At 45.8% G+C, this 115,343-nt stretch carries 90 protein-coding genes, 1 riboswitch and 1 other annotated feature (2 of these 92 running past the window's edge); of the genes, 70 read left to right on the top strand and 20 right to left on the bottom strand.

What is annotated here, in order from left to right:
- The 4 genes from J7E78_RS04630 to J7E78_RS04615 all read left to right on the top strand — a co-directional run.
- Positions 1-1,250 carry the 3' portion of a UbiD family decarboxylase gene (locus J7E78_RS04630; protein WP_215075156.1) on the top strand. 586 nt of this gene lie to the left of the window's left edge, so only the last 1,250 of its 1,836 coding nucleotides appear in the window; the start codon falls outside the window, past its left edge; the stop codon is at positions 1,248-1,250.
- 283 nt (positions 1,251-1,533) lie between these two features.
- Positions 1,534-2,619 (top strand): HD-GYP domain-containing protein, encoded by a 1,086-nt coding sequence (locus J7E78_RS04625; protein WP_215075155.1) that lies wholly within the window; start codon positions 1,534-1,536, stop codon positions 2,617-2,619.
- A 161-nt stretch (positions 2,620-2,780) separates the two neighbouring features.
- The gene (locus J7E78_RS04620) at positions 2,781-3,236 is read left to right on the top strand and encodes an SRPBCC family protein (RefSeq protein WP_215075154.1); all 456 of its coding nucleotides are present in this window, start codon (positions 2,781-2,783) and stop codon (positions 3,234-3,236) included.
- A gap of 32 nt (positions 3,237-3,268) precedes the next feature.
- Entirely contained in the window at positions 3,269-3,430 is a 162-nt protein-coding gene (locus J7E78_RS04615; RefSeq protein ID WP_169481673.1) for a hypothetical protein, read from the top strand.
- 1 nt (position 3,431) lies between these two features.
- Here J7E78_RS04615 and J7E78_RS04610 read toward each other — a convergent pair whose 3' ends face one another.
- Positions 3,432-4,652 (bottom strand): MFS transporter, encoded by a 1,221-nt coding sequence (locus J7E78_RS04610; RefSeq protein ID WP_215075153.1) that lies wholly within the window; start codon positions 4,650-4,652, stop codon positions 3,432-3,434.
- A 231-nt stretch (positions 4,653-4,883) separates the two neighbouring features.
- Here J7E78_RS04610 and J7E78_RS04605 point away from each other — a divergent pair, with 231 nt between their 5' ends.
- A complete protein-coding gene (locus J7E78_RS04605) occupies positions 4,884-5,474 on the top strand; it encodes a TetR/AcrR family transcriptional regulator (protein ID WP_215075543.1) in 591 nt (196 codons plus the stop codon).
- A 70-nt stretch (positions 5,475-5,544) separates the two neighbouring features.
- Positions 5,545-5,736 carry a hypothetical protein gene (locus tag J7E78_RS04600; protein ID WP_215075152.1) on the top strand — a complete coding sequence of 64 codons (192 nt, stop codon included), beginning with the start codon at positions 5,545-5,547 and terminating at the stop codon, positions 5,734-5,736.
- Between the two features lie 266 nt (positions 5,737-6,002).
- On the opposite strand, the gene J7E78_RS04595 is transcribed toward J7E78_RS04600, so the two are convergent.
- On the bottom strand, positions 6,003-7,040 hold the full coding sequence (locus J7E78_RS04595; protein ID WP_017688801.1) for a LacI family DNA-binding transcriptional regulator: 1,038 nt from the start codon (positions 7,038-7,040) through the stop codon (positions 6,003-6,005).
- 386 nt (positions 7,041-7,426) lie between these two features.
- Here J7E78_RS04595 and J7E78_RS04590 point away from each other — a divergent pair, with 386 nt between their 5' ends.
- From J7E78_RS04590 to J7E78_RS04540, 11 genes are all read left to right on the top strand, one after another.
- The gene (locus tag J7E78_RS04590) at positions 7,427-8,476 is read left to right on the top strand and encodes a 2,3-butanediol dehydrogenase (RefSeq protein WP_215075151.1); all 1,050 of its coding nucleotides are present in this window, start codon (positions 7,427-7,429) and stop codon (positions 8,474-8,476) included.
- Between the two features lie 266 nt (positions 8,477-8,742).
- Positions 8,743-9,846 (top strand): NADH:flavin oxidoreductase, encoded by a 1,104-nt coding sequence (locus J7E78_RS04585; protein ID WP_215075150.1) that lies wholly within the window; start codon positions 8,743-8,745, stop codon positions 9,844-9,846.
- A 398-nt stretch (positions 9,847-10,244) separates the two neighbouring features.
- Positions 10,245-11,573 (top strand): beta-N-acetylhexosaminidase, encoded by a 1,329-nt coding sequence (nagZ, locus tag J7E78_RS04580; protein WP_251034816.1) that lies wholly within the window; start codon positions 10,245-10,247, stop codon positions 11,571-11,573.
- Between the two features lie 41 nt (positions 11,574-11,614).
- The gene (locus J7E78_RS04575) at positions 11,615-12,319 is read left to right on the top strand and encodes a response regulator transcription factor (RefSeq protein WP_215075149.1); all 705 of its coding nucleotides are present in this window, start codon (positions 11,615-11,617) and stop codon (positions 12,317-12,319) included.
- On the top strand, positions 12,316-13,299 hold the full coding sequence (locus J7E78_RS04570) for a sensor histidine kinase (protein ID WP_215075148.1): 984 nt from the start codon (positions 12,316-12,318) through the stop codon (positions 13,297-13,299). Before J7E78_RS04575 ends, J7E78_RS04570 begins: the two co-directional genes overlap by 4 nt.
- Positions 13,300-13,550: 251 nt before the next feature.
- Positions 13,551-14,321, top strand: a complete 771-nt coding sequence (locus J7E78_RS04565; protein ID WP_215075147.1) for an ABC transporter ATP-binding protein — start codon at positions 13,551-13,553, stop codon at positions 14,319-14,321.
- On the top strand, positions 14,296-16,254 hold the full coding sequence (locus J7E78_RS04560) for an ABC transporter permease (protein WP_215075146.1): 1,959 nt from the start codon (positions 14,296-14,298) through the stop codon (positions 16,252-16,254). Before J7E78_RS04565 ends, J7E78_RS04560 begins: the two co-directional genes overlap by 26 nt.
- 147 nt (positions 16,255-16,401) lie before the next feature.
- Entirely contained in the window at positions 16,402-17,109 is a 708-nt protein-coding gene (locus tag J7E78_RS04555; RefSeq protein WP_215075145.1) for a response regulator transcription factor, read from the top strand.
- A complete protein-coding gene (locus J7E78_RS04550; protein WP_215075144.1) occupies positions 17,087-18,544 on the top strand; it encodes a sensor histidine kinase in 1,458 nt (485 codons plus the stop codon). Before J7E78_RS04555 ends, J7E78_RS04550 begins: the two co-directional genes overlap by 23 nt.
- A 35-nt stretch (positions 18,545-18,579) precedes the next feature.
- Entirely contained in the window at positions 18,580-19,659 is a 1,080-nt protein-coding gene (locus tag J7E78_RS04545) for an AI-2E family transporter (protein ID WP_215075143.1), read from the top strand.
- 28 nt (positions 19,660-19,687) lie between these two features.
- Complete coding sequence (locus J7E78_RS04540; protein WP_215075142.1) at positions 19,688-20,086, top strand: Asp23/Gls24 family envelope stress response protein; 399 nt, start codon at positions 19,688-19,690, stop codon at positions 20,084-20,086.
- A gap of 69 nt (positions 20,087-20,155) precedes the next feature.
- On the opposite strand, the gene J7E78_RS04535 is transcribed toward J7E78_RS04540, so the two are convergent.
- On the bottom strand, positions 20,156-21,001 hold the full coding sequence (locus J7E78_RS04535; protein WP_215075141.1) for an AraC family ligand binding domain-containing protein: 846 nt from the start codon (positions 20,999-21,001) through the stop codon (positions 20,156-20,158).
- A 201-nt stretch (positions 21,002-21,202) separates the two neighbouring features.
- Here J7E78_RS04535 and J7E78_RS04530 point away from each other — a divergent pair, with 201 nt between their 5' ends.
- The 3 genes from J7E78_RS04530 to J7E78_RS04520 all read left to right on the top strand — a co-directional run bounded on the left by J7E78_RS04530 (position 21,203) and on the right by J7E78_RS04520 (position 25,413).
- Positions 21,203-22,207 (top strand): aldo/keto reductase, encoded by a 1,005-nt coding sequence (locus J7E78_RS04530; protein ID WP_215075140.1) that lies wholly within the window; start codon positions 21,203-21,205, stop codon positions 22,205-22,207.
- 304 nt (positions 22,208-22,511) lie between these two features.
- Positions 22,512-24,053, top strand: coding sequence for an acyl-CoA synthetase (locus J7E78_RS04525; RefSeq protein ID WP_397330470.1), 1,542 nt, complete (start codon positions 22,512-22,514; stop codon positions 24,051-24,053).
- A 115-nt stretch (positions 24,054-24,168) separates the two neighbouring features.
- The gene (locus J7E78_RS04520; protein ID WP_215075138.1) at positions 24,169-25,413 is read left to right on the top strand and encodes an aminopeptidase; all 1,245 of its coding nucleotides are present in this window, start codon (positions 24,169-24,171) and stop codon (positions 25,411-25,413) included.
- Positions 25,414-25,501: 88 nt separating this feature from the next.
- Here J7E78_RS04520 and J7E78_RS04515 read toward each other — a convergent pair whose 3' ends face one another.
- The gene (locus tag J7E78_RS04515) at positions 25,502-25,960 is read right to left on the bottom strand and encodes an AraC family transcriptional regulator (protein ID WP_215075137.1); all 459 of its coding nucleotides are present in this window, start codon (positions 25,958-25,960) and stop codon (positions 25,502-25,504) included.
- Positions 25,961-26,187: 227 nt separating this feature from the next.
- Between J7E78_RS04515 and J7E78_RS04510 the strand changes: the two genes are divergently transcribed.
- Together J7E78_RS04510 and J7E78_RS04505 are read left to right on the top strand one after the other, a co-directional pair.
- A complete protein-coding gene (locus J7E78_RS04510; protein ID WP_215075136.1) occupies positions 26,188-27,765 on the top strand; it encodes a spore germination protein in 1,578 nt (525 codons plus the stop codon).
- Positions 27,762-28,958 (top strand): Ger(x)C family spore germination protein, encoded by a 1,197-nt coding sequence (locus J7E78_RS04505; protein ID WP_215075135.1) that lies wholly within the window; start codon positions 27,762-27,764, stop codon positions 28,956-28,958. The genes J7E78_RS04510 and J7E78_RS04505 overlap by 4 nt, the downstream gene beginning before the upstream one ends.
- Here J7E78_RS04505 and J7E78_RS04500 read toward each other — a convergent pair whose 3' ends face one another.
- The 4 genes from J7E78_RS04500 to J7E78_RS04485 form a co-directional block, all read right to left on the bottom strand.
- Positions 28,959-30,074, bottom strand: a complete 1,116-nt coding sequence (locus J7E78_RS04500) for a GerAB/ArcD/ProY family transporter (protein ID WP_215075134.1) — start codon at positions 30,072-30,074, stop codon at positions 28,959-28,961. It lies immediately after the preceding gene.
- Between the two features lie 387 nt (positions 30,075-30,461).
- Positions 30,462-31,091 carry a nitroreductase family protein gene (locus tag J7E78_RS04495; protein ID WP_215075133.1) on the bottom strand — a complete coding sequence of 210 codons (630 nt, stop codon included), beginning with the start codon at positions 31,089-31,091 and terminating at the stop codon, positions 30,462-30,464.
- Between the two features lie 504 nt (positions 31,092-31,595).
- The gene (locus tag J7E78_RS04490; RefSeq protein ID WP_215075132.1) at positions 31,596-32,369 is read right to left on the bottom strand and encodes a M15 family metallopeptidase; all 774 of its coding nucleotides are present in this window, start codon (positions 32,367-32,369) and stop codon (positions 31,596-31,598) included.
- A gap of 446 nt (positions 32,370-32,815) precedes the next feature.
- Complete coding sequence (locus tag J7E78_RS04485) at positions 32,816-33,178, bottom strand: iron-sulfur cluster biosynthesis family protein (protein WP_215075131.1); 363 nt, start codon at positions 33,176-33,178, stop codon at positions 32,816-32,818.
- A 167-nt stretch (positions 33,179-33,345) separates the two neighbouring features.
- Between J7E78_RS04485 and J7E78_RS04480 the strand changes: the two genes are divergently transcribed.
- The 6 genes from J7E78_RS04480 to J7E78_RS04455 all read left to right on the top strand — a co-directional run bounded on the left by J7E78_RS04480 (position 33,346) and on the right by J7E78_RS04455 (position 38,370).
- Positions 33,346-33,993 carry a TetR/AcrR family transcriptional regulator gene (locus J7E78_RS04480; RefSeq protein ID WP_251034815.1) on the top strand — a complete coding sequence of 216 codons (648 nt, stop codon included), beginning with the start codon at positions 33,346-33,348 and terminating at the stop codon, positions 33,991-33,993.
- Positions 33,953-34,561, top strand: a complete 609-nt coding sequence (locus J7E78_RS04475) for an NmrA family NAD(P)-binding protein (protein ID WP_251034814.1) — start codon at positions 33,953-33,955, stop codon at positions 34,559-34,561. Before J7E78_RS04480 ends, J7E78_RS04475 begins: the two co-directional genes overlap by 41 nt.
- Positions 34,562-34,808: 247 nt before the next feature.
- Positions 34,809-35,783 carry an ABC transporter ATP-binding protein gene (locus J7E78_RS04470; RefSeq protein ID WP_215075129.1) on the top strand — a complete coding sequence of 325 codons (975 nt, stop codon included), beginning with the start codon at positions 34,809-34,811 and terminating at the stop codon, positions 35,781-35,783.
- Positions 35,776-37,290: an osmoprotectant update ABC transporter permease/substrate-binding subunit OpuFB gene (opuFB, locus tag J7E78_RS04465; RefSeq protein ID WP_215075128.1), complete on the top strand. Its 1,515-nt coding sequence runs from the start codon at positions 35,776-35,778 to the stop codon at positions 37,288-37,290. Before J7E78_RS04470 ends, opuFB begins: the two co-directional genes overlap by 8 nt.
- Before the next feature lie 95 nt (positions 37,291-37,385).
- A complete protein-coding gene (locus J7E78_RS04460; protein ID WP_397330457.1) occupies positions 37,386-37,718 on the top strand; it encodes a hypothetical protein in 333 nt (110 codons plus the stop codon).
- 31 nt (positions 37,719-37,749) lie between these two features.
- Positions 37,750-38,370 (top strand): DUF1349 domain-containing protein, encoded by a 621-nt coding sequence (locus tag J7E78_RS04455; RefSeq protein WP_251034812.1) that lies wholly within the window; start codon positions 37,750-37,752, stop codon positions 38,368-38,370.
- Positions 38,371-38,597: 227 nt separating this feature from the next.
- On the opposite strand, the gene J7E78_RS04450 is transcribed toward J7E78_RS04455, so the two are convergent.
- Positions 38,598-39,071, bottom strand: a complete 474-nt coding sequence (locus J7E78_RS04450; protein WP_215075127.1) for an SET domain-containing protein — start codon at positions 39,069-39,071, stop codon at positions 38,598-38,600.
- A gap of 198 nt (positions 39,072-39,269) precedes the next feature.
- Here J7E78_RS04450 and J7E78_RS04445 point away from each other — a divergent pair, with 198 nt between their 5' ends.
- Both J7E78_RS04445 and J7E78_RS04440 read left to right on the top strand, forming a co-directional pair.
- Positions 39,270-40,826: an ABC-F family ATP-binding cassette domain-containing protein gene (locus J7E78_RS04445; RefSeq protein ID WP_215075126.1), complete on the top strand. Its 1,557-nt coding sequence runs from the start codon at positions 39,270-39,272 to the stop codon at positions 40,824-40,826.
- Positions 40,827-41,251: 425 nt separating this feature from the next.
- Positions 41,252-46,477, top strand: coding sequence for an S-layer homology domain-containing protein (locus J7E78_RS04440; protein ID WP_215075125.1), 5,226 nt, complete (start codon positions 41,252-41,254; stop codon positions 46,475-46,477).
- A 191-nt stretch (positions 46,478-46,668) separates the two neighbouring features.
- On the opposite strand, the gene J7E78_RS04435 is transcribed toward J7E78_RS04440, so the two are convergent.
- Positions 46,669-47,229, bottom strand: coding sequence for an NAD(P)H oxidoreductase (locus J7E78_RS04435; protein WP_215075124.1), 561 nt, complete (start codon positions 47,227-47,229; stop codon positions 46,669-46,671).
- A gap of 175 nt (positions 47,230-47,404) precedes the next feature.
- Between J7E78_RS04435 and J7E78_RS04430 the strand changes: the two genes are divergently transcribed.
- From J7E78_RS04430 to J7E78_RS04415, 4 genes are all read left to right on the top strand, one after another.
- Positions 47,405-47,794, top strand: coding sequence for a winged helix-turn-helix transcriptional regulator (locus J7E78_RS04430; RefSeq protein WP_311516927.1), 390 nt, complete (start codon positions 47,405-47,407; stop codon positions 47,792-47,794).
- Positions 47,795-48,013: 219 nt separating this feature from the next.
- On the top strand, positions 48,014-49,849 hold the full coding sequence (locus J7E78_RS04425; protein WP_215075123.1) for an assimilatory sulfite reductase (NADPH) flavoprotein subunit: 1,836 nt from the start codon (positions 48,014-48,016) through the stop codon (positions 49,847-49,849).
- Between the two features lie 53 nt (positions 49,850-49,902).
- The gene (gene cysI, locus J7E78_RS04420; protein ID WP_215075122.1) at positions 49,903-51,624 is read left to right on the top strand and encodes an assimilatory sulfite reductase (NADPH) hemoprotein subunit; all 1,722 of its coding nucleotides are present in this window, start codon (positions 49,903-49,905) and stop codon (positions 51,622-51,624) included.
- 277 nt (positions 51,625-51,901) lie between these two features.
- Positions 51,902-52,618, top strand: coding sequence for a YebC/PmpR family DNA-binding transcriptional regulator (locus J7E78_RS04415; protein WP_215075539.1), 717 nt, complete (start codon positions 51,902-51,904; stop codon positions 52,616-52,618).
- 86 nt (positions 52,619-52,704) lie between these two features.
- Here the strand turns inward: J7E78_RS04415 and J7E78_RS04410 are convergent, their stop codons facing one another.
- From J7E78_RS04410 to J7E78_RS04395, 4 genes are all read right to left on the bottom strand, one after another.
- On the bottom strand, positions 52,705-53,193 hold the full coding sequence (locus J7E78_RS04410) for a DMT family transporter (RefSeq protein WP_215075121.1): 489 nt from the start codon (positions 53,191-53,193) through the stop codon (positions 52,705-52,707).
- Positions 53,194-53,207: 14 nt separating this feature from the next.
- Entirely contained in the window at positions 53,208-53,906 is a 699-nt protein-coding gene (locus tag J7E78_RS04405; protein WP_215075120.1) for a Crp/Fnr family transcriptional regulator, read from the bottom strand.
- A 44-nt stretch (positions 53,907-53,950) separates the two neighbouring features.
- On the bottom strand, positions 53,951-54,376 hold the full coding sequence (locus J7E78_RS04400; RefSeq protein WP_036608521.1) for a DMT family transporter: 426 nt from the start codon (positions 54,374-54,376) through the stop codon (positions 53,951-53,953).
- Between the two features lie 128 nt (positions 54,377-54,504).
- Positions 54,505-55,302 (bottom strand): Nif3-like dinuclear metal center hexameric protein, encoded by a 798-nt coding sequence (locus J7E78_RS04395; protein WP_215075119.1) that lies wholly within the window; start codon positions 55,300-55,302, stop codon positions 54,505-54,507.
- 285 nt (positions 55,303-55,587) lie between these two features.
- Here J7E78_RS04395 and J7E78_RS04390 point away from each other — a divergent pair, with 285 nt between their 5' ends.
- The 17 genes from J7E78_RS04390 (at position 55,588) to J7E78_RS04310 (ending at position 83,125) form a co-directional block, all read left to right on the top strand.
- On the top strand, positions 55,588-56,184 hold the full coding sequence (locus J7E78_RS04390; RefSeq protein WP_215075118.1) for a biliverdin-producing heme oxygenase: 597 nt from the start codon (positions 55,588-55,590) through the stop codon (positions 56,182-56,184).
- Between the two features lie 403 nt (positions 56,185-56,587).
- Positions 56,588-58,219, top strand: a complete 1,632-nt coding sequence (locus tag J7E78_RS04385) for a TerB N-terminal domain-containing protein (RefSeq protein WP_215075117.1) — start codon at positions 56,588-56,590, stop codon at positions 58,217-58,219.
- Between the two features lie 6 nt (positions 58,220-58,225).
- A complete protein-coding gene (locus J7E78_RS04380; protein ID WP_215075115.1) occupies positions 58,226-59,569 on the top strand; it encodes an ATP-binding protein in 1,344 nt (447 codons plus the stop codon).
- Positions 59,566-61,785 carry a DEAD/DEAH box helicase gene (locus J7E78_RS04375; RefSeq protein WP_215075113.1) on the top strand — a complete coding sequence of 740 codons (2,220 nt, stop codon included), beginning with the start codon at positions 59,566-59,568 and terminating at the stop codon, positions 61,783-61,785. The genes J7E78_RS04380 and J7E78_RS04375 overlap by 4 nt, the downstream gene beginning before the upstream one ends.
- A 77-nt stretch (positions 61,786-61,862) precedes the next feature.
- Positions 61,863-61,973: riboswitch (purine riboswitch) on the top strand.
- 106 nt (positions 61,974-62,079) lie between these two features.
- Complete coding sequence (locus tag J7E78_RS04370) at positions 62,080-63,033, top strand: EamA family transporter (protein ID WP_215075111.1); 954 nt, start codon at positions 62,080-62,082, stop codon at positions 63,031-63,033.
- A 204-nt stretch (positions 63,034-63,237) separates the two neighbouring features.
- Positions 63,238-63,663: a cupredoxin domain-containing protein gene (locus J7E78_RS04365; RefSeq protein ID WP_215075109.1), complete on the top strand. Its 426-nt coding sequence runs from the start codon at positions 63,238-63,240 to the stop codon at positions 63,661-63,663.
- Positions 63,664-63,759: 96 nt separating this feature from the next.
- Positions 63,760-64,782 carry an SDR family oxidoreductase gene (locus J7E78_RS04360; protein WP_215075105.1) on the top strand — a complete coding sequence of 341 codons (1,023 nt, stop codon included), beginning with the start codon at positions 63,760-63,762 and terminating at the stop codon, positions 64,780-64,782.
- 16 nt (positions 64,783-64,798) lie between these two features.
- Entirely contained in the window at positions 64,799-65,509 is a 711-nt protein-coding gene (gene treR / locus J7E78_RS04355; protein ID WP_215075104.1) for a trehalose operon repressor, read from the top strand.
- Between the two features lie 173 nt (positions 65,510-65,682).
- The gene (locus J7E78_RS04350; RefSeq protein WP_215075103.1) at positions 65,683-69,021 is read left to right on the top strand and encodes a tetratricopeptide repeat protein; all 3,339 of its coding nucleotides are present in this window, start codon (positions 65,683-65,685) and stop codon (positions 69,019-69,021) included.
- A 50-nt stretch (positions 69,022-69,071) separates the two neighbouring features.
- On the top strand, positions 69,072-71,411 hold the full coding sequence (locus J7E78_RS04345) for a beta-galactosidase (RefSeq protein ID WP_215075101.1): 2,340 nt from the start codon (positions 69,072-69,074) through the stop codon (positions 71,409-71,411).
- Between the two features lie 315 nt (positions 71,412-71,726).
- On the top strand, positions 71,727-72,659 hold the full coding sequence (locus J7E78_RS04340) for a glycoside hydrolase family 5 protein (RefSeq protein WP_397330469.1): 933 nt from the start codon (positions 71,727-71,729) through the stop codon (positions 72,657-72,659).
- 179 nt (positions 72,660-72,838) lie between these two features.
- Complete coding sequence (locus tag J7E78_RS04335) at positions 72,839-74,908, top strand: bifunctional aldolase/short-chain dehydrogenase (protein WP_215075099.1); 2,070 nt, start codon at positions 72,839-72,841, stop codon at positions 74,906-74,908.
- Positions 74,909-74,927: 19 nt separating this feature from the next.
- Positions 74,928-76,199, top strand: a complete 1,272-nt coding sequence (rhaA, locus tag J7E78_RS04330) for an L-rhamnose isomerase (protein WP_215075098.1) — start codon at positions 74,928-74,930, stop codon at positions 76,197-76,199.
- 157 nt (positions 76,200-76,356) lie between these two features.
- Positions 76,357-78,030 (top strand): ribonuclease J, encoded by a 1,674-nt coding sequence (locus J7E78_RS04325; RefSeq protein WP_215075096.1) that lies wholly within the window; start codon positions 76,357-76,359, stop codon positions 78,028-78,030.
- Between the two features lie 241 nt (positions 78,031-78,271).
- Complete coding sequence (locus J7E78_RS04320; protein WP_215075095.1) at positions 78,272-79,255, top strand: LacI family DNA-binding transcriptional regulator; 984 nt, start codon at positions 78,272-78,274, stop codon at positions 79,253-79,255.
- A gap of 382 nt (positions 79,256-79,637) precedes the next feature.
- On the top strand, positions 79,638-81,116 hold the full coding sequence (locus J7E78_RS04315) for a glycoside hydrolase family 32 protein (protein ID WP_215075094.1): 1,479 nt from the start codon (positions 79,638-79,640) through the stop codon (positions 81,114-81,116).
- A gap of 26 nt (positions 81,117-81,142) precedes the next feature.
- Positions 81,143-83,125, top strand: coding sequence for a sucrose-specific PTS transporter subunit IIBC (locus tag J7E78_RS04310; RefSeq protein WP_215075093.1), 1,983 nt, complete (start codon positions 81,143-81,145; stop codon positions 83,123-83,125).
- Positions 83,126-83,316: 191 nt separating this feature from the next.
- Here J7E78_RS04310 and J7E78_RS04305 read toward each other — a convergent pair whose 3' ends face one another.
- Both J7E78_RS04305 and J7E78_RS04300 read right to left on the bottom strand, forming a co-directional pair.
- Positions 83,317-84,216, bottom strand: coding sequence for a manganese catalase family protein (locus J7E78_RS04305; protein WP_215075092.1), 900 nt, complete (start codon positions 84,214-84,216; stop codon positions 83,317-83,319).
- A gap of 131 nt (positions 84,217-84,347) precedes the next feature.
- Complete coding sequence (locus J7E78_RS04300) at positions 84,348-86,075, bottom strand: cellulase family glycosylhydrolase (protein WP_215075091.1); 1,728 nt, start codon at positions 86,073-86,075, stop codon at positions 84,348-84,350.
- Between the two features lie 261 nt (positions 86,076-86,336).
- Here J7E78_RS04300 and J7E78_RS04295 point away from each other — a divergent pair, with 261 nt between their 5' ends.
- The 5 genes from J7E78_RS04295 (at position 86,337) to J7E78_RS04275 (ending at position 94,247) form a co-directional block, all read left to right on the top strand.
- On the top strand, positions 86,337-87,167 hold the full coding sequence (locus J7E78_RS04295) for an amidohydrolase family protein (protein WP_215075089.1): 831 nt from the start codon (positions 86,337-86,339) through the stop codon (positions 87,165-87,167).
- A 365-nt stretch (positions 87,168-87,532) separates the two neighbouring features.
- Complete coding sequence (locus tag J7E78_RS04290) at positions 87,533-88,975, top strand: 6-phospho-beta-glucosidase (protein ID WP_215075087.1); 1,443 nt, start codon at positions 87,533-87,535, stop codon at positions 88,973-88,975.
- Positions 88,976-89,360: 385 nt separating this feature from the next.
- Complete coding sequence (gene licT / locus J7E78_RS04285; protein ID WP_215075086.1) at positions 89,361-90,191, top strand: BglG family transcription antiterminator LicT; 831 nt, start codon at positions 89,361-89,363, stop codon at positions 90,189-90,191.
- A 212-nt stretch (positions 90,192-90,403) separates the two neighbouring features.
- Positions 90,404-92,293 carry a beta-glucoside-specific PTS transporter subunit IIABC gene (locus J7E78_RS04280; RefSeq protein ID WP_215075085.1) on the top strand — a complete coding sequence of 630 codons (1,890 nt, stop codon included), beginning with the start codon at positions 90,404-90,406 and terminating at the stop codon, positions 92,291-92,293.
- A gap of 484 nt (positions 92,294-92,777) precedes the next feature.
- On the top strand, positions 92,778-94,247 hold the full coding sequence (locus J7E78_RS04275; RefSeq protein ID WP_215075084.1) for an Msr family ABC-F type ribosomal protection protein: 1,470 nt from the start codon (positions 92,778-92,780) through the stop codon (positions 94,245-94,247).
- Positions 94,248-94,390: 143 nt separating this feature from the next.
- Here the strand turns inward: J7E78_RS04275 and J7E78_RS04270 are convergent, their stop codons facing one another.
- Positions 94,391-94,981: a biotin transporter BioY gene (locus tag J7E78_RS04270; RefSeq protein WP_215075083.1), complete on the bottom strand. Its 591-nt coding sequence runs from the start codon at positions 94,979-94,981 to the stop codon at positions 94,391-94,393.
- A 112-nt stretch (positions 94,982-95,093) separates the two neighbouring features.
- Here J7E78_RS04270 and J7E78_RS04265 point away from each other — a divergent pair, with 112 nt between their 5' ends.
- The 4 genes from J7E78_RS04265 to J7E78_RS29245 all read left to right on the top strand — a co-directional run bounded on the left by J7E78_RS04265 (position 95,094) and on the right by J7E78_RS29245 (position 98,517).
- Entirely contained in the window at positions 95,094-95,948 is an 855-nt protein-coding gene (locus J7E78_RS04265) for an ATP-binding cassette domain-containing protein (protein WP_215075082.1), read from the top strand.
- The gene (locus J7E78_RS04260) at positions 95,933-97,672 is read left to right on the top strand and encodes an ATP-binding cassette domain-containing protein (protein WP_215075081.1); all 1,740 of its coding nucleotides are present in this window, start codon (positions 95,933-95,935) and stop codon (positions 97,670-97,672) included. Before J7E78_RS04265 ends, J7E78_RS04260 begins: the two co-directional genes overlap by 16 nt.
- Positions 97,673-97,802: 130 nt before the next feature.
- Positions 97,803-98,102, top strand: coding sequence for a hypothetical protein (locus J7E78_RS04255; RefSeq protein WP_036608432.1), 300 nt, complete (start codon positions 97,803-97,805; stop codon positions 98,100-98,102).
- A gap of 262 nt (positions 98,103-98,364) precedes the next feature.
- Positions 98,365-98,517 carry a hypothetical protein gene (locus J7E78_RS29245; RefSeq protein ID WP_251034809.1) on the top strand — a complete coding sequence of 51 codons (153 nt, stop codon included), beginning with the start codon at positions 98,365-98,367 and terminating at the stop codon, positions 98,515-98,517.
- A gap of 393 nt (positions 98,518-98,910) precedes the next feature.
- On the opposite strand, the gene J7E78_RS04245 is transcribed toward J7E78_RS29245, so the two are convergent.
- Together J7E78_RS04245 and J7E78_RS04240 are read right to left on the bottom strand one after the other, a co-directional pair.
- A complete protein-coding gene (locus J7E78_RS04245) occupies positions 98,911-100,428 on the bottom strand; it encodes a sensor histidine kinase (RefSeq protein ID WP_215075080.1) in 1,518 nt (505 codons plus the stop codon).
- A complete protein-coding gene (locus J7E78_RS04240; protein ID WP_397330455.1) occupies positions 100,428-101,141 on the bottom strand; it encodes a response regulator transcription factor in 714 nt (237 codons plus the stop codon). Before J7E78_RS04240 ends, J7E78_RS04245 begins: the two co-directional genes overlap by 1 nt.
- A 196-nt stretch (positions 101,142-101,337) precedes the next feature.
- Here J7E78_RS04240 and J7E78_RS04235 point away from each other — a divergent pair, with 196 nt between their 5' ends.
- The 6 genes from J7E78_RS04235 to asd all read left to right on the top strand — a co-directional run bounded on the left by J7E78_RS04235 (position 101,338) and on the right by asd (position 108,650).
- Positions 101,338-103,497 (top strand): glycosyltransferase family 39 protein, encoded by a 2,160-nt coding sequence (locus J7E78_RS04235; RefSeq protein WP_397330468.1) that lies wholly within the window; start codon positions 101,338-101,340, stop codon positions 103,495-103,497.
- Positions 103,498-103,775: 278 nt separating this feature from the next.
- Positions 103,776-104,762 carry a glycosyltransferase family 2 protein gene (locus J7E78_RS04230; protein ID WP_215075078.1) on the top strand — a complete coding sequence of 329 codons (987 nt, stop codon included), beginning with the start codon at positions 103,776-103,778 and terminating at the stop codon, positions 104,760-104,762.
- Positions 104,755-105,150, top strand: a complete 396-nt coding sequence (locus J7E78_RS04225) for a GtrA family protein (RefSeq protein WP_215075076.1) — start codon at positions 104,755-104,757, stop codon at positions 105,148-105,150. The genes J7E78_RS04230 and J7E78_RS04225 overlap by 8 nt, the downstream gene beginning before the upstream one ends.
- Positions 105,151-105,167: 17 nt before the next feature.
- Positions 105,168-106,040, top strand: coding sequence for a UTP--glucose-1-phosphate uridylyltransferase GalU (galU, locus tag J7E78_RS04220; protein ID WP_036670734.1), 873 nt, complete (start codon positions 105,168-105,170; stop codon positions 106,038-106,040).
- Between the two features lie 154 nt (positions 106,041-106,194).
- The gene (locus J7E78_RS04215) at positions 106,195-107,040 is read left to right on the top strand and encodes a class I SAM-dependent methyltransferase (protein WP_215075075.1); all 846 of its coding nucleotides are present in this window, start codon (positions 106,195-106,197) and stop codon (positions 107,038-107,040) included.
- A 78-nt stretch (positions 107,041-107,118) separates the two neighbouring features.
- Positions 107,119-107,395: a binding site (T-box leader), on the top strand.
- 169 nt (positions 107,396-107,564) lie between these two features.
- Positions 107,565-108,650, top strand: coding sequence for an aspartate-semialdehyde dehydrogenase (gene asd, locus J7E78_RS04210; RefSeq protein WP_091031038.1), 1,086 nt, complete (start codon positions 107,565-107,567; stop codon positions 108,648-108,650).
- Between the two features lie 229 nt (positions 108,651-108,879).
- On the opposite strand, the gene J7E78_RS04205 is transcribed toward asd, so the two are convergent.
- Positions 108,880-109,848, bottom strand: coding sequence for a bile acid:sodium symporter family protein (locus J7E78_RS04205; RefSeq protein WP_074094894.1), 969 nt, complete (start codon positions 109,846-109,848; stop codon positions 108,880-108,882).
- A 141-nt stretch (positions 109,849-109,989) separates the two neighbouring features.
- Between J7E78_RS04205 and J7E78_RS04200 the strand changes: the two genes are divergently transcribed.
- From J7E78_RS04200 to J7E78_RS04185, 4 genes are all read left to right on the top strand, one after another.
- A complete protein-coding gene (locus J7E78_RS04200; RefSeq protein ID WP_215075074.1) occupies positions 109,990-110,460 on the top strand; it encodes a DUF6376 family protein in 471 nt (156 codons plus the stop codon).
- 330 nt (positions 110,461-110,790) lie between these two features.
- The gene (locus tag J7E78_RS04195) at positions 110,791-111,546 is read left to right on the top strand and encodes an SDR family NAD(P)-dependent oxidoreductase (RefSeq protein WP_076211740.1); all 756 of its coding nucleotides are present in this window, start codon (positions 110,791-110,793) and stop codon (positions 111,544-111,546) included.
- 487 nt (positions 111,547-112,033) lie between these two features.
- On the top strand, positions 112,034-112,831 hold the full coding sequence (locus J7E78_RS04190) for a sulfite exporter TauE/SafE family protein (protein WP_215075073.1): 798 nt from the start codon (positions 112,034-112,036) through the stop codon (positions 112,829-112,831).
- A 186-nt stretch (positions 112,832-113,017) separates the two neighbouring features.
- On the top strand, positions 113,018-115,343 hold the 5' portion of the coding sequence (locus J7E78_RS04185; protein WP_215075072.1) for a polyprenyl synthetase family protein. Its footprint extends 56 nt past the window's final position; only the first 2,326 of its 2,382 coding nucleotides appear in the window; its start codon is at positions 113,018-113,020; its stop codon lies off the right edge, out of view.

Here is a 115,343-nt window from a genome sequence, read left to right as displayed (position 1 = left end):
TACATCAGGCCAAAGCGGTCAAAAAGGGAGAACCACTAAAAGTGAGTATTTTCATTGGTGGTCCACCTGCACATACACTTTCAGCAGTTATGCCTTTGCCTGAAGGGCTCAGTGAGATGACATTTGCCGGCCTGCTCGCAGGACGTCGCTTCCGGTACAGTTACAAGGACGGATATTGCATTAGCAATGATGCTGATTTTGTCATCACGGGTGATATCTACCCAGGCGAGACAAAACCCGAAGGTCCGTTCGGTGATCATCTGGGTTATTACAGTCTGACACATGAATTCCCACTCATGCGTGTGCATAAAGTCTATGCCAAACCTAATGCGATCTGGCCGTTTACGGTTGTTGGACGACCACCGCAAGAGGATACGGCTTTTGGTGATTTGATTCATGAGATTACTGGAGACGCGATTAAACAGGAGATTCCAGGTGTCAAAGAAGTGCATGCGGTCGATGCGGCAGGGGTTCATCCATTACTGTTTGCCATCGGCAGTGAACGTTACACGCCGTATCAGGCGGTGAAGCAGCCGACAGAGTTGCTTACGATTGCCAATCGTATTTTGGGTACGGGGCAGCTCAGTCTGGCGAAGTACCTCTTCATTACCGCTGAGGATCAGCAGCCTTTGGATACCCACAAGGAAGTTGAATTCCTGACCTATATCTTGGAGCGTATGAATATGCAGCGAGATATTCACTTCCATACCCATACGACGATTGATACGCTGGATTACTCAGGTACAGGACTGAACAGCGGCAGCAAGGTTGTTTTTGCAGCGTATGGCGACAAGGTTCGGGATCTGTGCACGGAAGTTCCGGAGTCTTTGAAAAACATTCGTGGTTATGAGAATCCGCAGCTCATCATGCCGGGCATTGTTTCGATTCAGACATCTGCCTTCACGAGTTATGCGAATACAGCACAGGAGATGCAAGCATTCACGTCTCTATTGAAAGAACAGGGAGGTCTGGACTCGTGTCCGCTGATCATTCTATGTGATGACAGTTCGTTCCTGAGTGCTAACCTCAGCAACTTCCTATGGGCAACCTTTACTCGCAGCAACCCTTCACATGATATGTACGGGGTTAATAGCGGATATGACCACAAGCATTGGGGCTGTGATCAGGTGATTATTGATGCACGTACCAAACCTCACCAGGCACCGCCGCTGATTCCCGATCCTTCGGTGGAGAAGAGCATTGAACGTTTATTTGTTAAAGGTGCTAGTCTGGGTTCGATCAAAATCTAATGTGAGATGTCTTGAAGAAGTTCAAACGGAGCGTTTGAACTTCTTTGGCTTACTCTGATACGGCGTTGAGGCACAAAAGTGTATAAAAGTTTAAAACCGGGACTAATTTGGATGTTGGAGTGAGGATAAAGTCTTAGGCGTTCGTATTTACCATTGTGATTAAGGTCGTTTGAACTATGTATGAAATGAAGAATTATAACGATATAAAGAAGTATAGGTATTTTTGTGGCCCCGTTCCGTTGGGTGCTGTTACTATAATGAATTGTTCAGGGGGAATACCGATTTGAGAATCCATATTATGAACCTGCAAGACGGAGACCGTCTAACTGCGGATACATTCAGCGATGCAGGATTACACGTTCTCGGGAAGGGAACTGTGATCAAAGGTGAGGATATCTCCTTGCTTATGCAGCACCGTGTAGATTATGTAGATATTGAATCACGCGAAGAGGAAATCACTGAAGCAGAATTTTTTGCTGCAGCCGCCAAGCATACTTCCGGGATAAGTACGAAGGAAGAACCGCCTGAAGAAGAGCTGAAGTCCCAATTTATTCAGACTGTACATAATTATCAAAATGCTTTTCTCGAAGCTCTGACCGTTGGCAAGTTCAACGCCACCATGGTGGATGATGCACTGCAACCGATGGTTGAGGGACTGGATGAGCAGAAAGATGTCGTTCATCTCCTGATGATGCTGGAGCGGGATGACGTCAATAACTATACACATTCAATCCAGGTAGGATTGTTGTCCTTCTACCTTGCGAATTGGCTTGGATATTCTCAGAAGGAGAGTTATCAGATTAGTCGCGGTGGTTATCTGCATGACATTGGAAAGTGCAAAGTATCCCACCGGATTCGGAACAAAACAGAACCGTTGACGGCTGATGAGCAGCTTGAAATGCGGCGTCACACCATATATGGTCATGAAATTATCAAAAATTCGATGACGGATGAAGCGACAGCACTGGTTGCTCTACAGCATCACGAGCGGGAAGATGGGTCGGGTTATCCGATGCAACTTGAGAAAAGTGAAATTCATCCATATACACAGATTGTATCTGTAGCAGATATCTATATAGGCATGAGATCAGGGAATCACGGAGGAAGCAATCCAAATCTGATCAACAACCTTAGAGAGATCTATGGAATGGGATTTGGTAAATTGAATGAAAAACCGGTTCAGGCATTGATGCAACATTTGCTTCCTAATTTTATCGGGAAACAGGTCCTGCTCAGCAATGGAGAAAAAGGTGTTATTGTCATGAACAATACGTCTGATATTTTCAAACCGCTCATCAAAGTGGAGTCTGAAGAATATCGCGATCTCTCTAAAGAGCGTACGCTTGCCATTGATGAATTGCTTATTTAATCTAAATATTAACGGTATTCCTTACTTATATTGAGAACGGGCCTCCTGTACTAAGACAGGGGACCCGTTTTTTGTTATATCATCCTTGATGTGTTGTTAGACCAAGGAAGCAAGCGTACACTTTGCAAAGACCTTATTTTTCCTGCCAAGGAGCGATCGCCATGATTGAAGTGACAACCGAGATTACGATACATGCCTCGATTGAACGGTGCTTTGACTATGCCCGGGATATTGATATACATACTCAGACCGTCTGGCAACATACGAGAGAGCGAGCAGTTGCAGGAGTAACCACAGGAAGAATTGGAGCAGGGGATACAGTTACATTTCAGGCTACTCATTTTGGGGTCAGACAGAAGTTGAAGTCCCGAATTGTGCAGTTTGAACGACCGTTTCTATTTGTGGATCAAATGGAGCAGGGGGCTTTCAAGAGCATGCGACATGAACATCATTTCAGCGTAATTGGGAATCAGATAACTTGCATGAGAGACACACTTCGATTCGAAGCTCCGCTTGGATTGCTGGGATGGGTAACGGAACGACTTGTGCTGAAGAGATACATGCATGCATTTCTGGAGAGTCGTAATCGTAAACTCAAAGCGATACTTGAGCAGTAGCCAGAATGGAAGGGATAAAGGAGAGAAGACGTTTGATGGATAATGAATATTATGTAGGTTGGGGCACCCTTGCCTTGATTAATGCCGGACTGGCACAGGGAAAAAACAGAAGTGGTCGGAACTGGTTTCTGATTTCCCTGTTATTTGGTCCGTTGGCAACCCTCTTTATTGTGGTGTGGAATAAACTGGACTAATTCAACGATTGAGATTCCGATGCATATAACGATCGATCATCCAGAACACAAGGGCTGCTGCACTAACGCCAGCACCTAACCAGCATACGGCTGTCCAGCCCGCCCATGCATACACTTGGGTAGAAACGATGGAGCCAATCGCACTGCCGATGGAATAAAAGATCATATAAGCTGCCGTCAGGCGGCTCTGCGCTTCGGGGCGAACTTCGTAGATCAGGCTCTGGTTGGTAACATGTACGGCCTGCACGGCGAGATCGAGCAGGATAACACCCAGGATCAGGAACCAGAGAGAGTGATGGGTATAACCGATGGGCAGCCAGGACAAGAGCAGAATGACAAGAGAGACACCGGTTGTTTTCTGACCAAGGCCCCGGTCGGCAAGTTTACCTGCACGGGCAGCAGCCAATGCTCCCGCCGCTCCTGCGAGACCGAATGCACCTATGACTGTATGAGACAGGGACAGTGGAGGGCTACTTAGTGGCAGTACCATAGAAGTCCACAAGATGCTGAAGGCTGTAAAAATCAGCATGGCCAGCACACCGCGTACGCGTAACACACGCAACTCACGGTACAGTTGCAAGACGGAGCCGAGTAATTGGACATAGCTTTGTTTCACTTGTGGGGGTTGTTGCCTTGGGAGAACAAAAAATAAGGCGACAATTCCGAGTAATGTAAGGCTGGCAGAGAAGAGATATACCGATCTCCACCCGAACCAATCGTTCAGCGTACCTGCAACCGTTCGTGCTAGTAAAATGCCAATGACGATTCCGCTGGTTACCTGTCCAACAATGCGACCGCGTTCGGACGGGGCTGCCAAGTGTGCAGCAAAGGCGACCAATGTTTGTGTAATGACCGCGAGTAGACCTACGACAGCCATCCCCATGAACAACAGGGAACTGGATTGTGCGGTTCCTACGAGAACCAGTGCAAGCACGGATAAGAGCATTTGAATGATAATCAACTTGCGGCGATTTAAGAGGTCACCAAGCGGAACGAGAAGGAACAGCCCCAAGGCATAACATATTTGAGTCACTGTGATGACAATCCCTATGGATGATGGAGATAGGCTGAATTCTTGAGCAATGGAGTCCAGCAAAGGCTGAGCATAATAAATATTCGCGACCGCAAGTCCACTGCACACGGCAAAAAGAAGAGCAACTAACCGTGACATGGCAGGACGTTCCTTATTGGATAATTGTGCATCTGGAGAAGAAGTTTGCATGTGTATTTGTCACCTTTCTATTATGTACTGATCGGTATGATATGTTTCGGGATAACCATACTTTATTTGCGTGAATTCTGTCAACAGAGAATTGGGTGAGATTTTAAATTTGGTTAAAAAAACTTTATAGAGGAGTTATTTTTAATTTTAAGTGAGTGATCTTTGACTTATCCATTGTTATGAGTTTAAAATATATGAATATACTGATCGATACATAAAGAGGTGAATTGTATAGTTAGACAACGGGAATTTGATACGGATAAAGCACTCGATGCAGCAATGCATACGTTTTGGGACAAGGGATTCGAAGCGGCATCTTTAAATGACTTGACGACCGCAATGGGCATTCAACGTCCCAGTCTGTATGCAGCTTTTGGAGATAAAAAGGAATTATTCGAAACAGCACTTCGCAGGTATACCACTCAGCATGCGGCTCAAGTCAGAGCCAGACTTCAACAGGGCTCCTCAGTACGAGAAGCCTTTCGTGGACTGTTTGAACATATAGGAGCAGAGGGGAGTGTGACCGAGCCTAGTCACGGTTGTTTTTGCATTAATACGATGGTTGAACTGGCTCCGCATGATCCCAAATTCGCTGTTCTTACACGGGAGCATCAGATGTACCTGGGTGTGCTTTTCAAAGAAACGGTAGAACGAGGGCAACAGAGCGGGGAGTTGTCAACTGAAATGAACGCGAATGCGGTCGCACAGTCTCTGGTTGTATCCATGATTGGACTGACTGTACTAATGAAATCAGGACCGGACCGCTTGTTTGTAGAGCAGAGCATCCAGGCTACGCTGTCTTTGTTACAGTTATCGGAATGATACTTTTGAAAGTGAGGCGGAGTTGCTACAATATATTTAAAAAGTGAGCAGATATAGGAGGAGATCAGCAATGAATACGAAGTTGCGCTGTGCCGTTTTGGATGATGATCAGAACGTTGCGCTGACGTCGGCGGACTGTGGTCCGTTGATGGATCAGGTAGAGATTCAGACATTCAACAACTATATGGGCTCGGAAGATAAAGTCATCCAGGAATTGCAGGATTTTGATATTGTGGTTGGCACGCAGAAGCATTTGGCATGAATGTGATGGCCTAGATCTATTATAATCATACCGTAGAGAATATAGCGATGTTCCTGAAGGGAACACCGATCAGGCAACTGCTTTCTTAGAATGAACATATGCGGAGTATGACTCGCTATAATTATATAGAATCAACGACAAATAAGGTGCTGCCAGGAAAGAGTTAGACCTGAGCAACACCTTTTTAGTATATCTGTGTAGCAGAACAAATGAAGGGATAGCCGTAAAATAGATCCTATCCTGCTGACCCATCCCCCTCACCAAATTTAACTGTGTGGCCCTCGCTGGGAAGAATGAATCATGGCTACGCTTGATTCACGAACGATTAAGCGCGGTTCAAATTGGATGTGTTCGTAATCGGTCGTATTCATCTCCCGAATTCGTTTTAACAACAGCTCGGTAGCAAGTCTGGCGACTTCTTCGCCCATAATGGACACGGAACTAATCTGAGGAGACGTGACGGTCGTCCATTGATTGTTATCCACACCCACAACAGCCACATCTTCAGGTACACGAACCCCTAGCTCCTTGAACCGATTAACCAATCCGATGGCAACCATATCATTAATGGCATAGACGGCATCTGGCATATGCGTAAGTCCATAGAAATAATCTGCAGCATTAGCACCAGTATTCAATGAAAAGTCCTCACCAAAGTAGACGAGAGAAATGTCCACATGGCCTACAGCTTGCTCATATGCACGGAAGCGTTCTTCAATAATGTCTTTGGGTGCACCAGCGTATGCGATTCGAGTCCGGCCGATTTTGAACAGATGCTCCATCACCAGTTTGCCTTCGGGTTGAGAAAGAGAGACGATATCTGCCTTCATGCCCGGTTCCAGTTTTTTGCCGTAATTAATCATGGAGATAGGGAGCGGCGCTTTATCAATCAGTCCGGGTAACGTTTTGGGGTACGCCAGAGGCATGAAGATCAGTCCGTCCACATGCAATTTTTTGACATTACGAATAGTTTCCAGCTCGGTTCTGGCATTGCCTGCCGTATTGATCTGCACGACATGGTACCCGTGTTGCTTCGCCGTTTGCTCTACAGACCAGGAGATTTCCGGAATGATGGCGTTACGTATGTCGGGTACAACAAGCGCGATCTGGTGCGTTTGCCGGATTTTCAGACTCTGTGCCGAGGTGTTGGGTACAAACCCCAGTTCTTCAATGGCCTGCATCACCTTATCCCGTGTTTTACTGCTGATGCCTTCTGAATTGTTAATGGCCCGGGATACGGTAGCGATGCCCACGCCGGCACGCTCTGCAACGTCCTTGATCGTAAGTTTCTGTTCTTTCCTCAATGTACGGTTACCTCGCTTTATCGGAAACAATTCCGAAATATTAGGAATATGTATGAACTTCACGATAGTTATATAACTTGATTATAACATTTGAACAATGAAGTATCCCGTGAAAGGGTCAGATTTATGGCGAGGCCTGATTAAATTTCAATGGGTCTACAATAATATTTGCCATAATATATGTTAATAACAAGGATTACATCGTTTGTAATACCGCTAAGATCACTTAAACTAAAGTATAAGCATTCTAAAGTGAACTCGATATGATCACGAAATAGACATATTAGTGGAGAAATATGTTTGACAGCGTATCTAAAATGTGACATATTTAATTTACGGAAACGTTTCCGATTATATCACAAATTATGATCTGGGAGATGAAATGAATGAAAGCATTACGTTGGCATGGAGTCAAAGATTTACGTCTCGAAAATATTAATGAACCTCACCCTGAAGAAGGTAAGGTCAAAATAAAAGTGGAATGGTGCGGTATCTGCGGCAGCGACTTGCACGAGTACACAGCTGGTCCAATCTTCATTCCTGCTCAAGCACCACATCCGCTAACAGGGGAACAAGCGCCTATTGTTATGGGGCATGAATTCTCAGGACAGGTGGTTGAAGTAGGGGAAGGTGTTACACGTTTCAAGGCGGGTGATCGAGTGGTTGTAGAACCGATCTATGCATGTGGACACTGCGAAGCTTGTAAACAAGGGAAATACAATTTGTGCGATAAAATGGGTTTCCTTGGACTCGCTGGAGGCGGAGGCGGATTCTCCGAATATGTAACTGCTGAAGAAAACATGGTACATGCCATTCCGGATTCAATCTCGTATGAGCAAGGTGCGTTGGTTGAACCTTCAGCTGTAGCACTTCACGCTGTGCGCCAAAGCAAACTGAAAGTGGGAGATACGGCAGCCGTGTTTGGCGCAGGCCCAATCGGACTTCTGGTCATCGAAGCGCTTAAAGCTTCGGGAGCGTCGGATATTTATGTGGTGGAGTTATCGGATGAACGGAAAGCAAAAGCCGAAGAGCTCGGTGCCATTGTGATTGATCCAATGCAGTTTAATGTCGTGGAAGAGATCCATCAACGTACACAAGGTGGCGTTAACGTAGCTTATGAAGTAACCGGTGTTCCGCGTGTTCTGCAACAAGCCATTGATTCGACACGTATTGGTGGAGAGTTGATGATCGTCAGTATTTTTGAACAGGAAGCGCCAATTCACCCGAACTCGATTGTCATGAAAGAACGTACAGTTAATGGCATTATTGGTTATCGCGATGTGTTCCCGGCGGTGATCAGTCTGATGGATAAAGGTTTCTTCCCGGCTGACAAGCTGGTGACCAAACGAATCTCGTTGGATGAAGTGGTGGAACATGGATTTGATGCACTGCTAAAAGAGAAAAATCAAGTTAAGATTTTGGTAAAAGCTGAATAGAAATCACAGACAGTAAGAACAAGTAGACAGCACATCAACAGATGTGATTGTCTACTTTTTTTCGTAGAGATCGGGCGGAATTTGTTGCGTGTACGGGTCGAATTACATAGTATAAAGGAGGAAGCGGACATGCTTAGACATACAAAATGGATAGAGAAATAATTCTAAACCAGTCAACTGGATTACACGTGATACAATACAAAAGCATGTCGCATTTCATGTGGATGCGGAGTTCCATATTTCCAATTGCAAAGGAGCAATGTACTATGAACGTACCTTCAGCATTATTCAAACCTTTCACCTCGGACAAGCTAACATTGTCTAATCGAATCGTTATGGCACCCATGACTCGCGGATTCTCACCAGAGGGCGTACCTGGACCAGAAGTTGCTGAATACTATCGTCGCAGAGCAGCAGGTGGAGTGGGGCTTATTATAACGGAAGGTACAGGCATTAATCATCCATCTTCGGTTAGTGGAGCGAGTATTCCATTATTCCATGGTGAAGATTCGTTGCGAGGATGGGCTAATGTAGTGAAAGCAGTACATGAAGCGGGTGGCAAAATCATGCCACAATTGTGGCATGTGGGTACAGCACGTCGTTCCGGTGACTTGCCTAATGCAGAAGCTGAGCCTGTAAGTCCGTCTGGGGTTAGCATGGCAGGTGAACCATCACGTGAACCATTAACGGAAGAGGAGATTCATGGTCTTGTAAAGGCATATGCCCAAGCGGCAGCGGATGCACAGCGAATCGGGTTTGATGGCATTGAACTGCACGGAGCCCATGGATACCTGATTGATCAATTCTTCTGGGAGCAGACGAATCGACGGACTGACAATTATGGTGGTGATTTGGTACGGCGAACTCAATTTGCGGTTGAAGTGATTAAAGCTTGTCGTGCGGCGGTTGGTCCTGATTTCCCAATTGTGCTCCGGTTCTCCCAATGGAAGATGGGGAATTATGAGGCACGTCTGGTGGAAACGCCGGAACAATTGGAGCAATTCCTGGCACCACTCAGTGCTGCTGGCGTAGATATATTCCATTGCTCAACTCGCCGGTTCTGGTTACCGGAGTTCGAAGGTTCGGAGTTGAATCTTGCGGGTTGGACGCAAAAAATAACCGGTAAACCAGCTATTTCAGTTGGATCGGTAGGTCTTGAAGCTGAATTTGTAGACAGGGCAACCGAGTACCAGGGAACAGGGGATGCCCATCTGGATCTATTAAATTGGAAGCTGGAGAACAATGAATTTGACCTGATCGCCTTGGGTCGTGTTCTGCTTAGTGATCCCGAATGGCCTGCCAAAGTTCGCGAAGGTCGCATATCCGAAATTATTCCATTTACAACGGAAGTGTTGCAAACACTCCATTAATAGAAGCCTAAGAACGTTTAGTGAAAGGTGAGCCAACGCTGAACGGCAACGATTTACAACGAAAAGTAAAACAAAAACGAACAAATAGGCCGCCTTTGGGCGGCTTTTTGAGCTACCTATACTAATAATTTCAACATCTGAAAAATTCACAATAGAAAATCATTTCCTGCACCGTTACTCCTTATTATTCTCCACATACATCGCACACGCGCCTAGTCACAATACCATTAAGTTCCATATTTCAGGTTCTATAGCAACCATTTTTTTCGCTGCATATATGTCAGCACAACGATTCAATCCTCAGAAGCGCTCATTTTGAAAATCATTCACCTTGTGATAAGGTTAGGCCTGAACCTTTGAATTACCAAGATGACATTACATAAGGAGGATGAATATCCTTGCACAATTATAGGTACAACTCGAACAATAAATGGAGAAAACCACTGCATATGATGTGTCTTCTGCTGGGGATCGTTCTGATTTTATCGGCATGTGGCCAAGCACAGAAACCTTCCTCCGCAACGGACTCGAATACCGGCTCAAACGCTGGCTCTAACTCAGGGCAATCCTCTTCATCGCCGGAGCAGAATACTACTCCACCTCAAGAGGAAGTACCAGAGGAAGTCGATTCGGTGCAGGAGCAGCTCCGTTCATTAACGTTAGAAGAGAAGATTGGACAGATGATACTGGCTGGTGTTCAAGGGACAACGTTGGATGATCAAGCCAAACAGATGATTACCGATCAAAAGGTAGGGGGCATTATTTTCTATGCCAACAATGTATCGACACTCGAGGGAACAGCCAAGTTTGTGCAGTCCATCAAGGAAGCGAATCGGTCCAACCCGGTACCGATCTTCATGAGTGTGGATCAGGAGGGTGGCAAAGTCAGTCGTATGCCGGAGACGGTGGAATCGATTCCTTCCAGTAGAAAAGTAGGCGAGACGAAAGATAGCGCACTTGCTGAAACGATGGGTGAATTGTTGGCCAGACAAGTTCAGCTTGCAGGTTTTAATGTGGACTTTGCTCCTGTGCTGGATGTGAACAGTAACCCGAAGAACCCGGTGATTGGAGATCGTTCATTCGGCAGCTCGGCAGAACTGGTGTCACGTATGGGGATTGCAGAGATGAAGGGACTACGTAGTGAAGGCATTATTCCGGTAGTGAAACATTTTCCGGGTCATGGTGATACGTCCGTGGACTCCCATCTGGATCTGCCTGTTGTGAACAAAACGGAAAAACAACTGGCCGAGCTTGAATGGATTCCGTTCCAGGCCGCAGTGAAGGAGCAAGTGGAGGCGGTCATGGTTGCACACATTTTGTTCCCGAAGCTTGATCCGGATCATCCAGCCTCCTTATCGGATGTCATTATTGGTGAACATTTGCGTGGGAAGTTCAATTATGATGGTGTCGTCATCACGGATGACCTGAGTATGGGTGCAATTGCGAAGAACTTCAAGTTGGACGAAGCCGCCCTGGCAACTGTTAAAGCAGGAAGTGACATTCTGTTGGTAGCTCACAGTTATGAGAGTGCCAAGACGATTTTTGATACGCTAATAAGTGCAGTGAAGTCAGGCAAAATCACCGAGTCCCGAATTGATGAAAGTGTATATCGTATCTTGGCATTGAAGCAACAATACAAGTTATCCGATGATCAGAAAGCTTCTGGAGACCTGAAGCAATTGAACGAGGATATTGTGGATTGGCGTAAGCAAATCGATGCTAGATAATAAATCCTGTGTTATGATTTTGCCAGAGGTGAGATCCAATAATGTATACCATTATGATAATAGAGGACGATCCCAAGATTGCGGGATTATTGAAATCACATATTGAACGCTACGGGGACCGGGCCGTACTGGTCGAGGATTTTGAGATGATTGTACAACAGTTTGAGCAGGTACAGCCACATGTGGTACTTCTGGATATCAACTTGCCCAGTTACGATGGTTTCTATTGGTGCCGCCAGATTCGTACGCTGTCCACATGCCCCATTTTGTTTATCTCCGCGCGGAGTGGGAAGATGGATCAGGTCATGGCACTGGAGAACGGGGCAGATGATTATATCACGAAGCCATTTGAGCATGAGATTGTTATAGCGAAAATTCGAAGTCAGCTGCGCCGGGTATATGGGGACTATGCTGTACGTGATGAAGAACGCAAGGTGGAACTGGATGGTTTGGTCGTATACTTGGAAAGACTGGAGATTCAGCTTGGTGATCGCAAAGTACAGCTGACGAAGAAGGAAACGATTCTGCTGGAAACGTTACTGCGCCGCAGTCCCAAGCTGGTGAGCAGAGAGACAATCCTGGAGAAGCTGTGGGATGACTCTTTTGTGGATGACAATACACTCAGCGTTAACGTTACTCGGGTGCGTAAACGATTAACCGAGCTTGGTATTTCGGATGCACTGGAAACGGTCAGAGGTTCGGGTTACCGATTGAACAATAACTGGAAAGCTTCTTCTCCTTCATGAGATTGTTTATACGAGAACATCTCGCTTTAACTTGCTGGGTTGTTGCCATCTTGTTCACCGTGGTTGCGGTGTTCTGGTATGACGGTTACAACGATTGGATCACGGCTGCTTATGCCGTAGCGTTGGGATTATTTTTGTACATCGGATATTTGGTCTATCGTTATCTGTCACATCGCTCTTTTTATGCCCGAATGTCACGATCAATGGATTCGCTGAAGGAATTTGTACCATTGAACGAAACAAGTCCATTATCACTGTCGCTGGAGAAGCTGCTGGATTCGCAATACAGACAGTATCATGCACATCTGCATCGGCTTGAACAGCGGCAGCAAGAATATCTGACGTTTATGAACCAGTGGGTACATCAGATGAAGACACCTTTATCTGTGATTGAGTTGACCGTGGAAGATCAGGAGGATGACGATCCTCGGCTCATAAGCATTCGGGAGGAAGCGGACCAGATGAGACGAGGTCTGGAGACTGTACTGTATGTGGCTCGCTTGGATACCTTTGAACAGGATTTCAGTGTTGAACCTGTGATACTGAAGAATGCTGGGGAAGAGGCGATCCATGAGCTGAAACGTTTCTTCATCCGTAATCACGTCTATCCAGAGATGCATATAGAACCTTCGCTGGTTGTGCAATCCGATGCCAAGTGGATTCGTTTTGTCCTGGTCCAGTTACTTTCTAATGCAATCAAGTACGCAGCGGGCAGTGGACAAAAGATTCATCTGCGGGCATATGAAGCAGAACGCTCCATCATGCTGGAAGTGCAGGATCAGGGCATCGGGATTCCGAAGTCTGATCTGAATCGGGTATTCCAGCCTTTCTTCACTGGGGAGAACGGGCGGCATTTCAAAGAGTCCACAGGCATGGGACTGTATATTGCCAAAGAAGTGTTAACGCGGATGAATCATCAGATTGATCTTGAATCCGTTTACGGCGAAGGAACGACTGTCCGAATTACATTCAACTCCTGAAAGGCAGGTTGAAGAAGTATAAGTGTGAGGTTAGACGTCTATTGCCTGTCGGGGCGAAGACGTCTTTTTTGGTTACCATGATTCAACCTTACAACATTGTCATGTTGATGAAAGGTTAAACCATAGGAGAATGGTCGGAACTTCGATAGACTGTAGTCAGAAGATCACAGGAAAGGCCACGCACAATACGCATACACACAGCATGAATGTAACTTGATTTTGAATTATTACATCACTAAGGAGTTGTAACGATGGAGATTTGTTCTGTGAAACAGATCAGTAAAATCTATAAAGGCATTGTGTCCTATGAAGCGTTATCCGGCATCGACCTCAGTATTCAGAAAGGTGAGTTTGTCGGCATTATGGGACCGTCGGGTAGTGGCAAAACAACGCTGCTGAACATGATCTCAACCATTGATCATCCAACATCAGGCGAACTGCGGATTGCAGGGAAGAATCCGTTTGAATTGAATCAGGACGAACTCGCGCTGTTCCGGCGCAAAGAGCTTGGATTCGTTTTTCAATCGTTCAATCTGTTAACTACACTTACAGTCAAGGAAAACATTGTGCTGCCACTGACTCTTGACGGTGTTTCGCTAGCAGAGATGAACGCACGTGTCGAACAGCTGGCAAGCAAGCTGGGGATCGAGGGTATTCTGAACAAACGGACATATGAGATATCAGGAGGACAGGCACAGCGTACGGCCATTGCCAGAGCGCTTATCCATTCCCCGAAGCTGATTCTGGCCGATGAGCCAACAGGCAACCTGGATTCAAAGGCGGCAAGAGATGTGATGGAGATTCTCGAAACTCGCAATCAGGAGGATCAGGCTACGATGCTGCTGGTCACTCATGATGCAGTAGCTGCAAGTTATTGCAGTCGGGTTGTCTTTATCAAGGATGGCAAACTGTATAATGAAATTCACTACGGCGATAATCGTGCGGCCTTTTACCAGAAAATTATTAATGTATTATCCCTAATGGGAGGTTCAGGACATGAATTTTCGCCAGTTCGCCATTAATAACGTTGTTCGCAACAAAAGAATTTATCTGGCTCATTTTCTGAGTAGTACATTTTCCGTTATGATCTTTTTTACTTATGCATTGCTCCTGTTTCATCCCGATCTGAAAGAAGGGTTAAAGGGTTCCAATGGAACGGTTACTTTGCTTGCTAACCAGGGGTTTATGATTGCGGAGATCATTATATTCATCTTTTCATTTCTGTTCCTGCTCTACTCGGTAGGTTCATTTCTGAAGACACGCAAGAAAGAATTTGGTATTTTTCTGATTATTGGCATGACAAACAAACAGATGAACCGGCTCCTGTTTATGGAGAATATGTGTATCGGATTAGCTTCGATCATTACCGGCATCGGGCTCGGGATTATTTTCGGCAAATTGATCCTGCTCATCTGTGGATCCATGCTGGCTGTTGAGAACAGTCTTCGGTTCTATTTTCCGCTGAAAGGCATTGCCTTGACGGTTGGCGCATTTTTGCTGCTGTTTGTTATCATTGCGATGTCGTCATCCTTGCTCATACGGAAAGGTTCGCTCATTGACCTTGTGAAATCAGAGGAAAAACCGAAACCGGAACCCAAAGCATCACGTTTGCTCGCACTGTTATCGGTATTGTTGGTTGGAGGGGGTTATGCAGGAGTATTCACTTTTGTATGGGTAAGCTTCTCGTTTCCGTTATTACTCGCAAGTGTCGTGGTTGTTATTGCAGGTACGTATTTACTGTTCACACAGCTCAGTGTGTACGTGATCCGGGCACTCAAAGGTAATCCACGGTTATTTTTCCGCAAAACCAATCTGCTCTTCCTATCTGAGCTTACCTATCGAATGAAAGATAACGCCATCATGTTTTTCATGGTAAGTATCATCTCCGCTTCTTCATTTACGGGAATTGGCACCATGCTCGCGATTGCTGACCCGGGGTTGTCGTCCATGTCGAATCCGTACGCATTCAGTTATATGAATTCATGGGATACTCCCGACTCGGATCGACATATTCGTCAGATTGAAGAAACGTTGATTGATAATCAAGTTCCCTACGTGAAGGGCAGTTATGCTCCTCTAGTTGAAAATAACAATGGCAATATTATTAAGCTGAGTGATTATAACCGTCTGGCGAAGGCACTTGGGTACGAAGAACGTACGTTGAAACAGGTCGATGAGTCATTTATGACACCAAGCAATTTGGCGGTTCGTAAGAAGTACCGTGAACAAGCTGAACAAGGAGTCTCGGGAGGGGAGATCAATCTGGAGATTGATAATCAGCGCGTACCTGTTCAGCTATCGACACCTGGAACCGAGATTGTAATTCCCTTTCAAGGGGAAATTAATCTCTACATCGTAACCGACGAATTGTTTAATAAGATGAGACCTGAGTACAACGAGGAAGTTGGGATGCCTGAAGATTTCTATTCCATGCGAACGGTCCAATTTATCGTGAAAGATTGGATGGGCACACGCAGCTTTGCTCCTGAATTGATCAAATCCATTCAAGATGATCATTCCGACAAAGGTTATTACGAGGTCAGCGCGCTTGTGTTGGATTGGCTTAATTCCAAGCAGACCAATGGCATCATTCTGATCTTGAGCGGTCTGATTGGCATTGTTTTCTTCACCTTTGCAGCAAGTTTCACATATTTCAGACTTTACGCAGATCTGGAACGGGATGAAGCGCAGTATCGTATGATTGGCAAAATGGGACTCAGTCGTCCCGAACTCCGCAACATTGTAACGAGGCAGCTCCTGCTCATGTTCTTCCTGCCACTCTTGGTGGCGGTCATCCACAGTTCAGTTGCCTTTGTAGCGTTGCAGCAGCTGGTTGATTTCTCGGTCTTTGGATACAGCCTGCGTATCTTCTTGGTGTTTGCTTCCATGCAGATCTTGTATTTTGCACTCGTGCGCTGGCGGTATCTGCGTCATATGTATTCCAAATTAGTTTAGAACCTTTCTTAAAGCCTTGGCCTGCGCCAGGGCTCTATTTCTATTTATTTAGATTATCTTTAGAAATGATTTAGGTTGAATTAAGAGACGTAGTATATAGTAATAATGTAGAGATAGGCATAGAGTATAGGAAATGAGAGGAATAACATGAGATACACTGTATTAATTGCAGATGACGAACCAGAGATTGTGGAACTGCTTCAACTCTATCTGGAGAAGGACTATACCATTAAAACTGCGGTGAATGGAGCCGAGGCGCTACAAACCATACGTTCAACACAGATCGATCTGGTCATACTGGACATCATGATGCCTGTAATGGATGGATTGCAGTTGATCAAGCAGATCCGGGCGACGCATCACATGCCTGTTCTGTTCCTATCCGCCAAAAGTCAGGATCACGATAAAATCCTCGGACTGGGACTTGGGGCAGACGATTATATAGCGAAGCCGTTCAACCCGCTTGAGATTGTCGCCAGAGTAGAGGCGTTGCTCAGAAGAGTTAATCAATTTGATGCAGCGGAGGTTCCCGCAGCGAAAGAACAGAATCTGGTATTAGGTGATCTGACGCTGGATCGATCCCAATGTCTCCTTTTTCGTTCAGGAAGTCCTGTAACTTTGACTTCTACAGAGTATAAAATCATGGAATTGTTGCTCGATCAACCTGGCCGAGTATTCACCCGTAAAAAAATATACGAAGCGGTCTGGGGCGATTATTATGCGCACGAGGACAGTACGATCATGGTACATATCAGCAACATTCGGGAGAAGATCGAGCGTGACTCCAGACAACCGGAATATCTCAAAACGATAAGGGGACTGGGATACAAAATTGAAGCGCCCATGGAAAGCTAGAGAAAAGCGACTGTTGCAGACATCCCTGACACTGGACTTTTTGCTGTTCAACTTCTTTTTGCTGTTACTGGTATTGATCGTGTACCTTATGGTTTCACTTGATGTCGTGGATTTTCGCATTTCGGATCAGGTGGTTGATCCGGATCTGAATGTTGAAGCCCACGTATATGTGGAAGAGCTGGAGAACGAATTTTATTCCGGTGGAGGTTCGGTGTCGAAAGGCAAAGACACAGAGATCCCACGTCTCAAGGACAGCGGCGGCTGGATTGAGATTCTGGATGCGAATCGCAACGTCATTCATCATGTGGGAGACAAGCAAGATGCGTTCACCCAATACAGTGAAGCCGATCTATATGCTGGACTTGAGAATCGGAGTAACCAGGAATACTATTATTCGATCACTCCTCTCTCGACAGCAGGAACGGCAGCGTATGTATTGCTCAAAATCCCGCGTGATCTGGTCAGCGTGCGGATTAATGATAATCAGTTGATTACTAATCTGAAACATCCATTATCCTTTTACATTATGATTGGCATCGGTTTGGTTTTATTATTGATCTTTGTCTACAGCTATTGGGTCGCACGGAGAATCAAAAAACCACTCAGCATCCTCTCCTCGGGTCTTACGCAGATGATACAAGGGAATTACAGTACACGGATGTCGATTTCGGCCGAGAGAGAATTTGTCCAGATCGGTGAGACTTTTAACTACATGGCGGACGTTATTGAGAACACCTCTGCGGAAAAACGTTACGCCGAAGAGAGTAAACAGCGACTGATTGTAGACTTATCACATGATCTGAAAACACCGATAACATCCATACAGGGATATGCGCAGGCATTGGTGGAAGGACGTGGGGAGGACAAGGACAGGCAGCAAAGATATCTGGGATACATCTATAACAAGTCCGTTCAAGTTGCACGCATGATACAGAATATGTTGGAGCTGCTCAAGGTGGATTCGCCCGATTTTCGCATGCATATTCAGAGAAGAGAGATTGGAGAATTCGTGCGAGAGATTATGGCAGATACCTATGGGGAGATTGAACAGAAACAGTTTGTCCTTCATGTACTTGTTCCTGATGAGGTGATCTACGCGAGGTATGATCCGGAGCTGTTATCCAGAGTCATCCAGAATTTGATTACCAATGCTCTGTCTTATAATCCAATCGGAACCGAACTGCGCCTCGAACTCATTCCGCTTCATACCCATGTGGTGATAGAGGTGGCAGATAACGGAGTGGGCATACCACAAGAACTGTGGTCAACCATCTTTGACCCGTTTGTACGAGGGGATGAGGCGCGGACAGCGACCGGAGGCACCGGTCTCGGGTTGTCCATCGCACGGCGTAATACGGAGAAAATGGGTGGACGGCTGATCCTTTCCCGGCGTGGGCGAGAAACAACCGTGTTTAGCATTGAGATTCCAAATTAAATAAGAGAAGAAATGTCCATGTGGAGGGAAATATTTTGTTCAAAGTAAATACGTTTGTCCGGTTCAGTATTGCACTGGCGTTGTTATTGGTTAATATCTATTTATTATCACGTGTGAGCTTCATCTTTCAGCCGCTAGTCACCATGATCACGGTCATCACTGTGCCGATGATGTTGTCGGTGTTCTTTTATTATCTGTTAAGGCCGCTTGTGAATTATATGGAGAAAAAGAAAATAAATCGCACGTTAAGTATTTTGCTAATCTATCTGATTACTGCTATTCTGGGAGTGTTCTTCATCATTGGTTTATGGCCATCGTTACGTGAGCAACTAATCAACCTGGTTGATAACGCACCAAGTCTAATTAATTCATTAAGTGACCAGCTGAGAGAGCTGGAGCAAAATGGTGCCATTCAGGCCTTGTTCCCTGAGGGCTCGACACCTTTCTCCCAGATCACGGAGTATATCAACAAAGGATTTAACTTTGTAACCAACTATGTAAGTGGATTTTTCTCACTCGTTTCCAGTTTTGCGATCATCTTGTTTACACTACCGATCCTTTTGTTCTATATGCTGTTACAAGGCGATAAATTTGGTCGTAAATTGGCACATATCGCTCCAAAACGTTTCCAAAATGATAGCCGTGAAGTCGTAATTGAGATTGATCAGGCGTTGAGTGGTTTTATTGTGGGAAGAGTTTTGGTGAATCTGGCACTGGGTGTATTGATGTATATTGGTTTCCTCATCATTGGACTGCCTTACGCATTACTGCTCACGGTAATTGCGGTCATCTTGAACTTTGTTCCGTTTATCGGAGCGATTGTGTCGTCCGTACCTATTGTGATCATGGGTCTCGTGGTTTCACCATCGGTTGCCATCTGGTCTCTGATTATTATTCTTGTCGCTCAGCAGATTCAGGATAACCTGGTTGCACCGTACGTATTCGGCAAAAAGCTCGATATTCACCCGCTCACGACCATCATTCTGGTGTTGGGTGCAGGCGACCTGGGTGGAATTATTGCCATCCTGATTATTATCCCGGTTTATATGATTGTTAAAATTCTTTTGGTTCGAATCTATAACATGTTCTTTAAGGACAAATGGCAGAATGCATAGAATTTAATTATTCGAAGGAGTGGAGTACATGTCTGAAATTATCGAAAAACAATACAATGAACCTGAATATATCCCACCTCAATCTGTTCAAATGGGTACCATTCACATCTCGAACAATGTGTTATCCAAGATCGTGGGAATGGCCGCTCAATCAACGGCTGGTGTATCCTCTATGTCCGTTGGACTGACTGAAGGGATTGCCAAGAGTATCAGCGGCAAGAGTCTGCAAAAAGGGATTGACGTACACGTCAAAGACGATCAGGCAACCATCCAGCTGCGCATCAACATTCAATATGGTAACAAGATGCACGAGGTCTGCCGTGAACTTCAACATAATGTTCAACAGGCTGTAGAGCAATTAGCTGGCGTTATGGTGGATGAAATTAAAGTACAAGTCGTCGGCGTATCCATGCCGGAGACGGTATAAACAAATGATAAGAATGTAAGGAATAACGATTGTAAGGATAAATGATTGACACAAACAGCACCTTCCCGATTAACAACTTAACTGGGAGGGTGCTGTTTTATGTTTGCGGTAGTAGGTGGGGGCTTCGCCCATCACTTTTTTGAACATTTTGGAGAAGAGCAATGGATCCGTATAGCCTACAGAACGGGCAACATCCCCAATGGTCAGTCCCGGATCTAGGGTCAATTCGGCTGCCCGGCGCATCCGGTAATGGACCAGATACGATTGAATGCTGCTTCCCATCTGGTCCTTGAAGAGAGAGCACAGGTAACTGCGCTGCAAACCGACATGGGCCGCGATGGATTGAACGGTAATGGCATTGGCGTAGTTCATTTCAATAAAGTCCATCACCTGCGTTACGTAGGTTTCCCTCGAATAATCCTGAATGGGTTGAAGATGCTCTGAATTAGCCTGATCAATTAATATGGAGAAGAATTGATACAGCAAACCCGTCATGCTGATCTCCCAGCCTTTGTGGGTATTGCGCGAATTGACCATTCGGTGCAGACAGGATCGCATGTCGTCATCCTCATTACCAAGCTCAAAAATCGGGTGATGCTCCGACAGACATGCCTGCTGTAGAAAAGATGGACTATTGCTGCCTTGAAAAGCTACCCAGCTATATTCCCATGGGTCATCTTGATCTGCTTCGTAATGCACGACAGAGTGCGGAACAATTAGAAAACCTTGACCTTTGTGCAGGGTATACGTTTTGCCACCAACTTCAAAGGTACCTTTGCCATTCAGAATATAATGAATTTTATAATAGTCTCGCATGGCAGGGCCAAAGTGGTGACCTGCTGTACAGCCTTCGGTTCCATAATGAAGGAGCTGAAGCTCCTGAAAATGATTGTTTTTGAACATATACGTAATCAAGGGTATTCACTCCTGTGTGATTTCGTCTCATCTTGCATTTTAACATACTACATATCTGAAAAGATTAAGAATTTAACATTAGTATATATAGATAACAATCATTATTCCATATGATTATAGCGAAATGCCATATCGTTTTGCCCGAGAAATGTCTAAGATGAAAAGGAATTCAACAAACCCTACAGGAAAGTGAGAATAACAATGCCCTATACTGCGAGTGAACAACGATATGATGAGATGAAATATGTGCGTTCCGGCAAATCCGGAATCAGACTGCCACAAATTGCGCTGGGTTTATGGCAGAATTTTGGTGGCAACCGTACATTGGATATTCAGGAAGAGATGATTTTGCGTGCCTTTGACCTCGGAATTAACCATTTCGATCTGGCGAATAACTATGGTCCACCTCCAGGATCAGCGGAAGAGAACTTTGGTGTGATTTATAAAAAACATCTGCGTCCTTACCGGGATGAACTGCTTATCTCGTCGAAGGCAGGCTATCATATGTGGAGTGGACCTTACGGCGAGTGGGGCTCCCGCAAAAACCTGATTGCCAGTCTGGATCAAAGTCTTGGTCGGATGGGGTTGGATTATGTAGACATTTTCTATCATCACCGTCCAGACCCGGACACACCATTGGAAGAAACGATGACGGCGCTGGATCACATCGTTCGGCAAGGTAAAGCACTGTATGTAGGCTTGTCCAATTATAATGCAGAACAGACGCAAGAAGCGGTAACCATTCTTCGGCGTCTGGGTACGCCGTGTCTGGTTCATCAACCAAACTACTCGATGCTCAATCGCTGGATTGAAGACGGTTTGCAGGACGTACTGGATGAGCAAGGCGTAGGTTCCATTGCGTTCTGTCCACTCGGCCGCGGTCAGTTGACGAATAAATATGTCGACAAGATCAAGGAAGAACGAGCCAATCCAACAGGTAATTTGAAAAAAGAAGCATACACGGACGAACGGATTGCCAAGTTCGATGCGCTTCAGGCAGTTGCCGAGCGAAGAGGACAGACGATCTCCCAACTGGCTCTGAACTGGATCTTGCGCGGTAACCGTGTAACCTCTGCACTGATTGGTGCAAGTCGTGTGTCCCAGATTGAAGAAAACGTGGCTGCGCTCCGGGCACCGGATCTGACAACGGAAGAGCTCAATGAAATTGAGAGCATTTTGGACGGCATGGGTAATTATCCTTGGTAACATACACAGTATAGCTGTGTGAAAATTATAGTGAGATTCTCTTATAAAAGTGGCACTTTCCTGACGACCAGGTAGGTGCCACTTTTAGTTATGTCATTTTCTTTATAAGAAGAGATCTATTATAATGGTAGTTATCATTAATTGACCTATGTTTATTTTTTTTAGAATGAACTTAGATCATAGCACCTGGTCCTAGGATTTAGGGTATAATAAATAGAAGCTTTACAATTGAACTACGAAGGAGAGGCTCCATTTGAACTTTGAACAGTGGATTTCGCCTGAAAGCTATAACCTGACATCCGAGATGGAGAATCATCCATCAGACCGGATTGCACTTAGATGGCTCAGCGATCAACGAGAATTGGAAGAGATCACGTATGGTGATTTGTTCAAGCAGGCGAATCGTCTTGCTGGAGGATTGCGTGAACTTGGACTAGAGAAGGGTGATCGGGTGTTGGTCATGGTACCACGCCGCATTATTGCCTATGTTATTTACATTGCTTGTCTGAAACTGGGGATTGCCGTTATTCCTTCCTCCGAGATGTTACGGGCAAAAGATCTGGAATATCGTCTGCGTCACTCTGAGGCGCGAGCTGTTATTGTATGGTCCGAGACAACCTCGGAAGTGGAAAAGATGGACGCGGATCTGCCGTCACTGGCACATCGCATCGTGGCATCACCGAATGGTGAAGTCGGCGTATCTGCTGAAGGCTGGGTCAATGTGCATCAGTTAATGCAGAATCAACCCGACGAGATGGCTGCGGTGGAAACTCATCGTGATGATACGGCTATCCTTGCTTATACTTCGGGCACAACAGGTAATCCCAAAGGAGTTGTACACAGCCACGGTTGGGGATATGCCCACCTGCGGATCGCTTCTTCATTATGGCTGGATATTCAACCTTCGGATACGGTATGGGCAACGGCTGCACCTGGCTGGCAAAAATGGATCTGGAGCCCGTTCCTGTCGGTACTCGGAAGAGGCGCGACCGGACTGGTCTACAATGGATCATTCCAGCCCAAGCGTTATCTTGAACTGATGCAGGAACATCAGATTAATGTCCTTTGCTGTACACCAACGGAATATCGGTTGATGGCCAAAGCCGATGATCTTGGACATTATGACCTGTCTCATTTGCGCAGTGCTGTTTCAGCGGGTGAACCGCTCAATCAGGAAGTCATTGAAATCTTCCAGCGTCACTTTGACCTGACTATTCGAGACGGATACGGACAGACCGAGAGCACGTTGTTAATCGGCAGTCTCAAAGATGCGCCTGTACGCATTGGCTCGATGGGTCAGTCGATTACACCGGGATTGATTGAAATTATTGACGAAGAGGGACAACCTGTTCCTGCGGGTGAAGTAGGAGATATCGCGGTACACAAAGAAATGCCAGCTTTATTCCGGTCCTATTATCAGGATGAGGGACGGAAGGAAGCGAATCAGCGTGGCGATTATTTTGTAACAGGAGACCGTGCACGCAAAGACGAAGAAGGTTACTTCTGGTTTGAAGGGCGCAGTGATGACATCATCATCAGTTCGGGCTACACGATTGGACCATTTGAAGTGGAAGAAGCACTTATGAAACACGCCAGTGTGAAGGAATGCGCGGTAGTTGCAAGTCCAGATGAGATCCGTGGCAATGTGGTGAAAGCATTTGTTGTACTGCGAGATGATTCACTGGCTTCACCAGAACTGATGCGTGAATTGCAGCACCATGTCAAGGAAATCACAGCACCTTATAAATATCCACGTAAGATCGAATTTGTTACGGATCTGCCAAAGACCAACTCGGGTAAAATCCGCCGGATCGAACTGCGCGAACAAGAAAAACGAAATGGTTAGATCATTTTGTATAAATGAAATTATGGAAATTAAGCTTGCGTAGTGAAAGAGAAGGAATCGATTCTGCAGAAGCGATAGCGTTCATACAATATATGAAACAGGAGTGAACACAACTATGAGTCAATTTGAACAAACCTTTGAAAAGTCATTGGAACAATACGCAGAACTAGTTGTTAAAGTTGGCGTGAATATTCAAAAAGGACAGGATCTGCTCGTAACGGCTCCTATCGAAACGCTAGAATTCACACGTCTGATTGTGCAAAAAGCCTATGCGGCTGGTGCAAACTATGTACAGGTGGACTTTGATGACGACAACATTACCCGCAGTCGTTTTGAACATGGCTCCAATGACAGCTTCGATTATTATCCAGCGTGGAAAGCGGATATGATGGAGAAATTTGCAGAAGCAGGCGGCGCCACCCTGACGATCAAAGTTCCAGATCCTGAACTGTATAACGGAATTGACTCCGACAGCGTTTCCCGTGCTACTAAGGCAGCTGCACACGCACGTCGCGGATATGCCAAGTACACACGTAATCATGAGATTAGCTGGTGTCTGATCAAGGCCCCAACCAGGGCTTGGGCGAACAAAGTATTTGCCGACATCCCGGAAGAAGACCGAATCAACGTGATGTGGGAAACGATCTTCAAAATGAACCGTGTAGATGGCGGAGACGCTGTACAAAATTGGAGAGAACATCTGGATACCTTGAATAACATGAGTGATGTCCTGAACAAAAAGAACTATAAGAGTCTGCATTACCGTGCGCCAGGTACAGACCTGAAAATTGAACTGGTCCACAACCATATCTGGGGTGGCGGTGGTGGCGAAAATAAACAAGGGGTATACACGGTCGCCAATATGCCGACTGAAGAAGTATTCACCATGCCTAAGCGTAGCGGCGTGAATGGTTATGTCAGCAGCACCATGCCTTTGAACTTGAACGGGCAACTGGTAGATCAGATGAGAATCACATTCAAGGACGGACAGGTTGTTGCATTCACGGCAGCATCCGGTGAAGAGCATCTGAAGAACCTGTTTGCCACTGATGGAGGAGCACGTTATCTGGGTGAGGTTGCACTCGTACCGCATGACTCCCCAATCTCCAACCTGAATCGTATTTTCTACAATACGGGTATTGATGAAAATGCATCCTGCCATTTGGCTGTGGGAAGTGCTTATCCATTCAACATGAAAGATGGCACAACGATGTCCAATGAAGAACTGCTGAAGCATGAGTGCAATGTGAGTTTAACACACGTCGATTTCATGATCGGTTCGGCAGAACTGGATATCGATGGTGAGTTACAAGACGGTACAATCGAGCCGGTATTCCGCAAAGGCAACTGGGCATTTTAATTTCTAATCTAGTTAGTAGCAGTAATGGTGCTGAACGAGAAAGTGACTTCAAACTGAAGTCACTTTTTTCGTTTCCTCGTAATGCTGATTATACAGGTTTCACAGGCACACATATTTCGCACCAATGCTGATTGAGCAGTTCCCAACGATATCGTTCTATAACCGGCTTGTTGTCCATCACATAACCACTTGTTTGCAAATGTGGGATGATCACATTCCATGCCTGCTGAATAACTTCTGCCGTATGCCTCACCTTACAGATGAGATAATCTCCGCCTGATAACTCGCCAATCTCAACAAACTTATCTTCCAGACGTTCAGATCCAGTGATAACAATACAGGCATCATATCTACATGTCTCGGGCGGTGTGCTTGCCGGGTCATCTTGGGGGATACCCAGTAATGTTGCTGATTCGTGAAGCAATTGGTTTTTGTCTGCCCATTGTTTCAGCGTACTCATCGCTTGGGCATTGGCTGGACCGTAAGGACCGATTTGTCGAACATAAGCGAGCGGGTATGACGGGAGGTTTTCGATATACATTTCCATGAAAATCTTCCTCTCTTTGAGATTTCACTTACATGTTGGATGCTAACATGATATAAAAAATTTGCATAACTTTTTTAGAAGGATGTAGAACAATTGGCTTAGACTGATGAGGGACTCCAGGGATTGCCGAATAGACTTAAGGGTTGTCGGGAACAATTTCAAAGAATGACAAGGCTTGACATTCATGCCAGGCCTACCTCCAAAATCAGAATGGTGAGGTTTCATTAATGAAAAAGAACGCTGAACAAGTACAACAGGAACAATTCAAACGCTCAGAGTTCCTCCTGAACCAGAAGCCAGATGTCTCTTTATCAACTCAGTTGAACGTGAATGAACAGATGCTTAGAGAACGTTTTGATCAGTGTTCCGATGTGGTGTTCCGGCCAGTGACGCTCGGCAAAGGGAATAACGTATTGTTGCTTTTTATGGATGGTTTAGTAGACAAAAATATTATAGACTTAGCCATTCTCAAGCCTCTCTTAGAAGCACAGAATGAGGAGGATCAGGAAGAAAAGCATGCCAGTCAACTAATCCAGAGCGAACGTCTGGCCTTGGTTCATACCCATATGGTATCCACGCTCTCTGAGGTAATTCAGGGCGTGCTTAACTCATCTGTTGTGGTTTTCACGGATGGACATGATACTGCCATGGTAGCCAGTATGGATGGTGCTAAAACACGTGGAGTTGAAGAGCCTGCATCCGAAGCGGTCATCAGGGGACCAAGGGAAGGTTTCAACGAATCACTACGCGTGAATACAAGTATGATTCGACGGAAAATCAAGTCGGATGCATTGAAGACAGAGTCGATGACCATTGGAGATGTGACCCATACCGAAGTGGTCATTTGTTATATTCAGGGGATTGTGAAGGAATCGATTCTTGATGAGGTCAGAAGTCGCTTAAAGAGGATCAGAACGGACAGTATTCTCGAATCGGGCTACATTGAGGAATTTATAGAGGACGCTCCGTATTCTCTGTTTCCAACCATACAGAATACGGAGCGTCCGGATACGGTAGCAGCAAGCTTGCTGGAAGGAAAAGTAGCCATCATTACGGACGGAACGCCGTTTGTACTGATTGTGCCTTTTACATTCTGGTCTGGAATTCAGTCAGCCGAAGATTATTATAACCCAAGTCTGTATTCTAGCGCTGTTCGTTTCGTTCGAATTCTTTTCATTTTTATCTCGCTGTTCCTTCCCTCCTTGTTTGTTGGCATCGTCAACTTTCATTCCCAGATGATCCCGACCAGTCTGGTTCTTAATTTTGCGGCTGCCCGGGAAAATAGCCCGTTTCCAACCGTGATTGAGACGATGTTGATGGAGGTAACATTTGAGGGGTTACGGGAAGCAGGCATCCGGCTTCCAAAACAGATTGGATCGGCTGTCAGCATTGTGGGCGCATTGGTTATTGGGCAGGCTGCAGTACAGGCGGGTATCGTGTCTGCTCCGATCGTAATCATTGTTGCAGGTACAGGCATTGCGTCATTTACCATTGCACGGTTGAATCTGAGTCATCCACTGCGTATGTTACGGTTCGTATTGCTTATTTTTGCCGGAACACTTGGCTTGTATGGCATTGCCCTTGTCACTATGGCTCTGCTACTCCATATCACGGCCCTGCGCTCGTTTGGCGTGCCTTATTTCAGTCCGCTTGCTCCACTTAATATACCGGAGCTGAAAGATGCGATATGGCGTTCTCCTCAATGGAAGATGTATCAGCGTCCGTTAGATACGACTTCTGGCCATATTCGCAGACCTAAAGGACAAAAGCCAGCTCCAGCAGAAGAAGGGGATGAGCTAGTGTGAAAACCATAAAAAGAGCAATACTCGTGACATGGTGTGCTGTTCTTATGCTCTTATCCGGTTGCTGGGATAATAGCGAATTAAATGATCAGGCGATACAACTGTCTGTAGGCGTAGATTGGACCGACCATAATACTTATTTGCTCAGCAACCAGTTCGCTCTGAATGCAGAATCTGCTGATGGGCAGTCGCAACCTCAGGAGGGTTTTTATACCGAAAAAGCAGAAGGAGCAACACCGATGCAAGCATTGTCTGTAATGCAATCCAAAGTTACCCGTTCCATCAATAGAGGTCAGCGGCGGAGTCTTGTCATTGGAGAAAAAATGGCAAAAAAAGGTTTCGGACATATCATCGATTTCTTGTTGCGAAATGCGGAGTCACCTTTGCGGATGGACCTCATTGTTGTGAAGAACGGGAAAGCATCGGATATGTTGAAAAGCAAAACGCCATTTGGAGCGCAGTCGCTACGGGAATATTACAAGCTGCATCAAACGAATTACGGACCGGTGAATACGACCTTCATAAGTTTGGTTCGAAATATGAATGAAGGAAGGAATGTGGCTTTCTTAATGCCGGCAGTTGAAAAAATAAAAGATGTGTCCAAAAAAGAGGAGGGTAAAGAGGCTGCTTTCCTTTTTTCAGGGGCTGCTGTACTTGACAATGATACGAAGTTGATTGGATTTCTGAATATTGAAGAAACAAATAACAATTTATGGATCATTAATTGGCGCCACCGACATGTTATTACGGTCAAGGCTCCTGATGGTACAGGTACGGTTAGTGCAGAACTGAATGGCATGAAGAGCGTATGGAAGTTAAATCATACCACGCGGGGGAACCCAAACATTCTGCTAAGTCTGAGTGCAAAGTGTGATATTGTTGAGAATACTTCGACTGTGGATTTACTTAATGCCAAATCGCTTGATCAGATCCAGGGCGAAATGCAAAAAGAGGTCGAACGGCAAATGAAACACCTGATATTCAAGTATCAGGATGAATTCAAAAAGGATGCATTGGGCGTTGGCAATTATCTTTATCGCAATCATCCAAAGCTCTGGAGAACGTTCATGGATCGTTGGGAAGAGGTTTTTCAGGAGGTGGATATTTCCTTGCAAATCAAGCTGAAAGTGACCCGTTTCGGACTAACAGGCTCTGGCGGATATCTCAAGCCAGAGGATGTCAGCGATCCACATTAATCAGCCTGATGTTTGCTTTTTCTGCCGACGTTGTATCCAGAACCGTATAGAGGACACGATGAACAATAGGACGGGAAAGATAATAAACAGGGGTACCCAAACATAGGGCGTAATCTGTTTGATGGCAAGCACATATATATGTTCCGCAATGTTATCGGATAAGACCATTCCGAGAGTCAGAACACATAAGGTTGAGATCCAAACCAAGTGTCGCTTGCCTAAAAATGGAATCAAAATCTGAAGTGCAGCCAAACCGGTGTACATTTTTAGAAACAGTTTGAAAAAGGCAGTGATGAAAAAATACATAACGGCAAACGGGTTTAGGTTGGTGATAAATCCGTTTATATTAACCATTCCGGTTAAGGTGTAGAACGGATATAAACTTCGTTCAAATAAGACACCTCCAAAGATCGTTATGGAAAGAAGATCAAACGTAAGGAAGCTTAATGAAGCGAGTAGTGTGGCAATGAGCGTAGGCTTCCAGATTTTTTCCGGCCGAGCTACTTGTGTCCAGATCATTGCCATAGCGATGGTTTCCCCATAGGTTTGGGAGATTCCCTCGGGAAACGCTGCTTTAAGAACGGGATGCCATCCATCCCACAGGATCGGCTTCAGCAAAGAGGGGAGGATAATCTTAGACAACAAGAGAAAGGTAATCTCAATAATGAACAGAATCAGAATGAATGGAACCATGATCTCTCCAACTCTTGTAACATTATGCAGTCCAAGGTAGAGTGCGTACATGACGATCAGCATGAATAATATTATGATAACAATTGGCGGAGTTTGCGGAAGAATTGTTGTTGGAATTAAGTCCCTGAGATCCGTGATAATACGTGCTGCATCAAATAAAAAAATAAGCGGATAAAGAAAAGCGATAGGCAGGCCAATCCATTTGCCAAATTGCCGAGGATACCATTCAACCAGGCTCAGACCCGGGTTCATTTTCATAATACCCATATACATAGAGATCAAAGCCATACCGGATAATGTGGAGATTAGAGTGACAATCCACGCATCCCGGCCTGTAGCTGCAGCAAAACCAAAAATAACGGTTGTACCCAGTTGAAATAAAAACGTAAGGCAAAATAATTGGTAACTGGTTAATTTGATCATAATTAGGGTCTCCTGTCTCCGCTTGATTACGACATAATTGATAACATTATGCACAAGAGAGGAACAGGGTAAACCATATGAAATTGTTTCTGTAACTTGCGTGGAGCAGACAGAGATAATCGATATATTGATCTCGGATACCAACCTTGAAATGACGGAGAAGTTTATATATGACAGATTAATGGATAGGATGAGTAGTTATTTAAAAGGGGGAAATCCGGGGGATAACGGCGAAGCGTATGCTTTCGTTGCAGCTTTCTTTCAGAAAACTTTTTAGCTCCGCTTCTTCAGGTTATTTTCTGCCCTCTCCGTTCTTGCGTAAAGGTCTGATGAAACCCAATAAAGCCACAAGAGCGTGGCTTTATTGGGTTGTCACTATATATGTTATTAAGCGTGCATTTTGTTAAAGCTAACATATTCGTTAATCGGTTTACGGTAACCGCGTGGGCGTTGTTTGGCTTCCGATTTTTTGCCGATCGTGATCATCATAACCGGTACATAATGGTCTGGAATATCCAAACTCCGCTGCAGTTCTTCCGAGTCAAAGCCAATCATTGGACAAGTGTCCCAACCGCGATCCTGAGCGATCAGCATCAATTGCATGGCAGACAGGCTGGCATTGCGAATCGCATCCTCACGTTGGAAGAATCTGCCGCGAGACTCGTAAAATTCAGTGACACTTTGGGATTCCTGCTCGTATTGGAACGGAGTGAGTGCGCCCAGGTTCAGCAAGCCTTCGTTAATGGTGCGGATATGATGATGCGCATTGACATCGCCCAAAACCACGATGACCGCAGAAGCTGTTTTTACCTTATATTGCTGGGAGGCTTCATAGACTTTCTCTTTCTGTTCCTCGTCTTTAATCACAAGATAGTGCGTGTGTTGCAAGTTGAAGGCAGAAGGTGCAAATTTGTTCAGGGCAAACATCTCTTGCAGTTCCGACTCCGAAATTTCAATTCCTTCTTCAAAAATAACGGCCGATCTACGGTTTTTGACTAGATTCTCCAACTCACTCATGGTAGTTTCCCTCGCTTATGTATAATTTATAAACTGACTATAACACACTTAGTTACTTTATGTAAGTATTATTTTTGAATAAGACAAGGTTTGCCTGCCATACGCTAGAATAAAACACTAGAGGTGATTCATGAAAGCTCTCATCACAAGATTTAAGGGAGGACATGACCCGCATGAATTTCGGGTATATGTGATCCAATCTTCGACGTTAAAACGTTTTGTAGTAATGGAGATTATTCTAGGCCCTATTGTTTACAATGTCGCACTTTATTTGTGCCATAATGCACTACTTGCTGGCGTAAGCACTTGGGCTGGAACAGAAGGTCTGAAAAGACTGCCACTGGTCTTTAGAAGAATCGCTGGGACATGATGAGGAGTGTAAATGAAAGATTGAAGCAGAAGAGGGCCAGTTGCGGCCCCATCTTCTCCTTCAGCCATGTTATCTATAGTCACGCATCTTTTATCTGATCAAATAACTGTCTAAGCTTTGGGTTCAAACCTGCCTTATTTGGCACGTTCCAAATATTGCTCCAGCGTAAGCTTCTGGTTGGTAATCTCACCAGCAATATACACTCCTACATACCGTACATGCCATGGCTCATAAGAGTAACCAGTCAATTTCTCCTGATCTTTGCCATAACGGATGATGAATCCGTACTTGTGGGCATTGGCTTTCAGCCACTTGCCTTCTTTGGTGTTGCCAAAGCTTTGCTGAAGATCATAACCGGCCGAAGCGCTTGATATATCCATTGCTAGACCCGTTTGATGTTCGCTTTGTCCTGGCCGAGCACTTGTTTTATTGGCAACAGCTTCACCTTTGATGCTGGCATTACGGTCAAAGATCGATTTTTGAGTCGCATAGGAGCGATAGCCAGACACTGCTTTGATATCAATGCCGTCTTTTTTGGCAGCCGCAAATAATTTTTCAATCGCGGTTGCAGCCACTTTACGCATTTGTTTCTTCGGACTGGCACCTGAGAAGCTAAAAGGAATATTAGGTACAACCAAATCTTGAGGTTCATAAGTCGAAGGCAGATTTCTCTTTTTATTGACAAGCACAACTGTACTGGACACATTGGTCACAGTTGCCACATTTTTAATCGTTTTGATCGTACGACCAGGTGCATTATCATGCAGAAATTGAGTGAAGCTGGAACTTGCAGCAGAGGCGACAGGATTCAGGCTTGAGCTGACGGGAAACGTAGTGAAAGCAGAACCTGCTACAACAGAGCCTATGAGAATTGTAGATATGATGGATTTACGAGTAAAAGATTTCATGATGTGTGTTCCTCCTCGGAATATATGAATCTATATACCGAGTATACTAGAGGATTACATCCATAGCTTCTCCAATTGTTTCCGAGTTGTAAACAAAGTTTGCTATATAAGTGGAACTAAAGAATATTTACACTGGACACAACGATGACAGAACAACCTTCCGATCGCTGTTATCCCCTGATTTTTTTGATTCAATTTTATAATGATGAAAATCTTGTGATAGCGTATGCTTCCGATGCAGCTTTCTTTCCGAAAGCTTTTAGGCGAACACTTCGCTTCTTCAGGTTCTTTCTGTCCTCTCCGTTTCGTGTAAATGTTATGTTTAATTTATATAGAGTCTTCTTTTTGCAACTTTCGTAGAGGCAGTATACATGAAAAAGCCGTTGCATTAGATGCAACGGCTTTTGTTGTGAAGAGCGTGTTGTTAATTCATGCTGGAAACTGTGTTACAACATGCAGGCGTCAGATCCACCGGAGCTTCCCGCTGTTACTGCCCGGGTGTCACGAACGCGAACATTACCGCTGAGCACACCGGAATCACTGCTTAATTTGAAAGAAGGATAATTTTCTTCTGTATCCAGTTTCATGTGTTGTTCTAGGTTCAGCTGCTGTTTTGGATCAACATAGAATGGTACCAGATTGGTTTCAATCTGTGCGTCGAGAGCCGCGAGTTCATCAACAATGATAATCGCGATAACTCCGTTACATCCGCAACCTTCCAAGTCATAGATCACTTTGAAATATCCGGGTTGGTCATTCAGGCTTTCCGTCAATCGTTTTGCAGCCAAATCAGTAATTTGAATATACATATAGGTGCACTCCTTTATATGTGGTCATGGTTGTAAGTGGTAAAAGAATTCATGTAGCTTCTATTCACATTATACCACTTTGGCAAAAATCAAAGCATTTATTTTCCAGACTGATCAGTCTGGAAAGAGTATTCTTTATTTAATGAATAGGGAGGTGAGGTCTGAAATTGGGAAGAGCCAAGGAGTTTGACACGGAAACCGTTCTAAGAAAAGCAACGTCTGTATTTGGAGCGTACGGTTATGAAGGTACATCTTTGAGCTTACTGCTGAGCGAACTTGGCATTGCTCGGCAAAGCCTGTATGACACCTACGGAACTAAACATGATTTATTTGTCTCTGCTCTTAAATTCTATATTCAGCATAAGACAGAGGCGGGGATCAGACTATTAAACGAATGCACAAGTGTGAGGCAAGGCTTGACAGACTTGTTCAACGAAGCGGTTAACGTGTTGACAGACGACGAACGTCGTAATGAATGTTTCATCATTAATAGTGTGGTTGAACAGGCACCACAAAATCACGAAATTGCAGCTTTTATTCAAACCACTAACCAACAAATGGAAGATGTTTTTCATACTGCGCTGTTACGAGGCCAGAGGAGTGGCGAATTGAGGCACGCAGAGGAAGAATTGCCCGGGCTTGCCCGTTTTCTGAATTATTCCCGACTCTCATTGACCTTTACGGCGAAGAGCGGTGCAAGTGCAGAAGCGCTGCGAGATTTTGTACAGATGACCCTAAGTCGTGCCAGTCATGGACATGACCCCAGAAGACGTCATGATTCCGTTCATCAAGGAAGCATTGTGGAACGGCGTTAAGCGATTTGTCTTGCTTGGCAGTGCTTCAATTGATCAAGATGGTCCTATATTTGGCAAAGTACATCAATATTTAAAAGCCCATGCTCCTGAGTGGACTGTATTGCAGCCTTCCTATTTTATGGAGAACTTTACGGAGGGACCGCATCGGGAGACGACGAAACATCTCGGGAAAATATACAGTGCTACGGGTGACGGGAAAATTGGATTTGTTAGTGCAGATGATATCGCGGCGATGGCCTTCCATGCTCTGACAGATGTTGTTCCTCATAATACGGAGCATATCATTACAGGGCCGGAGAGGTTGTCCTATGGACAGATTGCAGACGTCTTGAGCCGTGTACTGGGTCAGTCCATCCAGCATGAATCTTTGTCCGATGATGAATTGAGGAACAGCATGATTCGCATGGGAATGTCAGAAGAATACGCTGCTGCCCTCGCAGGACTGGATGTGCCTATCCGGGAGGAGGGGAGAGAAGATCAAACTACTGATACGGTGACAAAAATAACGGGGAATAACCCGATTTCATTCGAGAAATTTATTCAGAATCATATGGAAGTAGGGAAATAATAAAAGAAATATTTTCATATTCAATGAGAAGACGGTGCCTAGTGCCCGTCTTTCTGCATGTCTACCAGCATGTTGACATCGTTGATTCGGATATGGATTTCTCCTTAACCAGGGACACTAAGGAAAGCAGTGATTATACGAACACACTTTTGGGGAAATAGATGAGGATGAATGTTAGGGCGTGTCTGAAAACTCCGAAGGAAGCAGATTTTCAGACACGCCCTAGATAAAGGGGCGAAGAGAGCGAATGATTCAGTTCGAAAATATATCGAAACAATATCCTGATGGAACAACGGCTTTGCGTCAGGTTAACCTCAACATTAACAAGGGAGAATTGTTTGTCATGATTGGTCCAAGTGGATGTGGCAAAACCACCATGCTCAAAATGATCAATCGCCTGATTGAGCGAACAGATGGAACAGTGCGTATTAATGAACGCCCAATTGATGAATACAACATTCACGAATTGCGCTGGAATATCGGATATGTGCTGCAACAGATTGCACTATTCCCGCATATGACGATAGCCGAAAATATTGCGGTTGTTCCTGAACTGCGAAAATGGAAGTCAGATCAAATCAAGAAGCGTGTACATACGTTACTGGACATGGTGGGTTTGCACGGAGATACGTACAGTGAGCGTAAACCATCTGAGTTATCTGGAGGACAACAGCAGAGAATTGGTGTGTTGCGTGCACTCGCTGCTGATCCCGAGATTGTATTGATGGATGAACCGTTCAGTGCTCTCGATCCGATGAGCCGCGAGAAATTACAGGACGATATTCTGGATATCCAGCGTCAGATGAAAAAAACGATTGTGTTTGTCACCCATGATATTCAGGAAGCAATGAAGCTGGGGGATCGCATCTGCATTATGAAGGATGGAGAAGTACTGCAGGTAGGCACCCCGGAAGAACTGATCCGACAGCCGGCTAATGACTTCGTACGTGAATTTGTTGGAAGTCCTAACGTCGATACGAGTTCACAATCTGATTTTGATCTCGAATCCATCATGTCACCACTCTCACCGGGTCATGTGCCAAAATCAGCTAAAACTGCCGTTCCTGCATCTATTACGTTAACGGAATTAGTTGATATCATGTCTTCCCATGACCATCTGCTGGTTGAACGTAACCGCCAGATTATTGGCGAGATCAGTCGAGTTGATCTGATGAAATATTGGTCTGGTCAGTTACAGGAGCGAGGTGAAGGACATGAGTAGATTCACGGAGGTGTTCAGTGAGCGCAAAGGTCAGTTGTTGTCAGCTCTACTGGAACATATTCAGATCTCATTTATCGCATTGTTCTTTGCTGTCCTCATCGCTATTCCGCTAGGTATTTACTTGACACGCAAGCCAAAAGTCGCTGAACCGATTATTGGGGTTTCGGCTGTGTTGCAGACGATACCTTCCTTGGCGCTTCTCGGATTGCTCATCCCGTTATTTGGCATAGGCACACTTCCTGCAATTATTGCATTGGTGGTGTATGCGCTGCTGCCCGTCCTCCACAACACGTACACAGGCATATCCGAAGTTGACCCTTCCATGGTCGAAGCGGCAAATGCGATGGGCATGAATAGTTGGCAACGTCTAATCAAAGTGGAACTGCCACTGGCGATGCCTGTCATTATGGCCGGAATTCGGACCGCGATGGTCCTGATTGTAGGAACGGCGACACTTGCTGCCTTGATCGGCGCAGGAGGTTTGGGTGCATTAATCTTGCTGGGCATTGATCGGAACGATACGGCGCTGATTATCCTTGGAGCCATTCCGGCCGCCTTGCTGGCAATTTTGTTTGATGTACTATTGCGTCAATTCCAGCGGTTATCCTTCAAGAAAACATTGGTTACCCTGGGTTCGTTGGCTCTGATCGCGATACTTGTGATTACCATTCCCTTCTTGGCACGTGGAGGGCAGAAGGATCTCGTGATTTCCGGAAAACTGGGGGCGGAACCGGAGATTCTGATTAACCTGTATAAATTGCTGATCGAAAAAGATACAGACCTGACCGTTGAACTAAAACCCGGATTAGGCAAAACGCCATTCCTTTTCAATGCACTCAACTCAGGTGATATTGACATCTATCCTGAATTCACCGGGACAGCGATCTCCGAATTCATGAAGGAAACAGCAGTGAGTACGGATCGAACAGAGGTCTACGAACAAGCCAGAGACGGAATGTTAAGCCAGTTCAACATGGTGCTGCTGAACCCTATGGATTATAACAATACGTATACTCTGGCCGTTCCACAAAGCATCGCAGATCAATACAATCTCAAGACCATTTCGGATCTCAAACCGGTGGAACAGCAAATAAAGGCAGGATTCACGCTGGAATTCTCGGATCGGGAAGACGGATACCTTGGCATACAGAAGAAATATGGTGTTGAATTCCCGAACGTGGCGACAATGGAACCCAAGCTTCGCTATGGTGCTCTTCAGCGGGGCGATATCAACCTCGTAGATGCCTACTCCACAGACAGTGAGTTGAGACAGTATGAACTCGTTGTGCTGGAGGATGATCGGGAATTGTTCCCGCCGTATCAAGGCGCGCCGATGCTTCGTAGAGAGACGGCAGATCAATATCCACAACTGGTTGAGGTGCTGAATCAGCTTGCTGGCAAAATTACGGATGACGAGATGCGTCAGATGAACTATGACGTGAACGTAGATGGAGCCAATCCTGAGCAGGTTGCAGGAGAGTACCTTAAACAGGCTGGTTTGCTGTAACTTCAGGCATCCTTGCACAATTCCAGTCCATCCACATTGGGAATGCGCCCTGCTCCATGCACGACAAGTCCGCACTGCCACTGGTGATCTGAGTGATGCCTTCCATTGTGTTTACTGTCCCTGCCCTTGGAGCTGTAGGTATGAGCACGGAACAAGCCAAAAAAGAGGGCTACGAGGTGCAGGTAAATGATATGTCGAAATGGTATACTTACAAGCGAACTCATGAAAAATTTGCCATGGCCAAAGTGGTGATCGACAAATCAACCGGGCGTATTCTGGGCGCGCATGTGCTCGGAAGCAAAACAGAAGAATTGATCAACCTTTTTGCAATGGCGATTCAGTTCAATCTGACTATCGATCAGTTAGACACCATGAATTTTGCATATCCTACGGCTGCATCGGACCTGGGTTCTTTAATTTGGAAGTGATGATGAACTCCCCTTTGGGACGGAAGGAAGGATGAAAACAGTAATGTCATCGGATTTTATTGGGCTTCATAAAGGCAAGTGGACTAAGGAACCCGTTGCTGTACGGATGGATGGGGATCGTTTCGTTGTGGAAGCTCAGGAAGGCAGTGACTTCTGGGAGAACACATTCTACGGGTTCTGTCATCGGGATGGACATGCCATGCTTGCTCCATGGGACGGGACGGAAGCGATTGAGGTATCATTTGATCTAAGCTCATTCACCGAATTATATGATCAGGCGGGACTAATGTTATGGTACGGAGAAGACCAATGGATCAAGGCCGGAGTTGAGGTTAATGATGGCGTGGCACATGTTGGAGCTGTCGTGACGGATACGTATTCGGATTGGTCACTCTCTCCTGTGCCAGAGTGGGGTGGACGAATCGTAACAATCAGAGCCTCCTACAGTAATGAGGCCGTTGTCATTCGTGCTCGCACAGATGAACATCCTTGGCGTACGATTCGGGTTGCACGTTTTGCCTATCCGACGAACAAACACGCAGGTCCATTTCTGTGTTCACCAAAGCGTGCAGGGTTCGAGGTAGCCTTTACCAAGTGGAGATCCACGACACCCGATCAAGACTTGCATACAGATCCGCCGATTACGGATTAAAACAAGTTAAGATGCACGATAAACAATGAAACATGAACAGGTGTATCTAGCTTAGAAAGCAAGACAAAACGAATAAGCAAGTCTTCCATTAACGGAGGACTTGCTTATTCTTGTGTTTAAACTTTGGACTGTGAAGAGTCTCCAGTTACTCATTTTACAATTCACCGGGGCGCACAAGTTTTTTCGCATTTACAACGACAGTCCTTGCAAACTTTTTAGTTAAACGTTTATTTACTCGTATCCATATCCAGGGACTGGGGTTCAGTCTCTTTTTCACCCTCATCATCATTGGACTTATTGAACTCCAGCATACGCTCCTCATAATCATCCAGGAACCATAACGGGTCCATACTGTCTTCCTCACCGTTGTAATTGATGACGATTTCGTCGCCAGCTTTGATGTCTGTATACGCGTAGAAGTCAAAGGTGTGGTTATCAAAATTGATATCATAGGTAGCGTTAGGTTCATAGGAATGGTTGATCAGACTGCCGTAGCCGAGCAGAATGGCGGTATGATTCGCTCCATATTCGAACACGTAATCTTCCAAAATCGTTTTTTCGACATGCTCATGATCTTCATTTGGGTAAGGCACAACGGGTGCCTGATGGATAAGCGTTCCTTTGGCAATATCAACGGTAGCAAATACCCCGCGGTTAAACTCACCACCATCACCCAACTTGGATTGTTTCACTTCAATCATATTGTTCACCTGATGCTCTTCGAAGAGCTCCGTTCTATTATAGTAGTAATTCGTTAAGGCAAAATTTTAACTCATACTTTCATATAAGGCAAATTTCAGACAAAAAGGTGTAATAATTTTTAATATGGCGTTGAGTTGTGCAGGATATAACGCTTATAATATACAAAGAATTAAGTCTATATAGAAAAGGTGTCATGAATGAGCATATTAAATGTAGAAAAATTAAGTCACGGTTTTGGTGACCGTGCTATCTTTAACGACGTTTCATTCCGCCTGTTGAAGGGCGAACATATTGGTCTGATCGGGGCTAATGGTGAAGGTAAATCCACCTTCATGAACATTATTACAGGAAAACTTCAGCCGGATGAAGGCAAGGTGGAGTGGTCCAAACGGATGCGTGTTGGTTATCTGGATCAGCATGCTGTATTGAATAAAGGCCAATCGATCCGTGACGTACTTCGTGGCGCGTTCCAGTATTTGTTCGACATGGAACAGGAAATGAATGATATGTATGGCAAAATGGGCGATGTTACCCCGGAGGAACTCGAACAACTTCTTGAAGATGTGGGTACGATTCAGGATACACTGACAAACCAGGATTTCTACATGATCGATGCCAAAGTGGATGAAACCGCACGTGGTCTGGGTCTGACGGATATCGGTCTGGATAAAGACGTCAATGACCTGAGTGGTGGACAGCGTACCAAAGTCCTGCTTGCCAAGCTGCTGCTGGAAAAACCCGATATTTTGCTGCTCGATGAGCCTACGAACTATTTGGATGAATTGCATATTGAATGGCTGAAACGTTATTTGCAGGAATATGAAAATGCATTTATTCTGATCTCTCACGATATTCCGTTCCTGAACAGTGTAATCAACTTGATCTATCACATGGAGAATCAGAATCTAACTCGTTATGTGGGCGATTATGATCACTTCCAGGAAGTCCATGAGATGAGAAAACAGCAACTGGAGTCGGCGTACAAGCGCCAACAACAAGAGATTGCTGACCTCAAGGATTTTGTAGCGCGTAACAAAGCAAGTGTAGCTACACGTAATATGGCGATGTCCAGACAGAAGAAACTCGACAAGATGGATGTCATCGAGATTGCCAAGGAGAAACCAAAACCGCAGTTCAACTTCCGTGATGCAAGAACATCCGGCAAGCTCATTTTCGAAACCAAAGGTCTTGTAATTGGATACAACGAACCGTTGTCCAGACCACTGGATCTGCGTATGGAGCGTGGACAGAAGATTGCCCTTGTTGGTGCGAACGGAATCGGTAAAACAACCTTGATGCGCAGTATTCTGGGTGAAATTCAGGCGCTGGAAGGAACCGTTCAACGCGGTGAACATCTGGAGATCGGTTACTTCCAGCAAGAGATGAAGGATGTCAACTACAATACATGTATTGAAGAGATCTGGCAGGAGTTCCCTTCGTATACCCAATTCGAGGTACGTGCTGCACTTGCAAAATGTGGTTTGACTACAAAACACATTGAGAGCAAGGTAGCTGTACTAAGTGGTGGCGAGAAAGCCAAAGTGCGTCTCTGTAAGCTGATCAATAACGAAACCAATCTGCTTGTACTCGATGAGCCGACGAACCATCTGGACGTTGATGCCAAGGAAGAGTTGAAACGTGCGCTCAAGGCTTACAAAGGCAGTATTCTTCTGATTTCCCACGAACCGGAATTCTACCGTGATGTCGTTACGGAGACGTGGAACTGTGAGTCGTGGACAACAAAAGTATTCTAAGGTAATACAATACGAGCGAGCTTGCGAACAAGCTCGAAGCATGAGAAAAGGCGCGAATTTTGCCTGCAAAACAGGCAGAACTCGCGCTTTTTTTGTGTGGTTTTAATGAAAAATGTTTGAGCCCAATTCACAGTTGACAGCTTGAATATGGCAATAATATAATTCAAGAAAGCGATTACATTTATATAATAGAAACCTGTTTCACTGCATAGGGGCAAAGAAAACACGGTATTCCGTATGGGTATCATTGCACTTAGAAGGGAAGACGGGTCTTTTTTTGCACTCCAATGAAACCGGTTTCATCAAAATGAGGAGGTGGACAAGAGTTCGTTACTGACCACCGGCTGCTGAGGATAGCCTGAACAACAACACCGCGCCTTCAAGAACCATGCTTTCATCTTTCACGCCAAAGGAGAGAATGAACATTGGATAAACTCAGGAAACCCATGATATTTATATTATCTGCAACCCTTGCGCTGTCTTCCGGGCCGTTGATGTTGCCGAGTAAGGCGTATGCCGATCTGAGCAGTATACCCGCCACGTTGTTGCAGGACGATTTTTCGGATGGGAATTACACGGAATCACCCGTGTGGAACGTAATCTCAGGCAACTGGGAAGTGCTCGCTGACCCGACAGATGCGTCCAACTCCACGCTTTTCCAGAGTGATACCAATGAAGGCATCATCTCTACTGGAGACTCCATGTCGGACATGACCGTGTCCATGCGCTTTTACACGGGAGCCGGTCAGGGGTATCCGGGAATATTGCCACGGTTTCAGGATAAGAGCAACTATTATTATTTTCAAATGCAGGTTCCCAATAATAAACTCGTTTTCTCCAAACGGGTGAACGGATCAGACACAACGTTGAACACGGTGGACTATGCGTTTGCCAAAAATACATGGTACACACTCAAAGTGGTGTTATCAGGTACCACCATTCGCGGGTATATCGCCGAAAGTGGCTCCGATCGGTTGGTATTTGATCTGGTCGATCCTACATACGAATTAGGTACTGTGGGCATTCGAAATAAGTGGCAGTCGGTACATGCAGATGACGTGATCATTGCCGAGCAACCGCCTGGGAACGATATTCAGCTCTCCATTGCTGAGCAGACGGCGTCTTCGGTTTCACTGCAATGGTCTGAAATCGTAGGTGCATCAGCCTATCGCCTGTACCGTTCCTCTATGCCTGAAGGTGGCTATTCCCTGGTAACCAATACCGCAACTTTGGAACACACTGATGAAGGATTAAGCGGGGATACGGTGTATTATTACAAGCTCGCTTATGAATACGGAGGCCTAACCGAATCATTATGGACTGCTCCGCTGGAAGTACGGACGACTGCGGCAGCCCCACAGGCTCCGGCTGAATTGAAGGCTATAGCACTTAATGCGACAAGTGTGCAGCTGTCCTGGCCCGCTGTGGATAAGGCGACTGGTTATCGCGTGATCCGTGCTGAGGTTGGCAGCAATCAATACGAGCAGGTTTACGAAGGTACTGGGCTTACATTCACGGATCAGGCACTTGAGCCGGGCAACAGCTATAGCTATCATGTAACCGCCTTTAATGCAGCTGGAGAGTCAGCAGTCACTGTTGCAGAAGCCACGACATACTCCATTGACTCTCCAGCAGAGTTCGTTGCCACAGCTGTTACGGACACATCAATCTCTCTGGGGTGGAATGTCCTGCCTGGATCTGATGTAACGTATACGCTCTCGAGGTCTACCAGTGCTACGGGTACGTATCAGCAGGTTTATAGTGGCAATGAAAGCACGTTTAACGATAGCGGTCTGACGATGGGCACGGGATATTTTTACATCATCCAAGCGACGGTGGATGGAGTTGATTCTCCAGCATCTGCGCCGCTCGGTGTTGCCACAGTTCGCACAAGCATTACACCAGGGCAATTGTGGCCAGATCTGGACGGGAAGCCGATTGATGCGCATGGGGCTGGCTTTTTCTATGATGAACAGACGGAGACTTATTACTGGTATGGCGAATATCATAAGGGCGGCTGGCCAGCTGTTGGTGTGCGTGTGTATTCATCGAAGGATCTGATGAACTGGACTGACGAGGGCATGGCTCTGACGACGCTTCAATCGATGGATGATTTTGACAATGACCCGTTGATCTCCGAATTGTATGCGGGGCGTGAAGACCGCGTGGATATCTGGGCAGATATCCGCAAAGGACGGATCATTGAACGACCAAAGGTCATCTACAACGACAAAACGAAGAAATACGTGATGTGGGCCCACATGGACGGCGACAAGGACCCCTATAACGATAATGCGAATTACGGTAAGGCACGGGCCGGTTATGCGATCAGCGACTCTCCAACAGGGCCTTTTGTGTATCAGAAGAGTTACCGGATGGACAGAGCTCCCGAAGGGGAGAAAGATTATTTCCCAAGCGATAAGGGCATGGCACGTGACATGACGTTGTTCAAGGATGATGATGGCACCGGTTATCTGATCTACTCCAGCGAAGAAAACCTGACGTTATATATCTCCAAACTGAATGAAGACTATAGTGACGTAACAGGGTGGCACAAGGAAGGACGAACGGATGACAAAGGCAATCCGGTACGAGATTCCACCTATCAGGCGGAATACGGCGTAGATTACGTGCGAGTATTCCCGGGAGGGCAACGTGAAGCACCGGCGATGTTCAAGTATCAGGGGAAATATTATATTTTGACTTCCGGAGCTTCCGGTTGGGCCCCTAACGAAAACAAAGTGACGGTGGCGGATAACATTTTTGGCCCGTGGTCAACGCAGACCAATCCGTTCGTGCGCACGTTGCCAACTGATCCCGATCCAGGCAAGGCATTTGGCACACAGACTACTTCCGTCATACCGGTCGATCCGAAAAAAGGGAAATTCATTTACGTGGGGGATACGTGGAATGGTGGCAATTTCTCGAATGATGCTGCAAAATACGTGTTCTTGCCCATTGAGTTTGGAATAGGCTCCGACATCGCGATCAAGTGGTATAACAGCTGGACACCGGATCTGCTGAATTCGATGGGCAAGGTGGATATCGCTGATCCGTTGCCGGAAGCTGTGGCGCTTGGCAAAGTGCCATCCCTGCCAACCACAGTGAATGTGCGTGACGGTGGTGAACTGGTGCCAACGCCAGCAGTCTGGACAATTGATAACCGGGCCATGACGGCAGATGATTTTGCCAAGCCAGGGCCAATCACGCTGCAGGTGACGACACCGGAATTTGGTAACAAAAAGCAGGCTGTTCGCGTAACCGTCATTCCAGAGAATGCACTTTATTTCGTGAACAGCGGAGGTTACGAAACGGCTGATTACAATCTTATGGGTGCGTATATGAAAGGAACGCTTGCCAACCCGGAAACGGCGGATCAGATGTATGCTCCGGCAGAGGGACGCGATTGGGGTTATGTAAGCCCAGATGCGCTGTCATCCGGCTCGAATGGCGGGGATATATTGTCGACCGTGCGTTATCTGAACGGTGGTAATGTCAGCAATTCACCTAAAGGCACGGACTTAACCTATAGATTTGATGCGCCAAACGGGACATACGATGTATACGCCGGATTCAACGATCCATGGACCAATACATCGCGCAGAGCGAATTTCATCATCAATGGCACCAATACCGGTGCAGTTACTTTTACACCTGCGAGCGTTAGAACTCATAAAGGCATTAGTGTGTCTGACAACAAGCTGGAGTTGACCGTACGCAACACCGCGTCGCAGGACCCGATGATTAGCTGGATTATGATCGTTAAGCCTGATACTACGCCACCTGTTAATGGCAGTGCTGGCCTTAAGGCTAATGCGTTGGATTCAACAAGCGTAACGCTTCGCTGGGATGCTCATCTTGGTGCAGCAAGCTACAAGCTCTACCGCTCAGATCGCGAGCAAGGTGAGTACAAGGTGGTCTATAGCGGCAATGGACGGGAGTACACGGACAGTGAACTGAACCCCGGCACGGAATATTATTACAAGGTGGAAGCTTTGGATGCGACAGGGCAATCCGTGAGAGGTGTATCATCCGCTTATCAGGTGCATACGGTTCAGCAGACTGCTACCGATGTAGCTACAGGCATTACGGCACTGGAACAGCCTTCCGCAGGTGCGAAAAAACTGAAATTACCAACCGTACCGCAAGGTTTCACGGTGAAGATCGCTTCAAGTTCGTTACCGTCCGTCATTCAGACTGATGGAACGATTGTCCCGCCATCTAAGGAAACAACAGTACTACTTGCGTTGGAAATTACCCGGAGTTCTGACGACACTAGAGCCTTGACTGTCCCTTTGACGGTGAAGGTGCTTGCATCTGTTCCTTCCCCTGGAGGCGCTGATCCTGGTTCGGGCGGTAGTCCAGGAGGCAATTCCGGAGGGAATCCAAGTAATGGTTCTGGTTCAGGCAACAATGGTGGACAATCAGGAAGTGGTAGTCCAGGTACAGAGAATGCGGTACTGCATCCTAAACCGGAGAAAGACCGTTCTGTTCTGGAGTTGCAGGGACAATCTGACCAGAAGGGTGTAGTGCAGTCCAATGTGGATGTTTCAACGATTAAAGAGGCTTTTAAAGTTGCCCCCTCAATGGATGCAGGTCAGCGCTTGGTCGAACTTCGGCTGAAGCCAGTCTCAGGAGCAACTGCGTATGGAGTGTCTCTGCCTGCCTCTGCGTTGAAAGATCAAGGTGAGCCGCATGTGTTCAACATCGTTACGGAACTGGGGACATTGGAGCTTCCTGCGACACTTTTAACGAAGGATATCGTTGGTGATGGGATCGCATCCATCCGATTGGTCAGAACGGAGTTGCCACAAACAGTTGCAGATCAGCTTGGCACGCAATATGGAGTCCAGCTTGAACTTCAACTGGATGGTCAACGATGGCCATCGGAAAGCGGGTTGAACCTTCGTCTGCCTTACCAATCTTCAGACGATACGCAACAGGATCGAATTGTAGCATTTGCCATTGGCGCGAACGGTGTGGCAAGCCCATTGCCGCAAAGTTACTACGATCAAAAAAGCGGGCAGCTTGTATTATCCGTAACGTCACTCACAGGAAATTATGCTGTTGTGTCTGTGGAGCAGACATTCGCAGATCTTGCAGAAGTGCAGTGGGCGAAGAGAGCGATGGAGGCATTGGCTGTCCGAGGCGTATTTGATGCTGAGGCAAGCGGTGATTCCACACAGTTGCATCCAAAACAGGAGATGACCCGCGGCCAATACATGCAATGGTTGATGACTGCGCTGGGCTTGACTGTTTCTTCCGGGAATGCGTTCTCTGATGTAAACGAAAAGGCTCCGTACTACGAAGCAGTTACAGCTGCGCGTTCGCTAGGTATCACCAGTGGTACCGGTGACGGGCGCTTCTTGCCAGAGTCCACGATCACTCGTCAGGAGATGATGACATTGACAGTTCGGGCACTTGCAGCGGCTGGACTGGTTGACTCCGATAAGGCTGCAATAGATAACCTTACTTCTTTCCGCGACGCTTCCGAGATTCGCTCCTATGCCCGTGATAGTGTGGCATTACTTGTGGATCTGGGCATCGCCCACGGGTACAACGGTGAGGTGAAACCACTTGCTGAAGCGACCCGAGCTGAATCGGCTACGTTGTTATATGCGATGATGAGCAAACTGGTATGGAATAAGTGATGATACACCAGAATCGTAGCGTATGAAAAAGAAGGCTTACTTTGACCTGAAACCCAGGTTGGAGTAAGTCTTCTTGATTGTACGCCCGCGATGGGGCAAAATAGGCTGCTCAACGAACGAGTAACTTCCTATCGTATTGCAGTTGTTATCTGTAATGTCTGCGAATTGTTATTTGTAATATCTGCGAATTGTTAATTGTAATGTTTGCCGATTTGATATGCTTGCTCCAGCAAGCTTTCGATATGTTCTTTGGATTCTGAAATGGTTTCATAGAGGAATTCGACTCGGGATTCCTGCATTCTTGCATAACCCGCGATTCCGTTATTCAGATAGTTGGAAATCATGTTGTAATAGTCGTATTTATGGAATGAAGCCTCCGTCCCCCCGGCTAATGCAATCCACAGTGCCTTTTTGGAGTTTGCCTTGTTTAACAGCCCCATATTCCATACCTTGTCCAGATAAGCTTTGAGCATGGAGGGAACGTTATACCACCAGATCGGGAAAACAAATACAATGGCATCAGCCGCAAGCACACGATCCAGCTCTTTGCGAATTACAGGGGCATGCTGTTTATCGGGATTTTGCCAGTCTCGCTCATCTTCTACACCATAAAATGGATCGAATCCGTCATGATAGAGATCGAGGATATCAATTTCATGGGAATTCTCCTGCATACCTTCTATAAAACGATTCATCACGGCAAATGTTAGGGAATCCTGTCTTGGGTGAGTAACGACCAGTTTAACTTTCATGTAGGAGTAACCATCCTTTTTTCTTTTTTTTGGTTAAACATTCTGACCAATGTTATTATAAGATTCATGACATCTTCTTGAGAAGTACGCACCTTTGAGTGCTGTAGATACCTTGAGGTTCTTCGGTTACTTTTAATAATAGGTATACATATATGTGAATTATGGGGGAGTACAAGTGGAACAAGAAATGAAAAAATATGAGAGTGGTGTGCAGGCGATGCTGGAACTGATCGGTGGAAAATGGAGGATTCTTATCCTGCATCAGCTGATATCAGGTAAAAAACGAACCAACGAACTTCGTAGAGCCATTCCTGGCATTACCCAGAAGGTCTTAACCCAGCAGCTTCGTGATTTGGAAAAGAATGAAATCATCCATCGAATCATCCATCCCCAGATTCCGCCCAAGGTAGAGTATGAGCTGACCGAATATGGCCTGACACTACAGGATATCATTGACCGCATATGTCTATGGGGAGAGAATCACTTGGACAGAGTATACGGAGATAAAAGCAGAGTTCTTGGAGATCATTTTAGTGACTATATTCCACTTTCAACTTCAACTTGAGCTGGCCGCCAAATTAAAAATAAAACAAAAACCGTCCTTGATTTGAAAAGGAGGGTTTTTGTTGTTTTTTGTCCTTTATCAGCGAAACTGATAAATGCTATAAAATCATTGAAATTGACCCTCAACACCCGGTGTGTTAGGTTTTAGAGAGAAGAAATTAAATTAATGTGATGATTTTAGTCGGAATTAAAATCGAAGCAATGCGCGAGGTGGCAAACAGTGGAACTTCAAGTGACAAACAGCCCTTTTAATCAAGAACAAGTTGAACTGCTTAATCGTCTTATTCCCACACTGACTGATGGACAACGGACTTGGTTGAGCGGATATATTGCAGCAATTCAGGCAAGCCCAACAATAGCGGCTCCAGCTAACCTGGTACAGGCTGCACCAACTACAGGTATTGCGCCTGTCATTGCTCCGCCAGTATCCCGGGAAGTTACCGTGCTCTTCGGTTCACAAACCGGGAATTCCAGCGGCCTGTCGAAGAAGCTGGCCAAGAAGCTTGAAGAGCAAGGTCTTCAGGTAACGTTGTCATCGATGGGAGATTTCAAACCGAACGGACTCAAGAAAATTGAAAATCTCCTCATCATCGTCAGTACGCATGGCGAAGGCGAACCACCGGATAATGCGATCCCCCTGCATGAATTCCTGAACAGCAAACGGGCTCCAAAGCTTGAAGGACTTCGTTACTCGGTGTTGGCTCTTGGAGATACCTCCTATGAGTTCTTTTGTCAGACAGGTAAAGACTTCGATAAACGATTGCAGGAATTGGGTGGTACAGCCCTTGTACCGCGCGTGGACTGTGATGTTGACTTTGATGAAGCTGCTGCGCAGTGGATGAATGAAGTACTGGCATCCTTAAGCAGTACATCTGCTGGTGCGAGCACGGTAACCACTGAGGCTGTTACAGCTGCGGTGAGCGGCGGGGAATCCGAATATGATCGCACGAATCCATTCAAGGCTGAAGTGTTGGAGAATCTCAATCTGAATGGCAGAGGATCGGATCGTGAAACACGCCACATTGAGTTGTCTTTGGAAGGCTCCAGCCTGGACTACGAGCCCGGTGACAGCCTTGGGGTATTCCCTGAGAATCATCCGCGCCTTGTGGAGGAATTGATTGCAGCCATGGGATGGAATGCCGATGAACGCGTGACTGTGAATAAAAACGGCGATCAGGCATCTGTGCACGAAGCATTGCTGCGTTATTTTGAAATTACAGCGGTGACGAAACCGGTCGTGGAACAACTTGCGAAACTGAATCCTGGGAGTGGCCTGACGGCGTTACTCGCAGATGATTCCGAATTCCGTACAGTCATGAATAGCTGTGATCTGCTGGATCTGGTTCAGGATTATAATCTGAAAGGGATTCCTGCCGGAGAATTCGTAGCTGCTCTTCGCAAAATTCCGGCACGTCTGTACTCCATAGCGAGTAGTTCGAAGTCTTTCCCGGATGAAGTTCATCTTACCGTTCGCTCGGTACGTTATGAAGCGCGTGGCAGAGAACGTTACGGCGTATGCTCGGTACATCTGGCTGAACGAGTCGAAGCTGGCGACACCCTGCCTGTATATATACAACATAACCCGAATTTCAAGCTGCCTGAGAACCCGGATACACCGATCATCATGGTTGGCCCAGGTACAGGTGTAGCGCCGTTCAGATCTTTCCTTGGTGAGCGTGAAGAAACAGGAGCAGAGGGCAAAACATGGTTGTTCTACGGGGATCAGCATTTCGCCACAGACTTCTTGTACCAGACGGAGTGGCAGCGTTGGCTCAAAGATGGTGTGCTCACTAAGATGGATGTAGCCTTCTCACGTGATACGGAACAGAAAGTGTATGTACAACATCGTATGCTGGAACACAGCAAAGAACTGTACCAGTGGCTTCAGGAAGGTGCAAGCGTATATATCTGTGGTGACGAGAAAAAAATGGCACATGATGTGCATGCTGCGCTCACCACGATTCTTGAACAAGAAGGCGGCTTATCGCCTGAGCAGGCATCGGAATATCTGACACGGTTACAGCAGGAGAAACGTTATCAGCGGGACGTCTATTAATTACCGGCCCAGCCGGATTGCATCATCCCGCAGAGACGAGAGGAGAAAGCAGCATGGCTTATAATAACTTACTTAACCCACAGCGTACGAATAGCGATGTGGAAGATATAAAGATCAAAAGTGATTACTTGCGCGGAAGTCTGACCGAAACGTTGGCTGATCGCATCACGGGTGCAATTCCAGAGGACGACAACCGTCTGATGAAACACCACGGTAGTTATATGCAGGATGACCGTGACCTGCGTAACGAGCGTCACAAATCCAAGCTGGAGCCTGCATACCAATTCATGTTGCGTGTGCGTGCTTCCGGTGGGATTGTAACCCCGGAGCAGTGGTTGATGATGGACAGAGTGGCACATAAATATGCGAATGAGACGATTCGTCTGACCACACGTCAGTCTTTCCAACTGCATGGCGTACTGAAGTGGGATCTTAAGAACACCATTCGCGAAGTAAACGATTCGTTGTTAAGCACACTGGCTGCATGTGGTGACGTAAACCGTAACGTGATGTGTAACCCGAATCCGAATCAATCCGATGTGCATGCTGAAGTGTACGAGTGGGCATGTCAGGTGAGCAATCATCTGGACCCCCGCACGCGGGCTTATCATGAGCTATGGCTGGACGGAGAGAAAGTGATTGATTCCCAGGACTCCGACGAAGAAGTTGAACCAATCTATGGCAAAGTGTATTTGCCACGGAAGTTCAAGATCGGTATTGCTGTACCACCATCCAATGATGTGGACGTCTATTCACAGGATCTTGGCTTTATTGCTATTGTCGAGAACGGCAAGCTGCAAGGCTTCAACGTTTCCGTTGGTGGTGGCATGGGGATGTCTCATGGTGACGCCAAAACCTATCCTCAGGTGTCCAAAGTCATTGGTTTCTGTACGCCGGAGCAAATGATTGATGTGGCAGAGAAAACAGTTATGATTCAGCGTGATTATGGAGATCGTGCAGTTCGTAAACATGCTCGTTTCAAATATACGCTGGATGACCGTGGTGTGGAGTGGTTTGTCGAAGAGCTGACCAGCCGTCTGGGATGGAAACTGGATGCGGCACGTCCGTATCATTTTGAGACGAACGGAGATCGATATGGTTGGGTAAAAGGCAATAATGGCAGATGGCATTACACGCTGTTCATTCAGAATGGACGGGTAAAAGATGTAGATGGCTATCCGCTCATGACGGGTCTGCGTGAGATTGCCAAAGTGCATACGGGTGATTTCCGTCTGACAGCCAATCAAAATCTGATCATTGGTAACATTAGCAGTCAGAAGAAGAAAAAGATTGAAGCGCTGATTCAGCAATATAACCTGACGGACGGGGCACATTACTCTGCGCTGCGCAGAAGTTCAATGGCATGTGTTGCGCTTCCAACTTGCGGTCTCGCGATGGCTGAGTCCGAACGTTACTTGCCGTCTCTGATCGATAAACTGGAGCCTGTACTGGACGAAGCTGGGCTGAGAGATGAAGAGATTGTCATTCGCATGACCGGCTGCCCGAACGGATGCGCAAGACCGATGCTGGCGGAAATTTCATTTATCGGTAAAGCGCCGGGTAAATACAATCTGTATCTCGGTGGCAGCTTCACCGGACATCGCTTGAACAAGCTGTACAAAGAAAACATCGGCGAAACAGAAATTCTGGACACGTTGACGCCAATGGTTAATCAATATGCCAAAGAGCGCAATGAAGGCGAACATTTCGGAGACTTTGTCATTCGTGCAGGCTATGTTCCTGAAGTGTTGGATGGTCGACAATTCCACGCTTAATTGACCGGGTAAGATAACTGAAATTAGGACTGATTTAGGGACGGAAGCATTCCTTATGGGGTGCTTCTTGTTTGTTATATATGGAGTGAGTAGAGCTAAGTTAGTTGCTGCTGAGAGATTTATGAGAGGATAAACTGAGGCTAATCTTCGAATAGGGATGGATAATCCCCGCAGTTACTCCCAGTTTTTCGTGGGTATTAACTTGTTGAAGTACGCTCAACAAGATATAATGGCATAGTAGAAAGCAGATTACATGTTGAAAGTGAGCGGAAACGATATGGGTCGTAAGTGGAATAATATCAAGGAAAAGAAAGCTTCAAAAGATGCAAACACGAGCCGGGTCTACGCTAAATTCGGCGTTGAGATCTATGTAGCTGCCAAGAAGGGCGAACCGGACCCGGAAGCAAACCGTGCACTGAAAGTCGTGCTGGAACGTGCCAAAACGTATAATGTACCCAAAGCCATCATTGATCGTGCGATGGAAAAAGCAAAAGGCAGCGGGGATGAGAACTATGAAGAGTTGCGTTATGAAGGCTTCGGACCGAATGGTGCGATGGTCATCGTTGATGCACTCACTAACAATGTCAATCGTACAGCGCCGGAAGTGCGCTCTGCGTTTAACAAAAACGCCGGAAACATGGGTGTCAGCGGTTCTGTTGCTTACATGTTTGATCCAACAGCGGTTATCGGTGTAGAAGGCAAGAATTCCGAAGAAGTACTGGAAATTTTGCTTGAAGCAGACGTAGATGTGCGTGATATCGTGGATGAAGACGAAGCTGTGATTGTATATGCAGAACCGGATCAATTCCACGCTGTACAGGAAGCATTCAAAGCTGCGGGTATTACTGAGTTCACAGTAGCCGAGCTGACCATGCTTGCGCAAAACCATATTGAACTTCCCGAGGATGCACAAGCTCAGTTCGAGAAACTGATTGATGCGCTTGAGGACCTTGAAGATGTTCAGCAGGTCTACCATAACGTAGAGTTCGTGTAAGCGAACGAAACGATACGTGGTTTGATTGTATAAAAAGAGTGTCTGACCAATCTACGGGATTGGACGGACACTCTTTTTATGTTCGTTTATGAGTCAGACTGAAGTGTTCCAGGGGACTGCTCTGATTTTTCCGATTTCCCCCCACCGAACTTGAATAACACAATTCCGCCCACAATAACAAGTACACCGAGCAGTTGATTCCACGAAAAAGGAATTTGTTCCAGACCGAGCCATCCCATGGAATCAAACAATAGAGCAAAGCTCAGTTGGGATGTCAGCACGATCGAGATGGCATACGTGGGACCAAGCAGCTTCATGCCTTGCACGAGACAGAAGACCACACCAACGCCGATGGCTCCACTGAGCCAGTACCAAGGTTGCATATGCTGGAAGCTGAATGTATTTTTTCCTTCCACTAGCATAGAGATGAGGAAAGAAGCAATGAATCCGGTGAAAAGCACCATCGTTGTTGTGGACCATGAACCGGTGCGTTCATTGACTTTGCTATTAAAAATCGTTTGCAGACTGACAAGAGCACCTGCCAGTAGTGCAAGCGAAATACCTGTGATTAACATGGTTGTCGAACTCCTTATTCATAAATGTTGTGACCTGTTATTTCACGTAGACCCGCTCGATCCTTGATCATAATTAACCCCTGATGTCGTTCAATTAACCCGTCTGCACAGAGCTTCTGGATGACCCGGTTCAAGTGTCGGTAACTGGTGCCGATCAGATTGGCGATGTCGGTCAGATTGAACGCATCCAGCTCTTCATGAACCACGTTGCCAGCTTCTTCTGTCGAGATGGAGAGCAGGTAGCTGGCTAGACGAACCTCAACGGGATACATCAGGTTGAAATTGGAAAAGTTCGAGTCAATGTAGAATTTGTGAGAGATAATTTTCAGCAAAAATTTAAGCAACGGTGCATAATCGCTGGCAAGCTCAGCGAGCCATTGATAATGAATGCGAAGCATCACCACAGATGACACGGCCTGAACCGTATTAACAATATCGCTTTCGCGGACATACTCTATGTCACCGACAACTTCAAGTGGTGTCTTGAAACAAAGCACCAGCGTTTTGTCCTGAGCGGAGGTGGTAAAAATCTTGATTTTACCCTCGACCAGTACGTACAAATATTCGGAAGTTTCCCCTTCACGACAGATCAGTTCACACTTCTCGAAGTGGCATATCTTCATATGGCGACGCAGGGGCTCGTGAAATACCGTTTCGAGTTGATACTGCTCCAAATATTGAGTTAATTGCTGCTTGTTATGAATCTCTTGCACGCTGTTGTTCACCCCCGACGATATGTTCCAATTATTCTCCAAAACTATAGTTTCATAATAATGACACCAGTCACCATTAAGGCAATGCCCAGAAATTGTGGCAGTTTCATCTTCTGTTTCACAACGCCAAACCATCCGTTACTATCAACCAGGAAGGTCAGGAACAGTTGAGCTATCAGTAGGGCCGAGATCGTGAACGTAACTCCAATTTGCTGAATGGCTGTCACTTCGCTGAAAATAATGACGGCACCAAAAGCACCTCCAGCCAGATACATGGGTTTTACTTGTTTGAGTCCTTGAAGGTTGGTGTCACGAACGAACATCAGGATTAGCGCCGCTAAGATGAATCCCGTCAGTTGTGTAATCGTAGCAGCCTGCCATGTGCCCATGTCGGTGCTAATCCGAGTATTGGCAACCCCTTGGAGCGTGATACACGCGCCGCCCAGTAATGCAAAAATAATTCCTCTCATATGTACGCTCCTTATTCAATCACTTCGACTTCTATTTAATGATAAACTCATCCCAAACGCCAAGGACAAATGTCCTGAGCTCTGAAGTCACAGTCTAGACCCTCTCCGTACAAATCAAAATCAAATGATTAGATCACCGTGTAAACAGGCTTCTCGTCTGCAAAACGAACAGGCAATTCGGGAAAACGTTCTGCCAACCTGTCTGCCAATAGCTTCATCCCCGGAGCCTCGCTCTCGGCATGCCCCATCATGATCAGTGCCTTGGACTTGCCTTGTTGCACGGCATCACGGATATATTCCGGTGTCTCCCACTCGAATCCTTCTCCAGCAATGATGAGGTCCAATTGCTCGCTCTGAATCAAGGGAATCGTCACATGTCCATTACCACGAAAACCTACGAGTACCGCTGCGCGTCTACAGACTATTTCCGCATTGCCTGCAACGCGTACATAATCAATCCCCAGGCAATTTTTCACATGGTGAGCAATAGCTTGGGCGGTGCTTCCTTCTGGAAAAGAAAGGACGTCTGCTTCCGGTAGTCGTTGCTCCACATAAGAGGACCACCCCAAGGCCTGAATCAGTCCTTCGGTAATGCCATCTGGTTGGAAGCGGTGGATGATATCATGACATCGATAGATGGAAATGCCTGCTTCGTCGATCAACTTTTTTTTGTTCACATAAACCGAATCATTTGCAAGCCAATCCGTATGACTGTGATGGTTATAAAACGGAGATTCATGCGCAATGATTAAGTTCGCACCTTGCTGTATGGCTTGTTCAATAACATAATGTGTGGGCATAAAAGCAATGACAACACCTGTAACCTTTCGATCAAGTGAGCCCGTAATGAGCTGATCTACCGTGTTTTCCGGCAACTCAATGTTATCTGTGAGATGAAGTACAACGTCTTGAACTGTAAGATCCATAGAATACATTCCTCCAATGACAGGATATGAAGATAGTGTACCATGTTGACATCTGAAATCTACTGCCTTCCAGATTAATAGGGTCATTTTTACTGTTATCGGTTAATACTTAACATACAGAATACAGTCAGTTAAGTTAACAACGGAGGAATGTATTGGCTGTATACGGATGTTGGATTCATATAGTTTTCTCAAACAAGAATAAGTATACTTACATAGAGTCTTTATTGCATTAAATGAAGCGGTTTGCAACAACAGAACAGATTGTGAAAGGGGATAACTACGATGACAGCAACAACTATTATGGAACGTCTGAAGAGCGAGACAGCTCATTATCACAGACAAGTAGAACAGAACCCTTATGCAAAAGCCATTATGAATCAAACGGTGACTATAGAAGAATATAGAACATATTTAGAGAAATTTTATGGATTCCTGAAACCGCTGGAGGATCAGGCTGTTCTGCTGCCTTTCTGGGAAAGTACGGGACTGGATATTGAGATTAGAGGCAAGGCTGGACTCTTGGAAAAAGATTTACGAAATCTGGGTGCCAGTGAAGAAGAGATCACTCAACTTCCGCTATGTGAAGAACTGCCGGATATTTCAACACCTGCCCGTTTATTCGGATACCTGTATGTAATTGAGGGGTCCACGAACGGTGGACAGATTATGACCAAACGTTTGTCGCAATTCCTGCCGATTGAAGCTGATCGTGGCTTGGAATATTTCAATGCCTACGGCTCAGAGACAAGAACAAGATGGAGCGAGTTTACGGGTTTGCTGCAGCAGTCCATTAGCAATCCAGAAGATCATGACAACATGGTACACAGTGCATCAGAGACATTCCGACTACTGGACCAGTGGATTAATACGGACAAGTAACATCCCTTTTCATCAACCCAAACGCCTATAGGGCAGATTTTTTCACATTTAAAAGGTATCTATATAAGTGGAAATAATCATTTACACCTAACGGAGAGGACAGAAAAAACCTGAAAAAGCGAAGCGTTCGCCTTTATAACCGGATTTTTCCCTTTAGAAAAGGGAATCGATAAAATCTGGGGATAACAGCGATTGGAAGGTTATTCTGTCATCGTAGTGCAATGTAAATAATCATTAATTGAACGTATATAACTTCATGATGAAAAGAGGGCAGAAATGCCTTCTTTTTTTGTGTCCAGGAATGTCTAAATTTCGTCACCGCAGACACAGGACAAGTGATATAATGATCCCTATGGATACACTTGTTCGTATTCTGTCTTGGAGGAGGGTGAGATAACGTTCTATGAAAGACAACTCAAGACAATTGGAATTTATGGAGATAGATCTGAGTGAAGAACCTGAAACAGCAGCAGTTCCGGTTCCTGATCGTTCAACCATTGTGCAGTCTGCACATGTTACGATGCAGCATCGTGGAGGCATATTGTCCTCAGAGAAACGTTTTGTAGAGGAAGCAAAGCAGTGGGCAGAGATGGAGGGGGATGTATCACCGTGGGTTCCCTTTATGAGTTACTGGCCAACGTATGGCGTGATGAATGAGGCCCAGCGCAAGTGGTATATGTTTTGGAGGAAGGAAGTACGTCAGGGGAGATACCCGGATACCGATCTGTCCTATCTATTTGTTCATATCTACGAGTTAATTAACGGCGTTGGCTGGCAGAATCCTCAGGATGGTTATGATCAATTGAAGCAGCTATGGGTGAATTACCGTGAACGGCTACCCCAATTAAATATATATATGCAAGAGTGGATGGTCGATTATGTGCTGGTCCATCAGATGGAGATGTCCTTATCCGAGGTCATGGTCCTTTCGGGCGGTTACCTGCCAGCAGAGCTGCTGGATAGGGAGCTGCAACGTATTTTACAGGATAAGGTATCGGATATCTCGCTGAATATGCTGCAAAGATACTATGATTACGATATTACACTCAGCAAGTTTTATAGAGATGGCGGCAAAGAAGTGATGGAGCAGTACATCCCGCGGGTCATGGCCTTGGTTGATTCGTACCTGGAACGTACGCGACAAGTTGGACTGTTGCCTGAGTGTGACCCCAACGATGAACGCACGATGGAGCGCATCCTGTTTCGCAAAGCAGTCTATGATGATTCGATCTATGGAAGATCGGTATCGTTCAGATATATGCCCGTAGGTGAACAGGCTGAATTTGTGCAGATGGTTACGCGGATCTATCGATGTACTGAAAATAAACTTCGTGAACTGCTCGGATTCAGAGGCCGATTGCGAGGACAGACGCTTGAACCCGAACTTGCGAATCTGATTGAGCGTTACCTGGACAAAACATATGCGACCGAGCAGGCGGAGTCTGTGGAACAACCGGTGATTCGTATTGACACAGAGAAATTGGCATCGTTACAGCAGGAAAGTGAGTACGTGCGATTGGCGCTTACAATTGAGGATGATCACTCTTCTGAAGATAAGAACGTAAACAGCACAACGATTGAAATAAATCTGATCAACACAACGGAAACGGCTGTTAAGACTCAGCGTCATATCATTGAAGAAGGTGTCATGAAGACGCAGTATATAGCGAGTTTACCAGAGGATTCTAAAGAGCGTGTTCCATTCGTTGAGGATACAGCACCATCTGAAGCAACAGGGGTGTCAGCAGAACCGATTAGGTTGCAGTGGGACGAGTCTGCTGAGGCTGATCTGGATGAAGAATGGCTGCTTTTTGCCAAGGAACTATCCCCTCAGCAGATACAAGCAATTCACATTCTGATTGGTGATAACCCGGATACGGAGCTGATGCGTCTGGCTGAGCAATATGGAACGATGCCTACGCTTCTGCTGGATGAAATTAATGATGTGGCTATGGAAACGATCGGTGATCTTCTGATTGATGGTGATCGGATTGTTCCTGATTATATAGATGTGTTCGAACATGTGAAGAGGTGATACGCAGTGACAGAACTTAAAATACCAAAGCGGCTGACCACCGCACTTGTAAATTCATTGACAGCGGGTGTTGTCCCGCGCATAGGACTGGAGCAGATTGCTGTTGGCCGGAAACCGGAAGTGGAAGCCATCTTGCGGAATATGGACAATATCGCTGAGGGAGGCGCAGCGTTTAAACTCATTACGGGGCGTTACGGCAGCGGAAAAAGCTTTCTTTTGCAAATGATTCGTAATTATGCGATGGATCGGGATTTCGTTGTGGCAGACGCCGATCTGTCACCGGAGCGCCGACTGGTGGGAACCAAAGGGCAGGGACTTGCCACATATCGCGAACTGATGACTCGTCTGTCTACACGTACACGCCCGGATGGGGGAGCGTTGGAGCCGATTTTGCAAAAATGGATCGCAGGGCTGCAACAATCCACGATGCAGAGTCAGAACCTGCGCCCGGATGATCCCGCTCTGCCTCTGGAGGTAGAGAAGCAGATCTATGCAGTGACGGGGGAAATGCAGAATCTGGTCCACGGCTTTGATTTTGCCAAGGTACTGGCGTCATACTGGAACGGGTACAAGCTGGCAGATGATGATCGCAAACAGGCGGCGCTTCGCTGGCTTCGAGGAGAGTTTGCAACCAAAACGGAAGCAAAAAAAGAACTGGCTGTTGGCGTTATCATTGACGATGACAATTGGTATGACTACTTCAAACTATGGTCTGAATTCACAGCGCGCATTGGTTACAAAGGATTGTTGTTGTTCATTGATGAAGCAGTGAATCTGTACAAAATTACAAACAGTGTCTCTCGTCAAAGCAACTATGAGAAATTGCTGACCATGTTCAATGATACGATGCAGGGCAAGGCGGAGCACCTGGGCATATTTGTAGGCGGTACGCCGCAATTTGTGGAGGATGAACGGCGCGGATTATACAGCTATGAAGCGCTTCGCTCCAGGCTTATTGATGGTCGTTATGCAGCCAAAGCGTATGCGAACTACACAGGTCCGATCCTCAAGCTGGCGATGTTATCGCATGAAGAGATTCTGATTCTGCTCCAGAAGCTGCGACAGATTCATGCCCTGCATTTTGGATACAGTGCAAGTCTGACGGATGAACAATTGGTTGATTTTATGCAAACGGCGGTGAACCGACTGGGTGCGGATGAATTGCTGACCACGCGTGAAGTGGTACGGGACTTTATGGATGTATTGCATACGTTACACCAGAATCCTGAAGTGACTTATACTCAATTACTTGGCGAGCGGGCAGCCAAACCCCAGGAAACGGGTAAAGGGGCAGATGCTTCCGCAAATACAGATGATCTGGACGATTTCCTAGCGGAGTTTGAATTATGAGTGATAATCTATTTTACCGGCTGGCGCCGTTTGTTCAGGAATTTATATATAAAAAAAGATGGGAGTCGCTTCGTCCTGCCCAGATTGAGGCCTGCAATATCTGTTTTCATACCCCGCATCATATGCTGATTGCGGCGGGAACAGCCTCCGGCAAGACGGAGGCGGCTTTTTTTCCTGCATTGACCGAGCTGTATGAACGGCCTTCCAAGTCGGTTGGCATTTTGTACATTGGACCTCTGAAAGCCCTGATTAATGATCAATTCGAACGTCTTAAGGATCTGTTATCCGAAGGGAATATTCCGGTTTGGCATTGGCACGGGGATGTGCCTCAGGCGGAGAAAACAAAACTGATGAAAAATCCGTCCGGTGTGCTCCAGATAACGCCAGAATCGCTGGAAGGTCTGCTCATGAATCGACCGAATGCAATTCCGGCGCTGTTTCATGACCTGCGGTATGTCATCATCGATGAGGTGCATGCTTTCATGGGAGCGGATCGGGGCATTCAAGTACTCAGCGAGCTTGCCAGAATCGAGCGTATGGCTGGCTGTGCACCGCGAAGAGTCGGATTGTCCGCTACACTTAGTGACTATGATGCGGCTACATCTTGGCTTGCTGCCGGAACGCAGCAGGGGGTGGATGTGGTCTCTTCACCGGGTGGTCGCAAGCTGCGACTGCGGGTGGAACATTTCTCTTTTCCAGATGCACAGGATGAAGAGCAGGCGGAGCAGCTTCATAACGCACGTAAAGCGTACTATGACTTCATCTATGAGAGTACACATCGCAAAAAAGCGCTGATCTTCACCAACAGCCGTACCGATGCAGAAGTCACCATTCTTGAGATGCGGCGGGTCGCAGCTCGCAGACAGGAACGTGATGTGTTCCATGTGCATCATGGAAGTATCTCCGCCATGCTGAGGGAAGAGACGGAAGCTGCCCTACGCACTGGATCGGGTCCCGCGGTTGCTGCGGCAACGGTCACGCTTGAACTGGGAATTGATCTGGGCGAGCTGGAACGTGTGGTTCAGCTCGGTGCACCGTATAGTGCGTCCAGCTTTGTACAGCGTCTGGGACGTTCAGGGAGACGAGAGGACATGGCATCGGAGATGCTTTTTGTATGTCCAGAGGAAGAGGACGAGGAAGCGCAATTGCCAGCGCGTATGCCGTGGACGTTGATGCGTGCGATTGCTGTTATCGAACTGTATGTAAAAACGAAGTGGGTCGAGCCGCTTGAAGCCCGCAAAATGCCCATAGGTGTACTCTATCATCAGACGATGAGCATGTTGAAAAGTATGGGGGAGGCAGAGCCGAGAGATCTTGCAGAAGCCATCCTTTCGCTGGCTCCCTTTGCGTTGATTAGACCTGATCAATATCAGGTATTCCTGAATTACCTCATCGATACAGATCATCTGCAATGGACAGAGGATCGAACATTGATCATCGGTCTGACAGGTGAGAAGATTGTGAATAATTATCGCTTCTATGCGGTGTTTAAGGACGATGAGGAACATAAAGTACTAAACGGCTCGGAAGAGATTGGTTCGATTACAACCGTACCCCCACCTGGCTATTGTTTCTCGCTTGCAGGAAAACTGTGGAAAGTGGAAGAGGTCGATCACAAGCACAAGGCTGTGTATGTGAAGTCTGCGAAAGGAAAAGTAGATACGTTATGGCTTGGAGCGGGAGGAGATATTCATACGTCGGTGGTACAGAAAATGCGTGAAGTGTTGTCCGACTCGACCATCTATCCCTACTTGTCACCGCAAGCCGTCAATCGACTTGAACGGGCACGCCGCCTAGCTCGTGAAAGCGGACTGTTGAAGCAGGTTGTGATTCCGGCAGGGGGAGATTCGATGTACGTTCTTCCTTGGGTGGGAAGTAAATCATTCCGTACATTGGAGCGCCTGATGAAGCATAATCTGTCCAAGAAACTTGCCTTGCGTTCGGTTGTGCCCATGGAGCCATATTATTTTGTAGTATCCGGCAAGGTCGACGAACGAACATTGTTAGCCGAGATCATGAGTGAGTGTCGAACAGCTGAAGACGCATCTGCGTTACTGGCTGAAGATGAAGCGCCTTATCTGGGCAAGTATGATGAATTTGTCGCGCCGCCTTTGATCCGTGAGGCTTTTGCTGTGGATGGACTGGATCTGGATGGATTGAAGGCAGGTTTACAGCAAACATTGGAGTGGGATTCCTCAGGCTCCAATCGAACATGACGTTTTTTTATACGGAATAGGGTTGACACCATCTCACCTCCCATGTAATATATGAAAAGTCGTCACACACGAATTACATCAAATTGCATATATCATTTCGTATAACCTCGCAGGCCGAAAGTGTACACAGGGCGAGGGTCTCTACGGGAAGCCTATACTTCCTAACTACGATGCCAAGGAATCAATGTATTCCTTGCTCGTAGTTAGGATTTTTTGCATTTAGATGGTATCTGTGACCTTGGCATGAACCAACATGCGGGCGTATTTTTCTTATCATCAGGAGGTTTATTCACAATGAAATATTATCTGTCCGTTCTCGCGGGAGCGATGAGCTATGGCATATTATCCACGATTGTGGTTCTGGCGTATGGCGAAGGATATAAACTTGGAGAGGTTGTGGGAGCACAACTGATCACGGGTTTTCTTCTATCCTGGATGCTGGCGCTATACACAAGATTTAGAACAAAACGCAAGTCACAGGCAAATGGCAAAGCATCAGGAGCCGTGGCACAGGTATTCCAGCGGTTGACGTGGAAACAACGTCTGATATTGATGGCAGCCGGAACACCAACGGTAATTACTGGTCTCGTGTATTATCAGTCTTTACGTTATATCCCGGCTTCACTTGCCATTATCCTGTTGTTCCAGTTCACATGGATTAGCGTATTGATTCAGGCGATAAGCAAACGTCAACGTCCAGACAAAGTCACGTTCCTGACGTTAATCATTCTGTTTGGTGGAACATTGCTGGCAGCGGGTTTCCTGGAACAGGGTTTGGGTGAGTTCAACGGTCTGGGTATTGCGCTTGGACTAATGGCAGCCGTAAGTTATTCCCTGTTTGTATTGTTCAGCGGCAAAGCCGTTCCTTCAGCGCATCCAGCCTTCCGCAGTGCGTGGATGGTTACAGGCGGATTGATCCTGCTGTGCATTTTATTCCCGCCGACATTCCTTTTTAACGGATTGATCTGGAGCCAGTTGCTTGTATTTGGATTGTTGCTTGGATTCTTCGGGGCTTTCATTCCACCAGTACTGTTCGCTATCGGCGTTCCGCATATTGGAGGCGATATGGCCGGAATCCTGGGCGCAGTGGAGCTTCCAATTGCAGTACTGCTATCCTCTATCGTGCTTCATGAGCATGTCAGCGGATTGCAATGGTTCGGAGTGATCATTGTGCTCATTGGCGTTGCCCTGCCAGAGTTGTACAAATTACGAATGAGACGAAGTCGCAGTAAACCGATCTATTCCTGATTCACACGAAAAGGGATATTGAGGAGCATGAGCGGGAATACCCGTAATAAGCCTGAGAAATCAGGCTTTTTTTAATGAGTTATTCTTGCTCAATCGCAATAGCCCAGAGGAGTCATTTTCATTGTCATGCGAATCAGGTATGCTTAAAGAACACATCCGTCTGTGGATTGAATATAGATGGGACATCGAATGAGGAGTGTTTATATGAAAAGCTGGTTTGGAAAAACATGGCCTTGGTTAACGCTGGGTCTGACCGTTGTTGTACTGCTTGGATCATTTTTGGTTTATTTTATGGGCAAAGACGTATCCCCGGGATCAGGAAGTGCTGTAACTGCACAAGCCGAGACACCGGAGGATTTGAAGGGATATGAAGTCATTGATGTGGACGTGAGCAACGATGGTTTTGGACCAGACGTTATTGAGGTGAAAGCTGGTGTACCGACCAAAATCAACTTTATTCTGACCAAGTCGGTAACACATGTCAAATCAGTGGGATCACAAAAGCTTGGTATGGATCTATATATGCAAAAGGGACCCAATTATTATACGGTCGACAAAGATCTGCCAAAGGGCGAATACGAAATTCACTGTGGTATGTATATGATATACGCAACGATTAAGGTCGTCTAAGCAGAAGGAGCAAGGTTTCGGGTCACCGAGCTTTGCTCCTTCTTTTGGTGCGTGATATCATGGAAAAGTGGGTAAAATGGATCAGGAGGTGGCGAAATGAAAGCGCTATTTATTGGAGGGACAGGCACCATCAGTACGGCCATTACGGAGATGCTTGCACAGCAAGGCTGTGAGCTTTATTTGATTAATCGCGGCAATCGGAACGATGAGTTGCCAGCAGAAGTCAAGGTACTTCAAGCGGATATTAATGACGAGGCACGTGTAGCGGAACTGATAGCTGATCTGGAATTTGATGTTGTGGCGGATTTTATCGCTTTTGTACCGTCTCAATTGGAGCGAGATTACCGTTTGTTCAAGGATAAAACCAAGCAGTTTATTTTTATAAGTTCAGCATCAGCGTATCAGACTCCCCTGGCTGATTACCGGATCACGGAAGGTACGCCCTTATCGAATCCATACTGGGAGTATTCTCGCAACAAGATTGCCTGTGAAGACTATCTGATGAAACAATACCGTGAGCATGGATTTCCGGTGACCATCGTGCGTCCGAGCCATACGTATGGCGACAAATCGGTACCTCTCGGTGTTCATGGTGCTCAAGGCAGCTGGCAGGTTCTCAAGCGTATACGTGAAGGCAAACCCGTTATCATCCATGGAGATGGTACCTCACTGTGGACCATCACGCACAATACTGATTTTGCCAAAGGGTTCATCGGGCTTATGGGAAATATCCATGCCATTGGTGAATCGGTACATATCACCTCAGATGAATCCGTCACCTGGAATCAGATTCATGAGATTATAGCTGGCGTGTTGGGTGTTAAGCTTCATGCGGTACATGTACCCTCTGAGTTCTTGGCAGCATGCAGTGATCAGGATCTTCGCGGCGGATTGCTGGGTGACAAAGCCAATACCGTTGTGTTTGATAACAGCAAGCTGAAGCGGCTTGTTCCGGAATTTCTAGCAACGACAAGAGCTGATCAGGGCATTCGACGTACGATTGAGCACATTCTGGAGCATCCTGAGTTACAGACCGAAGATCCGGAATTTGATGCGTGGTGTGACAAGGTCGTTGGCGCATTGGACGAAGCGTTATTAAAGATCAGAGATGAGAAATGAGAAGTGATGATGAATAATGAATAATAAATTTATCCGGATATATGAAGATATTGCAGATCGTATTCGGACCGGAGAGATTGAGGCAGGGACGCTGCTTCAATCGGAACTGGATCTATCGGAAAGTTATCAAACGTCTCGAGAGACTATCCGCAAAGCATTGAAAATGTTGTACGAAGAAGGTTATATTCAGAAGATTCAAGGCAAGGGCTCGATTGTACTGGACATACGCAAGATCGATTTTCCCATCTCAGGTCTGGTTAGCTTCAAGGAATTGGCCAAAAAAATGGGACATCGAGCTCAAACGTATGTGAAGGTTTTCAAGGAGCAACAGGTCGATCAGGCGTTGCACAAAAAAATTAACTTTGGTCTGAATGAACAGGTCTGGGAGATCAGACGTGTGCGCAAAGTGGATGGAGAGTATGTCATACTGGACAAAGATTACATTAGCCAGCGGCTTGTTCCTGGGCTCAGCAAAGAGATCTGTAATGATTCCATCTATGAGTACATTGAGCAAGAGCTGGGGCTTTCCATTTCGTTTGCCAAAAAAGAGATTTTGGTGGAAGAACCCACCGCTGAGGACAGGGAACTGCTTGACCTTGAAGGGTTCCATAATGTGGTTGTGGTGAGGAGCCAGGTGTACCTGGAGGATGCCAGTCAATTTCAGTATACGGAGTCCAGGCATCGACCGGACAAGTTCAGATTTGTGGATTTTGCACGTCGCAGATAAGTTAATCAAGATCGATCAGAGAGTACCTTTCACTGCATTATTCAGTGGATAGGTACTCTCTTTGGTTATGTGGGAATCCGAAGATCGTCCATCAAGAACCGCTTAATGTCAATGTTCTTCCTGCATGTCGGAGCGTATGATCACAATATATACGAGGCCAAGGAGTGAGCGAATTGAATCACGTGACAGCAAAATCAAATGTTCGCATATGGGAAGAAACCAGAGATATTCCAACCTATGGTACAGGTAAACCGGACAAAAATCCGATGTTTCTTGAAAAGCGAATCTATCAGGGAAGTTCGGGTAAGGTGTACCCGCATCCCGTGATCGACAGCATTGAAGATGAAGCAAAAATGAAGTCGTATCGATTAATTATTCTCGAAAATGAATATGTACGTATTGAGATGATGCCCGAACTGGGTGGACGAATCTATCGCGCGCTGGATCGGACCAACAACTACGATTTTGTATATTATAACCGGGTAATTAAACCTGCACTTGTGGGTCTGGCAGGGCCATGGATTTCTGGGGGAATCGAATTCAACTGGCCACAGCATCATCGGCCGAACACGTTTGGTCCAGTCGATTATACATTTGGCAGTAATGAAGATGGGAGCGCTACCGTCTGGGTAGGTGAGATTGATCGAATGTATGGTACCAAAATGACCGCTGGTTTCACATTACATCCCGCCAAAGCCTATCTTGAAATCCATGCCGAGGTATACAATCGCACCAGCGCACCTCAAACTTTTCTATGGTGGGCTAATCCGGCTGTAGCCGTCAACGATCATACGCAATCTGTGTTTCCGCCTGATGTAACAGCTGTGCTGGACCACGGAAAACGGGACGTATCCCGCTTTCCCATCGCAACCGGCACCTATTACAAGATGGACTATTCTGAAGGTGTGGATATCTCGCGCTACAAAAACATACCGGTTCCAACATCCTATATGGCGTATAAGTCGGATTATAATTTTGTGGGGGGTTATGACCACGGGGTTCAGGCAGGTTTGTTGCATGTAGCGAATCATCATATTTCTCCGGGCAAGAAGCAATGGACCTGGGGGAATGGGGAATTTGGGCAAGCCTGGGATCGCCAGTTAACGGACGAGGATGGCCCATATATTGAATTAATGACAGGTGTCTATACCGATAATCAGCCTGATTTTACATGGTTACAGCCGTATGAAGCCAAATCTTTTTCGCAGTATTTTATGCCGTATAAAGGAATTGGTATGGTCAAAAATGCATCGATTGATGCAGCGGTTAATCTGGAAATGGACGAAACGACCGGAATGGCAACCGTGATGGTATATGCGACGTCGGTTTTTGAACAAGTGACCGTTGAAGTGGTAGGACCAGCCGCGGTATATCTCCATGAGAGATGTAATATCTCACCTACGGAACTATATAAGTCTTCATTCCCGTGGAGCGGACAAGATGAATGGCATCAGGTGAAGTTAAGTGTTCGAACTGTGGAAGGAAAAGTACTTGTGGCCTATCAGCCTGAACGTACTGAGATTCAGGAAGTACCCGATCCGGCGAAACCACTCCCACTGCCATCGGAGATTCGTACGAGTGAACAACTATATCTGGCTGGTCTTCATTTGGAGCAATATCGGCATGCCACGTATGAACCAGAACCTTATTATCTGGAAGGTTTGAAGCGTGATGCCAGGGATATTCGTCTAAACATTGCATATGGCACATTGCTGCTGCGTAGAGGGTTGTTTCAAGATGCAGAGAAGCATTTCAGACAGGCCGTTCAATCGCTGACGTGGAAAAATACGAATCCGTATGATAGTGAAGCTTTTTACCAACTCGGTCTGAGTTTGAAACTACAGGGGAAACAGGAAGAAGCCTACGCAGCACTGTATAAAGCCGTATGGTCTGCACAGTATCAGGATACGGGTTATTACATGCTTGCTCAGATTGATACGGGTCAACATCGGTACATGGAAGCGTTGGATCACATCGAACGTTCGCTGATTCGTAACACCAGACATTACAAGGCTCGGCATCTGAAGGTGGCTCTGCTGCGCAGAATGGGTCAAGATAAACAGGCCATCCAATATGCGCGTGAGACATTGGCACTGGACCCGGTTGAATTTGGAGCCGCACATGAATTAGTCCTGATCTACAGCGGAGCAACTGCACCTTCAGAGAGAGAACAAGCGGAGCAAGCGCGTGAGCATTTCCATCGTTTGATGCGAGGAGACGTTTATAATTATCTGAATCTAGCCGCAGATTACGCGGATTGTGGGTTGTGGGAAGAAGCACTGACGGTACTCTCCTATGTTGAATCCGCAAATTCACGGACGTATCCTATGGTTGGTTATGCTCAGGCCTACTTGTATCGTCAGCTGGGGGAGGTGGAGCAGGCCCGAGAATGTCAAAAGCAGGGGGAAGCTGCTCCAACTGATTATTGCTTTCCTAATACGCTATTTGAATTCATGGTGCTTCAGGATGTATTGGTAGTAGATTCGAATGATGCACGTGCTCACTATTACCTGGGAAATTGGTTATATGATCATAAACGCTACGAGGAAGCAATCACTCATTGGGAAACTTCGCGCGAGGCGAATGCTGCATATCCGACTGTACATCGGAATCTGGGACTGGCTTATTATAACAAGCTGAATCGCCCCGATCTTGCACTGGCTTCATTAGAGGAAGCTTTCCGATTGGATTCAGAGGATGCCCGAATCTTCTACGAGTTGGATCAACTGCACAAGAAGATAGGGTATTCTCGCGAGCGTCGAATTAAATTGCTGGAACAACATATGGAGTTGGTTCACCACCGTGATGATCTGTATATCGAGTGGGTGACTTTATTGAATATGCAAGGTAGTCATCAAGAAGCATGGAATGCCCTTCAGACCCGGCGGTTTCATCCATGGGAGGGTGGTGAAGGCAAGGTAACTGGACAATATGTTACGGCACTGACGGAACTGGCAAAGCAAAATCTGGAGAAACAACAACCTGAACTAGCATTGGAGCTGTTGCAGAAGGCATTAGTTTACCCGGAGAACTTAGGTGAAGGTAAATTGGAGGGAGCCGGAGATAACCCCGTTTATTTTTATCTTGGCTGTGCCTACCAGCAACTGAACAAGGATCAGGCGGCAGAGGAGAGTTTCCTCAGAGCATCCATCGGTTTGAATGAACCGGCAAGCGCGATGTTTTATAATGATCAACCGCCGGAATCCATCTATTATCAGGGTCTGGCCTGGCAGAAGCTTGGCAATGTGAAGGAAGCCAACAGGCGATTCAATAAATTAATTGACTACGCCGAAAGACATATGCATGATCACATCCGAATGGATTATTTTGCAGTATCTCTGCCCGATTTTCTGGTGTTTGACGACGATCTCAATCAGCGAAATGAAGAACATTGCCGATATATGCGGGCATTGGGTCTTCTGGGACTGGGTCGGACGAGTGAAGCCAAACTTGAGTTGGAGCGGGTACTGGAGAAAAACCCGAATCATCGAGGGGCAATCATCCATCGATAATTGATAATCGTTCAACACATCCCATTTATATCGAAGGAGTTATATAATCCATGAATGATAGTATAGCAGGTAGCCATATTCGCTTTATATTGGACGCGGAAGATAAGGACATTCGTGCGGGTCGTATGACTGGCAGTGGCGGCAAAAGCCCACGAGGGGAATCGTATGATTTTACCAACTATTATATGACTCGTAATGCTAAACCCCATATTCCCGTGGTAGGTGAGTTTCATTTCTCCAGATTCGCTTACTTGCAGTGGGAAGAAGAATTACTGAAGATGAAGGCAGGCGGGGTGAACATCGTCGCTTCCTATGTTTTCTGGAATTTTCACGAGGAGCAGGAAGGCGAATTTAATTGGTCAGGAAACCTGAACTTGCGACACTTTGTGGATCTATGCGGCAAACATCAGCTGCCACTGATTGTGCGGATTGGTCCATTCTGTCATGGGGAAGTTCGTAATGGCGGGATGCCCGATTGGTTATTCAGTTACCCGTTCGAAGTCAGGTCGAACGATGAAGGGTATCTGTATTACGCCAAGCGATTATATCGGGAGATTGCCCGTCAGCTCACCGACTGTTTTTATCAGGAGGGTGGCCCTGTTATCGGGGTACAGTTGGAAAATGAGTATATGCACGCTGGCGCCCCCATGGATGCCTGGGGATATACCCGCGAAAAATACATTACCTCCGGCCGGGATGGACGAGAACATCTGAAGATGCTTCGCCATATTGCCGAAGAAGTCGGTATGAAGCCGATGTTCTATACTGCCACGGCCTGGGGCAATGCTGCGGTGCCTGAAGAAGGAACATTGCCGATGCTAGCGGGGTATGCGTACACACCATGGATTCCCAATCAACCTCCAAGCCGGGAGTATTTGTTCCGGGATCTGCATATGAATCCTGTGGAAGAAGTGGATTATGACAGTCCGGAGTATCCTGCTGCGTATTGTGAGCTTGCTGGTGGCATGCAGGTCAGTTATCACGCTCGTCCGGTTGTTGATGCGGACAGTGTCGAGGCGATGACCATTGTGAAGCTGGCGAATGGCAGTAATCTGGTCGGATATTATATGTATCACGGGGGGACCAATCCGGTAGGCAAAAATTCATATATAAACGAGCAGGCATTGCCTAAAATGACGTATGATTACCAATCGCCACTCGGGGAATTTGGACGTATTGGTGAATCGTATGACCGAATTCGAAGCTTGTCCATGTTCCTGGAAGCATATGGTGAGTTGCTTGCACCAATGGGCTGTGTTGTACCGGATGGTCAACATGCGATAACACCGGAGAACACGATGGATATGCGTTGGTCTGTTCGCCAACAAGATGGCTCAGGGTTCCTGTTCATGAATAATTATCAGGATCATGTGGCGATGCCTGATCGAGCTATACAATTGGAGCTGCATACCAGCAAAGGGACTGCTTTATATCCAAGAGAAGGAACGATGCAGCTGAAATCAGGCATGGCAGCCATTCTGCCTTTCCATATGAATCTGAATGAAATGAAAATCATTAGTGCTACGGTTCAGCCACTGACCCGGTTTATGGTAAATCAGGAGCTTACGGTTGTCTTTTATGCTCATGAAGGCATGAAGCCTGAGTATGTTATGGATACATCGTCTGTTACGAATGTGGATATGCCCGAAGGTACAGTATCTAAGCAGGGTAATGAAGTTGTGATTCACCCGATTGCAGGCAAGGACCATCATCTGCGAATCACAACATCGGACGGTAGGGTCATACGTATCATTACATTGACCCGTGAAGAGGCATTACATGCCTACCGTTTCCGTGTGGGCGGAGAAGATAGGCTTGTAATTAGCAGCAGTCATCTGTATGTACAGAATGAGATGCTCATATGTACATCCGTGGAGCAAGCAGAGATGGAGGTATCCTTCTATCCGGCTCCAGAGCATGTTTCAGCTTCTAAATATGCTGTGTCATCCCAGTTGAAGCAGGGAATATTCGTTACGTATACATTCCAGGTTACGCCTTACGAGCCTGCTGTAGAGGTTGAATACCCCAAAGAGTATGCAGCAACACTTAGATTGGACACAGCGTGGCCGGAACAAGTAGATGACGTGTGGATTGAGATTGATTATGAAGGAGACGTTGCAGCAGCACATATTCATCATCAGATGTTAACAGATCATATTCACTATGGGCACAGCTGGATGCTTGGTTTGAAGCAATCCCGTCATTTGCTGGCTGATCACGCGCTTCGTCTGTCTATAACGCCAATTCGAAGAGGGGCGACTGAGAGTTACGTGAATCAGGCTTATGTTGAGCGGTTTGAGGGTGTGGAGATCGGGAAGTTCAATCATATTCGGGTGATACCTCATTACCGGGTTAGGTTAGTATTGGTAGGAGTTAGGGAAGACGCTTAGTCTAAATCAGGAGTTAAAAAACAGATAAACAAGACTTAAACAAGAGTTAACTGACGTTTATGATACAGAGGGTTCTTTCTCCGAACGGTTGTGAGGGGAAAGGGCCTTTTGGCTGTGTGATGTAAAATAAATGATTCCTAATCATGGTAAAAACTTCTTGACTGGTAAGCGTTTTCAATTTATTATAACTTCATAACCTTATCGATAAAGTTTATTTAAACTAAATAACGTAACTATAATAAAGTTAATACAGGAGGTTCCAAACGAATGGTTAATCTGAAAAAGTGTACAATCTTCACGGTTATTGCTGCTCTCATGTTCATGGCATTGGGGAGTGCAGCCCCTAAAGCATCTGCTGCTACAGGATTTTATGTAAGCGGTAACAAGTTGTATGATTCCACTGGTAAAGCTTTTGTCATGAGAGGTGTTAATCACGGACATTCCTGGTTCAAAAATGATCTGAATACCGCTATCCCAGCAATCGCCAAAACAGGAGCCAATACAGTACGCATTGTTCTTTCGAATGGTGCCCAGTACACCAAAGATGATCTGAACGCTGTTAAAAATATAATTAACGTGGTCAACCAAAATAAAATGATAGCTGTACTCGAAGTCCATGACGCCACAGGGAAAGATGACTATAATTCGTTGGATGCGGTGGTGAACTACTGGATTAGCATTAAGGAAGCTTTGATTGGCAAAGAAGATCGGGTAATCGTCAACATCGCCAATGAATGGTATGGAACGTGGAATGGAAGTGCGTGGGCTGAGGGTTACAAAAAAGCCATTCCGAAACTCCGAAGTGCGGGAATCAAAAACACGCTTATTGTGGATGCAGCCGGATGGGGACAGTTCCCTCAATCCATCGTGGATTATGGACAAAGTGTATTTGCAGCCGATTCTCAGAAAAATACCGTCTTCTCCATTCATATGTATGAGTATGCTGGCAAAGATGCTGCAACGGTCAAAGCCAATATGGAGAGTGTGCTGAACAAAGGATTGGCTCTGATCATTGGTGAATTCGGGGGATATCACACAAACGGTGATGTGGACGAGTATGCCATCATGAGATATGGTCAGGAAAAAGGGGTAGGCTGGCTTGCCTGGTCTTGGTACGGAAACAGTCCCGGTCTGAATTATCTGGACATGGCCACAGGTCCAAACGGAAGCTTAACGAGCTTTGGCAACACCGTAGTTAATGATACCTATGGTATTAAAAACACTTCCCAAAAAGCGGGGATTTTCTAATCCACCGATGAAACAAGAACACTCTGACGTTCACGTCAGGGTGTTTTTTTAATAAAATGACTCAATCTATAATGTCTTTTGAATATTTCCGTTTTGTTTTAAAATATTTTGTTTTCAAAATAAAACAAAGATGTTAAACTCGGATTAGGAATAAAACAAACATTATCGGAGGGAAACAAATGGTACAGAGTTTATGGAATGCATCGCAGGCATCTGAGAAAACAACAGGACTTGAGCAGTTGGTTTACCGATCCAATCTGATTGGATCTGATCGCAGTGTATGTAACATTTACGGTGGTAATACCTCTACCAAAACGACAGTGAAGGACTTTCGTGGTCGTGATGTAGAAGTAATGTATGTGAAGGGAAGCGGCTCTGATCTGGGTTCCATGGAAGCGAAACATTTTACCGGACTTGGGCTCGAAGACATAAGGCCGTTAATTGAACGTGAATCCATGTCGGATGAAGAGATGGTTGAATATCTGGGACATTGCATGATTGATGCCAAGCATCCGCGCGCCTCTATCGAGACTCTGCTGCATGCGTTTCTTCCATATAAACATGTGGATCATACACACCCGGATGCGATTATCAGCCTGTGTTGTGCGCATAACGGCAAGGAATTGGCGAGAGAGATCTACGGTGATCGTTTTGTATGGGTGCCTTACGTACGTCCAGGGTTTACGTTATCTAAAATGATTGCTGAAAGCGTATTCTCGAATCCCAATGCCGAACTCGTACTGATGGAAAAACACGGACTTGTCACTTGGGGTGAAACATCCGAAGAATGTTACGCTCAGACAATCAAGATCATTAATGAAGCGGAAGCATTCATCGAAGCACGGGTGGACGAAGGAAGTTTGTTCGGTGGTGTGAAGCACCCGGCACTTGCCGCTGATGTTCGTCGTCAGATCGTATCACGTGTGATGCCAACAATTCGTGGAGCGGTATCGGATAGCAAAAAAATGATTTTGTCCTTTGACGATCAAGAGGACGTACTTGCTTTTGTAGGCGGAGCAGATTCCCCGGAATTGTCACAGGTGGGTGCAGCTTGCCCGGATCATCTGGTACATACCAAAGTGGTACCTCTGTTCATTGATTGGACGCCGGATGCGAATGATATCGAAGGCTTAAAAGCGAAACTGGTGGAAGGCGTGGCAGCCTACAAAGAGCAATATCAACATTATTTTGAGAGCAACAAAAACGAAGGTGATGTCATGTTCGAAGCGGCACCACGCGTGATCCTCATTCCAGGTGTGGGCATGATCAACACGGGCAAGAGCTGGGCGCTTTCCCAAGTAAGCGGAGCGTTGTATCACAGAGCTATTGCCGTTATGCGTGGGGCCACTAGCCTGGGTCAATTCGTATCGCTTAGTGCAAACGAGTCTTACAATGTGGAGTACTGGCCGCTGGAACTGTACAAATTGTCTCTCGCTCCAGCAGAAACGGAATTCTCCCGCAAAGTGGCGTTTATCACAGGTGGAGCAGGCGGGATCGGAAGTGAAACAGCACGCAGATTGGTATCTGAAGGCGCACATGTGGTGCTTGCTGATCTCAACCTGGAGGGCGCACAGAAGGTAGCACAGGAAATTAATGATCAGTACGGTGCGAATCGTGCTTATGCGCTGAAAATGGACGTAACTGATGAGGAAGCCGTTCAATCTGCGTATGCAGATGTTGCGGTGCAGTATGGCGGAGTGGATATCATCGTGAACAATGCGGGACTAGCCACATCCAGCCCATTTGACGAAACGTCCCTGAAAGAATGGAACCTGAATATGAATGTTCTGGGTACAGGGTATTTCCTCGTGGCTCGCGAAGCCTTCAAGCTGATGAAACAACAGGGTATTGGGGGAAGCATGGTATTTATCGGGTCCAAGAACTCGGTGTATGCAGGTAAAAGTGCCTCTGCTTATAGCTCAGCAAAAGCACTGGAAGCGCATCTGGCACGTTGTATTGCAGCAGAAGGTGGAGAGTATGGCATTCGTGTCAACACCATTCTTCCGGATGCCATTCTACAGGGTTCAGCGATCTGGAACGGTTCCTGGAGAAATGAACGAGCAGCGGCATACGGGATTGAACCGGATCAATTGGAAGAGTATTATCGCAAACGGACGACATTGCTCGTGAATATCTATCCAAGAGATATTGCGGAAGGAATTGCATTCTTTGCTTCTTCGAAATCCGAAAAAACAACCGGTTGTATGATGACCATTGATGGCGGTGTACCGGCAGCATTTACACGTTAAATTAGGAGGGTTCTTGCGGATGGATAACCAAGTCAAGCAAGCGTATGAAGCAGCCAAGGCATTGTATGCCCAGCACGGAATTGATACGGACGAGGTGCTGAACAAACTGGCAGAGATCAAAGTATCTGTACACTGCTGGCAAGGCGACGATGTCAAAGGTTTTCTAAATAAAGATGGGGAGTTAACAGGGGGGATTTCCGTTACAGGTCAATATCCGGGGGCAGCGACCACACCTGCGGAGCTTCGTAACGATCTCGAGCAAGCTTTTGCTCTGATTCCTGGCAAACATAAGGTCAATCTGCACGCGATTTACACGGATACCGACGAGCAGGTTGAACTGGATCAGATTGAGCCGAAGCATTATGAGAACTGGGTGAAATGGGCCAAAAAACAAGGACTCGGTCTGGACTTCAACCCAACATGTTTTTCCCATGAAAAATCAAGTGACGGGTTCACGCTCAGTCATCCAGACCCTGAGATTCGCAAGTTCTGGATTGATCACTGCAAGGCATCCCGCCGGATTGGTGCTTACTTCGGGGAACAGCTTGGTCAGACTTGTGTAACCAACGTATGGGTACCGGACGGATTCAAGGATAATCCGGTTGACCGGTTGACACCACGCAAACGTCTCAAAGAATCGCTGGATGAAGTATTTGGGGAACCACTTAACCCGGAGCACAACCTGGACGCGGTAGAGAGTAAGCTGTTTGGTCTGGGTTCGGAAGCATATGTTGTAGGTTCTCATGAATTCTATATGGGTTACGGTTTGCAAAATGATACGTTAATCTGCCTGGATGCGGGCCATTTTCATCCAACAGAGGTTATTTCCAATAAACTGTCGTCCTTGTCATTGTTTACAAATGGCATTCTGCTTCACGTAAGCCGACCGATGCGCTGGGACAGTGACCATGTGGTAATTATGGACGATGAGTTACTGGAAATTGCCCGTGAACTGGTTCGACATGATCTGCTTGCGACCACACATATTGGACTGGATTTCTTTGATGCAAGTATTAACCGTGTAGCTGCATGGGTTGTGGGTACTCGCAACACGATCAAAGCTCTCCTGCGTGCGATGCTGGAACCAGTGGATGCCTTGAAACAAGCCGAGTTGGAAGGGGATTACACGTTGCGCCTTGCCTTAACGGAAGAGTTCAAATCCTATCCGTTTGGCGCGATCTGGGATTACTATTGTGCTCAGCAAGGCGTTCCAGTCCGTGAAAAGTGGATCACCGATATCAAAACCTATGAACAAGACGTATTACTACAGCGTGATAAATCATTGGTGTAACCGTATTTATTTTTCGTATAAACCACTATGGAATGAAAATTCCGTGGTGGTTTTTTTGGCATAATCACATTTAATGCATAAGTGAGGCGATTGCTTCCATACTAGGAATATAGATCCGTATCGTATACGATTGCCACGCAGAGGAGGAATAATAGAGTTGAATCTAGCCCACAACAAACTGTATATCGCTGCACTTGGCGGCGTGAATGAAATAGGGAAGAATATGTATTTCATCCAGTACAATCAGGACATCATCGTGATTGACTGTGGTTCGAAGTTTCCCGATGAGACATTGCCTGGTATTGATCTGATCATTCCGGATGTAGCGTATCTGCTGGAGAATCTGGATAAAGTAAGGGGTCTTGTGGTTACCCATGGACATGAAGATCACATTGGTGGCATTCCTTATTTGTTAAAACAAATGAACATCCCGGTGTATGCATCCAGGCTCACTCGCGGACTGATCGAGCTTAAACTGAAAGAGCATGGGCTGCTGCGCAAGGCCGACCTGCATACGATCGATGCTCATTCCAGCATTACGCTGGGAGGGATCGAGGTTTCCTTTTTCGCAACCAGTCATAGTATACCGGATTGTCTTGGTATCTTTTTTCAGACCCCAGCAGGCAATGTTGTGCATACAGGAGATTTCAAATTTGATATGTCTCCTGTACATGGACCTTTCCCAGATCTGCACCGCATGGCCGAGATTGGCAAACAGGGAGTTCATGTATTGCTCTCCGAAAGTACCAATGCGGAAAGACCCGGATTTACACCTTCCGAGCGGGTTGTGGGAGATCACATTCTGGATGCCTTTATCCGTGCCAAACAAAAAGTGTTTATCTCCACCTTTGCGTCGAATGTCAGCAGGGTACAACAAATTGTGAATGCAGCATTTGAGACAGGGCGCAAACTGGCACTTTTGGGCAGAAGTATGGTAAATGTGGTATCAGTGGCCAGTGAATTAGGCTACTTGCAAGTTCCTGACGGATTGTTGATTGAAGCTATCGATTCGGATCAGTTTCCACCCGAACAAGTTGTTGTTTTATGCACCGGTAGCCAGGGAGAAGCGATGGCAGCATTGTCACGTTTGGCTTCCGGCAAACATCCTCACGTGAAAATTAACGGCGGGGATACGGTTATTCTTGCTGCCGGAGCTATTCCGGGCAATGAGAGGAATCTTGCACATGTGATTGACAACCTGTATGTTCTCGGAGCACGTGTGATATATGGTTCAAGTGGTGCTGCAGGAATGCATGTCTCTGGACACGGCAGTCAGGAAGAACTCAAATTAATGTTAACCCTGATGAAGCCGGATTATCTGATTCCGATCCACGGTGAGTTTCGCATGTTGTATCAACACAGACTGCTTGCCGAGTCCGTAGGTATAGAGCGTGACCATGTCTTTATTGTGAATAACGGAGATATGGTTCAGTACAAAGACGGCGTGGCTTCTCCTGGTCCCAAAATTGCATCAGGAAATAGTCTCGTAGATGGTCTGATCATGGGTGATGTTGGCAATATTGTATTGCGTGATCGCAGGCAACTGTCATCCGATGGTATGCTTGTAATAGTAACCACATTGAGCAAAACGGAGAAACAAATGGTTGCTTCACCCGAAATTATCTCCAGAGGGTTTGTATTTGTCAAGGACTCGGAAGAATTCATGCATGAAATTCATGAGCTGGTTCTAAACCAGATGAGTGAGTTGACCGGGGCTGGTGTGAATCAGTGGAATGTGATTAAAAGAAAGCTGAAAGACGAGATTGGTCACTATATTTATGCTCAAACAAAGAGAAGACCTATGATCTTGCCGATTATTATTGAGGTTTAAGACTGTAGGGCGAGCGTTCTTATGTTAGTGATCTGTGCAAACGTGTATATGGAAGCTAAACAGCCTGATGAATGTCGGATCATACTTCGGTATGAACGTCACATTGTCATCAGGCTTTTGCTATTACATCGGGAAATTACAATAGATATGCGATAAATGGAGTTGAATCAAATTCGCCACGGGTTTGCGATTCGAAGTATAATATAAGGTAAACTAGCTAATAGAAATAAGAGGAGTCTTTATGAATAAAACGATTTCTGATATCGCTCAGATGGCAGGTGTGGCAAAAAGCACGGTCTCTCGCTTCCTGAATGGCGGATCGGTAAGTGAAGATACACGCCAGAAGATTGAGCGTATTATCAAACAATACAACTATGTTCCCAATACATTTGCACAGAGTCTCAAGGCGAAGAAGACCAGTATTATCGGTACGGTAGTTCCGCGACTGGATTCTTTTGCAACATCTCAGACGCTGATAGGAATTGATGAAGAACTGAGAAGTAATCAATATCAGATGCTGATCGCAAATACGAGTCAGGACATGCAGCGCGAGATTGATGCCATCTATGATTTTGCACGACAGAAGGTATCGGGTATTATTTTGCTGGCTGCTGAAGTGACTGAAGCACATCTGAAGGCCGTTGAGGATATACGGATTCCGGTGTTACTGGTGGGGCAACAGCATGAGCAACTGCACAGTCTGGTTCACAATGATGACCAGGCAGGTTATGAGATGGGCAGATATGTTGTCGAACAAGGTCACCGCAAGATCGTGTATATGGGAGTTAGCGAGAAGGATCGAGCGGTAGGGATCTATCGTAAACAAGGGTTCCAGCGAGCAATCGCTGAGTGTGGTGGATGTGAAGTGAAGTATTATGAGACAAGCTTCAAGATGTCTGAAGCCATCGTTACCGCTGAAGCCATTCTGAAAGAGATCACACCAACGATCATTGTAGGGGCCACGGATAATATCGCACTGGGTGTGATGAAGATTGCGTTCTCCAATAAAATCCGCATACCGCAAGATTTGTCTGTTACGGGATTTGGCGGATATGATATTACGGAGATGATTCACCCCACGCTGACTACTGTGAAATATCATTATTTGCAGGCAGGTCAAGTCGCGGCAAATCACATTATTCGTCTGGTCAAAGGCGAGTCGGTAGAGGAACGAACAACACTGGACGTAGAACTAATTCCTCGAGAAAGCGTTGACAAATTATAAAAACATCCTTTATGATAATTCCATCGAACCGGTTCCATTCTGAATGTGAAATTCGGATATGCGAACTTGGTCAGGCATTTATGCCAAATGGAATTATTTTTTTGCGACCAATGGAACCGGTTCCTTTATTTTGATTTTCGTATAAGTTAAATAAGAAATAAACATGATGGAGAGGGCAGAAAAAATCTGAAGAAACGGAGTGTTCGCTTAAAGCTTTCTGTAAGAAAGCTGCTTCGGAAGCATAGGCTATCACCGGATTTCACCCTTTAGAAAAGGGATAAGGAAATCTGGGAATAACAGCGATCGGAGGATTGTTCTGCCATCGTAGTCCCAGTGTGAAATTTCTTGGTCTAACTTATATAAGCAAGAATGGAGAACAGCTATGAAAATGACTAGAGAGCAGCGCTACAGACGAATTGAGCAAGCGGAGCCTGGAGAGATTGCGAAGCTTGAAGCACAGATATCCGTATGTCCTTGGCGACAGAGTTATCACATTCAGCCGATAACAGGTCTGCTCAATGATCCTAACGGCTTTGCATATTATCAAGGCTATTATCATCTGTTCTATCAGTGGTTTCCACTTGGAACAGAACACGGTATGAAATACTGGTATCATACCCGCTCAAAGAATCTGGTGAACTGGGAAAATGTCGGGATTGGAATTGAACCGGGTGGCAGATATGACTCACACGGAGCTTATTCCGGCAGTGCGATTGAAAAAGACGGCAAGCTGCAATTGCTGTACACAGGCAATACGAGGGATGAGGCTTGGGTCAGACATCCGTATCAATGCTTGGCAGTGCTGGATGAAAGCGGTTCAGTAACCAAACTGAATGATCCCGTGATCTCGTCTGTGCCAGACGGATACACGGAACACTTCAGAGATCCCAAGGTGTGGCAACAAGGAGACACGTATTATTGTGTAATCGGAGCGCAGCGAACAGATGAGACGGGATGTACGGTGCTGTATCGCTCCATTGATCTGAACAACTGGGATTTTCTGGGTGAAATTCGTACGCAATTAACCTCCTTTGGTTACATGTGGGAGTGCCCGGATTATATGGAGATGGACGGGAAAGGTGTACTTGTCTTTTCCCCGCAAGGCTTAGACGCTGCGGGAGATCATTATCAGAATATTTTTCAATCCGGTTATCTGATCGGTGAGCCGCTCAATCTCCAGACGAGAGAATTCAAACATGTTGAATTTCAGGAGTTGGATCGTGGATTCGACTTCTATGCTCCGCAGACTATGCAGGGCCCGGACGGAAGACGTATTCTGGTTGGTTGGATGGGACTTCCCGATCTGGCGTATCCGACAGACGATAGTGGCTGGGCTCATTGCCTCACCATTCCTCGGCAGTTGTTACTCCGAGACGGGAAGTTAATCCAACAACCCGTTGCAGAGATGGTCGAATTGCGTCAGCAGGAGAAGGGCACTCATATACGTGCAAAGATTGACAATGAGAGTCGATCTTTCACTGGTTTTAATGGGATTGCCTATGAGCTGATATGTGAGATAAGCCATGTAGATGCAGAGGTTGTAGGCATCGAATTCCGGGCAAATGGAGCTGAGAAAACGGTTCTTTTGTATGATCGGATTCAACAGAAAATTATTCTGGATCGGACGATGTCTGGTGCCGAGTTAGCAGAGCAGAATGGCGTTGTACGACAGTGCACGCTTACTACTACAGACAAGATTAAGTTCCATCTGTTCGTAGATTCATCTTCGGTTGAGGTCTTTGTGAACGATGGGGAAGAGGTCTTTACCAGCCGGATTTTCCCAAGCCGGGACAGCGTGGACATTCGTTTCTTTGCACGCGGAGGTAAAGCTGATTTTGAAGCAACTCAATGGCATTATTAAGTATTACGTGAGAGGAATGAGATAACATGTCGGAGAATCAACGGATTGCCCAGGAAGTCATTCATGCCATCGGGGGCAAAGAGAATATCGCATCATTTGCACATTGTGCAACACGTCTTCGCATCATGGTGAAAGATAAAGAAAAGATTGATCAGAAAACGGTCGAGAACATCGAGAAGGTGAAAGGCGCCTTCTTCAACTCAGGTCAATATCAGATTATCTTTGGTACGGGAACAGTGAATCGAATCTTTGAAGAGGTTGAGAAACTGGGCATCGAAGGATCGTCCAAGGATGATGTGAAGAGTCAGGGGAAAAAGGAAGGAAACGCTTTTCAACGGGCTATCCGCACGTTTGGTGACGTATTCGTACCCATCATTCCCGTACTGGTAGCTACAGGACTGTTCATGGGATTGCGCGGATTACTTACCCAGAATGAAATTCTGGCTTTATTCGGTGCAACACCGGATGATATCTCGGCCAATTTCCTGTTGTTCACTCAGATCCTGACGGATACGGCCTTTGCATTTCTGCCTGCGCTTGTAGCTTGGTCTGCGTTCCGTGTATTCGGGGGAAGTCCGGTACTAGGTATCGTACTGGGGCTAATGCTGGTCAATCCGGCATTACCGAATGCTTACGCGGTGGCAGATGGATCAGCACAGCCGCTGCATATGTTCGGTTTTATACCTGTCGTGGGTTATCAGGGATCGGTTCTGCCTGCGTTCTTCGTAGGTTTGATTGGAGCCAAATTTGAAAAGGTATTAAGAAGACGGGTGCCTGAGGCACTGGACTTAATTCTGACTCCTTTTATTACGTTAATCGTCATGATTACGCTCGGACTCTTCGCAATTGGCCCAGTGTTCCATTCTCTTGAAGAGTGGGTGCTGCATGGAACAACCGCCGTATTGGATCTTCCGTTTGGCATCGCAGGTATTATCATTGGATTCTTCCATCAGATTATTGTCGTTACTGGTGTACATCACATCTTTAATTTCCTGGAGATTCAGCTACTGGAGAAAACGGGATTTAACCCATTCAACGCCATCATTACCTGTGCCATGGCTGCACAAGGAGCGGCTTGCCTTGCCGTAGGTCTGAAGACCAAAAACATGAAACTTAAAGCACTCGCATTACCTTCGTCCTTGTCCGCATTTCTGGGCATTACCGAGCCAGCCATCTTCGGAGTTAACCTGCGTTATATGAAACCATTTATTATGGGACTGGTTGGTGGTGGTGTGGGTGGTTTCATCGCTTCCTTGTTCCATCTGCAAGGTACAGGCATGGCTGTAACGGTTATTCCGGGAACATTGCTCTATCTGAACAGTCAACTGCCGTTGTACATCTTGTCCAACGTGGTTGCTATGGCCATTGCTTTTGCACTTACCTGGTTCTTCGGATATAAGGATCAACCGGTTGCAGAAGAATCGGTAAGCCATGACAACAGCGGAGTAACATCAACTGAAGTTAAAGCAGAGGACTCTAATCCGCGTATTAATTCAATTACCGATGCCGTTACAAGCAATCGTCCTAAAGTAGATTTTCTCGAAATAGCTTCACCAATGAACGGTACCGTCGTTGCTCTGGAGCAGGTTCCTGACCCGGCGTTCTCGGAAAAACACATGGGTGAGGGCATTGCCATTGAGCCATCAGAAGGAAAAGTGTACGCACCGTTTGATGGTGTCATCGCACATGTCATGAACAAGAGTAAACATGCGGTGATTCTGGAGCATGAGACAGGTGTACAGATGCTGGTTCATATCGGAATTAATACGGTTGGACTAAAAGGAAACGGTTTTACCGCGCATGTGAACAGCGGAGATCGTGTAACTGCAGGACAACTATTGATTGAATTTGACATGGATGTCATTCAGGCTGCGCGGCTGCCGTTGATTACACCTGTACTGATTCCAAGCGGAAATGAAACCATTGCGACTGTTACAGCAACATCAACAGGTCGTGTGCAAGCAAATGGGGAAGCAGTACTGGTTGTGAAATTTACTGAGCCACAATAGTGACATGTAAAGTGGGAAGCGGGTAGAGATTCATCTCACCCGTTTCCCTTTTTTTATGCATACCGGTTTTGAAATCAAAGAAAATTGTCAGTGATTTAACCAATCCTAGAGGAGTCAGCACGCACAAGGTATTCCCATTTTAAGGGTACCAATTTACGCCCTTATGAATAAACAAATGTCATTTTGTAGCTCTACAGGCCAGCGTGCCGTTTCAGCCGCTCTGCAATCTGCATCAGATCTTCCGCGGATATTCCTGGCGCAAATTCTTCCGGCAGATCAGGCAGCTCTGGTATTGGCCCTCCATAACCCGGCAAGCCGGCAAAAGCCTCCAGTTTGCCACCATCGGTTGGGTGTACTCCTTTCCAGATCTGGGCAATGCCCTGATAATCCTTGTCGCTGAACGTGTACAGCCTGCGATGTTCTCCCATAGCTTCCCATTTCCGCGTTGTTTCAAAAGTTTTGTTATCCAGTCTTGGAATAGGGAACATCTTTGTTACATCCACACCCGTTGCAATCTCCAATGCCTTGGCATAGGCAAGAACATGCACACCTCCACGTACAAGCAGGTAACCTGTCATTTCTCGGGCTGTCTTGTTGTCCGTCATTTCGTAGACTCTCATTTTGTGGGTTCTGGCGCCGCATTCAAGAAAGAAATTATGCAGAAGATCGAAGATCAGATTGCCACTGCTCACGACGTACGAACCATTCCAGGGTCTTCCCATGGAGTCATAAGGGAGGGCTGTCTGAGCCGATTCGATAAAATGTGAAGTCATGCGTGCGTCTTTGCCTACACGCAGCGGAGTGGAGTCCGGAGCGCCTGGTGAAGTTGAACCTTCAAGCATGAGGTTAATCGTATTGGCGACAAGTTCGACATGGCCGAATTCTTCAGCAGTTATACTCGCGACGATGTCGTAAAAGGGACGTAGTTTGGACCTGCCTCTGAAATTGAAAGATTGAAACATGTAATTGTTCAAGGTGGACATTTCTCCGAATTTTCCACCCATCAACTCTTGAACAGCGCTGGCACCATTGGGATCCGGATTATTCGATATGGGTAGTTCGATGGCAAGACGGTCTACACGTTTAAACATGATATTTCCCCCTCAATCCTAGTTAGTGTAAAGGTATGAAGGGGCACTTGTACGTTATTCGATCAATTGTGAAACAAAAACAAAACGTTCTGCCAGAGCTTTAAGCTCTGAACAGAACGTTAGAAGAGTTCTTATTTGGAAGCTACGCCAACAACGCTGGTTCCATTTTTCGTGATTTTGTACGTCAGCACATCTCCATTCCAGAAATGGAACTTAAGCGTGACTTCGCCATCATTGGTTTCATTGAAGAAGTTAGGTTTCAGCTCAATCACATTACGTTCGTAATCTGGGCTAAATGTGTAGGAGAATTCTTTGAACGAAGTCCAGTTCTGTGGACCGGCGTTCTCTCCGTTTGCATAAGTTGCTTCCATCGTGGCGAGCTGATTGCCGTTAAACGTAGTCGGAATGGCAAATGCACTGGTTGTACCAGTTGCGTCGTTCAACTTAGGTGTGTCATATTTAATGATATTGAAGTTCCAGTCAGCACCTTCATTGAATCCAGCCGTGAGTGTGGCATTTACACCCAAATCACCAGAGGCTGTCAATTTGGTTAACAGATTGGATTTTAACGTAAGTACATCTTTTCTGATTGTATAGTCTTTACCTCTAACAAGAGGGGTAGTGCCATTTTTCAACGAATTGAATTTGTTGCCGTTCAGATTGAGTTTTACTTTTTTATCTTGAATGGTTTCATGTTGTTTAAGGTATACGAGGTCCGTTTCAGCTGTGGATGAGCGACCTGTCCAGCTTGCTTTCATCGTATCAAATAGTTCCTGATCAGACCAAGTAAAGCTTGTGCGTCCGAAGTGCTGTCCGTTGTCCCACAACATCGTTGTCATCTGTTTTTGACGCAGATATTGTCCAACAAATTCGAAGAATTTCAGTTTTTCGCCTTGCTCAATGACACCTGTGTGCTGGTCAAACCCAAGCAAGCCATACTCACCGACGATAACCGGAATGCCTTTTGCTGTGAAAGCATTGTATACCCGATCGAATGTGTCGGTAATGTCTTTTTGTACTTCCTCGTTATACTTGGTGTAACCTGCAATATTCACACTGAATGGCCAGAACCCGTAGTAGTGAACGGTTGCAATAAGATTGGTGTCATTCAATTTTTGAATGGTCTTATTCAAGGCTTCCAGATCCGGTTGAGCAGAAGAGGTATGCATCGTTGGAAGGACAAGCGGACGTGTCTCGTTGTTTCCACCCGAAGTTCTTACTATCTTGTGAAAAGAAGTATTCAACTCGTCCAGCATACGATATCCAATCGCTGCATCCGTTGTGCCGCCTTCAGAGAAACGTGGTTCGTTAACACTTTCGAACATGAGTTTATCGGATGCATCTTTGAATTTGTCCGCAATCTGAGTCCAAGCAGCGTTGTAACGTGCAAGCACGTTGTCATGGTCTTTCTCCATGTAACTGATCCAGCGCCAGGAATCGTGGTGAAGATTGATCATGACGTAGAGATCCGCATCAAGCGCCCAGTCTACTACTTCCTGAACCCGATTCATGTAAGCGGAATCAATTGTGTAGTCGGGTGCGTCACCGATATGAGCTTCCCAGGTCACAGGGATACGGATACTGTTGTAGCCCTCAGCTGCGATCGACTGAATTAGTTCCTTCGTAATGCGCGGGTTGCCCCAGGCAGTCTCATCTTCACCAACGGCGTCCAGAGAGTTACCCAGATTCCAGCCAGGCTCCATGGCGTTCACGTAGGTCTGCATTTTGCTTGGCGCGGCTGAGGTATTGGCCTGTTCGCTGTTGTCAGTTGCAGCTGAAGCCATAGCGGAGGAGAAGAGAGATAGAATCATGGCAGTCACAAGCGTAAGAGAAAGGACTGATTTGCGTTTTTTTTTCATTAATATAGTCTCCTTCGAATAGAGAATGGTTGAACGTGAATAGCGGTTAAGCAGGGTGAAAATAAAGCTCAACGCAAACAAAAATTCACTTGTTTAATACTGGAATCACCACCGATTTATGTACTGAAAGCGTTTTCGTAAATTTACTATATCACGATTTAATATTGGACAATACCTGCACAATTGGAATAAAAATCATGTGAAAATCAGTGATTGCTTTTTAATGATAATTAGATTTGAATACCCTGGGAGGGATCTAATATGAAGCTGGATGCACATCAACATTTCTGGGAATACAATGTCGCCGAGTACGGATGGATTGGCGAAGAGATGAAAACCATTCGTCAATCTTTTCTTCCGGAAGATCTTGAACCTTTATTGGTCCAATCCGGACTGGATGGATGTATTGCGGTACAAGCCAGACAATCACTGACAGAAACCGAATGGCTTCTGCAGCTAGCAGATCGGCATGAATGTATCAAAGGTGTTGTCGGATGGGTAGATCTTTGTTCGGATGAAGCTCGCAATCAGCTTGGACTGTTCGCGTCTAATCCATATCTGAAGGGTGTACGTCATGTCATACAGGATGAACCTGATCTGAAGTACGTATTGAGAGGAGACTTTCAGCGTGGGATTTCATTGCTTAAGGAGTATGACTTGGCCTATGATCTGTTGGTATCCAAGGAGCAACTGCCTTATGCCGTTGAATTGGTTAAGACGTTTCCTGAACAGCGATTTGTACTTGATCATCTAGCCAAACCCGATATAAAATCAGGTATACTCTCACCCTGGAAAGAAACACTTGAGTCATTGGCCGCACAACCTAATGCGTACTGTAAACTTTCAGGGATGGTGACGGAAGCAGACTGGGCAAATTGGACTGCAAAGGATTTTACAGCCTATCTGAATATCGCCATAGAAGCCTTTGGTGCGGAACGGTTAATGTTCGGGTCCGACTGGCCCGTGAGCAACGTTTCAGCTACGTATTCTGAAGTATACGGTCTCATAATGAATCACATTAATACCCTACCTATATCAGATCAACAGATGATTCTTGGCGGCACCTGTGCTGCGTTCTATCAAATATCGTAGTGGGCAATCCGAAGCTAAACCGGTTTCAAGAAGTTGACAACTGTTCTGATTCTTGCTAAAGTTTTATCCAATCCGCATAATCATGATCTGGGAATGTTACCGATATGGGCATAACCTGAGCTGGCTTGTTTACACAATTTCGTGTATCCAGGCTGGTTCGGGTTTTTTCTATTTAAGTTGAACAAACGATTTTGCACGAGACGACTGCGCGGCCAGAACAATCTTCCAATCGCTGTTATCTCCAGATTTTTTCTGTCCTCTCCGTTTATGTGTAATTGTGTAGTTCAACTTAAATATTTTGTCTTTTTAATATTTTTCAGGATTTGAGCGGGTAGCTGAATTACATATTTGGAAGGAGAATGATGATGACGAATTTTAAATTTCCTAAAGACTTTCTGTGGGGTGGAGCCATTGCTGCCAATCAGGCGGAAGGCGCGTATCTGGAAGATGGCAAAGGGCTAAGTATTGTTGACTTGCTGCCAACAGGAGAGAACCGAAGAAGTATTATGAAAGGTCATGTTCCGGCATTTACGCCGCTCGCTAACGAGTTCTATCCTTCACATGAAGCGATCGACTTCTATCACCGTTACCCTGAGGATATTGCTCTGTTTGCAGAAATGGGATTCAAAGCACTGCGTGTCTCCATTGCCTGGGCACGGATTTTCCCGACAGGAGAAGATGCACAGCCAAATGAAGCCGGATTACAGTTTTATGATAACTTGTTTGACGAATTATTGAAGAACGGCATTGAACCTGTGGTTACATTGGCTCACTTCGATGTGCCTGTGCACCTGATCGAGAAGTATGGCAGCTGGAGAAGTCGTGAACTAGTAACCTTATTCGAGACGTACGCTACAACGGTATTCACTCGGTATAAAAACAAGGTGAAATACTGGATGACATTTAATGAGATCAACATGCTGCTACATCTTCCGTTCCTTGGGGCAGGGCTGGCGTTTAATGAAGGGGATAACATCAAGGAAATTCAATACCAGGCTGCTCATCATCAACTGGTTGCAAGTGCATTGGCAGTCAAGGCATGTCATGAGATTATTCCTGGTGCCATGATTGGGTGCATGCTCGCGGCAGGAAGCTTCTATCCGTATACTTGTAATCCGGAAGATGTGTTCCAGGGCATGGAAAAAGATAGAGAGTCCTATTTCTTCATCGATGTGCAGTCACGTGGGGAATATCCGGGTTATGCCAAACGTTTCTTCAAAGATCATGAGTTGAACATTGTTATGCAGCCGGATGATGCGGAGATCTTGAAGAATCATACCGTAGATTATATCGGTTTCAGCTATTATTCAAGTCGTACAACCAGTACCGATCCGGAAGTCATCAAAAATATGACCAGTGGTAATGTATTTGGCTCGGTAGCCAATCCATATCTGGCGAAGTCCGAGTGGGGCTGGACGATTGATCCTAAAGGATTCCGTATTACCGCCAATCAACTACATGATCGTTATCAGAAGCCGCTGTTTGTTGTTGAGAATGGATTTGGTGCCAATGACGTGGTTACACCGGAAGGTGAAGTGGATGATGCATACCGGATTGACTATCTGAAACGACATGTAGCTGAAATGGGTGAGGCCATTCAGGATGGGGTGAACATCATCGGTTACACCAGCTGGGGACCAATTGATATTGTAAGTGCATCCTCAGGTGAGATGAGAAAACGTTATGGCTACATTTACGTGGATCGTAATAATGAAGGTCAAGGTGAGCTGACACGACTGAAGAAGAAGAGTTTTGAGTGGTACAAAAATGTGATCGAATCCAACGGAACAAACCTGGGTGACGCCTAGTTTATATTTTTCTGAATTAAAATGGTCTTGTACGGGAATAAAACATCGGAAGTTACATCTATATAAATTGAATTAAACATTTACACAAAACGGAGAGGACAGAAAAAAGATAGAGAAGTGTAAATATTCTCTAGTTCAATTTATATAACCATGGGACTTCCGATTGTCCACATATTGAAAGCGTTGACATATAGTCAGGTTCGCGCTATACTTGACGCAATTATATCGTTTCTGGGATTGTTACTACTCGAAGTAGGCAAAACCTAAGCACCAAAAAAAGCAGACCACCATGTCTTGTTTATTTTGTGATGCTTCAGGTTTTTTTTGTATGCCCAAAAGACGATGTATAACTGCCAAGAGAGTGGAACGTGACGGGGGGATTGAAGTGAAAATAGCAAAGGTTATCAACAATAACGTCATTAGCATCTATCAGGCGGATGGAGCAGAGCTTGTGGTGATGGGACGTGGGATTGCCTTTAAGAAAAAGCCGGGGGATAAAGTAGACGAGACCCGCATCCAGAAAGTATTTGCATTGAAAAACAAACAGACATCCGATAATTTCAAAATGCTGCTGCGTGAAGTTCCGATGGAACTGATTGAAATCGTGGAAGAGATCATCACGTATGCGCGTGAGAATCTGGGCCGAAAGCTGAATGAGAACATCTATGTATCCCTTACGGACCATATTAACTTTGCGATTGAACGCTATCGGGAAGGGGTGGAGATCAAGAACGCATTAATGTGGGAGATCAAGCAGTTGTACAAGCCCGAATTCGAACTGGGTCTGAGGACGCTGGAACAGATCAACACCCGAATGAATATTGAGCTTCCACCCGATGAAGCCGCTTTTATTGCCCTTCATATTGTTAACGCAGAGATGAACGAAGAAGTTATTACAACGATGAACATTACGAAGTTTATCCAGCAGATTATTAATATAGCGAAATATCATTTCAAAATGGAATTTGATGAGGACTCTCTCAGTTATTTTCGCTTTATCACACATCTGAAGTTCTTCTCCCAGCGTGTGCTCAGTGGTACGCATTACGACAACAACTATGATCATTTCTATGACATGATTAAGGAGAAACATCCAGATGCCGCAGCGTGTACGGAGAAAATTGAGTTGTTTGTCAAAAAGGAATACAACCATGAGTTGACCAATGAAGAAAAATTGTATCTGACGGTTCATATCGAACGAGTGGTTAATCGATAATATTTAAATGTTGACAAAAATGGTTTAATTATAATAATATGTAATTAACAGGAATTAAATACGATTTAACTGGGATTGTTACTGGTTATGCAGGCAAAACCTAAGTCATGAGAAGGTCAGGACCATTGTGTCCCCCTTGTTCAAGGCTTAGGTTTTTTGCGTGCAAAAAAATCGGTAAAGGGCCTGTTTGAGAAAAAGTGGGGGTGCAGATCATGAGTCAAGAGAAACTGGCCAAAGAGATTGTAGAACTGGTTGGCGGTGAGAAAAATGTGGAATCGCTGGTTCATTGTGCAACACGATTACGGTTTGTATTGAAGGACGATGCCAAGGCAGACAAAGCCAAGCTGGAGAAAACAGAAGGCATCATCGCAGTCAAAGAAAATGGAGGACAGTTCCAGGTGGTTGTTGGTAACAAGGTGCCTGAAGTTTATAGTGCCATTGGACAGATCAGTAACATTCTGGACGATTCGTCAGATAAAGAAAAACCTCGCAAAGCAGCCAAAGGGCTCGGGGGTATTATCGATATCATATCCAGCATCTTTGCACCACTTCTGGGAGTTATGGCGGGAGCCGGTATTCTAAAAGGGTTATTGTTGATTGCAAGCAATATCGGATGGCTGGAAACGACAGAAACAACATATACGATCCTGTATGCAGCAGCAGATAGTCTCTTCTACTTCCTGCCTCTGTTGTTAGCGGTTACAACAGCACGTAAATTCCAGGGGAATATGTTTGTTGCGATGACGATTGCAGGAGCACTGATCTATCCGTCCATCGTCACGTTGAAATCAGAGGGAACACCAACGGATTTCTTCGGTATTCCTGTGATCCTGATGAACTACTCATCTACGGTTATTCCTATTATTTTAGCTGTCATCGTCATGAGTAAATTGGAGAAACTGTTTAATAAAACACTTCACGATAGTATTAAAAACTTTGTTACACCTTTATTTTTGCTAGTGATCATGGTACCTCTGACATTGCTTGTATTTGGACCATTTGGCGTATACGTCGGTAATGGGATTGCAGCAGGACTTGTTGCGGCGTTTGGGTTCAGTCCATTGCTCGCAGGGGCAGTGATGGGTGCAAGCTGGCAGTTGCTCGTTATCTTCGGGGTACACTGGGGTCTGATTCCTGTATTTATTAATAACGTTGCTGTGTATGGGCAGGATGGTGTGAAGCCGGCTGCGACAGCATCCATCTTTGCGCAAACGGGTGCTGCTTTTGGGGTTATGCTGAAAACCAAAAATAAAAAGCTGAAAACGCTGGCTGGGTCATCAACATTGACAGCATTGTTCGGTATTACCGAACCGGCGATCTATGGGGTAACATTACCACTAAAACGTCCATTTATTGCAGGAGTTATCGGTGGTGCAGTTGGTGGAGCTATCATTGGTCAATCGGGTACATTGGCATTTGCATCCGGCGCACCGGGACTACTGACCTTGCCAATCTTCTATGGACCAGGTGGACAAGGCTTCCCGGGATTGATTCTGGGTATCGTAGTATCCTTTGTTGTTTCGGCTGTACTAACGTACATTATGGGCTTCAAAGATCCGATTGAAGAAGAAACAAAAACCGAACCTGCTGCATCTGCAGAGCAACCTGTTCGTGGAGCGAATGCTTCGGACGAAATTGTATTTAGCCCAATCGAAGGAACGATTGTTGAATTGTCTGAAGTTCCAGATCCGGCCTTTGCATCGGGTGCAATGGGTAAAGGGATTGCGATTGAGCCAACTGTAGGCAGAGTTGTAGCGCCTTTTGACGGTACAGTTACCGTTGCATTCAAGAAAAAACATGCCTTGGCTGTAGTATCAGACACCGGTGCTGAAATATTGGTTCACGTGGGAGTTGATACCGTTAAATTGGATGGGCAGCATTTTGTTTCCCATATCAAAGAAGGTGATCGGGTCCAAGCGGGAGATCTGTTGCTTGAATTCGATATTGCACAGATTAAGGCTGCTGGTTATCACACGGTAACGCCGATTATCGTAACGAATTCCGCCAACTACGAGGAAGTAATTCCACAGGCTACAGGTCAGGTTCATAGCCAGGAACTTCTATTGAAATTAAGTAGCGGTAATGACCAGGAACAAAAGTAGATTGATGTACTAATCTGATGGTTAGTGTTTTCATCGTTCCGTTGACATGGTGGAATTGGAAAATTATAATTAGTACATCTATACATGATAATGAAAGGTGGATTATTGAACATGACACATGCAATGAGACTGTACTTCCTTCCTTTGAATCGGTAATTAAATACGTTCAAAGGCTCTGACTATCGGTTCAGAGTAAACGGGATCAGTCTGTCATTTTCAATCATCCTGACCTTAAAATAAGTGTTTTACTCGCTTTCCCGTTTACGTTGAATCACAGGCCGTGGCCTGTGATTCTTTGTTTTTTTCTTCTGATTATCTTAATCAGGTAAATAAATTAGGTAAAGGCACTCAATACAGACTACTGGAGGTAACCGCTATGATGACGTTACTGTTCTATTGATACGAGCTGGCACGATCAGCTCGTATCGATAGAAGCGTGCTTCGCTATCGATACGAAATAAATTTTATTTCGGAGGTAGCGAATATGGAAAAGATATGTTTTGAATTAGAACAGGTTGAGATGACCTATATGGATAAAGTAATACTGAACATTGAGCGACTGGCTGTGCATCAATTAGATCGCATCGGTGTAGTAGGTGGTAATGGTCAGGGTAAAAGTACATTGTTGAAACTCATTGCGGGACAGATCCAGCCAACAGCCGGAAAGGTAAAACGTTTTGCAGAGTTCGGGTATTTGGAACAAGTTGAAGCACCTCAGCCTAATGGGAATCTGGAAGTTGACGGGGCTTTACTCAGTAAATTAGCCATACCTCAACATGATCAACCATGGAGTGGCGGAGAACAGACCCGTCTAAAACTGGCTCAAATGTTCACTCATTATCATGAAGTACTGTTACTGGATGAACCAACAACACACCTGGATCAAGAGGGCATTACATTTTTGCTGGACGAATTGCGTTATTACTATGGGGCGCTTGTGCTGATCAGTCATGATCGTGCGGTTCTGGATGAACTGGTGACCACGATCTGGGAAATCCATCAAGGTGAGGTTCACGTATATTCCGGCAATTACAGTGACTATCAGGCACAGAAGAGGCTTGAGCGTGAACAGCAAAACCAGGCCCATGAACAGTTTTCCAAGGAGAAAAGACGATTGGAGCTGGCCGCCCGGGAAAAGATGAAGAAAGCCGAGAAAATAACACAGGCCGGAAGCATGTCCAAAAAAGAATCCAAGGCAAAAACAAACCGTATGGTTGAAACAAAATCCAAAGGCACCAGTCAAAAAGCGGTACACCGCGCAGCCAAAGCGATTGAACAGCGGATGCAACAACTTCATGAGGTAAAAGCAGTGAAAGAGGATCGGCCTATGATCTTCCGTCAGCCAAAGACACTGGAGCTACACAATCGATTTCCGATTATGGCAGATCGTCTTACGCTTGAGGTAGAAGGTCACGTATTGCTGGAGGATGTAAGTTTTCAGGTTCCATTAAAACAAAAAATAGCGATAACCGGAGCCAATGGCAGCGGGAAAAGCACATTGCTTAACCATGTTTTCCATGCTGGAGATCACATCACGATGTCTCCAAAAGCAAAGCTTGGTTATTTTCAGCAAATGAGCTATCGTTTCACGACAAAAGAGACCGTATTACAATTCCTGAAAAATCGTTCGGAATATGAGGAATCAGAGCTCAGAAGTGCGTTGCATGCGATGCAGTTTACGGGTAATGACTTGCTGAAGAATGTTGGGACATTAAGTGGAGGAGAAGCGATTCGTCTTCAATTATGTCACTTGTTTCTTGGACAATATAACATTCTATTGTTGGATGAGCCGACGAATTTCCTTGATATGCATGCATTGGAAGCGTTGGAGCGTTTTATCAAGGCCTATGAAGGGACGATTCTGTATGTATCTCATGATCAGAGGTTTATTGAAAATACAGCGGATCAACAATTTCAGATTATAGAGCGTCAATTAATTCAGGTGTCTTTATAAATTGAACTAAAGAACATTTACACGGATCACTCTGATGACAGAACAACCTTAGAGGAAGAGAAGTAACGAAAACCGCCAAAATGATTTTGGCGGTTTCGTCGTTTTCAAAGATAGGCAGATCAGTTACCTAATTGTAGCTTCTATTAAGAATCCGCTTTTATAACCGTTGAATGCATGTTACCTGTGAGACGTTGTGGTGGGAAAACCATGCGCACGGGCGCAATGATGATGGCAGCAAATACAGCTTTGATCAGATCCCCAATAATGTAAGGATAAAACCCTTGAATCATGGCCTCAGGTAAGTCCATTTTGTATGCATAGGCAAGCCAAGGTACACCCGAGACATACACGAGCAGTGAACCAAATAGTTCAAATACAACAAAAGCGAGAATGAATCCTGTGACACCTTTGATGTTGATTCGTGCAAGCAACAGTCCAATCAATAATGCGGAGAACGGCCACATCATCACATATCCTCCGGTAGGTCCAAGAAGTACTGCAAGGCCTCCAGTCCCGTGTAGCAAGGGGAATCCAAGAGCGGTGAGCAGAACAACCATGGTAACGCTTAGAAAACCATAGAGTGGACCAAGTAATCCTCCGGCCAGCATGACAGCCAAGGTCTGTAATGTTATCGGTACTGGGGAGAAGCCAATGGGTATGCTTATGTAACCAAAAAGTACTAAAATTGCGGCCATAAGTGCGCTGAATACAATGCCTCGCAAAGATAATTTCATGTTTGAACAATCCTCTCCATTTTGGTAATATGATTGTTAACCAATTATATAAATGTGGTTAACGATTAGGATCGTACCACATAACAATAGAAAGGGAAAGGACTAATTTACGATGCAAGGCAACCTGCCTATAATTACATTAGAAGATGTTCGAGTGCATTATGCTTCCGAAGGTAGTCAGGTGAGGAAAGCGCTGGATGGTGTCTCACTTACGCTGCATCAAGGAGAATGGGTTAGTATTGTAGGGGCGAATGGCTGTGGGAAAAGCACACTCGCTGGACTACTGATTGGATTCATTCCACTATCTGGAGGGGTACGGGATACCTCGGATGAACTTACCGTTCGGGGTGTACTGCAGCAACCGGATGCACAGGTACTAGGCGATACGATTGAAGAGGAGTTTCATTTTGCGCTGTCACCATTGATGGATTCTGTAGAAGAGCAATTGGAGCGCAGGCAGGATGCATTACATACCGTAGGACTTCAATATCCCCCGGAGAAGGCTGTCTCACAATTATCCGGTGGACAGAAACAACTGCTTAATATTGCTGTAGCGCTCGCAGCCAAACCGAATGTATTGATTCTGGATGAGCCAACAGCCATGCTTGATCCGGGAGCAAGAGACCGTATCGAGGCCATCGTTCAGAAGATTACCCAGCGGGGGACAACGGTGATCTGGATTACACACCATCTGGAGGAAGCAACCCAGTGTGATCGAATCATTGCTATGGAGAGGGGACGTTGTGTGTACAACGGGGCGCCAGAGTCCTTTTTCTATGAAACAGAGTTTAATGAGAAGGCTACTCGGGAAAATGTACAGCTATCTCCCTGTGAACGGTTAGGGTTGGACCCTCCTTTCACTGTAAAAACTGCGTTATTGCTCAAGCAAAAAGGTATGATGCCAGAAGCCATGCCACTGCGACCTGAGCAACTGGCTAAGGAGGTCGCACGTTGGAGATCGAGCTAACCAATATACGTATAGAAGCATCGGAATCGGGCAAACGTGCACTGCTTGAAGATGTGAGTGTACAGTTGAACAGTGGGGAAATCACCTTGCTGCTGGGCTGCACGGGTTCAGGAAAAACGACTTTACTACAGACATTGGCTGGTCTGAGACCGCCCGATGCAGGAATTATCACATTGAATGGCACACCTTTCTGGAAAGAAGGAAAAGTGCCGCAGTCGATTTTATTGCAAACGGGACTATTGTTTCAATTTCCGGAACAACAACTGTTTGCCCGAAGCATTCAGCGTGAATTCATATATTCTCTACGTCCCTATCGACTTTCAGAGAATCAGCAACAAGAGCAGATCACAAAAGCATTGAACCAATGGGACCCGCCAGTATCCTCGGAGTTGGACCGGCGTTTTCATCTGGACAGGTCGCCATTTGCTCTAAGTGGGGGAGAGAAGCGCAGACTAGGCCTTGCTCTCGGAAATGCGACCAACCCACACTGGCTTCTGCTGGATGAGCCGAGCGCCGGGTTGGAAACGCAAAGTGTCGGGCTTTTGCAGGATGCACTGGAGCAGCATCGTCTGGCAGGTGGTGGAGTCGTGGTAGCAACCCATGATCTGGATACATTCTTGCCTTGTGCGGATCGAGTATTGTTGTTGCAGGAAGGCCGTCTAATCGCTGATCTTACGCCGAGAGAACTTCACAAAAGACCTGAACTGCTGGAGCAGACAGGGATCGGACTGCCGCCATCGATGAGACTGGCACAGCAGTTTAGGACTGCAGGCCTTGATCTGCCTTTTACCGGGATGACGCCAGAGGAGATGGCTGAAATTATTGTTCAGTCTACGTTAGTTGAGGTGGGAGTTCAGAACGAATCGAAAGCGGCATCGGGGCCAGCGATTAGGGTGGCAGAGAGAGTTACGATGGAAAATATAGAAGCGGACGATCCGAAGCTTCTTCCGAACACATGGACTCATTCAGGCGGATTATATGGCGTCATGGATCCGCGTCTGAAATGGATTTTGTATATTTTGCTGGTCACCGCAGCTATGATTCAACAGCGATGGCTGGGATTGACGTTAACACTGGTGCCGGTAGTAGCAGCACTTGCCGTACTCCCGCGTCAGACTTTGGCTGGATGTATGAAGTTATTGAAGCCATTATTATTCTTTTTCATCATATCAACGGCGTTATCGGGGACAACTCTTTCAACAGAGGGAGGAGGTCTGCACTTTGGCTTTTCCTTGATGCAGGCGGAGGGTACTTTGCTGAACGTGTATCGTTTGTTTATCGTCACATTGGCAAGCCTTTGGTTTTCGTTGACAACGCCTTATGGGCGAATGGTAGAAGGGCTTAACTGGGTACTCGGTATCGGTAAAAAAATCAGGCTGCCCGTAGCTTCGTTTGCTCTTGCTGTTTCGTTAATTTTTCGGTTTATCCCGATGATCTGGAGTGAGTGGCAGCGATTCTCACTGATCGTACGGGCACGTGGAAAGGCAGCTTTAAGACCAAATACCGTGCGAATTCGTGACCTGGGTCCGATGGTGATTCCCTTGTTAATGGCACTGTTCCAACGTGCAGAGGATATGACTATTGCGATGGAAATGCGTAAAGTTAGAGAACATTCTTGGCTTGGAGCACGTTCTTCGTTATTAGTATGGTCCAAGCGCGATACCTGGATTAGCATGGCTGGCCTCATTGGTTTTCTAATGTTAGTATGGATTCGCCAATTGTGATGGCGATGATGATCTTGATGGATAACAATCATAAACGGAGTGTTTTTCCAAAGATCATGCATAAATGCGTTTGTCCTCGCTCACAATAAGTGGACGTTGGTCATCTGAAGTGGGTCAGGAGGGATAAACGATGAAAGATAAGTTTTTGCGAGAAGAACGGCAAGAATATACCGATGTGTCTACGGTGGAGTCGCAGCGAAATGATATCACACTCGAAGAATTCCCGGAGGGTCCTTACGGTTCATCTTTACTATCCGAGTCTCTTGGGAAAAGTTCTCCGTGGCGGGTGGACCAGCGGTCTGCACATCGTTTTGACTATGAAAATCATGAGCTTCACGAGGGAGACGTAAGGGATTATCCAGGGCAGGATGTTTTTGACGAAACGGTTCCGGATAATGTGTCCAAGCCTCAATATACGGAAGAATCGTAATGAAATTTTGAGATGAAATAGAGTATAGCCTCTGACAGGATTGTCCTGCTCGGGGGCTATTTTTGTTGAGGTATTTTAAAAACAAATCTCTGCAAATTCCACAATATGGGTTATTATTAGGGAAGCTAGAGATTGAATGAGGGGAGAGATGACATGAGAGAAATCGATTATAGTCATTTCTTGTCTCCTGGATGATAGCGGAAAGTTAGATGAAGTTATTGGCGTGGTTCCGTTACTTAGATCAATCGGAGGTATATATCTAATGGAGGTTTCTTTATTTAAAGCAGATTTAAAAGATGCAGTGACTATTCATGAAATGAAAGTCACTGCATTTATGCCTTTGTTGGAAAAATATCAGGATTTCATAATTCATCATCTTGAGGTTGCTGTTGGTGGAATTAGAGTCGTAAAATAAGATAATCAAATCTATAGTATGTACCTTCTTACAAGAGAAAGGAAACTGTTATTTGTATGAAAAGATAGGCTATAAAAAAACGGGTGCAACAAAAGCAATGAACGAAAAAATGACAATGGTATTTTATGAAAAGCATTTATAGGCTTGAAATCCTTGAATAAGACGCCGCAGATTCGTTAGCCTGGCAACCTTGGGCTACCACTATACTAATCGGACACAAATAAAGAATCCCCCTTTCATTTTTCAACCGAAATGAAAGGGGGATTCGCCATGTAATGAAGAGCGGAATTAATGTGAGGATCAGAATGAAGATGAAAGAAAAGCAACGTTTGGAGAGCCAGCCAAGAGGTTACATAGAGCTTGCGTATAGCCAACTTGGAGCCTGCGCTCAGCTTAGACATCAGTCTTATACAGCGGCATCAAAATCATAAATTCCGTTCCCAAGCCTGCCTGACTTCGCACCGTAATCTCTCCACCATGCGACTCGACAATCGAGCGGGTAATGGCTAGACCGAGACCTGCGCCACCTTGTTTGCGCGAACGAGAACTGCTTGTGCGGTAAAATCGCTCAAAGATATGCGGCAGATGTTCAGGTTCAATGCCTGTGCCGTTATCCTTTACTGACAATTCAGCCTTATGGTGCGTGGCATACAACGTTATGGAGATGGCTCCATGCTCTGGATCGGTGTGCTGCACCGCATTATGGAACAGATTCAGCACAACCTGCTTCAACTTGTAAGGGTCAGCCAGTACATACACTTCAGCCGTCAGATCGAGATGAATGGATCTTTGCTGAGCCATCATGGCAAGTTGTGGTTGCATTTCGAGCAGCAGACTGTCCAGCTGAATGACCTCACGCTCCTGCTTCGGAGCCTGATCCAGCTTGGTCAGGAGCAGTAAATCTTCAACCAGCTTGTTAATTCGTACGGATTCGCCGTGCATGCTGTCCAGCGCTTTGTACAATTGATCTTGATTGGTCGCTGCGCCCCGCTGCAGAACTTCAATGAAGCCGTGAATGGAGGTAAGCGGAGTACGAAGCTCATGGGAAGCATCGGACAAGAAACGCTGCATCTGTTCTTTCGATTCCCGCTCCGCTTCAAACGAGTTCTCCAGCCTTTCAAGCATGCCATTGAATGAAACTGCGAGCTGATCCACTTCTTCTTGCCCTTGAACGACGGGAAGGCGTTCTGCGAGACTGCCCGCATCGATCTGCTGTACTTTATTCACCATGTTGGACAGAGGAACCAGCGTCCGGCGCAGCACCTTGGTATACAGAATAAGACCGGCTACCATGGCCAATAGCGATAACATGATGAAGATCAGAAGTTGTTTAATAATCAGATCTCTTAGTGGTCTCGTAGCCGTGCCCATCTGTACCATCGGTAACCCGCGATTACGTGGACCTGGTGAGGCGAAAACAATTAATTGCTCATTCCCTTGGTTATCCGTGACGATCCGGTAGGGAATGTGTTTTTGTTCTTTCAACTCATCTGTAATGTCCTGATATTCAGCGGTTGATAGTTGAGGGGCTTTCAGACTGTCCTCTCCAAAAACATCCTCGAACGTACCTTGGTTATCAAACAGGGCCAGTGAACGGTCAGGAATAAACAACACCCGATTCCCAGACCCGTTTCCTGCCTGTCCACCAAAAGGATTGTTGGAAGAGCCGTTACGTGACTGGATTCCGAGCCAAACCGGAGGCATGGACATGAGCTGTTCTTCCATGGTTTTTGCCTGATTCCGGTAGAGAAAGCTTTCCATGATCCAGAATTGTAGAATACCGATTAACAATAACAGCCCGGCAAGCACGAAGAGGGAACGTGAGAGCAATTGAGAACGTAGTGAATGAGGCCAGATCCATTGGTGGAGACGTCTTAAACGAAGTTTATTTTTCTTAGGCAGCGAGTTCATCAGAGATCCACCCTGTACCCGACACCTCGAAGTGTGCGAATGAGTTTATGCTCTTTATCTCCGAGTTTGTCGCGCAAGGAGCGAACGTATACCTCCACAATATTTTCTTCCCCGCCAAAATCGTAGCCCCACACCCGACTCAAAATGGTCGCTTTACTCAGTACAATCCCATGATTAAGCAAAATGAATTTTAGCAATTCGTATTCGGTAGGAGATAACTCCAAGACCTGATTCTGATAGGTGATTTCTTTGCGCTGATCATCAATTCGGAAGGGACCGTGGGTGACGGCTCCTATTAATAAAGGAAATTGATTACGAAGTCTGGCCTGAATCCGGGCGAGCAGTTCGTCGAAGGCAAAAGGTTTGATCATATAATCGTCAGCACCTAACCAAAGGCCCTTAACCCGATTCTCGACTTCATCCTTCGCTGTCAGCATAATTACACCAACCTCGGCACCGGTCTTACGCAGACGCTCGACCACTTCGAATCCATCCATCTCTGGCATCATGACATCCAGAATTGCCATATGTGGCTTGAACTCAAGCGCCAACTCAAGCGCAGTCGCTCCATCCGGTGCCGTGCGCACATCGAAGCCTTCATTACTTAATCCAAGCTCCAGAAATTGCAAAATATGTGGTTCATCATCAGCCAATAGTATTTTAACTCCGCTGCTAAGCTTCATAATGTGCGGCTCCTCCTTGCTTGCTTCCATCTATAGTTCTCCCTCAATTGAGAGGGACTGTATGTTGTATTATCGCTTGCCAAACTGAAATTTAGCTGAAAGGATTGTGAATTATCCTCAGACAACATTCAGCGGGCACTCATCCCAGTTTTATTTTGGCATGTCACAATACTAGACATGAAGAACTAATAAGGAGTGATTAACTTTGAATAACACCAAACGAAGGATGGATCTTGTTCTTCTGCCGATTGTATTACTGGCGGCATTTCTGAATGGGTACGGTATCTGGAACGACCAATATGCCAATTCCTATTATACGACTGCCGTTGGGAGTATGCTCAGCAACTTCCATAACTTTTTCTATGCTTCACTCGACTCGGCAGGCTCGGTCACTGTAGATAAACCACCTGTTGTCTTTTGGATCCAGACGGCCTTTGCCTATGTCTTTGGATTGCACGGATGGAGCGTTATTTTGCCGCAGGTATTAGCGGGAATCGCTTCGGTGCTCCTGATTTATTTCATGGTGAAACCTACATATGGTCTTACAGCAGCACGAATCTCGGCACTTGCGATGGCAACTGTGCCTGTTGCAGCGGCAGTCAGCCGGACCAACAATATTGACAGCATGCTGGTGTTTACACTACTGCTGGGTTCATGGTTTTTGTTCAAAGGCAGTAAGCAAGGCAGTGCTTGGAAAATTCTGGTTTCCTTTGGGTTAATAGGCGTAGCCTTTAATATGAAAATGCTTCAAGCCTACATGATTCTCCCGGCTTTTTACTTGTTCTATCTGCTCGCATTTCAGGCGAAGTGGAGAAGGAAGATCATCCTGCTGATCGGCAGCACAGCGGTTCTGGCGGTCGTTTCCTTATCCTGGGCGGTCACTGTGGATTCTATACCCGAAGACGAGCGGCCTTATATCGGCAGCAGTGAAACGAACTCGGTCATGGAACTCGCCTTTGGATACAATGGCCTGGCTCGCCTAACGGGTCAGCAGAATACCGCAGGTAATGCAGGTATGCCAAATGGTATCGGACAGGGAAATAATCGGGGCAATCGAGGAGACTCGACTTCAGGCCCTAATCAGATAGGCAGTGGTGATCCTGGCGCTGGGCAAGATGTCAATGCACCGGATAACGATAATATGAATGGTTCGAACGGCTTGAACGCCATAGGTGGCATGAATGGGCCGAATGGCAATTTCCCGAACGGGCAGATGCCGAATGATATGGAAATGCCAAATGGAAGAGATTTCGGCAGAGGCATGGGAGGAATGTTTGGTACGGGGGAGAAAGGTCCTCTGCGTCTGTTTCAGACTGAACTGTCAGGTCAAGCCAGCTGGCTTCTGCCAGTTGTGCTGCTTGGATGCATTGCCATATTTGCAGGATTAAGACGGAGAAATATAACCCGCAAGCACAAGGAGGCCTTGTTCTGGCTGGCCTGGCTGCTTCCCGTTGCTGCCTTTTTCAGTGTGGCAGGTTTCTTCCATCAGTATTATCTGATTATGCTTGCACCTCCAATTGCGGCGCTGACTGGCGCAGGATTTGTAGCGATGTGGAAGTCATATCGTGATCGCAATGGCTGGCAGGCATGGTTGCTTCCGGTGTCCGTGTTACTGACGACTCTGTTCGGCTGGTATATCATGCAGGTGTATAACGATACGATTGGTGCAGGCTGGTCCATTAGTGAATTGATCGCAGGCATTCTGGTCACGGTCATCCTAATCGTTATGCTTCATCGCACACATCAATGGAAACAGGGCTTCATTATCGCGGGATTCATAGTGATGCTGATCGGTCCAATTTACTGGGCATTCACCCCAATAACTTATGGTGGCAACAGCATGATTCCGGCAGCAGGACCTACTGGTTCCAATGGTATGTTTGGTGGAGCAGGAATGGGCATGCCGATGGGTAACGGTGCAGGAGACACAGAAATGCCTACAATGGGTGGGCGTGGCGGAATGGGCAACCGTAACGAAGAAGTCGATACAGCTATACTGAATTATCTGAAAGAGCACAATACAGGCGAAACGTATCTCTTCGCCACTACGGACTATAATCAGGCAGCACCTTATATCATCGATGAAAGAGCAGCGGTCATTACGCTTGGAGGTTTCTCCGGCTCAGACCCGGTTTACACAACAGAGGAACTGGAACAACTCGTCAAGAGCGGACAAGTGAAATACTTCATGGTTGGTGGCATGGGTGGCCGCGGTGGGAACTCGGATATTAGCGATTGGATCAAAGAACACGGAACCGAGATTCCAGCCTCAGAATGGCAGACAGGCACCGACAGCGGATCCATGGATAACGGTGATACGGAGAGTGAAGCTGGACTTGGATTTGGATTCGGCGGACAGACCACCTTGTACGAAGTGAAATTGTAGCTATATAAATTGAACTTGTCATTTACACGATAACGGAGAGGACAGAAAAAACCTGAAAAAGCGAAGCGTTCGCCTAAAAGCTTTCTGAAAGAAAGCTGCTTCGGAAGCATACGCTATCACCGGATTTTCCCTTTATAAAGGGAATCAAAAAAATCTGGGAATAACAGCGATTGGAAGGTTGTTCTGTCATCGAAGTGTGCAGTGTAAATATTCTTTAGTTCAATTTATATAGAGTGAAAATCTCGAACGAAGTCCATTGGAAAAGGGAGGGGACAAACATGGCTCACGCGTACCGATATAGCATTATTATTCCCATGTATAACGAGGAAGCGGTGATCGAGGAGACTTATCGGCGTCTGAAGAAGGTCATGGGCAGAACAGGAGAGAGCTATGAACTGTTGTTTGTCAATGATGGCAGCGTGGATCGAAGTGCACAGATGATCCGTGATTACGCCCGCTGGGACGAGAGTGTGAAACTGATTGATTTTGCCCGTAACTTCGGACATCAGATTGCGATAACAGCGGGCATGGATTACGCAGTGGGGGATGCGGTGGTTATTATTGATGCGGATCTGCAGGACCCTCCCGAACTGATATTGGATATGATCGCCAAATGGAAAGAGGGTTATGAAGTCGTATATGCACGTCGCACCAGACGAAGCGGGGAAACTCGCTTCAAGAAATGGTCGGCAAGTCTGTTCTATCGTGTACTTCGTGCCTCAACGGATACGGATATTCCGGTAGACACCGGAGATTTTCGCCTGATTGATCGCAAAGTATGTGATGAGATGAAACGTCTCCCGGAGAAAAACCGGTTCGTGCGCGGGTTGGTCAGTTGGGTCGGATTTCGTCAGACTGCGATTGAATATGAACGTGATGAACGTCTGGCAGGCGAAACAAAATATCCGCTGAAACGCATGCTGAAGCTAAGCCTGGATGGCATTACTTCATTTTCGTATAGACCGCTCAAGCTCGCAGGTTATGTAGGTGCGATCCTGTCGGTTGGCGGTTTCATCTATATGTTAACGGTTATTGTGTCGGCCATATTTACGGATTCAACGATTAAGGGATGGCCATCCATTGTAAGTATCATGCTGATGTTTAACGGATTCATCCTGATCATGCTGGGCATTCTGGGCGAGTACGTTGGCCGCATCTATGATGAGACCAAGGCGCGTCCGCTGTACATTGTGAGAGATGTGGTTCAGGCCGAAGGCCAGCAAGTGCAATCCCGATTGACAGCCCGAGTTGCTCATCATGACTAAACGTCTGGTGACACTCTTCAAGTTTGGTATTGTGGGTGTTGCAAATACGGCAGTGGATGCGGTGGTGTTTGCTTTGCTTGCGGTGGTCGGTGTACCGGTTCTGATGGCTCAAGTAATCTCGTACAGCTGCGGCGTTGCGAACAGTTATTGGTTGAACGGCAGGTGGACTTTTCGAGATACGGCACGAGGGGGCGGCGATAGAGCGAAACTTATTCGTTTTCTAATCACCAATCTCATCGTTCTCGCGTTATCCGCCCTTATTCTGATGACTTTGCACGATATGCTGGGTTGGAGTCTCGTGATGAGCAAGATCCTGGCGACCTTGATGGGGATGGTTCTGAACTATATGGCCAGCAGATATTGGGTGTTTCGTATAGCTACCAAATGAAAGGAGTGTATGATGATATGCGAATTAAAAAAGCAGTTATTCCGGCAGCGGGTCTCGGAACCCGTTTCCTGCCAGCGACCAAAGCACAGCCCAAAGAGATGTTACCGATTGTAGACAAACCGGCCATCCAATACATTGTTGAAGAAGCAGTGCAATCAGGTATTGAGAATATCCTCATTGTGACTGGACGCAACAAAAAATCCATAGAGGACCATTTTGATAAATCGGTTGAACTTGAACATTCTTTATATGCCAAGGGCAAGCAGTCTTTATTGGAAGAGGTGCAGGCCATCAGCGAGATGGCAAATATCCATTTTATTCGTCAAAAAGAACCGCTGGGTCTGGGGCATGCCATTGGGTGTGCACGACAATTTGTAGGAGATGATGCCTTCGCTGTATTGTTGGGTGATGACATTATGGTGTCTGATCCACCTGCACTTGCACAGATGGTTCATCTCTATGAAAAGACAGGCAACCAGATCATTGGTGTCCGTCAGGTAGACGCGGCAAATGTAAGCAAATATGGCATTATTGATTCGAATGGTGCTGAGGACCGGGTTCACCGGGTCACCAATCTGGTCGAAAAACCTTCCCTTGCAGAAGCGCCATCCCGGACAGCTGTAATGGGACGATACATTCTGAAACCTTCCATCTTTCCAATTCTGGATCAGATCGAGAGAGGGGCTGGAGGGGAATATCAGTTAACGGATGCCTTGAAAGAAGTGAGTCAGGTGGAGGAACTGTTGGCCCTTGAACTGGAGGGGCGTCGCTACGATATAGGCGATCAATTCGGATATATTCAGGCGATCTTGGAGATCGGACTGATGCGCAAGGAATTACAGCCCATGCTGACACCATATCTTCAGAAGCTTGCAACCCAGTGGGCATAGGAAAGGAATTGATATGTAGCAGAGGTTAATATCTGCTGTAGGACGGTGTCTCCTTCGTGCCGTGGTTCTGTCTAGACTCTAGTGTTGTACAATTATTCCCAGTAACGCTACAATTAGCAAGAAGTTTAAGTTGCTCTTTGAGGAGTGAGGAATCATGAATGAATCTATCATCAGGGACCTTATTAAGTATATGGACGTGGAGGACAACGCTGTCATTCAGTACATTCAGACCGAGCATCGGATGAAACTGGGACTCTTTTGGGGGATACAGGAAGGCAACCGGATTCTGGAAATCGGGTGTGGTCAGGGAGATACAACGGCTGTACTTGCACATCTAGTGGGGGAGCACGGGTACGTTCATGGTGTAGATATTGCACCAGAGGATTATGGTGCACCGCTGACCGTAGGCGAAGCGGCAGCCAAGCTGCGGAGATCTCCACTGGGTGACCGAATTCGAATGGATTATGATTTTGACATTCTAAGTGATCAGGCTCAATTCGCCGAGAATGAGTTTGATGTTATCGTACTTTCCCATTGTTCTTGGTACTTGAAATCGTTTGACGAACTCGCCCAGATTCTTAGCAAGGTTAGAACGTGGGGACATCAGTTATGTTTTGCAGAATGGGATGCGCGAGTTACAGATGTGAGCCAGCTCTCACATTGGTTATCCGTTCTGATTCAGTCTCAGGTCGAATGTTACAAGGAGAACAGCTTCTCCAATGTGCGGACGCTCTTTACACCGGAGGACATCCAAGAGCTTGTCTCTGCGGCAGGCTGGACGATGAAGGAAGAGACTACGATCCATTCTCCCGAACTGCAGGACGGTCGCTGGGAAACCGAAATGACACTGGCAGAAGCGCCTGTGGAACTGAAACTGCTTCCGATCCTGGACAAAGTAAAAACACTTCTTCTTTCCGAACTAAAATTACTTAGGACACATCATGCCTCGGGGCTTGGGAGCCCACTGGGAACGTATGCGATTGTTGCCAACAAACAGTGAGGAAATAACGAATAAATTCCATGATCTAAAAAAATGTGTTTACTTCATCACAGTAATTTTGATATTATAATCGCAATATCAAATGCGACGAAGAGACGAGTAGATAAAAATCATTCTTTCAAAGAGAGCTCCGGCAGCTGAAAAGGAGTAAAGAACTTTTTATTGAATAAAGACTCAGAGCAGCACATCGGAACTTAGCGTTAAGGGATGGTGTGACAGGAGCTCCTGTTACAGAGCTAGAGTATGAACGGTCTACAGCTAGCAATATGGTTGTAAACCTTTACTTGAAGAGGCGGATATGGTGACATATTGGCGAATCTGGGTGGTACCACGAGAGTTCAATCTCGTCCCTGAGACTATTGTCTTGGGGATGGGATTTTTTGGTTTTTCCGGGGTGTGACTACACGCTTTGGAATTGCCTGAATAGTGTTAATTAGGAAGTCAATTTCATAATACGTTTTTAGTGAGTAATGAAATTGAATTGAAGAGAAGAATCACTTAAACCGAAAGGAAATGATGATTGAATGTCAGCAAAATTGAAAGTTGGTATCGTCGGAGGAACAGGAATGGTGGGTCAGCGTTTTGTGGACCTGCTTGATCAACATCCATGGTTTGAAGTAACAGCTATTTCGGCAAGCGCCAATTCGGCAGGTAAAACATATGAAGAATCTGTACAAGGCAGATGGAAACTCGCAGTTCCTATTCCGGAAGCTGTGAAGAAAATCGTTGTTCAGGATGCTTCCCAGGTCGAAGCTTTTGCCAGCCAGGTTGATTTTATTTTCTGTGCGGTTGATATGAAAAAGAATGAGATTCAAGCGCTCGAAGAGGCTTATGCCAAAACAGGAACACCTGTCGTATCCAACAACTCCGCTCACCGCTGGACAGCAGATGTACCCATGGTAATCCCTGAGATTAACCCGGGACATCTGGACGTGATTGAAGCTCAACGCAAACGTCTGGGTACCAAAACCGGATTCATTGCTGTAAAACCAAACTGCTCGATTCAGAGCTATGTGCCAGCACTGCACGCCTTGCGTGAGTTCAACCCGACTCAGGTTGTTGCTTCCACGTATCAAGCAATCTCGGGAGCGGGTAAAAACTTTACCGACTGGCCAGATATGCTTGATAATGTCATTCCATACATCGGTGGCGAAGAAGAGAAGAGTGAGCAAGAACCACTGCGGATCTGGGGTAGCATCGAAAATAATGAGATTGTCAAAGCATCGGCTCCATTAATTACAACCCAATGTATTCGTGTACCAGTAACGGATGGACATCTGGCGACCGTGTTTGTAAACTTCGAGAAAAAACCAAGCAAAGACGAAATTCTGGAGCGTTGGTTGCAGTTCAAAGGTCGTCCGCAGGAACTGGCTCTGCCAAGTGCACCAAAACAATTCATTACGTATTTTGAAGAAGAGAACAGACCGCAGACAAAACTGGATCGTGACATTGAACGCGGAATGGGTGTCTCCACAGGCCGACTGCGCGAAGATTCACTCTATGATTACAAATTCGTTGGATTGTCCCACAACACGCTCCGCGGAGCAGCAGGCGGTGCGGTTCTGATCGCAGAACTGCTAAAAGCTGAAGGATATATTCAACCGAAATAAGCATAAAGGCATCATGAGCAGCAGATTTCTGCAAAGAATGATTAGATGAAAACCATCACTTGTTGATGGTTTTTTTTCTATTGTGGGCAGGGATCGGAAAATGGGTACCATTAGATTAAAGAGATTAAAGAGATTAAAGAGACTACTACAGAGATATTACAGTAGAGGGTTATAATGACGAAAAACGCCGACAATCATGTCGGCGTTTTTTTAACATTCCAGTATTTTGTTATGCTGCAGATGTCTTATCTGACTTTTGCAGAAGCTGAGAGCGACGACCAAGCAGATAACCTGTCAGGGAAGCGAGCATCTGCTGGAATACCATGCCAAGCACGACAGGGACAGCAACAGGTGGCGGAAAATAAGAAACAGCGAGTACTGCACCTGCGCTGATATTACGCATACCTCCATTGAACACCAGAGCGACTTGATCGGCCTCGTTCCAGCCCAGCAATCGTGCGATGAAATAACTCAGCGCATAACCGAATGAAGCCAGGAAAATAATGATGACCGCAAGTCCAGCGAGCTTCCAGTTGAAATCAGCCAAGTAGGGCGCAACGACAGATCCGTTAATCGCAACGACTGATGCCATGAACAATTTGGACAACGGATTCAACCTTGGTCCCCATACCGGGACAATGGCGCCTTTGGTCCACTCATTCAGCAGCATACCGAGCAGGGATGGCACCACAATCATCCAAAACAGACTGCTCATCATGGCTGCCGTATCCAGTGTGACACTGGTTCCGATTAACAGGGATAACACTCCCGGCACTACGAAAGGAGCAAGCATGGTATCAATCAGGATGATGGATAGCGTAAGTGCGATATTGCCCCGATAGATGCTGACCCAGATGAAGCTGCTTATTCCTGTTGGAATCACCGCTGCCAGAACAAGGCCCGTTATGGTGTACGCATCTGTAGGGAAGACCAGATGACCCATACCGAGAGCAATTAGAGGCATAGCCAAATGCAAAATAAACAGACATACAAACAGGGGGAACGGCTTTTTCAGCACGTTCACAAAATCCCGTATCCCAAGACTGATACTTCCAGCAAACGTCATGAACGCAAAAAGCCAAGGGGATAAAAAGGTATAAGAAGAAAGAAAACTCCCGCATAACACGCCAATAATAATGCTGATTGGGGTAATCAGTGGCATGATGCGGTTCAAGCGTTGGTTCAAGGCTTGAAGCATAATCATGACATCCCTTTACCGTGTGATTTTACTATTATACATGTTAATAACGTTGGCTGCAGACCCATTTGCAATGAAGCAGTCTGAACAGGTATCATGGACTTGGAACAAGGATTCCGATTAGGAGAAGGGGAGATGATCATGTTTATAAGAAAAAGAAAGCACACATTAATGATGACAGGGCTTATTGCATCAAGTATTCTTTTGATTTCGGCCTGTTCTGTCGTGGAACAAGCCAATCAAAGTTTAAATTATGTGAGTGGGGCTACTGATTATATAGAACAGGTATCAAACGCCGGGGCTGATCTGCAAGAGCTCGCATCGGGTGCGGTGAACAATCCGGAGATAACCACTCAGATTCAGGAGAAAATTGATCTGATTCAAGCAGAAGCAAGTGAATTTTCTCAGTTGACTGCTCCTGCAATAGGCGAGAACATTCATGAGAAGCTGGTTAGCTACAATACTCAATTGACAGAAGTTGTGGATAATTTTGAGAATACAATTGCAGAGCAAGGTTTTACGGCAGAAAATTGGGAGAAGACAGGCATTCCTGAACTGATCACCAACATCAATAATTTGAAAGATCCGCTTAGCGGACTTCAGGGTGAATAAAATTGAATTAATTTTCAATATGGAAGACAACACAGTTTCAAATTCTCATATTCTATAAGGGCGAGATATCGGAATGAGTGAATTACCGTTATGCTCGCTTTTTATTTTCCGAAAACGGATGCATATTTAATATCACAGGAGCTAGACTATATCATGTCAATATGAGATCTGATCTATATGACATTAATATCATATTTATGTGAAGATGATCTATGGTTTGACAAGGGTGTGATAGAGGCGTATGATGAACATATAGATTAATAAAGTATAGTTACTAACTATAAGTTAAGAACTGCACCTAAATATATTTTGCCAAAGGAGAATTGACTCATGACTGAGCACAATGGAAAAGTAATCATTATTACAGGTGGAGCGAGTGGTATTGGTAAAGAAACAGCACTTCAACTTTCGGATCAAGGTGCGACTATAGTTGTCGCTGACTATAATGAAGACGGAGCGAAGAAGCTTGCGGCAGAGATTGAAGCAGCAGGCGGAACAGCGGGCGCGTACAAAGTGGATGTATCCAAAGGGGACGAGATCAAAGCCCTGATCGACTGGACCGTAGAGCAATATGGTACGTTAAGCGGTATTTTCAATAATGCAGGCATTGGACTTGTGAAGCCATTTCTGGAGATGGACCCGGAATCCTATCACAGAGTCATTGATGTAGATCAGCACAGTGTATACTACGGTATGTATTATGGCGCGAAAAAAATGGTTGAATTGAATGTACAAGGTACCATTGTAAATACAGCTTCGATCTATGGAAGTGTTGCTGCAGTAGGCAGCTTCAACTACAACGCAGCCAAGGCTGCTGTTGTTATGATGTCCAAATCCGGTGCCTTGGAACTTGCTGAGCATGGAATTCGTGTAGTTGGTGTAGCACCTGGCTTTATCGAAACACCGATTCTGGGGGATGACCAAGCCATGAAGGATGCGCTTGCTACTCAACATATGCGTGGAGAACTCATTCAACCGGAGAAAGTAGCCAGTGTGGTTACATTCCTGTTCAGTGATGCAGCAAGTGCAGTGAACGGTACAACCGTAGCCGTAGATGATGGATTCCTCAGCTTCAAAACCAAATAAGTAACCCTTTTATAATCAAGGTAACTCATCCTCAAAAAAACAAAAAAACGGTGCAGAACGATTTATTCGTTTTGCACCGTTTTTGTATTTTCATTATAAAGCAATCGTGGCTTATGAGATGGAAATAAGTTTGTCGAATCATCCCGAAATTTCAGAGATCGTGATACAATTAACAAGACTTTAGCTTTTTATCATTTTGTGGTGTCATATACAATTCGAACTCCGAGAGAGCCATAACTCTCTTCCTTGTAATGACATTGAGAACAAGTTTTGGTCGAGCATAACGCATCGTTATGAACTTGTAATTTTTCGTTACACTGTGGACATTTATTTTCAAAAAGAGTCTTCAACACGTTAAACATGCTTAATCACTCATTTCGGATTAATTTACTTGGTTTTTATTATAACGGATAATATTCTCCTTGTATAGCACTTTTGAGTCGTATCGAAATGAGATTTATATTGCACGAAAGGAAGCGCATAACCGATGGATTTTCTGCTTTTTGTCATCATGTTTATACTGGGTCTGATCGGTTCCTTCTTCTCTGGTTTGTTGGGTATCGGTGGCGCCATTATCAATTATCCGCTACTGTTATATGTTCCATCTCTCATGGGATTAGAGCCGTTCTCAGCACATCAGGTATCTTCGATCAGTATGTTTCAAGTATTCTTCGCTTCACTTGCTGGTGTGATTGCATTCCGTAGAAAAGTACGAACGGGTAAAAGTGGTGGGGCTATCGTTCACCGCGGATTGGTGCTGTACATGGGCTCCAGCATTCTTGTTGGCAGTCTGATCGGCGGGTTCATATCCGGTTATCTGGACGGAAGGGTTATTAATCTGATCTATGGCATTCTGGCCATCATCGCGATAGTTCTCATGCTGATTCCTGGAAAGGGAAAGCTTGAGACATCAGCTCCATTGGTGTTTAACCGATGGATTGCGGCAGGTACTGCTTTTGCAGTAGGTATTGTATCGGGAATTGTTGGTGCGGGTGGTGCCTTTATTCTCATTCCGATTATGCTGACGATTCTCCATATTCCAGTGCGGACAACGATTGCTTCTTCACTCGCGATTGTATTTATCTCCGCCATTGGCGGAGTTATAGGAAAAGTTACGGGTGGGGACATTCCGATGGAACCCATCATCTATACGGTAATCGGCAGTCTGCTCGGGGCATCCCTTGGTTCCCGGGTTAGTTCGGTGATCAATGTGAGTGTACTTCGGTATGCATTAATTGTACTTATTGCCGTTACAGCGATCAAAGTCTGGTCCTCCATTTTGTAAAATCACGTACGTTGGCATGAACAATGACGATTTCGTAACTAAACGGTTCGATCGCCGTATAAAGGTTATGAACATGAGCTGAAGCGTTGGATACACGATCAAATGAGTTCAGTTTTCGTCCATGGAGCACCTCACACTCCGTTCATGGATACATGTTTAACATTAATAGAATGAGGTATTCACCCTATGAATAACGTACTTATAGATCAGGCTGATGCAGGATATCGGCTAGCTGAGCAGAAAGCATCGCAGTATTTTACTTCTCTTAGGCAGCAACTTATGGATAATACGTATACAACAGCACTTACCCAAGATATTCATGTATGGCAAAAAAAACATATTCATCGTTTTGCCTGGCTTTCTCTTTTATCACCTAGCAAAAGAAAACCGGATCCCCGGGATGTTCATAGATATATCCACTGGCTGAATACTACAGGAAAGCTGGATGATTACCTGGATCGAAGTATCTCCTATATTTATATGCGAGATCTGGGGCAAGCCCTTGATTCTCCGGATACGCAGGCCCAAATTCAGCATGTTGTCCAGAATACCAAAAAATACTTTATGGGCTCTGCTGCTGCGCGCAAAGGGCAGTCTGAAGATATCAGTCTGGCTGCGTTGTATCGGTGGGGACAGAAGGAGCACATAGAATCCGCTGTCATCTGGGTGATGAACAAATTAAAGAACGTAGCATCCAACATCCCGAAGGAGCTGGATGCAGAGCAGGCGCAGCGAAAGCTCATCAAGATCATTCTCGGCGTGGTCCTTCATGTGGACGATGAGATGAGCGAGCAGACACCACCTGAAGAGCGTGCCCGGAGATTTGATGCGGCGATTCGACTTGGTTATTCCTACGGTTTGACGTATCCATTTGTGGATGACTTGCTGGATTCTCAGGCCTTGACTGCTCAAGAAAAAGAACAATATTCCCTGATGATACGCGATGCACTTCTTACCGGGGTCGTCCCTGATCTGGGAGAGTGGAAAGGCAGCAATCTTGAAGTGATTGAATATGTGCATTCCGAGCTTCGGGAAGCATTTGAGTACATCAAGAACTACCAGCATCCAGAGAAACAGCGCACGTTCTTAGAGCAATCCTATGTGTTCTTTCAATCTCAGGAGATCGATCGCAACAAGAAATTAGCCAATGCGAATTATACCAATGAAGAATTGTACATTCCAATTATTATCAAATCTTCTTCTTCCCGATTAATCGTCCGGTCTGTTCTCAGTGCACCGGAGGATGAAGGATTTGATCTGCGGACATTCTATTACGGGATATACAATCAGCTGGCAGATGATTTTGCCGATATGTTTGACGATATGGAAGAAGGGGCAGTAACTCCGTATACGTACTATTTGAAGTACCGCGACCTGCGTCCCGACTTGATTAATCCATATGAATTGTATTGGGCAGTCATCTCTCATCTAATCCATGATGTATATAACTCGGACGCTAAGACCCGCGAGGTCATACTGGATCGTGCCATTAACGGTCTGAAGCGCTGTAAAGAACGGTTGGGGCAGCAAAAATATCATGAAGTGATGACGATCTTTGCCTCTGGGCAGCCTGAATTCAATCAACTGGTTCAACAGATGGTGCGAAAAGCAGATGACGTTGATTTCCTTGATAAATTGTTACGGGATCAGGTCGTGTTTCAATTGAAAAATGACAAGCAGGAGAAAGAGGAGTTCAAACAGACCATTCGAACGGTTCGCGAACAGATTAATGTGGAGTTGCAGATTGCGAAACCAAATGGCCTTCATGAGATGAAAGAAACGCTAATCGATGCAGCCAATTATAGTTTGCAGGGAGACGGAAAGAGGTTACGCCCCATATTAACTTGGGTTATGGGTGTGCGCGAGTATGGTCTACCTGAATCATCTATCGTTCCGCTGTTAAGATCACTGGAGTACATGCATACCGCTTCCTTGATCTTTGATGATCTGCCTACGCAGGATAATGCTTCGACAAGGCGTGGACGTTCCACGCTGCACCATATGCACAATAGTGCCACAGCAGAGCTTACCGGTCTATTTCTTATCCAGAAGGCGATTGGAGAGCAATCCTCATTGGATCGTTTTGATGCGGCAACCGTGCTCAAACTCATTCAGTATTCGGCTGAAAAAGCAGAGGATATGTGTATGGGGCAGGCGATGGATCTGAACTCCAAAGGCAAGGCATTGACGCTGGAGCAGTTAAACATGATCTGTTTTTACAAAACAGGCATTGCCTTCGAAGCTGCCCTGGTCATGCCAGCGATACTTGCCCAAGTGAAGAAACCGGAGATGGCTGCGCTGAAAAAGTTCGCTTATCATGCGGGGATCGCCTTTCAAATCAAGGATGACTTGCTGGATTTCGAGGGAGATCACCTCATTCTTGGGAAACCTGCAGGTCAGGATGAGCGGAACAACAATTCAACCTTTGTGTCTATTCTGGGTGATGAAGGCGCGAAGAAAGCGATGTGGGAGCATTATTGTCTTGCTACAGATGCATTGAACGAAATGCCGA

Source organism: Paenibacillus polymyxa, assembly GCF_018614975.1.
In the GTDB taxonomy this organism is placed as follows: Bacteria; Bacillota; Bacilli; order Paenibacillales; family Paenibacillaceae; genus Paenibacillus; species Paenibacillus polymyxa_E.
Note: the sequence above shows the minus strand (reverse complement) of the source record. Positions and strands in the feature narration are given on the sequence as shown.

Excerpts from the sequence above, each read along its gene's own strand:
- J7E78_RS04620 (WP_215075154.1), top strand. The coding sequence starts at position 2,781 with ATGATTGAAGTGACAACCGAGATTACGATACATGCCTCGATTGAACGG.
- J7E78_RS04610 (WP_215075153.1), bottom strand. The coding sequence starts at position 4,652 with ATGCAAACTTCTTCTCCAGATGCACAATTATCCAATAAGGAACGTCCT.
- J7E78_RS04600 (WP_215075152.1), top strand. The coding sequence starts at position 5,545 with ATGAATACGAAGTTGCGCTGTGCCGTTTTGGATGATGATCAGAACGTT.
- J7E78_RS04590 (WP_215075151.1), top strand. The coding sequence starts at position 7,427 with ATGAAAGCATTACGTTGGCATGGAGTCAAAGATTTACGTCTCGAAAAT.
- J7E78_RS04585 (WP_215075150.1), top strand. The coding sequence starts at position 8,743 with ATGAACGTACCTTCAGCATTATTCAAACCTTTCACCTCGGACAAGCTA.
- J7E78_RS04575 (WP_215075149.1), top strand. The coding sequence starts at position 11,615 with ATGTATACCATTATGATAATAGAGGACGATCCCAAGATTGCGGGATTA.
- J7E78_RS04570 (WP_215075148.1), top strand. The coding sequence starts at position 12,316 with ATGAGATTGTTTATACGAGAACATCTCGCTTTAACTTGCTGGGTTGTT.
- J7E78_RS04565 (WP_215075147.1), top strand. The coding sequence starts at position 13,551 with ATGGAGATTTGTTCTGTGAAACAGATCAGTAAAATCTATAAAGGCATT.
- J7E78_RS04560 (WP_215075146.1), top strand. The coding sequence starts at position 14,296 with ATGAATTTTCGCCAGTTCGCCATTAATAACGTTGTTCGCAACAAAAGA.
- J7E78_RS04555 (WP_215075145.1), top strand. The coding sequence starts at position 16,402 with ATGAGATACACTGTATTAATTGCAGATGACGAACCAGAGATTGTGGAA.
- J7E78_RS04540 (WP_215075142.1), top strand. The coding sequence starts at position 19,688 with ATGTCTGAAATTATCGAAAAACAATACAATGAACCTGAATATATCCCA.
- J7E78_RS04530 (WP_215075140.1), top strand. The coding sequence starts at position 21,203 with ATGCCCTATACTGCGAGTGAACAACGATATGATGAGATGAAATATGTG.
- J7E78_RS04525 (WP_397330470.1), top strand. The coding sequence starts at position 22,512 with ATGGAGAATCATCCATCAGACCGGATTGCACTTAGATGGCTCAGCGAT.
- J7E78_RS04520 (WP_215075138.1), top strand. The coding sequence starts at position 24,169 with ATGAGTCAATTTGAACAAACCTTTGAAAAGTCATTGGAACAATACGCA.
- J7E78_RS04515 (WP_215075137.1), bottom strand. The coding sequence starts at position 25,960 with ATGGAAATGTATATCGAAAACCTCCCGTCATACCCGCTCGCTTATGTT.
- J7E78_RS04510 (WP_215075136.1), top strand. The coding sequence starts at position 26,188 with ATGAAAAAGAACGCTGAACAAGTACAACAGGAACAATTCAAACGCTCA.
- J7E78_RS04500 (WP_215075134.1), bottom strand. The coding sequence starts at position 30,074 with ATGATCAAATTAACCAGTTACCAATTATTTTGCCTTACGTTTTTATTT.
- J7E78_RS04495 (WP_215075133.1), bottom strand. The coding sequence starts at position 31,091 with ATGAGTGAGTTGGAGAATCTAGTCAAAAACCGTAGATCGGCCGTTATT.
- J7E78_RS04490 (WP_215075132.1), bottom strand. The coding sequence starts at position 32,369 with ATGAAATCTTTTACTCGTAAATCCATCATATCTACAATTCTCATAGGC.
- J7E78_RS04485 (WP_215075131.1), bottom strand. The coding sequence starts at position 33,178 with ATGTATATTCAAATTACTGATTTGGCTGCAAAACGATTGACGGAAAGC.
- J7E78_RS04475 (WP_251034814.1), top strand. The coding sequence starts at position 33,953 with ATGATTCCGTTCATCAAGGAAGCATTGTGGAACGGCGTTAAGCGATTT.
- J7E78_RS04470 (WP_215075129.1), top strand. The coding sequence starts at position 34,809 with ATGATTCAGTTCGAAAATATATCGAAACAATATCCTGATGGAACAACG.
- opuFB (WP_215075128.1), top strand. The coding sequence starts at position 35,776 with ATGAGTAGATTCACGGAGGTGTTCAGTGAGCGCAAAGGTCAGTTGTTG.
- J7E78_RS04460 (WP_397330457.1), top strand. The coding sequence starts at position 37,386 with ATGCCTTCCATTGTGTTTACTGTCCCTGCCCTTGGAGCTGTAGGTATG.
- J7E78_RS04455 (WP_251034812.1), top strand. The coding sequence starts at position 37,750 with ATGAAAACAGTAATGTCATCGGATTTTATTGGGCTTCATAAAGGCAAG.
- J7E78_RS04450 (WP_215075127.1), bottom strand. The coding sequence starts at position 39,071 with ATGATTGAAGTGAAACAATCCAAGTTGGGTGATGGTGGTGAGTTTAAC.
- J7E78_RS04445 (WP_215075126.1), top strand. The coding sequence starts at position 39,270 with ATGAGCATATTAAATGTAGAAAAATTAAGTCACGGTTTTGGTGACCGT.
- J7E78_RS04435 (WP_215075124.1), bottom strand. The coding sequence starts at position 47,229 with ATGAAAGTTAAACTGGTCGTTACTCACCCAAGACAGGATTCCCTAACA.
- cysI (WP_215075122.1), top strand. The coding sequence starts at position 49,903 with ATGGCTTATAATAACTTACTTAACCCACAGCGTACGAATAGCGATGTG.
- J7E78_RS04415 (WP_215075539.1), top strand. The coding sequence starts at position 51,902 with ATGGGTCGTAAGTGGAATAATATCAAGGAAAAGAAAGCTTCAAAAGAT.
- J7E78_RS04410 (WP_215075121.1), bottom strand. The coding sequence starts at position 53,193 with ATGTTAATCACAGGTATTTCGCTTGCACTACTGGCAGGTGCTCTTGTC.
- J7E78_RS04400 (WP_036608521.1), bottom strand. The coding sequence starts at position 54,376 with ATGAGAGGAATTATTTTTGCATTACTGGGCGGCGCGTGTATCACGCTC.
- J7E78_RS04395 (WP_215075119.1), bottom strand. The coding sequence starts at position 55,302 with ATGGATCTTACAGTTCAAGACGTTGTACTTCATCTCACAGATAACATT.
- J7E78_RS04390 (WP_215075118.1), top strand. The coding sequence starts at position 55,588 with ATGACAGCAACAACTATTATGGAACGTCTGAAGAGCGAGACAGCTCAT.
- J7E78_RS04385 (WP_215075117.1), top strand. The coding sequence starts at position 56,588 with ATGAAAGACAACTCAAGACAATTGGAATTTATGGAGATAGATCTGAGT.
- J7E78_RS04375 (WP_215075113.1), top strand. The coding sequence starts at position 59,566 with ATGAGTGATAATCTATTTTACCGGCTGGCGCCGTTTGTTCAGGAATTT.
- J7E78_RS04370 (WP_215075111.1), top strand. The coding sequence starts at position 62,080 with ATGAAATATTATCTGTCCGTTCTCGCGGGAGCGATGAGCTATGGCATA.
- J7E78_RS04365 (WP_215075109.1), top strand. The coding sequence starts at position 63,238 with ATGAAAAGCTGGTTTGGAAAAACATGGCCTTGGTTAACGCTGGGTCTG.
- J7E78_RS04360 (WP_215075105.1), top strand. The coding sequence starts at position 63,760 with ATGAAAGCGCTATTTATTGGAGGGACAGGCACCATCAGTACGGCCATT.
- treR (WP_215075104.1), top strand. The coding sequence starts at position 64,799 with ATGAATAATAAATTTATCCGGATATATGAAGATATTGCAGATCGTATT.
- J7E78_RS04345 (WP_215075101.1), top strand. The coding sequence starts at position 69,072 with ATGAATGATAGTATAGCAGGTAGCCATATTCGCTTTATATTGGACGCG.
- J7E78_RS04340 (WP_397330469.1), top strand. The coding sequence starts at position 71,727 with ATGTTCATGGCATTGGGGAGTGCAGCCCCTAAAGCATCTGCTGCTACA.
- J7E78_RS04335 (WP_215075099.1), top strand. The coding sequence starts at position 72,839 with ATGGTACAGAGTTTATGGAATGCATCGCAGGCATCTGAGAAAACAACA.
- rhaA (WP_215075098.1), top strand. The coding sequence starts at position 74,928 with ATGGATAACCAAGTCAAGCAAGCGTATGAAGCAGCCAAGGCATTGTAT.
- J7E78_RS04320 (WP_215075095.1), top strand. The coding sequence starts at position 78,272 with ATGAATAAAACGATTTCTGATATCGCTCAGATGGCAGGTGTGGCAAAA.
- J7E78_RS04315 (WP_215075094.1), top strand. The coding sequence starts at position 79,638 with ATGAAAATGACTAGAGAGCAGCGCTACAGACGAATTGAGCAAGCGGAG.
- J7E78_RS04310 (WP_215075093.1), top strand. The coding sequence starts at position 81,143 with ATGTCGGAGAATCAACGGATTGCCCAGGAAGTCATTCATGCCATCGGG.
- J7E78_RS04305 (WP_215075092.1), bottom strand. The coding sequence starts at position 84,216 with ATGTTTAAACGTGTAGACCGTCTTGCCATCGAACTACCCATATCGAAT.
- J7E78_RS04300 (WP_215075091.1), bottom strand. The coding sequence starts at position 86,075 with ATGAAAAAAAAACGCAAATCAGTCCTTTCTCTTACGCTTGTGACTGCC.
- J7E78_RS04295 (WP_215075089.1), top strand. The coding sequence starts at position 86,337 with ATGAAGCTGGATGCACATCAACATTTCTGGGAATACAATGTCGCCGAG.
- J7E78_RS04290 (WP_215075087.1), top strand. The coding sequence starts at position 87,533 with ATGACGAATTTTAAATTTCCTAAAGACTTTCTGTGGGGTGGAGCCATT.
- J7E78_RS04280 (WP_215075085.1), top strand. The coding sequence starts at position 90,404 with ATGAGTCAAGAGAAACTGGCCAAAGAGATTGTAGAACTGGTTGGCGGT.
- J7E78_RS04275 (WP_215075084.1), top strand. The coding sequence starts at position 92,778 with ATGGAAAAGATATGTTTTGAATTAGAACAGGTTGAGATGACCTATATG.
- J7E78_RS04270 (WP_215075083.1), bottom strand. The coding sequence starts at position 94,981 with ATGAAATTATCTTTGCGAGGCATTGTATTCAGCGCACTTATGGCCGCA.
- J7E78_RS04265 (WP_215075082.1), top strand. The coding sequence starts at position 95,094 with ATGCAAGGCAACCTGCCTATAATTACATTAGAAGATGTTCGAGTGCAT.
- J7E78_RS04255 (WP_036608432.1), top strand. The coding sequence starts at position 97,803 with ATGAAAGATAAGTTTTTGCGAGAAGAACGGCAAGAATATACCGATGTG.
- J7E78_RS29245 (WP_251034809.1), top strand. The coding sequence starts at position 98,365 with ATGGAGGTTTCTTTATTTAAAGCAGATTTAAAAGATGCAGTGACTATT.
- J7E78_RS04245 (WP_215075080.1), bottom strand. The coding sequence starts at position 100,428 with ATGAACTCGCTGCCTAAGAAAAATAAACTTCGTTTAAGACGTCTCCAC.
- J7E78_RS04240 (WP_397330455.1), bottom strand. The coding sequence starts at position 101,141 with ATGGAAGCAAGCAAGGAGGAGCCGCACATTATGAAGCTTAGCAGCGGA.
- J7E78_RS04235 (WP_397330468.1), top strand. The coding sequence starts at position 101,338 with ATGGATCTTGTTCTTCTGCCGATTGTATTACTGGCGGCATTTCTGAAT.
- J7E78_RS04230 (WP_215075078.1), top strand. The coding sequence starts at position 103,776 with ATGGCTCACGCGTACCGATATAGCATTATTATTCCCATGTATAACGAG.
- J7E78_RS04225 (WP_215075076.1), top strand. The coding sequence starts at position 104,755 with ATGACTAAACGTCTGGTGACACTCTTCAAGTTTGGTATTGTGGGTGTT.
- galU (WP_036670734.1), top strand. The coding sequence starts at position 105,168 with ATGCGAATTAAAAAAGCAGTTATTCCGGCAGCGGGTCTCGGAACCCGT.
- J7E78_RS04215 (WP_215075075.1), top strand. The coding sequence starts at position 106,195 with ATGAATGAATCTATCATCAGGGACCTTATTAAGTATATGGACGTGGAG.
- asd (WP_091031038.1), top strand. The coding sequence starts at position 107,565 with ATGTCAGCAAAATTGAAAGTTGGTATCGTCGGAGGAACAGGAATGGTG.
- J7E78_RS04205 (WP_074094894.1), bottom strand. The coding sequence starts at position 109,848 with ATGCTTCAAGCCTTGAACCAACGCTTGAACCGCATCATGCCACTGATT.
- J7E78_RS04200 (WP_215075074.1), top strand. The coding sequence starts at position 109,990 with ATGTTTATAAGAAAAAGAAAGCACACATTAATGATGACAGGGCTTATT.
- J7E78_RS04195 (WP_076211740.1), top strand. The coding sequence starts at position 110,791 with ATGACTGAGCACAATGGAAAAGTAATCATTATTACAGGTGGAGCGAGT.
- J7E78_RS04190 (WP_215075073.1), top strand. The coding sequence starts at position 112,034 with ATGGATTTTCTGCTTTTTGTCATCATGTTTATACTGGGTCTGATCGGT.